The 115,343-nt window shown below is 38.3% G+C and carries 104 protein-coding genes, 2 pseudogenes, 1 riboswitch and 1 other annotated feature (2 of these 108 cut by a window edge); of the genes and pseudogenes, 80 read left to right on the top strand and 26 right to left on the bottom strand.

Going from position 1 to position 115,343, the window contains the following annotated elements:
• The 4 genes from T479_RS23345 to T479_RS16950 all read left to right on the top strand — a co-directional run.
• Window positions 1–3,301 carry the 3' portion of a DNA translocase FtsK gene (locus T479_RS23345; protein WP_025220331.1) on the top strand. Its footprint begins 125 nt before the window's first position, so the window shows 3,301 of its 3,426 coding nt (coding positions 126–3,426); the start codon falls outside the window, past its left edge; the stop codon is at window positions 3,299–3,301.
• 222 nt (window positions 3,302–3,523) lie between these two features.
• A complete protein-coding gene (gene murC, locus T479_RS16960; protein WP_024363755.1) occupies window positions 3,524–4,837 on the top strand; it encodes a UDP-N-acetylmuramate--L-alanine ligase in 1,314 nt (437 codons plus the stop codon).
• Window positions 4,838–4,950: 113 nt separating this feature from the next.
• Entirely contained in the window at window positions 4,951–5,457 is a 507-nt protein-coding gene (locus T479_RS16955; RefSeq protein WP_025220330.1) for a DUF948 domain-containing protein, read from the top strand.
• 131 nt (window positions 5,458–5,588) lie between these two features.
• Complete coding sequence (locus T479_RS16950; protein WP_024363757.1) at window positions 5,589–6,098, top strand: YtxH domain-containing protein; 510 nt, start codon at window positions 5,589–5,591, stop codon at window positions 6,096–6,098.
• 219 nt (window positions 6,099–6,317) lie between these two features.
• On the opposite strand, the gene T479_RS16945 is transcribed toward T479_RS16950, so the two are convergent.
• A complete protein-coding gene (locus T479_RS16945) occupies window positions 6,318–8,474 on the bottom strand; it encodes a cell division FtsA domain-containing protein (protein WP_025220329.1) in 2,157 nt (718 codons plus the stop codon).
• A 172-nt stretch (window positions 8,475–8,646) separates the two neighbouring features.
• Here T479_RS16945 and T479_RS16940 point away from each other — a divergent pair, with 172 nt between their 5' ends.
• Both T479_RS16940 and ccpA read left to right on the top strand, forming a co-directional pair.
• Window positions 8,647–9,732: a bifunctional 3-deoxy-7-phosphoheptulonate synthase/chorismate mutase gene (locus T479_RS16940; RefSeq protein ID WP_024363759.1), complete on the top strand. Its 1,086-nt coding sequence runs from the start codon at window positions 8,647–8,649 to the stop codon at window positions 9,730–9,732.
• Between the two features lie 176 nt (window positions 9,733–9,908).
• The gene (ccpA, locus tag T479_RS16935) at window positions 9,909–10,913 is read left to right on the top strand and encodes a catabolite control protein A (protein WP_024363760.1); all 1,005 of its coding nucleotides are present in this window, start codon (window positions 9,909–9,911) and stop codon (window positions 10,911–10,913) included.
• A 90-nt stretch (window positions 10,914–11,003) separates the two neighbouring features.
• Here ccpA and T479_RS16930 read toward each other — a convergent pair whose 3' ends face one another.
• The 3 genes from T479_RS16930 to T479_RS16920 are packed head-to-tail and all read right to left on the bottom strand — an operon-like array spanning window position 11,004 to window position 13,468.
• On the bottom strand, window positions 11,004–12,164 hold the full coding sequence (locus T479_RS16930) for an acetoin utilization protein AcuC (protein WP_025220328.1): 1,161 nt from the start codon (window positions 12,162–12,164) through the stop codon (window positions 11,004–11,006).
• Window positions 12,164–12,811: an acetoin utilization AcuB family protein gene (locus T479_RS16925; RefSeq protein WP_024363762.1), complete on the bottom strand. Its 648-nt coding sequence runs from the start codon at window positions 12,809–12,811 to the stop codon at window positions 12,164–12,166. The genes T479_RS16930 and T479_RS16925 overlap by 1 nt, the downstream gene beginning before the upstream one ends.
• A gap of 24 nt (window positions 12,812–12,835) precedes the next feature.
• Window positions 12,836–13,468, bottom strand: coding sequence for a GNAT family N-acetyltransferase (locus T479_RS16920; RefSeq protein ID WP_025220327.1), 633 nt, complete (start codon window positions 13,466–13,468; stop codon window positions 12,836–12,838).
• A gap of 527 nt (window positions 13,469–13,995) precedes the next feature.
• Between T479_RS16920 and acsA the strand changes: the two genes are divergently transcribed.
• The 5 genes from acsA to T479_RS16895 all read left to right on the top strand — a co-directional run bounded on the left by acsA (window position 13,996) and on the right by T479_RS16895 (window position 20,228).
• Window positions 13,996–15,717: an acetate--CoA ligase gene (acsA, locus tag T479_RS16915; protein ID WP_025220326.1), complete on the top strand. Its 1,722-nt coding sequence runs from the start codon at window positions 13,996–13,998 to the stop codon at window positions 15,715–15,717.
• 233 nt (window positions 15,718–15,950) lie between these two features.
• Window positions 15,951–16,985, top strand: a complete 1,035-nt coding sequence (gene argC, locus T479_RS16910; RefSeq protein WP_025220325.1) for an N-acetyl-gamma-glutamyl-phosphate reductase — start codon at window positions 15,951–15,953, stop codon at window positions 16,983–16,985.
• An 87-nt stretch (window positions 16,986–17,072) separates the two neighbouring features.
• The gene (argJ, locus tag T479_RS16905) at window positions 17,073–18,305 is read left to right on the top strand and encodes a bifunctional glutamate N-acetyltransferase/amino-acid acetyltransferase ArgJ (RefSeq protein WP_025220324.1); all 1,233 of its coding nucleotides are present in this window, start codon (window positions 17,073–17,075) and stop codon (window positions 18,303–18,305) included.
• Window positions 18,268–19,032, top strand: a complete 765-nt coding sequence (argB, locus tag T479_RS16900) for an acetylglutamate kinase (protein ID WP_025220323.1) — start codon at window positions 18,268–18,270, stop codon at window positions 19,030–19,032. The genes argJ and argB overlap by 38 nt, the downstream gene beginning before the upstream one ends.
• A gap of 65 nt (window positions 19,033–19,097) precedes the next feature.
• A complete protein-coding gene (locus T479_RS16895; protein WP_025220322.1) occupies window positions 19,098–20,228 on the top strand; it encodes an acetylornithine transaminase in 1,131 nt (376 codons plus the stop codon).
• 151 nt (window positions 20,229–20,379) lie between these two features.
• Here the strand turns inward: T479_RS16895 and T479_RS16890 are convergent, their stop codons facing one another.
• Window positions 20,380–21,261, bottom strand: coding sequence for an NAD-dependent epimerase/dehydratase family protein (locus tag T479_RS16890; protein WP_025220321.1), 882 nt, complete (start codon window positions 21,259–21,261; stop codon window positions 20,380–20,382).
• Between the two features lie 91 nt (window positions 21,262–21,352).
• Window positions 21,353–24,415 (bottom strand): transglycosylase domain-containing protein, encoded by a 3,063-nt coding sequence (locus tag T479_RS16885; RefSeq protein WP_025220320.1) that lies wholly within the window; start codon window positions 24,413–24,415, stop codon window positions 21,353–21,355.
• 102 nt (window positions 24,416–24,517) lie between these two features.
• Window positions 24,518–24,721, top strand: a binding site (T-box leader).
• 71 nt (window positions 24,722–24,792) lie between these two features.
• On the opposite strand from T479_RS16885, the gene tyrS reads away from it, so the two are divergent.
• A complete protein-coding gene (gene tyrS, locus T479_RS16880; protein WP_025220319.1) occupies window positions 24,793–26,061 on the top strand; it encodes a tyrosine--tRNA ligase in 1,269 nt (422 codons plus the stop codon).
• Between the two features lie 74 nt (window positions 26,062–26,135).
• Here tyrS and T479_RS16875 read toward each other — a convergent pair whose 3' ends face one another.
• The 3 genes from T479_RS16875 to rpsD all read right to left on the bottom strand — a co-directional run bounded on the left by T479_RS16875 (window position 26,136) and on the right by rpsD (window position 29,705).
• Window positions 26,136–26,945, bottom strand: a complete 810-nt coding sequence (locus tag T479_RS16875) for a cobalamin-binding protein (RefSeq protein ID WP_025220318.1) — start codon at window positions 26,943–26,945, stop codon at window positions 26,136–26,138.
• A gap of 122 nt (window positions 26,946–27,067) precedes the next feature.
• Window positions 27,068–28,273 (bottom strand): iron-containing alcohol dehydrogenase, encoded by a 1,206-nt coding sequence (locus T479_RS16870; protein WP_024363773.1) that lies wholly within the window; start codon window positions 28,271–28,273, stop codon window positions 27,068–27,070.
• Between the two features lie 829 nt (window positions 28,274–29,102).
• On the bottom strand, window positions 29,103–29,705 hold the full coding sequence (gene rpsD, locus T479_RS16865) for a 30S ribosomal protein S4 (protein ID WP_025220317.1): 603 nt from the start codon (window positions 29,703–29,705) through the stop codon (window positions 29,103–29,105).
• A 598-nt stretch (window positions 29,706–30,303) separates the two neighbouring features.
• On the opposite strand from rpsD, the gene T479_RS16860 reads away from it, so the two are divergent.
• A complete protein-coding gene (locus T479_RS16860; protein WP_227665371.1) occupies window positions 30,304–32,058 on the top strand; it encodes a sensor domain-containing diguanylate cyclase in 1,755 nt (584 codons plus the stop codon).
• Window positions 32,059–32,149: 91 nt separating this feature from the next.
• On the opposite strand, the gene T479_RS16855 is transcribed toward T479_RS16860, so the two are convergent.
• Both T479_RS16855 and hisJ read right to left on the bottom strand, forming a co-directional pair.
• Entirely contained in the window at window positions 32,150–32,629 is a 480-nt protein-coding gene (locus T479_RS16855) for a free L-methionine (R)-S-oxide reductase MsrC (protein WP_024363776.1), read from the bottom strand.
• A 20-nt stretch (window positions 32,630–32,649) separates the two neighbouring features.
• Complete coding sequence (gene hisJ / locus T479_RS16850) at window positions 32,650–33,447, bottom strand: histidinol-phosphatase HisJ (protein WP_025220316.1); 798 nt, start codon at window positions 33,445–33,447, stop codon at window positions 32,650–32,652.
• 199 nt (window positions 33,448–33,646) lie between these two features.
• Here hisJ and ezrA point away from each other — a divergent pair, with 199 nt between their 5' ends.
• From ezrA to T479_RS16830, 4 genes are all read left to right on the top strand, one after another.
• Window positions 33,647–35,350, top strand: a complete 1,704-nt coding sequence (gene ezrA, locus T479_RS16845; RefSeq protein ID WP_024363778.1) for a septation ring formation regulator EzrA — start codon at window positions 33,647–33,649, stop codon at window positions 35,348–35,350.
• A 326-nt stretch (window positions 35,351–35,676) separates the two neighbouring features.
• Entirely contained in the window at window positions 35,677–36,837 is a 1,161-nt protein-coding gene (locus T479_RS16840) for a cysteine desulfurase family protein (protein ID WP_038509884.1), read from the top strand.
• A complete protein-coding gene (gene thiI / locus T479_RS16835; protein ID WP_025220314.1) occupies window positions 36,834–38,042 on the top strand; it encodes a tRNA uracil 4-sulfurtransferase ThiI in 1,209 nt (402 codons plus the stop codon). Before T479_RS16840 ends, thiI begins: the two co-directional genes overlap by 4 nt.
• 212 nt (window positions 38,043–38,254) lie before the next feature.
• The gene (locus tag T479_RS16830; protein ID WP_024363781.1) at window positions 38,255–38,461 is read left to right on the top strand and encodes an alpha/beta-type small acid-soluble spore protein; all 207 of its coding nucleotides are present in this window, start codon (window positions 38,255–38,257) and stop codon (window positions 38,459–38,461) included.
• A 107-nt stretch (window positions 38,462–38,568) separates the two neighbouring features.
• Here T479_RS16830 and thiE read toward each other — a convergent pair whose 3' ends face one another.
• The 3 genes from thiE to thiM are packed head-to-tail and all read right to left on the bottom strand — an operon-like array spanning window position 38,569 to window position 40,767.
• On the bottom strand, window positions 38,569–39,198 hold the full coding sequence (gene thiE / locus T479_RS16825; protein ID WP_025220313.1) for a thiamine phosphate synthase: 630 nt from the start codon (window positions 39,196–39,198) through the stop codon (window positions 38,569–38,571).
• Window positions 39,185–40,012 (bottom strand): bifunctional hydroxymethylpyrimidine kinase/phosphomethylpyrimidine kinase, encoded by an 828-nt coding sequence (thiD, locus tag T479_RS16820; RefSeq protein ID WP_025220312.1) that lies wholly within the window; start codon window positions 40,010–40,012, stop codon window positions 39,185–39,187. Before thiD ends, thiE begins: the two co-directional genes overlap by 14 nt.
• Window positions 40,012–40,767: a hydroxyethylthiazole kinase gene (gene thiM / locus T479_RS16815; protein WP_025220311.1), complete on the bottom strand. Its 756-nt coding sequence runs from the start codon at window positions 40,765–40,767 to the stop codon at window positions 40,012–40,014. Before thiM ends, thiD begins: the two co-directional genes overlap by 1 nt.
• Window positions 40,768–40,859: 92 nt before the next feature.
• A riboswitch (TPP riboswitch) is annotated at window positions 40,860–40,957 on the bottom strand.
• Window positions 40,958–41,151: 194 nt separating this feature from the next.
• Here thiM and mbcS point away from each other — a divergent pair.
• From mbcS to T479_RS16790, 5 genes are all read left to right on the top strand, one after another.
• Window positions 41,152–42,738 carry an acyl-CoA synthetase MbcS gene (gene mbcS, locus T479_RS16810; protein ID WP_025220310.1) on the top strand — a complete coding sequence of 529 codons (1,587 nt, stop codon included), beginning with the start codon at window positions 41,152–41,154 and terminating at the stop codon, window positions 42,736–42,738.
• 187 nt (window positions 42,739–42,925) lie between these two features.
• On the top strand, window positions 42,926–43,939 hold the full coding sequence (sppA, locus tag T479_RS16805; RefSeq protein ID WP_025220309.1) for a signal peptide peptidase SppA: 1,014 nt from the start codon (window positions 42,926–42,928) through the stop codon (window positions 43,937–43,939).
• A 12-nt stretch (window positions 43,940–43,951) separates the two neighbouring features.
• On the top strand, window positions 43,952–44,560 hold the full coding sequence (locus tag T479_RS16800) for an RDD family protein (protein WP_024363788.1): 609 nt from the start codon (window positions 43,952–43,954) through the stop codon (window positions 44,558–44,560).
• 250 nt (window positions 44,561–44,810) lie between these two features.
• Window positions 44,811–45,314, top strand: coding sequence for a thiol peroxidase (gene tpx, locus T479_RS16795; protein ID WP_024363789.1), 504 nt, complete (start codon window positions 44,811–44,813; stop codon window positions 45,312–45,314).
• Window positions 45,315–45,402: 88 nt separating this feature from the next.
• Window positions 45,403–46,332, top strand: coding sequence for a class I SAM-dependent methyltransferase (locus T479_RS16790; RefSeq protein ID WP_025220308.1), 930 nt, complete (start codon window positions 45,403–45,405; stop codon window positions 46,330–46,332).
• A gap of 48 nt (window positions 46,333–46,380) precedes the next feature.
• Here the strand turns inward: T479_RS16790 and T479_RS16785 are convergent, their stop codons facing one another.
• Complete coding sequence (locus T479_RS16785) at window positions 46,381–46,830, bottom strand: universal stress protein (protein ID WP_024363791.1); 450 nt, start codon at window positions 46,828–46,830, stop codon at window positions 46,381–46,383.
• Between the two features lie 298 nt (window positions 46,831–47,128).
• Here T479_RS16785 and ald point away from each other — a divergent pair, with 298 nt between their 5' ends.
• The gene (gene ald / locus T479_RS16780; RefSeq protein WP_024363792.1) at window positions 47,129–48,244 is read left to right on the top strand and encodes an alanine dehydrogenase; all 1,116 of its coding nucleotides are present in this window, start codon (window positions 47,129–47,131) and stop codon (window positions 48,242–48,244) included.
• A 376-nt stretch (window positions 48,245–48,620) separates the two neighbouring features.
• Here ald and T479_RS16775 read toward each other — a convergent pair whose 3' ends face one another.
• Complete coding sequence (locus T479_RS16775) at window positions 48,621–49,709, bottom strand: M24 family metallopeptidase (protein ID WP_024363793.1); 1,089 nt, start codon at window positions 49,707–49,709, stop codon at window positions 48,621–48,623.
• Between the two features lie 306 nt (window positions 49,710–50,015).
• Between T479_RS16775 and T479_RS16770 the strand changes: the two genes are divergently transcribed.
• A complete protein-coding gene (locus T479_RS16770; RefSeq protein WP_024363794.1) occupies window positions 50,016–50,699 on the top strand; it encodes a metal-dependent hydrolase in 684 nt (227 codons plus the stop codon).
• A gap of 152 nt (window positions 50,700–50,851) precedes the next feature.
• On the top strand, window positions 50,852–52,159 hold the full coding sequence (locus tag T479_RS16765) for a DRTGG domain-containing protein (RefSeq protein ID WP_024363795.1): 1,308 nt from the start codon (window positions 50,852–50,854) through the stop codon (window positions 52,157–52,159).
• 85 nt (window positions 52,160–52,244) lie between these two features.
• Here the strand turns inward: T479_RS16765 and T479_RS16760 are convergent, their stop codons facing one another.
• A complete protein-coding gene (locus tag T479_RS16760) occupies window positions 52,245–52,550 on the bottom strand; it encodes a YtpI family protein (RefSeq protein ID WP_024363796.1) in 306 nt (101 codons plus the stop codon).
• Between the two features lie 90 nt (window positions 52,551–52,640).
• On the opposite strand from T479_RS16760, the gene T479_RS16755 reads away from it, so the two are divergent.
• The 8 genes from T479_RS16755 (at window position 52,641) to T479_RS16720 (ending at window position 62,812) form a co-directional block, all read left to right on the top strand.
• Window positions 52,641–53,588, top strand: a complete 948-nt coding sequence (locus T479_RS16755; RefSeq protein ID WP_025220307.1) for a DHH family phosphoesterase — start codon at window positions 52,641–52,643, stop codon at window positions 53,586–53,588.
• A gap of 19 nt (window positions 53,589–53,607) precedes the next feature.
• Window positions 53,608–56,691, top strand: coding sequence for a DNA polymerase III subunit alpha (dnaE, locus tag T479_RS16750; protein ID WP_025220306.1), 3,084 nt, complete (start codon window positions 53,608–53,610; stop codon window positions 56,689–56,691).
• A 130-nt stretch (window positions 56,692–56,821) separates the two neighbouring features.
• Window positions 56,822–57,463, top strand: a complete 642-nt coding sequence (locus tag T479_RS16745) for a FadR/GntR family transcriptional regulator (RefSeq protein WP_025220305.1) — start codon at window positions 56,822–56,824, stop codon at window positions 57,461–57,463.
• Window positions 57,464–57,484: 21 nt separating this feature from the next.
• The gene (gene accD / locus T479_RS16740; RefSeq protein WP_024363800.1) at window positions 57,485–58,342 is read left to right on the top strand and encodes an acetyl-CoA carboxylase, carboxyltransferase subunit beta; all 858 of its coding nucleotides are present in this window, start codon (window positions 57,485–57,487) and stop codon (window positions 58,340–58,342) included.
• A complete protein-coding gene (locus tag T479_RS16735) occupies window positions 58,335–59,291 on the top strand; it encodes an acetyl-CoA carboxylase carboxyltransferase subunit alpha (RefSeq protein ID WP_024363801.1) in 957 nt (318 codons plus the stop codon). Before accD ends, T479_RS16735 begins: the two co-directional genes overlap by 8 nt.
• A 227-nt stretch (window positions 59,292–59,518) precedes the next feature.
• Window positions 59,519–60,478 carry a 6-phosphofructokinase gene (pfkA, locus tag T479_RS16730; RefSeq protein WP_024363802.1) on the top strand — a complete coding sequence of 320 codons (960 nt, stop codon included), beginning with the start codon at window positions 59,519–59,521 and terminating at the stop codon, window positions 60,476–60,478.
• Window positions 60,479–60,505: 27 nt separating this feature from the next.
• Window positions 60,506–62,266, top strand: a complete 1,761-nt coding sequence (gene pyk / locus T479_RS16725; protein ID WP_024363803.1) for a pyruvate kinase — start codon at window positions 60,506–60,508, stop codon at window positions 62,264–62,266.
• Window positions 62,267–62,422: 156 nt separating this feature from the next.
• Entirely contained in the window at window positions 62,423–62,812 is a 390-nt protein-coding gene (locus T479_RS16720) for an FxsA family protein (protein ID WP_024363804.1), read from the top strand.
• Here T479_RS16720 and T479_RS16715 read toward each other — a convergent pair.
• Window positions 62,796–63,761: an AI-2E family transporter gene (locus tag T479_RS16715; RefSeq protein WP_227665370.1), complete on the bottom strand. Its 966-nt coding sequence runs from the start codon at window positions 63,759–63,761 to the stop codon at window positions 62,796–62,798. The genes T479_RS16720 and T479_RS16715 overlap by 17 nt on opposite strands.
• A gap of 252 nt (window positions 63,762–64,013) precedes the next feature.
• On the opposite strand from T479_RS16715, the gene citZ reads away from it, so the two are divergent.
• The 23 genes and pseudogenes from citZ (at window position 64,014) to T479_RS16600 (ending at window position 87,937) form a co-directional block, all read left to right on the top strand.
• Window positions 64,014–65,129: a citrate synthase gene (gene citZ / locus T479_RS16710; RefSeq protein ID WP_024363806.1), complete on the top strand. Its 1,116-nt coding sequence runs from the start codon at window positions 64,014–64,016 to the stop codon at window positions 65,127–65,129.
• Window positions 65,130–65,209: 80 nt separating this feature from the next.
• Window positions 65,210–66,472, top strand: coding sequence for an NADP-dependent isocitrate dehydrogenase (icd, locus tag T479_RS16705; RefSeq protein WP_024363807.1), 1,263 nt, complete (start codon window positions 65,210–65,212; stop codon window positions 66,470–66,472).
• A 178-nt stretch (window positions 66,473–66,650) separates the two neighbouring features.
• A complete protein-coding gene (mdh, locus tag T479_RS16700; protein ID WP_024363808.1) occupies window positions 66,651–67,589 on the top strand; it encodes a malate dehydrogenase in 939 nt (312 codons plus the stop codon).
• A 189-nt stretch (window positions 67,590–67,778) separates the two neighbouring features.
• The gene (locus T479_RS16695) at window positions 67,779–68,219 is read left to right on the top strand and encodes a MaoC/PaaZ C-terminal domain-containing protein (RefSeq protein ID WP_024363809.1); all 441 of its coding nucleotides are present in this window, start codon (window positions 67,779–67,781) and stop codon (window positions 68,217–68,219) included.
• A gap of 55 nt (window positions 68,220–68,274) precedes the next feature.
• Complete coding sequence (locus T479_RS16690) at window positions 68,275–68,991, top strand: response regulator transcription factor (protein WP_024363810.1); 717 nt, start codon at window positions 68,275–68,277, stop codon at window positions 68,989–68,991.
• Window positions 68,988–70,541 (top strand): two-component system histidine kinase PnpS, encoded by a 1,554-nt coding sequence (gene pnpS, locus T479_RS16685; RefSeq protein WP_025220303.1) that lies wholly within the window; start codon window positions 68,988–68,990, stop codon window positions 70,539–70,541. The genes T479_RS16690 and pnpS overlap by 4 nt, the downstream gene beginning before the upstream one ends.
• 243 nt (window positions 70,542–70,784) lie before the next feature.
• Window positions 70,785–71,150 (top strand): CidA/LrgA family holin-like protein, encoded by a 366-nt coding sequence (locus T479_RS16680; RefSeq protein WP_024363812.1) that lies wholly within the window; start codon window positions 70,785–70,787, stop codon window positions 71,148–71,150.
• A complete protein-coding gene (locus T479_RS16675; RefSeq protein ID WP_024363813.1) occupies window positions 71,147–71,866 on the top strand; it encodes an LrgB family protein in 720 nt (239 codons plus the stop codon). Before T479_RS16680 ends, T479_RS16675 begins: the two co-directional genes overlap by 4 nt.
• Window positions 71,867–71,999: 133 nt before the next feature.
• Complete coding sequence (gene hflK, locus T479_RS16670; RefSeq protein ID WP_025220302.1) at window positions 72,000–72,986, top strand: FtsH protease activity modulator HflK; 987 nt, start codon at window positions 72,000–72,002, stop codon at window positions 72,984–72,986.
• The gene (gene hflC, locus T479_RS16665; RefSeq protein ID WP_025220301.1) at window positions 72,986–73,987 is read left to right on the top strand and encodes a protease modulator HflC; all 1,002 of its coding nucleotides are present in this window, start codon (window positions 72,986–72,988) and stop codon (window positions 73,985–73,987) included. The genes hflK and hflC overlap by 1 nt, the downstream gene beginning before the upstream one ends.
• Window positions 73,988–74,351: 364 nt before the next feature.
• On the top strand, window positions 74,352–74,783 hold the full coding sequence (locus T479_RS16660; RefSeq protein ID WP_025220300.1) for a hypothetical protein: 432 nt from the start codon (window positions 74,352–74,354) through the stop codon (window positions 74,781–74,783).
• Window positions 74,784–74,960: 177 nt separating this feature from the next.
• Window positions 74,961–77,620: pseudogene (polA, locus tag T479_RS16655) on the top strand (DNA polymerase I).
• An 11-nt stretch (window positions 77,621–77,631) separates the two neighbouring features.
• The gene (gene mutM / locus T479_RS16650; protein ID WP_025220299.1) at window positions 77,632–78,504 is read left to right on the top strand and encodes a bifunctional DNA-formamidopyrimidine glycosylase/DNA-(apurinic or apyrimidinic site) lyase; all 873 of its coding nucleotides are present in this window, start codon (window positions 77,632–77,634) and stop codon (window positions 78,502–78,504) included.
• A gap of 13 nt (window positions 78,505–78,517) precedes the next feature.
• On the top strand, window positions 78,518–79,111 hold the full coding sequence (gene coaE / locus T479_RS16645) for a dephospho-CoA kinase (protein ID WP_025220298.1): 594 nt from the start codon (window positions 78,518–78,520) through the stop codon (window positions 79,109–79,111).
• Window positions 79,112–79,490: 379 nt separating this feature from the next.
• Window positions 79,491–80,513, top strand: coding sequence for a glyceraldehyde-3-phosphate dehydrogenase (locus T479_RS16640; protein WP_025220297.1), 1,023 nt, complete (start codon window positions 79,491–79,493; stop codon window positions 80,511–80,513).
• Between the two features lie 169 nt (window positions 80,514–80,682).
• Entirely contained in the window at window positions 80,683–81,153 is a 471-nt protein-coding gene (nrdR, locus tag T479_RS16635) for a transcriptional regulator NrdR (protein ID WP_024363821.1), read from the top strand.
• An 18-nt stretch (window positions 81,154–81,171) separates the two neighbouring features.
• Window positions 81,172–82,545: a replication initiation and membrane attachment family protein gene (locus T479_RS16630; protein WP_038509878.1), complete on the top strand. Its 1,374-nt coding sequence runs from the start codon at window positions 81,172–81,174 to the stop codon at window positions 82,543–82,545.
• A gap of 24 nt (window positions 82,546–82,569) precedes the next feature.
• A complete protein-coding gene (gene dnaI, locus T479_RS16625; RefSeq protein ID WP_227665470.1) occupies window positions 82,570–83,499 on the top strand; it encodes a primosomal protein DnaI in 930 nt (309 codons plus the stop codon).
• A gap of 393 nt (window positions 83,500–83,892) precedes the next feature.
• Window positions 83,893–85,827, top strand: a complete 1,935-nt coding sequence (gene thrS / locus T479_RS16620) for a threonine--tRNA ligase (protein ID WP_025220295.1) — start codon at window positions 83,893–83,895, stop codon at window positions 85,825–85,827.
• A 394-nt stretch (window positions 85,828–86,221) separates the two neighbouring features.
• Entirely contained in the window at window positions 86,222–86,725 is a 504-nt protein-coding gene (infC, locus tag T479_RS16615; protein ID WP_024363824.1) for a translation initiation factor IF-3, read from the top strand.
• A 31-nt stretch (window positions 86,726–86,756) separates the two neighbouring features.
• Window positions 86,757–86,957: a 50S ribosomal protein L35 gene (gene rpmI, locus T479_RS16610; RefSeq protein ID WP_024363825.1), complete on the top strand. Its 201-nt coding sequence runs from the start codon at window positions 86,757–86,759 to the stop codon at window positions 86,955–86,957.
• Window positions 86,958–87,015: 58 nt separating this feature from the next.
• Window positions 87,016–87,375 (top strand): 50S ribosomal protein L20, encoded by a 360-nt coding sequence (gene rplT / locus T479_RS16605; protein ID WP_024363826.1) that lies wholly within the window; start codon window positions 87,016–87,018, stop codon window positions 87,373–87,375.
• A gap of 289 nt (window positions 87,376–87,664) precedes the next feature.
• Window positions 87,665–87,937: a DUF1294 domain-containing protein gene (locus T479_RS16600; protein WP_024363827.1), complete on the top strand. Its 273-nt coding sequence runs from the start codon at window positions 87,665–87,667 to the stop codon at window positions 87,935–87,937.
• 43 nt (window positions 87,938–87,980) lie between these two features.
• On the opposite strand, the gene T479_RS16595 is transcribed toward T479_RS16600, so the two are convergent.
• The gene (locus T479_RS16595) at window positions 87,981–88,376 is read right to left on the bottom strand and encodes a hypothetical protein (RefSeq protein WP_024363828.1); all 396 of its coding nucleotides are present in this window, start codon (window positions 88,374–88,376) and stop codon (window positions 87,981–87,983) included.
• Window positions 88,377–88,480: 104 nt separating this feature from the next.
• On the opposite strand from T479_RS16595, the gene T479_RS16590 reads away from it, so the two are divergent.
• The 14 genes from T479_RS16590 (at window position 88,481) to T479_RS16525 (ending at window position 99,612) form a co-directional block, all read left to right on the top strand.
• The gene (locus T479_RS16590; RefSeq protein ID WP_025220294.1) at window positions 88,481–88,966 is read left to right on the top strand and encodes a dUTP diphosphatase; all 486 of its coding nucleotides are present in this window, start codon (window positions 88,481–88,483) and stop codon (window positions 88,964–88,966) included.
• 108 nt (window positions 88,967–89,074) lie between these two features.
• The gene (locus T479_RS16585) at window positions 89,075–90,163 is read left to right on the top strand and encodes a M42 family metallopeptidase (RefSeq protein WP_025220293.1); all 1,089 of its coding nucleotides are present in this window, start codon (window positions 89,075–89,077) and stop codon (window positions 90,161–90,163) included.
• 196 nt (window positions 90,164–90,359) lie between these two features.
• Window positions 90,360–90,842 (top strand): DUF2975 domain-containing protein, encoded by a 483-nt coding sequence (locus T479_RS16580; protein WP_024363831.1) that lies wholly within the window; start codon window positions 90,360–90,362, stop codon window positions 90,840–90,842.
• Between the two features lie 42 nt (window positions 90,843–90,884).
• A complete protein-coding gene (locus T479_RS24360) occupies window positions 90,885–91,058 on the top strand; it encodes a DUF2975 domain-containing protein (RefSeq protein ID WP_346265259.1) in 174 nt (57 codons plus the stop codon).
• Between the two features lie 113 nt (window positions 91,059–91,171).
• The gene (locus T479_RS16570) at window positions 91,172–91,387 is read left to right on the top strand and encodes a helix-turn-helix domain-containing protein (RefSeq protein ID WP_024363833.1); all 216 of its coding nucleotides are present in this window, start codon (window positions 91,172–91,174) and stop codon (window positions 91,385–91,387) included.
• A gap of 295 nt (window positions 91,388–91,682) precedes the next feature.
• Window positions 91,683–92,648: an ornithine carbamoyltransferase gene (gene argF / locus T479_RS16565; protein WP_024363834.1), complete on the top strand. Its 966-nt coding sequence runs from the start codon at window positions 91,683–91,685 to the stop codon at window positions 92,646–92,648.
• 302 nt (window positions 92,649–92,950) lie between these two features.
• Window positions 92,951–93,847, top strand: coding sequence for a LysR family transcriptional regulator (locus T479_RS16560; RefSeq protein ID WP_025220292.1), 897 nt, complete (start codon window positions 92,951–92,953; stop codon window positions 93,845–93,847).
• A gap of 200 nt (window positions 93,848–94,047) precedes the next feature.
• On the top strand, window positions 94,048–95,376 hold the full coding sequence (locus T479_RS16555) for an LLM class flavin-dependent oxidoreductase (protein ID WP_025220291.1): 1,329 nt from the start codon (window positions 94,048–94,050) through the stop codon (window positions 95,374–95,376).
• 47 nt (window positions 95,377–95,423) lie between these two features.
• Window positions 95,424–96,437 carry an LLM class flavin-dependent oxidoreductase gene (locus tag T479_RS16550; protein WP_025220290.1) on the top strand — a complete coding sequence of 338 codons (1,014 nt, stop codon included), beginning with the start codon at window positions 95,424–95,426 and terminating at the stop codon, window positions 96,435–96,437.
• A 15-nt stretch (window positions 96,438–96,452) separates the two neighbouring features.
• Window positions 96,453–96,731, top strand: a complete 279-nt coding sequence (locus tag T479_RS16545; protein WP_025220289.1) for a glutaredoxin family protein — start codon at window positions 96,453–96,455, stop codon at window positions 96,729–96,731.
• A 16-nt stretch (window positions 96,732–96,747) separates the two neighbouring features.
• The gene (locus T479_RS16540; RefSeq protein ID WP_024363839.1) at window positions 96,748–97,572 is read left to right on the top strand and encodes a transporter substrate-binding domain-containing protein; all 825 of its coding nucleotides are present in this window, start codon (window positions 96,748–96,750) and stop codon (window positions 97,570–97,572) included.
• 24 nt (window positions 97,573–97,596) lie between these two features.
• Window positions 97,597–98,298 carry an amino acid ABC transporter permease gene (locus T479_RS16535; protein ID WP_025220288.1) on the top strand — a complete coding sequence of 234 codons (702 nt, stop codon included), beginning with the start codon at window positions 97,597–97,599 and terminating at the stop codon, window positions 98,296–98,298.
• A gap of 12 nt (window positions 98,299–98,310) precedes the next feature.
• Entirely contained in the window at window positions 98,311–99,018 is a 708-nt protein-coding gene (locus T479_RS16530; RefSeq protein WP_025220287.1) for an amino acid ABC transporter permease, read from the top strand.
• Between the two features lie 81 nt (window positions 99,019–99,099).
• Window positions 99,100–99,612, top strand: a complete 513-nt coding sequence (locus tag T479_RS16525) for a GNAT family N-acetyltransferase (protein ID WP_024363842.1) — start codon at window positions 99,100–99,102, stop codon at window positions 99,610–99,612.
• A gap of 46 nt (window positions 99,613–99,658) precedes the next feature.
• On the opposite strand, the gene T479_RS16520 is transcribed toward T479_RS16525, so the two are convergent.
• Entirely contained in the window at window positions 99,659–100,267 is a 609-nt protein-coding gene (locus tag T479_RS16520) for a hypothetical protein (protein ID WP_025220286.1), read from the bottom strand.
• Window positions 100,264–100,899: a hypothetical protein gene (locus tag T479_RS16515; protein WP_025220285.1), complete on the bottom strand. Its 636-nt coding sequence runs from the start codon at window positions 100,897–100,899 to the stop codon at window positions 100,264–100,266. The genes T479_RS16520 and T479_RS16515 overlap by 4 nt, the downstream gene beginning before the upstream one ends.
• A gap of 239 nt (window positions 100,900–101,138) precedes the next feature.
• Between T479_RS16515 and T479_RS16510 the strand changes: the two genes are divergently transcribed.
• Genes T479_RS16510 through T479_RS16490 form a run of 5 tightly spaced genes read left to right on the top strand, consistent with a single transcriptional unit; the run spans window position 101,139 to window position 105,352 of the window.
• Entirely contained in the window at window positions 101,139–101,771 is a 633-nt protein-coding gene (locus T479_RS16510; RefSeq protein ID WP_025220284.1) for a hypothetical protein, read from the top strand.
• Window positions 101,768–102,370, top strand: coding sequence for a hypothetical protein (locus T479_RS16505; protein ID WP_227665369.1), 603 nt, complete (start codon window positions 101,768–101,770; stop codon window positions 102,368–102,370). Before T479_RS16510 ends, T479_RS16505 begins: the two co-directional genes overlap by 4 nt.
• On the top strand, window positions 102,367–103,506 hold the full coding sequence (locus T479_RS16500) for an ABC transporter substrate-binding protein (RefSeq protein WP_025220282.1): 1,140 nt from the start codon (window positions 102,367–102,369) through the stop codon (window positions 103,504–103,506). Before T479_RS16505 ends, T479_RS16500 begins: the two co-directional genes overlap by 4 nt.
• 14 nt (window positions 103,507–103,520) lie before the next feature.
• Window positions 103,521–104,519, top strand: coding sequence for a FecCD family ABC transporter permease (locus tag T479_RS16495; protein ID WP_025220281.1), 999 nt, complete (start codon window positions 103,521–103,523; stop codon window positions 104,517–104,519).
• Window positions 104,519–105,352: an ABC transporter ATP-binding protein gene (locus T479_RS16490; protein ID WP_025220280.1), complete on the top strand. Its 834-nt coding sequence runs from the start codon at window positions 104,519–104,521 to the stop codon at window positions 105,350–105,352. The genes T479_RS16495 and T479_RS16490 overlap by 1 nt, the downstream gene beginning before the upstream one ends.
• Window positions 105,353–105,432: 80 nt before the next feature.
• Here the strand turns inward: T479_RS16490 and T479_RS16485 are convergent, their stop codons facing one another.
• Together T479_RS16485 and sspI are read right to left on the bottom strand one after the other, a co-directional pair.
• A complete protein-coding gene (locus T479_RS16485; protein ID WP_025220279.1) occupies window positions 105,433–106,812 on the bottom strand; it encodes an FAD-binding oxidoreductase in 1,380 nt (459 codons plus the stop codon).
• A gap of 77 nt (window positions 106,813–106,889) precedes the next feature.
• Window positions 106,890–107,099, bottom strand: a complete 210-nt coding sequence (sspI, locus tag T479_RS16480) for a small acid-soluble spore protein SspI (RefSeq protein WP_024363844.1) — start codon at window positions 107,097–107,099, stop codon at window positions 106,890–106,892.
• Window positions 107,100–107,335: 236 nt separating this feature from the next.
• Between sspI and T479_RS16475 the strand changes: the two genes are divergently transcribed.
• Both T479_RS16475 and T479_RS16470 read left to right on the top strand, forming a co-directional pair.
• Window positions 107,336–107,860, top strand: coding sequence for a sigma-70 family RNA polymerase sigma factor (locus T479_RS16475; RefSeq protein WP_025220278.1), 525 nt, complete (start codon window positions 107,336–107,338; stop codon window positions 107,858–107,860).
• A gap of 212 nt (window positions 107,861–108,072) precedes the next feature.
• Window positions 108,073–110,232: a bifunctional diguanylate cyclase/phosphodiesterase gene (locus T479_RS16470; protein WP_025220277.1), complete on the top strand. Its 2,160-nt coding sequence runs from the start codon at window positions 108,073–108,075 to the stop codon at window positions 110,230–110,232.
• A 104-nt stretch (window positions 110,233–110,336) separates the two neighbouring features.
• Here T479_RS16470 and T479_RS16465 read toward each other — a convergent pair whose 3' ends face one another.
• The 3 genes and pseudogenes from T479_RS16465 to T479_RS16460 form a co-directional block, all read right to left on the bottom strand.
• Window positions 110,337–110,528, bottom strand: a complete 192-nt coding sequence (locus T479_RS16465) for an H-type small acid-soluble spore protein (RefSeq protein ID WP_024363847.1) — start codon at window positions 110,526–110,528, stop codon at window positions 110,337–110,339.
• Window positions 110,529–110,540: 12 nt separating this feature from the next.
• On the bottom strand, window positions 110,541–110,699 hold the full coding sequence (locus T479_RS23590) for a YfhD family protein (RefSeq protein ID WP_105928897.1): 159 nt from the start codon (window positions 110,697–110,699) through the stop codon (window positions 110,541–110,543).
• Window positions 110,700–110,872: 173 nt separating this feature from the next.
• Window positions 110,873–112,280, bottom strand: a pseudogene (locus T479_RS16460) (LysM peptidoglycan-binding domain-containing protein).
• A 174-nt stretch (window positions 112,281–112,454) separates the two neighbouring features.
• Between T479_RS16460 and T479_RS16455 the strand changes: the two are divergent.
• The 3 genes from T479_RS16455 to T479_RS16445 all read left to right on the top strand — a co-directional run.
• On the top strand, window positions 112,455–113,804 hold the full coding sequence (locus T479_RS16455) for an FAD-binding oxidoreductase (protein WP_025220276.1): 1,350 nt from the start codon (window positions 112,455–112,457) through the stop codon (window positions 113,802–113,804).
• A gap of 360 nt (window positions 113,805–114,164) precedes the next feature.
• The gene (locus tag T479_RS16450) at window positions 114,165–114,959 is read left to right on the top strand and encodes an alpha/beta fold hydrolase (RefSeq protein WP_024363850.1); all 795 of its coding nucleotides are present in this window, start codon (window positions 114,165–114,167) and stop codon (window positions 114,957–114,959) included.
• Window positions 114,960–114,986: 27 nt separating this feature from the next.
• Window positions 114,987–115,343 carry the 5' portion of a sensor domain-containing diguanylate cyclase gene (locus T479_RS16445; RefSeq protein ID WP_038509874.1) on the top strand. Its footprint extends 612 nt past the window's final position, so 357 of the gene's 969 nt are visible here — the first part of the coding sequence; it begins with the start codon at window positions 114,987–114,989; the stop codon falls past the right edge of the window.

Raw genomic sequence — 115,343 nt, 5'->3', positions numbered from 1 at the left:
TTCACAAAAAGCTTTTCGTTTCCCTTTAATTGACGATGAACCAGAGTTGCCGCAACCTGCTTCACAACCAAAAGAAATGTTTAATCAAATGGACGATGTATATGGCCAAATTGAAGATTTATCTTTACCAAAACATTTAAATCATCAAGTTGTAGATTCCCGTGTATATGACATAGAAGTTTCTGGAATTCGTGAGCTTTTAGAAAATCGTTCGAAACGAACTGGCCGAACGACAATTTCACGTGTTCAACCTAAGCAAGAATATCCGACAAAAGCGAGTATGGTTTTTCGTGATGCACAAGTTGAAGCAACACCTGTTATAAAAGAACCACAAGTGAAACAGGAAAATACTGCCGAAATTATGGCGCAAAATCGTAAACGTTTTGTACCAACGGATGTTCCTTCGCCAGTTTATGGTTTTGCAAAACCAAGTCCAATCGAGCAATTATTAAATAAACGCAAGGAGGAACATGAAGCGGAAAAGCCCTCCATTGCTATGATTGCAAAAGAAGCGACAACAAATAAGCCTATTGAAAATATACTAGAAGAAAAAGAGCCTACCATTACGCCAAATGATTTACATGAACAGCTTGAGATATCAAGCTTAAAGGAAGTGCCAGCGAAGCATTTAAGTGAATTTGAGGATGTTGAAGTGATAGAGCAAAGTCAAGCAATCGTTGATGCGAATAGCAAAGCTACTTCGAAGCAACCAATTACTTTTGAAGAAGTTGAAGTGGCAGAGTCAAGCAAAGTAGCTTTTGAAGCATCTACGGAAGCAACACCAAAGCAGCCGATTACATTTGAAGAGCTTGAAATTCCAGAGCAAAGCGAACTGACAGATAAAGCAGATATAGAGCTACCTATACCACAAACAACATCTTTTGCTGTAAATTTTGAAGCTCAAATTAAAGATGCTGTGCAACAAGAACTAGCTGTTGAACAGCTATCAGCAGATCAATCCGAAATTCATGTAAAAGAAGTCGTTGTGGAACAATTACAAATAGAGAATTCCACAATCCATATTGGAGAAGTGACGGTTGTTCAGCCGACGAGTGAAGAAAATGAACAGCAGGTAGTCGAGGAGTCATCTTTAAAGCAAGAAAAGAGTCGCATTCCATTTAATGTCTTAATGTTAAAAACAGATAAAGAAAAATGGCGCATTTCACAACAATTAAAATCGAAAGTGCCAGCGACTACAGAAAAAATACAAAGCGAGATAGCGGTTACTTCCGATGATGACAAAATCGACGATGGAGCATTGTTAGAAAATGTAAATACATCTTCAATAGAGACATCATCCCAAGAACCTTTTTCCAAAATGACAGAATCTAATAGTAATCCTGTTATCACGATGTCTCCTGTTGCAACAATGACACGGATGCCAACTGAAAAACAGTCAATTGAAGCGGATGCAAATGAAGTAAAACCAGTATCACCGATTGTCACAAATGAAATGCGCCAAGCAGAGCAGTTAGCGACTGAAGTGGAAACTGTTGAAGAAAATCCAGTATCACCGATTGTCACAAATGAAGTAAGCCAAGCAGAACAGTCAGCAAGTGAAGCGGATGCACATGAAGCAAATCCAGTATCACCGATTGTTCCAAATGAAATTCATCAAGCAGAACAGTTAGCAAGTGAAGCGGATGCACTTGAAGAAAATACACCACCGTTTGTTGCAAATGCTTTACGCCAAGCAGAACAACCAGCAATTACAGTGGATGCAAGTGAAGAAGTTTCTGCAACGCTTTTTGTCGAAACGGATTTATTACATGAAAAAACTATCGCACAATCAAATGATAATCAAAACATCATTGAGGAGAAACTTAATGATTCACTGGAAATTTTAAATATAGAGCCTGAAAAAGAAATAACACCTCAAAAGCCTATTCATGTGTACCAAAAGCCAACGGATGAATTTTTGGAGCTACCTGAGGAGAAAACACAGGATACAGAGTGGATGGAGCAACAAGGGGATACACTAGTTGAAGCACTATCTTATTTCCAAGTGTCAGCACAAATAGAATCGATTATGCAAGGTCCTGCCGTTACTCAATTTGAAATTACAGTTAGTCATGGTACAAAGGTAAGTAAAATTCGTAATTTAGCAGATGACTTAAAACTGGCTTTAGCTGCAAAAGACATTCGAATACAGGCGCCGATTCCTGGAAAGAGTTCGATCGGAATAGAAATTCCTAACCGTGTATCTCGTGCTGTTCGTTTATCAGAAGTGACAAATAGTGCGTCATTCCTCGATTCTGATTCACCACTTGAAGCGGCACTTGGTCTCGATTTAACAGGGAAGCCAGTGACAATTGATTTACGAAAAATGCCACATGGCTTAATTGCTGGGGCGACTGGTTCAGGAAAGTCTGTTTGTATCAATTCCATTTTGGTTAGTTTATTATATAAAGCTGCACCGCATGAATTAAAACTTATGCTGATTGACCCAAAAATGGTAGAGCTTGCGCCATTCAATCATATTCCCCATTTAGTCAGTCCGGTTATTACGGATGTAAAGGCTGCAACAGCAGCGTTAAAATGGGCTGTAGAGGAGATGGAGCGTCGTTATCAGCTATTTGCACATGCAGGTGCGCGTGATATTACACGTTATAACGCTTTAGCAGATAAAAACAATGAGCATAGTTTAAAATTACCCTATATTTTAATTGTTATTGATGAGTTAGCAGACTTAATGATGATGTCGCCAGCAGATGTTGAGGAAGCAATTTGTCGGATTGCGCAGAAGGCACGTGCTTGTGGTATTCATTTAATTGTTGCCACGCAAAGACCTTCTGTCGATGTTATTACAGGTCTAATTAAATCTAATATCCCTACCCGTATTGCCTTTGCGGTATCTTCACAAATCGATTCACGTACAATATTAGATGGGCAAGGTGCAGAGCGCTTACTAGGACGAGGCGATATGTTGTATCTAGGTAATGGCATGTCGGCACCTGTACGTTTGCAAGGGACGTTTGTAACAGATGATGAAATAGAAGCGATTATCGATCATGTTCGTGAGCAAGGTGAACCAGATTATATATTCGATCAAGAGGAACTTTTAAAGAAATCAGAAGTTACTGCAGAGCAAGATGATTTGTTTGAGGATGTCTGTCGCTTTGTTTATGAAGCAGGTGGAGCTTCGACTTCTCTTATTCAACGCAAGTATCATATCGGTTATAATCGTGCTGCACGTTTAATTGATATGCTGGAATCACATGGTTTTGTGTCAGAAGCACGAGGTAGTAAACCGCGTGAAAGTTATATTACTGAGCAAGATTTAATTGCTATGTTTGAATAAGAATTGCGGTGTTTTCGTCAAGATTATCTGACTTTCGTCAAAATTAGTTTTTTTAGAAAAGTTGCACATTTATCCTTGTGCATAAATAGTGCTATAATAGACAAGATGTTTTAACATAGTACGTATTTTTCTGTACGTGTAAAGGTATTAATACCTAGTACAAAATACGATACACCTAATAGATGATAGATGGGATATTGTATTTCCCGGGGGGTTTAATTAATGACAGTTTTTCATTTCACAGGCATTAAAGGTTCTGGCATGAGTTCGCTTGCACAAATCTTATTTGATGCTGGTGAACAAGTACAGGGCTCAGATATTGATAAGTATTTCTTTACGGAACAACCGTTACGTGAACGAAATATTCCAATTTTTACTTTTAATGCGGATAATATTAAAGAAGGTATGACAATAATCGCAGGGAATGCTTTTCCTGATGACCATCCTGAATTAGTGCGAGCACGTGAAATCGGTGTAGAAATTATTCGTTATCACAAATTTCTTGGTGAGTATATTGGCAATTACACATCCATTGCCATTACAGGTGCGCATGGCAAAACCTCTACAACAGGCTTAATGGCGCATGTTGTTGGCGGATATAAACCAACATCGTATTTAATTGGTGATGGTACTGGTGCAGGACATGAAAATGCAAACTTCTTTGTGATGGAAGCATGTGAGTATCGTCGACACTTTTTAGCCTATAATCCTGATTATGCAGTAATGACGAATATTGACTTTGACCATCCGGATTACTTCGCGAACATTGAAGATGTATATGCAGCCTTTCAATCACTTGCCTTACAAGTGAAAAAAGCAATTATTGCTTGTGGTGATGATGAGCATTTGCAACGTATTCAAGCGAAAGTGCCTGTTGTTTATTATGGGTTCGGAGCTGAAAATGACTTCGAAGCACGTAATGTTGAAAAAACAACAGAAGGCACAACATTTGATGTATTTGTTCGCAATGAATTTTATAGCACTTTCTTTATTCCACTATTTGGCGACCATGCAGTGTTGAATACATTAGCTGTTATTACACTTTGCCAATACGAGGGTATTTCATCAGAAATTATTCAAGAACGTTTAAACACATATAAAGGTGTAAAAAGACGTTTTACGGAATCGAAAATCGGGGATCATGTGTTAATTGATGATTACGCACATCACCCAACAGAAATACGTGCAACGATTCAATCGGCTAGACAAAAATATCCAGAACGTGAATTGGTAGCTATATTCCAGCCACACACATTCACACGTACGCAAGCATTTTTACAGGACTTTGCTGATAGCCTTAGTTTGGCAGATGCAGCATACCTTTGCGATATTTTTGGTTCAGCAAGGGAAACGCAAGGTGCACTGTCGATTCAAGATTTAGCCTCTCTTATTGAAGGAAGTGCTGTAATTACTACAGAAGGTATTGATGTTTTAACAAAGCATAAAGGCGCAGTGTTTTTATTTATGGGCGCAGGCGATGTTCATAAGTTCCAAGATGCCTTTGAAGATGTACTAAAAAACAACGAAACAGCTTAATCCGTAAGGAATAAGCTGTTTTTCTAAAATTTGAGAAGGATTTAAGTTTTATTTGTCGAAGATAAGGTAAGTAATAGTATAGAGAGAATTCTTACTAGCAGGAGGTCTATTTTATGGAAGTCATTTTGTATATCGCAGCAATTATTGCAGCAATCGGTTTTTTATTTTTGTGTGTCAGCGTCGGTATGACGTTATTTTCGCTCAAATCCATTCTTAGCAGTTTATCAGGCACATTATCAGGCATTGAGAAACAAATGGAAGGCATTACACGTGAAACGACTTCTTTGTTAATTAAAACAAATAGCTTAGCCGAAGATATTCAACAAAAATCGGAGCAGTTAAATTCTGTTGTTCATGCAGTGAAAGGTATGGGTGAGTCTGTAAATGGTTTAAATGCATCCGTACAGCAAATTACATCATCTATTTCTAAAAGCGTTGAACAGAACGAAGAAAAAATTGCGCAAGTTGTACAGTGGAGTAATGTTGCAATGGGCATTGCAGATAAATGGAAGAAGCGTAAAATTATTGAGCAGGCACCAGAAATAATGCCTGAGGACGTATATAATTTTGAACAGGTTCAATCGGACAAGCCGAAAAGAAAATGGGGTCGCAAAAAATAATTATTATTGAGCAGGTGCTTTATTGACACCTGCTGAATATAAATAAAGCCTTAGGCGATTTTCATGTGTTGCTCGCAAGTAGTAATACAGACGTCTAGGCGCATTAGATTATAAAATGGGAGGAATTGTCCATGACTACACAAAAGCCAAACTTTAACGAAGTGAAAGAACAACAACTTGAAAGTACATTACCACAGCTTTATAATTCGCAGGAATCGATCTATGAAGAGGAGCGTGTAAACATGAAAGATTTCGTCATTGGCGCTTTAGTTGGAGGTATAGTGGGGGCAGCAGCAGGGTTATTATTAGCTCCAAAATCAGGGAAAGATTTACGTAGTGATGTGGCAGTGCAAGCCGTTAATTTAAAAGATAAAAGTGCAGACTTCTCGTCAACAGCGAAGGATAAAACAGTGCAACTATCAAAACAAATTCAAGAGCAATCTTCACAATTGGTAGAGAAAGTTAAAACGCTTAAGTCTGCAAAAGCACCAACTGTTTTTGATGATGGAACGGTTTCTTTTGAAGGGGAAGAGCCACTTGATGAATTTATCGATGGTGGTGAAGTAAAACAAGAGGACGTAGTAGAAGCAACTGAACAAACTGTTGAAAAGCAAGAGAAAGCACAAGAGGTTCGAGCGTAAACTAAAGGGGAATTTAGGATTTCCTATAGAACACTACACTAGTACTAGTTGATGAAAACGGTGGTGATGACTCCTGTGAACATGTGGAATGTACCGTAAAGCACGCATATAAGATGGCACAAACCGCGCAGGAAGCCCTCGCCGTAGCCTGACATCAACAACAAAAGTGTTAGATTGATTACAGTCAATCTAACACTTTTTCTTTTTGCACCTACTTTTTTACAATGATAAAGGTGCTTCTTCGAGTACAATTTCTAATTGATCGCCACCGAAAATTTCTGTATCAAAGGTTGCGGGCTGTCCGTTACGTAAAATCGTAAAGTTGCCTTTAAATGTTGTAGGGAGCTGCCAATTCGAGAAACGGAACACATCCTGATAAATCCAAGGACTTCGATCTTTCTCTTGAATGCTAACCGTCGCTCCATTAGGAACCGTAGAGAGCGGTGAAACAACAGCTTGATTAACAAGCACTTCATTCGTCGTTTTTTTCAACTCTAACAGTTCCTGTTGAAAATGGACAATGATTTTGTCCTCCAACAACACATTCATATGATCAGCGATTCGTTGTACAGTTGGTAACGATGGTTGGGAAAAAGTAATAATATCGTTATGTTGAACAGCATAAGACAGCTTTCCTGGTTTTCCGTTAATTAGTAAATTCGCAGAAAACGCTGGTAAATATAATGGCTTGCCATCGACGTAAATAACATATGATTCAAATTGTTTCAGTAAATTGGTATTGTTCGTCGATGTAAAAACGTCTTCTACTGTTTCCGCTATTTCATATGCGATAATATCACGATCGTTTACGAGAGCATCCATTGAAACGGATGAACCGTTAACCGTAATTTTAGGTTCAATGACATATTTTGTTTCTTGAATTGTAATCGTTTTAATGACTGCTTGATCCACTATATCTCTTATTGTAGCAGTAGCTGGAAGACCATCTTGTCCTTCTATTAGCTGAATGGCATCCCCCGTTTTAATAATTGTTTTTGTAGAGGATTGTTGTCCATTCACTAAAATTTGTGCTGGTTGACCGTGGCCACCAGGTATAAAAATATCTTGTCCGTTCACACTAATGGATAAACCATGACCTGGCTTGCCATATAATTGTTTAGCACGAATATTGGCAGCTAAAAAGGCATCGCCAACAGTCATTTCTTTTAATTCAAACAGGCGTACAATTTGTTCATTTACCGTTAAACTCATATATTGAATCGGCATTTTCTTTGCAGCAATAGCTATGCCGATAGGTGTTACTAATTCAGGGGATGCTTTAATGTGCGCTTCCTTTGTTAAATTTTGAATGGCATCGACACCGCGAACGGCAATACGATTTGCTGGTAAATCAAGTACTAGACCGATTTCAGTTGTAAGGTTAGGTGTTAAACTACCTCCACCAACGAGCATTACGGCTTTAGGAGCAGTTCGATTATTAAGACGTAATATTTCTTCTCCAATCGCCTTGGCGAGTTGTTTAACAGCTGGTTCAATTGCAGAAAGCACTTCTTCTTTAGGATAGTTTTGATCGAATCCTAAAATATCTTGAATTAAAATCTCCGCTGAACAATGCAGTTGGCGCTTTGCCTCCTCGGCAACAGGAAAATCAAGCAAATAATGGTCACTAAGTGCTTCGGTTATTTCATCTCCTGCTGTCGGCACCATACCATAGGCAACAACTGTACTTTTATCGGTAATGGCGATATCTGAAGTACCAGCACCAATATCGACAAGTGCAACATTTAAACGGCGCATCGTAGGTGGAATGAGCACATTAATGGCAGCAATGGGCTCTAATGTTAGTGCATCCATCTCTAAATTTGCCCGTTTTAATGCGGCAATTAGTGATTCCACTACAACACGAGGAAGGAAAGTGGCAATCACTTCGATTTGTGCCTCGTCACCTTGCTGATCAAGAAGGCTACCAATTTCTTCACCATCTAGACGATAATAAAGGACTGAATAACCAACGCAATAATAGTGACTTGTTTTCGTATCCTCTTTATGTTGTAGGAGCTGTTGCTGGGCTTGTTGAACGGCCTGTAATTCTAAGCGACTAATATCTTCTTCAGTAAAGATAGGACGGTTACGAATATTAATGGTCACACTTGCCTGCTCGGTTTTTAATGAACGACCTGCAGCAGCAACGCTTACTTTTGATAAAGGTCCGTGCTTTTCTTCGAGCTCTTGTTTTATCTCATTAATTAACTCTGCCACGTACATGACATTATGTATTTGACCATCTACCATGGCCCGTTCTTTATGCTCTTTTACTAAAATATCTTGTACATGAAAATGATCATTATCTTCTTCTAAAATAATGCCAACAACAGAACGTGTACCGATATCAAGCGCAAATAATTTTGAACTCAATGTAATCGCTTCCTTCCTCGAAATATCTCAAAATAATTTAGCGAGTTGAAGCGCTAAATTAAAAATGCGTGACATTCTGAACAACTTTGATTATAATGATGCTAATATCTAAAAATGTAACATACATTTCAGAGTTCTGAAAGTGTCTGTCATAGGGAGAGGAGCAAGAAGTATGAGCCAAAAGGATTTAGAAAGCTTACGTAGTCAGATTGATGGATTAAACTTAGAAATTCTTCGTCTAATTAACGAACGTGCAGCTGTAGTAGATGAAATCGGTAAAATTAAAGAAAAACAAGGTGTTAACCGCTATGATCCATTGCGCGAACGACATATGCTTGATCTTATTAAAGAGCACAATCACGGTCCATTAAACCAAATGACGGTAGATTATATTTTTAAACAAATCTTTAAAACAGCTTTAAAACAACTTGAAGCGGATAAAAAGAAAGAATTACTTGTATCACGCAAGAAAAAATCAGAAGATACTGTCATTAATGTTAATGGTGAACTAATCGGCCAAGGAAAACCATCTTTTGTATTTGGGCCATGTGCTGTTGAATCATATGAGCAAGTAGCAGCCGTTGCGGCATCTATTAAAGCTAAAGGTGAAAAGTTAATCCGTGGTGGAGCATACAAACCTCGTACTTCTCCATATGACTTCCAAGGTCTTGGATTAGAAGGGCTTAAAATTTTAAAGCGAGTATCTGAAGAATATGGTTTAGGTGTTATTACAGAAATTGTGACACCAGGTCATTTAGAAGAAGCACTTGATTACATTGATGTAATCCAAATTGGTGCACGTAATATGCAAAACTTCGAATTATTAAAAGCAGCGGGTGCTACAAATAAACCAGTACTATTAAAACGTGGTTTAGCAGCAACGATTGACGAGTTCATTCATGCAGCAGAATACATTATGTCTAAAGGAAATGAGAACATCATCCTTTGTGAACGTGGTATTCGTACGTACGAAAAAGCAACACGTAACACATTAGATATTTCAGCAGTACCAATTTTAAAACAAGAAACACATTTACCAGTATTCGTCGATGTAACACATTCAACTGGTCGACGTGACTTATTATTACCATGTGCGAAAGCAGCAATTGCCATTGGAGCAGATGGTGTAATGGCAGAGGTGCATCCAGATCCATCTGTAGCACTTTCTGATTCACAACAACAAATGGATATTCCAACATTCGATGCATTCTACGAAACGCTACAAAAATTCATGAAGAATCATGAAATTCATGCATAATGATTTCACACCGCTTGCGCATTAAGCAGGCGGTGTTTATTATATCGTGACAATTTAATGTCTAGAACAGTACTATTTGTACTTGGTATTTCTGTTCATGTACGTACTTCTTCTTGAAAATGATGCGAAAATTATCGTATGATAAGGCTATAAAAGGAAAAAGGGAGGCACGTACGATGACTGTTACAATTTATGATGTTGCACGAGAAGCAAATGTTTCGATGGCAACCGTTTCTCGTGTAGTTAATGGTAACCAAAATGTAAAACCAGCAACACGAAAAAAAGTATTAGAAGTAATTGAACGATTAGAATATCGTCCGAACGCAGTAGCGCGAGGGTTAGCGAGTAAGAAAACAACAACAGTTGGCGTGATTATCCCAGATATTGCAAATAACGTTTATGCGGAGCTGGCACGTGGTGTGGAGGATATTGCGACAATGTATCGCTACAACATTATTCTTGCCAACTCAGACCAACATGAAGATAAAGAGCTACAGCTGCTAGATACAATGCTAGGCAAACAGGTGGACGGTATTGTTATGATGAGTGATGAAGTAACAGAGAAAATGCAACAATCGATGGATCATTCGCCAGTTCCGATTGTTCTTGCAGGTTCTGTAGATGAATCACAAACAATTGCCACTGTGAATATTGATTATTTCCAGGCAGCGTATGAAGCGATTTCGTTATTGATTCAAAATGGACATAAACGAATTGGCTTTGTAACAGGCCCACTTACTTATACAATTAATGGAAAATTCAAGCTTGAAGCTTATAAAAAAGCATTGCAAGATGCAGGCTTAAGTATAGATGAATCACTAATTGCTGCAGAGGAATCTAGCTATGATATGGGCTTAGAGGCATGGGAAACGTTATCTGCTCTAGAAAATCCTCCAACTGCTTATTTTGCAGGAAGCGATGAACTCGCTATCGGATTGATTCATGGTGCGCAGGATGCTGGGAAAAATGTGCCAGAGGATATCGAAGTTATCAGTTTTGAAAATTCTAAGTTAGCTCGTATGGTGCGCCCTCAGCTTACAAGTGTAGCACTACCGCTATATGATATCGGAGCTGTTGCGATGCGTTTATTGACTAAACTTATGAATAAAGAGCCTGTTGAGGACGAAGCGGTTATTTTACCACACCGCATTGAACAGCGACAATCTGTTAAAAGCAAATAACAAAAAACACGTAAATCTAATAGTAAGATTTGCGTGTTTTTTTATTGAAGTGAATTGTTTGAGAATTGTTTGGGTGACTGGCACCGCGGCTTAACTGCGCTTTTCAGTGCGAATAATATGTAGCGCTTTTTCTAACATTTGCGCGTTTTTTTCTTCAATTTCTGCCTTTCGTGGAATGGGCTCATAAAGAGGATTTGGGTCCTCCCATGTAGGAATAAACGGCACGGGTGCCTCTGGTTGCCAGCGCTCTAACCATGCTTGTGGTAAGGGACCTGATGGTTTTTCTTGATCGGTCATTTCTAACCATAGCATCGACCATGCGCGTGGCACAACCCGCCATATATCGTAGCCTCCACCACCAACCGCAATCCATTTGCCATCACAATATTCGTGCGCTAGCTTGTGCGCTAACTTAGGAATCTCCTTATAAATATTCATTGTACCGTATAAATGCGTTAATGGGTCAAAATAATGTGCATCTGCACCGTTTTGCGTTAATACAACATCGGGTTTGAAAAATTCAAAGACTTCGCGCATTGCCTGTTCATATATGTCTAAGAAACTATCATCCTCGGTAAATGCATCGATTGGAAAGTTAAATGAAGTTCCATAGCCTTGCCCATTGCCTCGTTCAGTTATATTACCTGTTCCAGGGAATAAGTAGCGACCTGTTTCATGAATCGATAATGTACAAACATCGGGGTCATCATAGAAACTCCATTGTACGCCATCACCATGATGGGCATCCGTATCAACATATAGCACCCGCGCTTTGTATTTGTCCTGTAAATAACGTATAGCTACAGTACTATCATTATAAATACAAAAACCTGAAGCGCGCCCACGGAAACCATGATGTAGCCCACCGCCCAGATTTAGCGCATGTTCGGCTTTTCCTTCCATCACATAATCGACAGCAGTTAATGTGCCACCTACAAGTTGGGCACTTGCTTCATGCATATTTTTAAAGATAGGTGTATCCTCCGTGCCTATACCATAGCTTGCACATTGTGCCTCGCTGAGTTTACCATGCCCTGCATTTTTTACAATTTCAATGTATTTTGGATCATGTGCGAGCAAGAGTTCTTCTTCTGTTGCAATTCGTGCAGGAACGATATCGGCATCATCGAGCGCCCCTATATTTTTTAGTAAATCCATCGTTAGCGTCAAGCGTTTGTGATTGAAAGGATGTGTATCTGAAAATTTATATCCGAGTTGTTCTGGCGAATAAACAAAGACAGCCTTTTTCATTATAATGAAACACCTGGTAGATTAGGCCATAACACGTCGAAACCTTCTTTGCGAAGATTCTCAATGATAGCAAGTGGGTTTAGTGTTTTTACTCGGACGCTTAAAATTTTATTTTGTGTATTTTCAGAATCAGGATATACTAAGACGCTTTGGACATTTGCATGATGCAGATTAAAAATCTTTGTAATTTCAAATAACACGCCCGGTGTATCGCACACGCGTATTTCAATTTTAGAGCCGGGTTCAGTTGCACCGGTTAACTCAATATATGTGTAGAGCAAATCGGTTGTAGTGACGATACCGACAAGTTTTCCCCCAGAGACAATTGGTAAACAACCGATCTTCGTTTCATAAAAAGTGAGTGCAACTTCCTCTACAAAATCAAGAGGATGACCGACAAGTGGATTTTTTATCATAATATCTTCTACCTTGGCACTAAAGACAGGAGAATTCGGCTCATCCTTCAATGGCGAAGGCAGTGCTTCTTTAATATCTCGCTCTGTAATTACACCGAGAACGTGGTGTTCATTGTCTATAACAGGTAAATGACGCACCTTCTTCTCACGCATCAATTTCAGCGCTTCTAACACAGTATTTGTAGGAGCCAGTGTATAAGGCTCATCATTCATAATTTCTTCTACAATCATATACTCATCCCCTTTGTGTTGGTTTTAATACATGAAGCGATTTCTAAAACGGAGCCTATCGAATCTTTCCATCGTTTCAGGAGGCACTCGTTTGCCTTCCCGAGCCATTAGGCAGTTAGCTGGATGCGATGTAATTTCAGGATCATCTGTAGCAAAATATTCGAAACCAGCCGAGCTCATCATTCGTTCCATCATTTTGCGGTAATCCCATACATTTAACCCAGTCCCTTTTAAGTCCCAATGCCAATAATATTCAGTTGTAATAACAAGGTAATCCTCCATCTCATCCCCCATAAAGGACACCGAAAGCAAGGCTTTACCAGCCCCAGTCCCACGATAGTCAGGAATTACCTCAATGGCTCCTAACTCAATCATATTATCAATGCGGTCCTCTGCCCAACGTTCAAGCGGATCGGGATATAAATAGGTGACGTAGCCTACAATAATGTTGTCTTTTCGAATGATAATAATGCGACCTTCAGGAAGCCCTGCGATTTCTATAATGGCTTGCTGTTGTTGTTTAGGAGGTCTAAAGGCAACTAATCCCTCGTGGAATGTATACGTAGCTAATTTTTCTGGAGGAACAGGCCCTTCCACATAAACAGTACCATGCTTTGTCTCCTTTGTAACAGAAAAAAAAGTCTTTTTATGTTCCATAATTACACCACCTGAGTTTAATAATTCCATTATAGCTGATTTAAAGCCGAAAAACGCTTAAATTTGCGAAATATAACTACATTTTCGGAAAAATAAAAATATTGAGACATTCTTGAAAAATTCGTGTAAAATAGATGTATATTGCAACTGTTATTTAACAGATGAATGTTGTATTGTAAGCATTGTTCATATTTATAGCGCATAAACTGTTCTATAACAATTGCTACATAACGTATTTGTCTTTAGAGAAAGTGGCGAATTTTAATAGCATTCAGTAGCTGTTTTATATGGCGAAATTGTTTCAATTGCCATTATTAAATTTAATTTTCCATATGGGGATGGAGGTTCTCTTTTTATCCTTTATAAGAGGCTTCAAGGGAAATTATATTGCACGCAAGCAAAATGCAAACGATGTGACAGGCAGCTACGCGTACGTCAAGGCCTAATTGCTAGGGGTATCGTGAGTACGATTTGAAATTTGCTTACGAATGGACTAAAGCAAAAAAGGAAGGGGTAATTTCATGGGGATGAAAACAATGGAGAAATTGAAGGCAATACCAGGGCACTATCATTTGCCAAATTATGAGGAGGCAGCAGCGAATCATAATTGGGCAGAAACTGAAAAGGCATTTAGTTGGCATAAAACAGGATTAGTAAACATGGCTTATGAGGCTATTGATCGCCATACAGAAACGGCTAGAAAAAATAAAATTGCACTGTATTACACGGATGGAAAACGCAAAGAAGCCTATTCTTTTAATGAAATGAAAAGGCTGACAAACAAGGCTGCCAATGTTTTTAAATCAGCGACAAACTTAAAAAAAGGCGATCGCTTATTTATTTTTATGCCGCGTTCACCAGAGCTTTATTTTTCTTTATTAGGCGCATTAAAAATAGGGGTTATTGTAGGGCCTCTATTCGAAGCATTCATGGAAGGAGCGGTATATGACCGTCTTTCAGATAGCGATGCAAAAGTGTTAGTTACAACGCCTGAGTTACTGGGTCGAGTACCGTTAGATAAACTGCCTAACTTGCAACATGTATTTTTAATAGGGTCTGATATAGAAGAAACACCGCAAATTTTAGATTTTAATAAGCGTATGAAAGAGGCTGCTGCTACATTTGATATTGAGTGGATGGACCGTGAAGACGGTATGATTTTACATTATACTTCTGGCTCGACAGGTGCACCAAAAGGTGTGTTACACGTGCATAATGCAATGATTCAGCACTATCAATCTACACAATGGGTACTAGATTTAGGCGACAATGATATTTATTGGTGTACAGCTGATCCAGGTTGGGTAACGGGGACATCTTATGGCATTTTTGGTCCATGGTTAAATGGGGTGACAATGCTGATTGTTGGTGGTCGATTCTCACCACAAGCATGGTATCAAGCAATCGAGGATTACAGTGTTACAGTTTGGTATAGTGCGCCAACAGCTTTCCGTATGTTAATGGGGGCTGGTAGTGGAATGTTAGAAAATTATGATTTATCATCCTTACGCCATGTATTGTCTGTTGGAGAACCCCTTAACCCTGAAGTGATACGTTGGGGATGTGACGAATTAGGGCATCGTATTCACGATACGTGGTGGATGACAGAAACCGGCGCGCATATGATTTGTAACTATCCAAGTATGGATATTAAACCGGGTTCAATGGGCAAACCATTGCCTGGCGTTTATGCGACAATTGTAGATGATGCGGGAAATGAAGTACCACCATTTACTATGGGGAATTTAGCGGTACGTCGAGGTTGGCCTGCGATGATGCGTCAAATTTGGGGTAATCCTGAGCGATACGAATCATACTTCCTAAAAGGTGAATGGTATGTGTCGGGCGATTCAGCTTATATGGATGATGAGGGGTATTTTTGGTTCCAAGGTCGAGTAGATGATGTCATTATGACAGCTGGAGAACGTGTAGGACCATTCGAAGTAGAAAGCAAGCTACTAGAACATCCAGATGTCATTGAAGCAGGTGTAATTGGAAAACCAGACCCTGTTCGTGGAGAAATTATTAAGGCATTTGTATCTTTGCGTGAAGGTGTTGAACCATCAGATGCTTTAATTGAGAATATTCGCGAGTTTGTCAAAAGGGGATTATCAGCTCATGCGGCCCCGCGTGAAATTGAGTTTAAGGAAAAGCTACCGAAAACAAGAAGTGGTAAAATTATGCGACGTGTGTTGAAGGCATGGGAGTTAAATTTACCAACTGGTGATCTTTCGACGATGGAAGATTAAGAAGGGGCAATAGGCAATTTATTTTTATTCAATCAGAAAACATAAAGAGGGTAGGAATTCATTCGACTATGAAAGAGTTCCTACCTTCTTTTTTCTGAATTTATCGTAGCCATTCTGTATTCCTGAAATTTATAACAGAAGATTAAGAAAATACTAGGATTAAATAAAAATTCAGTTGACTTAATATTTATGCAGACGTATACTATTTTTAACTTATTTTAGAGGTGAGTAGAATGAAAGTAGGAATTGTTGGTGCAACAGGTTATGGAGGGTTAGAATTAATTCGTTTTTTACATAATCATCCAGTGGTTGAACAGATAGATTTATTTACATCTTCTGAAGAAGGTGTCGTTTTTTCTTCGAAGTTCGGACATTTAGTAACAATTATAGATTCGCCATTGCAAAAAATAGATTATGAAGCATTATCGAAATTGGATGTCGTATTTGCAAGTACGCCTTCGGGTGTGACAAGTGAGTTATTACCACCTTTAGTTGGAAAAGGTCCGAAGTTAATTGATTTATCAGGTGATTTTCGTTTAAAGAATCCAGCAAGCTATGAACAATGGTACGGGAAAAAGGCAGCACCACTAGAAATTATTGAGCAAAGTGTTTATGGCTTAACAGAGTGGAATGCGCATAATGTCAAAAATGCCTCTCTTATTGCGAATCCAGGATGCTATCCAACAGCTGTTCTGCTGTCGTTATTACCTTTATTAAAAGCGCAATTGATCGACCCGAATTATCTCGTTATTGATGCGAAAAGTGGTATTTCTGGTGCTGGCAATAAACCATCGCAAACAACGCACTTTAGTGAAGTGAACGAAAGCTTCTCCATTTATAAAACAAATACACATCAACATATTCCAGAAATTGAGCAAGCCATTTCAATGTTTGCCAATGTGGAGACGACTATTACTTTTAATACACATTTAGTTCCAATGACACGAGGTATTTTATCGACAGCGTATGCACCAGTAATGCCTGGCATTACTGAGGAACAATTAGTGACTTGCCTACAAACAACATATGAAAAACATCCATTTGTCCGAGTGATAACAGATATGAATAGCCTTACTACAAATCGTGTGAAGGGCTCTAACTATTGTGATATTTTCGTAAAAGTTGATAGCCGTACAAATCGAGCAACCATTGTTGCAGTTATTGATAATTTAGTTAAAGGTGCTGCTGGGCAAGCGATTCAAAATATGAATGTACAATTGGATTTACCACAAACAACAGGCCTAGATGTCGTGCCATTGTTCATTTAAGTGCCAGTCACCTAAACGATTTTGAATATTTAGAATCGTTTTGGTGCCAGTCACCAGTCACTCTTGAAACTAAGGAGGAATTAGTTTATGACATTAACAGCGTCAACAAACGTTATGAAAAAATTATCAAGTAAAAACATCGTATCGCCCAAAGGGTTTAAAGCAGCGGGGTTACATTGTGGATTAAAGCATAAGAAAAAAGATTTAGCTATTTTAGTTAGTGACGTACCAGCAAGTGTAGCTGGCGTATTTACTACAAATGCGGTTCAGGCAGCACCATTAAAAGTAACGAAAGAAGTTGTTTACACAACAAAAAAAATGCAGGCAATGATTGTCAACTCTGGTAATGCGAATGCTTGTACGGGTAAGCAAGGTGTAAAGGATGCGCAAACAATGCAAGCTTTAACAGCTGAAAAGTTAGGGATTGCAGCAAATTTAGTTGGTGTGTGCTCAACGGGTGTAATTGGTGAAATTATGAATATGGAGCCAGTAGCTAGCGGGATATCGCAACTACAACCAAAAGATTGCTTAGAGAGTGCAATTGATTTTGCACAGGCCATTATGACAACTGATACTGTTATGAAAAATACAAGCTATAGCACAATCATTGATGGCAAAGAGATTATTATTGCAGGTGTAGCGAAAGGTTCGGGAATGATTGAACCTAATATGGCAACAATGCTAGGTTTTATTACAACAGATGCGAATATTGAATCGCATGTATTACAAGCAGCTTTATCAGATATTACGAACCTAACATTTAATGCCATCACAGTGGATGGCGATACATCGACAAATGATACGGTCGTCGTGATGGCAAACGGTGTAGCTGGCAATAATTCTTTAACATCAGCACACCCTGATTGGCATAACTTCTACTATACCTTAAAAACCGTGGCACAAGACTTAGCCAAAATGATTGCAAAAGATGGAGAAGGTGCAACGAAACTAATTGAGGTGGAAGTAGAAGGTGCTATTTCAGATGACGAGGCACGTAAAATCGCGAAAACAGTAGTTGGGTCGCCACTTGTCAAAACAGCTGTATTTGGTTGCGATGCGAACTGGGGACGTATTATTGCAGCGGTTGGCTATAGTGGCGCGACAGTTGACCCTGACAAAATTACCATTCAAATTGGTGGCGCAACAATGGTTGAAAACGGAGAGCCAATTGCCTTTTCAGAAGATGAATTAATCCAAATTTTAAAAATGCATGAAGTTAAAATTCACGTGTCACTTGGCATAGGTGAAGGCAAAGGGCATGCTTGGGGATGTGACTTAACGTATGACTATGTTCAAATCAATGCATCATACCGCTCGTAAACGCAAGGTGATTAAGCTAGGTGGTAGTACGCTTGAAGGCTTAAATGACGATTTTTTTGACAATTTTAAAAAGCTACAAGAGAGTGGCGTTGAACTTATTATTACACATGGCGGCGGCCCTGCTATTAATCGTGAGCTAGCTGCACGAGATATTGAATCTCATACATTAAATGGTATTCGCGTAACGAGTGAAGCAGCAATGGATGTTGTCCAGTCTACATTAATCGGGAATGTTAATCCTGCGCTAGTACACGAGTTAACAACAGCGGGGATTGAGGCAGTCGGTTTAAATGGCTTTGATGGGCAATTACTTGTAGCAGACTTTTTAGACAAGGACATATACGGCTTTGTAGGTGAGATAAAATCCGTGAACACATCGCTGTTAGAAGCATTAATTGCTGCTGGAATTGTGCCAGTCATCGCGTGTGTTGGGGCGAATCTAGAGGGTCAAGCGCTTAATATTAACGGAGACACTGTGGCGAGTGAAGTAGCTCTCGCTGTGGGAGCGGAGAGTTTACTTCTTGTTACGGATGTCTCCGGTATTCGTATTCAAGGCGACTATCAAACAGAAGTAACGCCTTCATTAATAACACAGTGGATTGAGGAAGGTCATATTTACGGTGGGATGATTCCAAAAGTGCAAGGGGCACTCGATTGTCTAAATGCAGGAATTCCATCAGTGCAGATTGTTGGAGATACATTAGTAGGTACAACGATTTTGCCGTAAGGGGAAGGGATGGACGTCATGTTGTGGAGATGACGTCCTAAAAAATAACTTGGGGAGCTGATAGAATGAGTGCTTTATTTGGAAACTATGGCAAACGTCGTGCACAAATCGTAAAAGGGCAAGGAACTGTTGTGGAAGATGCTAGTGGCAAAAAGTATTTAGATTTCACAAGCGGCATTGCTGTTGTTAGTCTTGGGCATGCACATCCTGCTATTGTCAAAGCGATTCAAGAACAAAGTGAAAAACTTTGGCATATATCGAATTTATTTGATATACCTGGGCAAGAAAAAGTTGCCCAAAAATTAGTGGCAGATACACATTTGAAGTATGCGTTTTTCTGTAATAGTGGTGCTGAAGCTAATGAAGCGGCCATCAAACTAGCACGTAAGCATACTGGAAAACATCATATCATTACTTTTGAAAAATCATTCCACGGTCGCACGTTTGGTGCAATGTCAGCAACTGGTCAAGGTAAGGTACATAATGGATTTGGACCACTTGTCGATAAATTTACAACACTTCCATTCAATGATGTAGCGGCACTTGAGGCAACCGTTGACGATTCAGTTGCAGCCATTATGCTGGAGATGATTCAAGGTGAGGGTGGTGTTAATAGTGTAACGCCTGAATTTGCAGCTGCTATCGCCAAAATTTGCGAAGACAAAGGTGTTTTATTAATTGTCGATGAGGTGCAAACTGGTATTGGAAGAACAGGGACGCGCTATGCATATGAGCAAACCGTGTTACAACCAAATATTGTGACATTAGCAAAAGGCTTAGGCGGAGGATTCCCAGTGGGAGGAATGTTAGGTACAGCAGAGTTCTATGACACATTCGGTCCTGGGACGCATGGTACAACATTTGGTGGGAATCCATTAGCAATGCATGTTGCGCAAACGGTCCTTGATTATGTATTTGAGCCAAGTTTTTTAGAAAATGTGCAAGACTTATCTTCATATTTTGTGAAGCAATTGCAAGCCAATTTACCAACAAGTTATACGGTACAAGGGCAAGGATTATTACTTGGAATCGGTTGCGGTGAAGCGGAAGTAGCGCCTTATATTACAGCAGCCGAGGAAAAGGGGTTACTACTGGTAGGCGCAGGCCCAAATGTCATTCGACTTTTACCACCGCTTACAGTGACTAAAGCAGAGATTGACGAAGCTGTACAAATTTTAAAAACAATTTTACGATAATCTATCGTTGGCTTGTAAACTACTATAGATAAAACGAAAAAAGTGTTAGGTTGACTACAATCAATCTAACACTTTTTTGCTTTGCTATCCGTTCTATGGCGGTTGTTTTCTGGAAGTTTCCTAGCGATTCACTAGCAAGTGGAGCGATATTTTATTGGAGTTGTTTCACTAATGTCGTAACAAGACTCGGAAGCCACTCGTTTAAATGGCTGAATTTAAAGCCTGCTGCTTCTGCTTTTGCATTCGACATATACCAATGTGTTGGAATGCCATAAGGTGATTGTGATGTTTCATCACCGCCAATAAGTGATACTTTGGCTTGTTTTCCTGTTTCCTGCTCAATAAGTGCAAGTAATGCCTGTAAGGAAATAGTACCTGTTGCTGTGGCGTTATACGGACCTTCAATCGGTGCAGTTCCAGCAAAATATAAAAATGCTGCTGCTTCATCGTCGGTAATATAACTCATTTTTGCTTCAATATTTGGCATGGATATTGGTTGCCCATTTAAAATGCGCTCAACATGGAAATGTAACCGACGAGTATAGTCATGCTCACCAAGGACAATTGGGAAACGGACAGCGACAACTGGAAATGTTGCTTCTTTAAAAAGGACAGCTTCTGCTTGCCGTTTGCCTTCACCGTATGTGAAATCATCTCTATCGCCCATACGAATCTCGTAGTCATACGGATTAAAATCAGTTTCAGATTTCATCTTTCCATCTGCTTCATACGTCGAGAGCGTTGAGGTAAAGACGAGCTTTTTAGTTTTATTTTGTAATATTTGCGCAATTTTCTGGGCTTCATTTGGAGAGTAACAAATATTATCGTAGACGATATCCCATGTTGTAGTAGCGAGTGCTTTTGTCAATGCTTCAACATCATTGCGATCAACCGAAAGCTGTTGAACTTGTGCTCCAAAAGGATTGCCACTTTGACCGCGAGTTAAAATCGTAACGTCATGGTTATTCTCAAGGCAAAGCTCCACCAATTTTTTACCGAAAAAGCGTGTGCCCCCTAAAACTAGAATGTTCATGTTATCTACCCCTTTGTTTAGTAGTCCTCTTAATAATGACAAAAAAATAGGCTTACTACAATTGAAATTTCAATGTAGTAAGCCTAAATGATTATTCTGTAGGTGGTTCTGTAGGTGGTGTCGTCTCTCCGTTATTTCCTCCAGTAGAGCCAGAGCCATTGTTAGAGCCGTTGCCACTAGAGCCGGAACCATTGTTACCATTAGAGCCGTTGCCACTAGAGCCAGAGCCATTGCCACTAGAGCCGTTGCCGCTAGAGCCAGAGCCATTGCCACTAGAGCCGTTGCCGTTAGAGCCAGAACCATTGCCACCAGAGCCATTATTGCCAGAACCATTGCCATTATTCCCATTGACTGGTGGAATAGGAACGTCTGGCGTCGTTGGTTGTTCGCCTTTGTCCTCTTCTTCTGGTTTTGTCTCACTACCACCTGTTGACGCAACATTTGACTGTGGTGAAGTTAAACCAGTAATATCAACTGCTACAACTACATACGCTTGTCCGCTTGCGACGGTTATACTTTGCGTTGCTTCTAGCACCGAAGTAACTAGTGTGTTACCACCATTTGTTACATTATAAATTCGATAGCCTACCACATCATTAGATGAGCTACTCCAAGATAGTGTATTGCCTGAAATGGATGCTGTTACAGCCGCTGGCGGACTACCATCTGCTGGGAAGTCGACAGCTGATACAGATGAATTTGATAGTGATGAATTTTTAGGAAGTAGGCTTGCAGGGTTCCCACCCAGTCTACCTAACATCCGTTTAATAAAGGCTTGGTTAATACCAGCACCACTAGATTTTACAAATTCTGCTGGTGTGTTTGGATGTGCATTATACGTTTTACCTTTAATTGTTACGACGCTTGATGAAGCGAGGCTATCATCAGGTCGTGACGGTAAAAATACTTTCGCGTTAAATAAATCTGAGCGTACCAATCCTGCATTTGCACAAGCGGCAGAAGGTGCTAGACCAGAAATACCACAGAATGAAGCAGTCACAACATTTTTTGGTGCCTTAAAGTTTGAAGGAGCATCAATTAATTTAGGATCTACATCATACATGGAATTCATTAAAGTACCCCATAGCTTGTTAATACGTACACTTGGTTGTAAATACGTATTATTAAAGGCATTAAGTGAGCGTTGTTTATCGTAGCCCATCCATACACCAAGTGAAACATTTGGATTATAGCCTACTAACCAGACATCATTATATTTTTGGGAAGTACCTGTTTTAGCTGCAAAATCAGAAGAGAATTTTAATGTATTTTTTGCAACTGTACCTGTTCCTTTTGTTAAAACATCTCGTAACATATCCGTTACGATATAAGAAGTCTCAGGGCTAAACACTTGTACAGGTTCAACTTTATGTTGGTAAATAAGATTTCCATCTTGGTCTTCGATTTTTTCAATCATATAAGCATCGATAAATTGACCACCGTTTGCAAAAGTTGCAAACGCATTTGTATTTTCTTCAACAGTTGTACCTATTTGTAAAGCACCAATCCCTGTTGAAGGATTTGTATAGTCTTCAGGTTTTAATTGTGAGAAGTCCATTTTTGCTAAAAATTCAGCGGGACGTCTATTTAAAATATCATAGTATAAGCGTAGCGCTGAAATGTTTGTTGAGTCAGCTAACGCTTCACGTGCTGGAATAAGACCACGCTCATCGTTCGTCAAATAGTTCGTTGGACTCCAATCGCCAATAGAGAACTTGACGTCAACTAATGGACTTCCTGCACCAATTACGCCATATTCAATGGCTGGGGCATAGACAAGTAATGGTTTCATAGTTGAACCGTTCGAGCGGTAAGCTTTAGTAGCGTGGTTTAATTGATTTATTTTAAAATCACGACCACCTAGGAAGCTTAAAATTCGACCTGTGCTATTTTCGATTAAAATACTACCAACTTGAACAGGCATTTGCACTTCGATTTCCTCACCTGTTACAGGATCTTTGCCTTTACCCGTATATGTCTGACCGTAGTATTTAAAATTATCGGCTGCTTTTTGCATAGCATCAAACATATCCTTGTTGATAGTGGAATAAATACGATAACCTTTTGAACGAATGTCTCGGTCTGCCAAAATCGAATATTTTTCTTGTAATTTTTCTTCCGTTTTTAAACGTTCTGAATCAATACCATCTTCATTGGCTAGTTTTTCAGCAATAATTTCTTTTGCTCGTTCCTCTAGCTCAAACGTTAACCATGGATAACGATCCTCTGGACGTGCTTCTGGTGTACGGAAGTCTGCTGTAATGTCATATGCGAGCGCATCTTCATACTGTTTTTCATTAATGTAGCCAGCTTCATTCATGCGGTAGAGCACCGTTTTCATACGATCGATGCCTAATTTTAATGCTTCTTCACTTTTTAGCACACCTGTATTTGTAAATGGTGTGTAAGTATACGGTGCCTGAGGAATACCAGCTATGTAAGCGGCTTGAGGAAGCGTTAAATCCTTTGCTTTCACATTAAAAATACCTTCAGCTGCTGTTTCAATACCTGCGATATTACGCCCTGTTGCATTTCGACCATAAGGAATAATATTTAAGTATGCCTCTAATATTTCTTCCTTTGTCATAAAGTGCTCTAAGCGCATGGCAAGTAGCAGTTCCTTCGCTTTTCGCTCATAGGAAACTTCATTTGTTAACACTTGGTTTTTAATAAGTTGCTGTGTTAATGTAGAGCCACCTGTCTGTGTGGCAGAGTTTGTAACGTCTTGCAGCAATCCTCGAATAACAGCTTTTGGAACAATTCCATTATGTTCACGGAAATATTCATCTTCCGTTGCGAGTACTGCATTAATTAAGTCAGGGGCTACTGCGCTAAGAGACGTTTCACGACGTTCTAAATCTGTACGCAATTTTCCCATATAAATATCGTTGGCAAAATAAATTTCACTTGTTTCCTCATAGTTGAAGATAAGGTTTCGTAACTCTTCTTTCGAACGTAAAGGTTCTTCTTGTACAAGTGAGGCAAAATAGCCGGCGCCAACAGAACCAACAAATACAGTGCCTACCAATGCAAAGACTAAAAATAGTAAAAATAAGTTCCAGACGACGCTGCCTGAAATACGTAATGTCTTCATCCATTTTTGTTCGAGAAATGCATCGATCTTTACATTGATTTTCTCAATCCAATCCTTCAAGGTATCGACCTCCTAAAATCTTGTTTATTATAGCATATAATGAATTGTCTCGAACATAGTTATTGACATTGAAACAGAATCGTATAGAATAATGCTTATAGTTTTCTAGTGATGAAGAGTTTGCAGTAGTATCTATATTCCCTGTTTAGAGAGCCAGCGGTTGGTGAAAGCTGGTCATAATGTAGAGACGAATTACGTACTTGGAGCTTAGACGTGCGCGCCTGCGATAAAGGCGGCTGAATGAAGAGGAAGATGGATGACATCTTCAAGCTGGGTGGTACCGCGTTAGCTATTAACGTCCCTGCATGCAATTTGTTGCGTGTAGGGACTTTTTTGTTTCTACACGCTAAAAGATGATAATTTAGGAGGAAGAAACAATGACAAACGAATTATTACAAGATTTAGAATGGCGTGGATTGTTGTACCAACAAACGGATGCTGAAGGTATGGCAAAACTTCTAGCAGAACAGTCTGTTTCTCTATACTGTGGGGTAGACCCAACCGCTGACTCAATGCACATCGGTCACATCGTCCCTTTATTAACGCTTCGTCGCTTCCAAAAAGCTGGCCACCGTCCAATTTTACTTGTTGGTGGAGCAACAGGAATGATCGGGGACCCTTCTGGACGCTCTGAAGAACGTCAGCTTCAAACAGTGGAGCAAATTGACAAAAACGTGCAAGCCATTCGTGGACAATTAGAGCGTATATTTGAATTTGCACAAGATGGAAATGGCGCGCAACTTGTTAATAACCGTGATTGGATTGGGGATATTAGTACAATTGAATTTTTACGTGATTACGGGAAATTAATCAATGTTAATTACATGTTAGCAAAAGATACAATTGCTTCACGTCTTGATACAGGTATCTCATTTACGGAATTTGCTTATACATTAATTCAAGGTATTGATTACAATCACTTGTACAACAATTACAATTGTCGCATTCAAGTGGGTGGTTCTGATCAGTGGGGCAATATTACAACTGGTTTAGAAGTTATTCGTAAAACACATGAAGAAGAAACAAAAGCATTTGGTATTACAATTCCGTTAGTAACAAAAGCGGATGGTACAAAATTCGGTAAAACAGCTGGTGGTGCTGTATGGTTAGATAGCAAAAAAACATCTCCGTACGAATTCTACCAATTCTGGATTAATGCTGCGGATGCGGATGTTATTAAATACTTAAAAATCTTTACGTTCTTAACACGTGAAGAGATTGAAGCATTAGCTGTGTCTGTGGAAGAGGAACCTCATTTACGTAAGGCACAAAAAGCTTTAGCGGAGGAAATGACACGCTTAATCCATGGTCAGGAAGCGCTAGACCAAGCTATTCGCATTACGGCTGCATTATTCTCTGGCGATTTAAAAGCACTTTCAGCACAGGAAATGAAGGATGCATTTAAAGATGTTCCTTCTATTGAAATGGCTAAAGAGGCAAAAAATATCGTAGATTTACTTGTGGAAGCAGGGATTTCATCTTCAAAACGTCAAGCTCGTGAAGATGTGACAAACGGTGCCATTAGCATAAACGGTGAAAAAATCACAGATTTAGAATACAACGTCGATGCAAAAGACCGTTTAGAAGATGCCTTTAGCATTGTACGTCGCGGCAAGAAAAAATACCATATGGTCAAATTTGTTTAGGTGTCAGGCACTCAAACAATTTTCACACAATTCAACCTCCCTTCGAATGGATCACTTCGAGGGAGGTTTTTGTTTTAACATTGTAAGAAATTAGGTAGAGTGATTTGCTGATAGCTTTCAGGGTGTAGCAGTTGAGCAAGTTTAAGTGCACCTTCCACTAATCGAGGGGATGGACGGCAATACAACCATTCCTCCATTACATACACCTGTTGCATTTGAACCGCTTGTAGCTCATTAGCACCTGGTCGCTTTAATAAATGAGCTGGTTTAATTCGCTCATAGGCAACACCTACCCACGCCATCAGTATATAATCTGGATTACGTCGAACAATTTCTTCCCACTCTGTTTGGACATTCGCTAACTCGAAATCATGAAATAAATTTTGGCCTCCAGCAAGTTTGCTAATTTCGGTTAACCAATTGACTTGACCAGGTGTGAAAATAGGATTTGGCCACCACTCCCAATATAAAGTAGGGTGAGTGGAAACCGTTTGTGCCACCGCTTGAAGCTGGGCAATAAATTGTAAATATTCCGTTGCAACTTTTTGGGCGTGCTCCGTTACGCCACAAGCAGCACCTAGTGTTAGAAGATCTTGCGCAATTTCGTTTAACGAGTTGGCATTAAAAACAATGTGGGGAATGTTCCTTTCCAGTAATGCCTCTATATTTTTTTCCATGCCTGGTACACTTAATGAGGCAAGTACTAAGTCGGGCTGCAATGCTTCTAATGCATCCATATCAATTGATAAATCGGGACCAAGCTTTGGTAATGCCTGCACAGATGAAGGCCAATCTGAAAAATCATCAACACCTACAAGTTGATGGGTCAATCCTAAGTAAGCAACAAGCTCTGTATTGCTTGGACAAATGGAAATTAAACGCATATGTTTCCCCCATATCTTTTTAAGAAAAGTATAGCTGTCACTAGGCACACATACAACAGGGGAATGTTTTTTTCCACAGAAAAAGGCATGCCTCAAGGAGACACGCCATTGTTTTTAATATTTTAAGACAGTGCAACCGCTTCAAGTGACTCTGTTGGTTTCCCTACAGGTCCCATTGCAGCAGTAATAATTTGTTTAATGTCCTCTAATGTTGCTTTACGAGGATTCGTTGCAGCACAAACGTCTAGCATTGCATTTTTAGCTAAAATTTCAATATCTTCATCCTTCGCACCTAACGCACGGAAGCCACTTGGGATATTTAAATCTTTTGATAATTTTTCAATGGCAGTAATTGCTTTTTCAGCAGCATCACGTTTGCTAATCCCTTCAACATTTTCACCTAATAACTCAGCGATTCGAGCAAACCGCTCAGTACGTGCTGTTAAGTTGAAGCGGCACACATGTGGCAGTAAAATCGCATTACATACACCGTGTGGTAAGTTGTAGAAGCCACCTAATTGATGAGCAATCGCATGTACATAGCCAAGTGAAGCATTATTAAATGCCATACCCGCTAAAAATTGTGCATACACCATTTGCTCACGTGCTTCTAAATCAGCACCATTTGCGTAGGCACGAGGTAAAAATTCAGGAACTAGCTGAAGTACTTTTTCAGCACATGCATCAGTAATTGGTGTTGCATTAGTCGATACAAACGATTCAATTGCATGTGTTAATGCATCTACACCAGTTGCAGCTGTTAGAGCTGGAGGTAAGCCAATCATTAACTCTGGGTCATTAATGGATACAAGTGGTGTCACATGTTTGTCAACAATCGCCATTTTTACTTTTCGAGCTGTATCCGTGATGATTGTAAAACGTGTCATTTCGCTTGCTGTACCAGCAGTTGTATTAATCGCGATTAATGGCACCAGTGGGTTTTCTGATTTGTCAACGCCTTCATAATCATGAATGCGTCCACCATTCGAAGCAATAAGTCCGATACCTTTTGCTGCATCATGTGCACTACCGCCTCCAAGCGATACGATAGAATCACAGTTTTCGGCATGATAAACAGCAATTCCATCTTCAATGTTTTGATCTGTTGGATTTGGTTCTGCTTTAGGGAAAATTGCAACATCAATTCCAGCTGCTGTGATGATGTTAGCAATTTGTTCTGAGAGACCTAACTTGTGTAAGCCCTCATCTGTTACGATTAATGTCTTCTTCACTTCTAAATCATTTAAGCGCTTACCAACTTCTTGAATTGCTCCAGGTCCAAATAAGTTTGTTTTTGGCATTACAAATTGCTTTAGAACGTCTGACATATTTCCAACCCCTTTGAAATAATTGTTATTGCTTGAATGATGGCGAACCACCTTCCGAAATCCATATTATTCTATTTTTTTTGAAAGTTCAATACGTATTTTTATTAAAATTGTTAATTTTACCACTGTTATTATTTCACAAAAAAGTAAGTTTGGAATTGAGATAGTAAAAGATAATAAGGAGTAGGAAGGTTGATTTAAATATGTTTTAAGAAATGCTATCGTATAAAAATAAAATATATTTTTTGGTATTTCGTTCTATTTTACACCTTGCTTGAATAGTAAATAACTGATATTTGATTGTTAATATATTAATAGTGTTTACGTTGTTTGGTATGGGAATAATTGTTATTTTAATGTACGGAAAAATAAGTGCTTTTTATTTAATGTAATATTTAGGATGGAACAGTAAGTAAATCTCGGTGCCAGGCACGCAAACAATTCTGATAATTCACTTCAATTTATGAAAAAACATTGAGTGGGTTGTGGGGAAGAAAGTCGCAAGTGAGAGAAATCTGACTTGCGGCTTCTTTGTATTTTTACTGCTAAACGTACATTCGGCAATTATCAGGTACAATGGGGCCTACCGTTGTATCCAGTGCTAGGTACACAAACAAAGTAATAGTTTTATAAAAACGCTGATGCGGCAACACTTATGCTATTACTGCACATGTTTAGTCAGTTAGTGCCATTGTAGTCCCAACTTGCCCCCAATTAATGTTATTTTGTGCTCGGAATTACATGAATAGATAAAAATAAGAAAAGCCCTAGAAACCTTTGCAACAAGGTTTCTAGGGCTTTTTGTGTTGCTAAATGCAACGAAGGTTTATTAACGAGAGTAGTACTCTACGATGAATGCTTCGTTGATTTCTGCAGATAGTTCAGAACGTTCTGGAAGGCGAGTGAATGTACCTTCTTTTTTATCTGCATCAAAAGTTAAGTAGTCAGGTACGAAGTTGTTTACTTCGATCGCTTCTGTAACTACAGCAAGGTTTTGAGATTTTTCACGAAGAGAAATCGTTTGACCTGGTTTAACGCTGAATGATGGGATATCAACGCGTTTGCCGTCTACTAAGATATGACCGTGGTTTACTAATTGACGAGCTCCACGACGAGTGCGAGCTAAACCTAAACGGTAAACTAAGTTGTCAAGGCGAGTTTCAAGAAGGATCATGAAGTTTTCACCGTGAACACCTTTCATTTTACCAGCGCGGTCGAATAGAGTACGGAATTGACGTTCAGTCATACCATACATATGACGAAGTTTTTGTTTTTCTTGTAGTTGTAAACCGTATTCTGATAATTTTTTACGTTGGTTCGGGCCGTGTTGACCTGGTGCGTAAGGGCGTTTTTCGATTTCTTTACCAGTACCGCTTAGTGAGATACCAAGACGACGAGATAGTTTCCAAGATGGACCTGTATAACGAGACATATTGTTGTCTCCTCCTTTAAATTTGGTTTTTTTTGTTGTAAAACAAAAACCAGTAGTACCCATTCTTATACGCATTTTATTTTCATGTATTTTCGCCTATGCAGCCATTAGGTTACACAATACACCATCTATTTTGCCACTGAGAGTTTTTGTGTAGTAATACTCAGTAAAATTGAGGAATAAAATACAGTAATAAGCTTATACCACTGCTGCGTTTATTTTACACAAACTTCATTGTAACTGCTTAGAGCGTAGACGTCAATTATTAGTATGGCTATTTTTAAAAAGAACTATAGTAGGAATTTCCTTGAGAGGAATTTAACACTAATACGAAATGGTTATTGATGCGGTAGTAAATGTAAAATGTAAAAGTAAGGTAGAATTACATAGTCAAAATGACACAAATTATGTATAATACATTATAAGTTAATAGTAATTGATTTGTACGTTATATAGAAAAGGTGATTTCATGACAGACCATTTACAAACGCTGAAATATATAAAATCTGATGTTTTGAGCATTTGGGTGAGTTCGAATGGAGGACTAGTCAGTTTTAATGAGTATTTTTATTCATTTAAACAGTGTCTAAAGAAGCACTTGAAAATTGAAAATGCGGCCTTTCTTAGTTTTGAAGGGAATAGTTTAATACCTGTAGAAGAATTGGCCTCTTTGACAATTGAAACAAAACTAAATGCTGTGTCATGGCTAATGATAGAAGCTAGCTTTTACCAACAGAAAGTAGTAAAGCTTCCCTATATATTAAAAGAAAAAACAGCCTATAATATGATGACAGATATGGTGCTTTTCCAGACGGAGGGCAAAGAGCCTATGGGTGTGTTACTTGTTGAAGCCACCGATACTTGGACGGACTTTATGACTTCGGATTACGGTGAAGAGTGTGTAGAAACGCTTACAAAAGTTTTACAAATGCTGATTGAAAATCTCGAAGTAAAGTTAAATGAAGACCAATATAGAAAACTTTATAACATGACCGATTTATTTCACTCAACAATGGATATTGATTTGATTTTAGAAAACGTTTTAAAAAATATTCGCGATAATTTTCCAGAATTCAATGTGGAACTTATATTATCTAACGATCAAGATCGCCATACGACTATCGATATAAAACTTTTTGATTATCTGTCTGAAAGACCGGCTACTATCGAAGCTTTTGTATCAGGAGAATTGACTACTGAACTAGCTGGAGACTTGAATTGTCGTTTATTAAACGCCCCTATAAAAGGGAGACAAGCTATTTATGGCATTTTGCAAGTGAGTGCACCAACCACATATCTTTTTTCAGCAACGGAAAAAGACTTTGTGCGCATGTTAGCACAAGCATCTGGAAATGCGCTAGAAAATGCAAAATTATATCATCAATCGCATCGCCTCGTAAGTGACTTACAACTCATCAATGAAACTTCGCATCGATTAAATATGCGCATTGATATTAATGAAATGTTACTTTTCCTACAAAAACAATTAATGAAGTCTTTCCAACCAATGGAAGTTTGTTTCGCTTTTAAAGATCATGCTACCTATGAAGTGACAGATGCTAGCACATCGTTATTTAAATCAGAAGAAGGTAATACGTATATTAGACATGTTGAACAACATTTTGAGCATACAAATGATCCACTCTTTATAGCAGATTTTAGCCGATTAACCCCAAATCAAATAGAATATCGTTCAATTATGGCGATTCCTATCTTAATGGAGGAAAAAATAAATGGCTTTAGTATCGTACTGCACAAAGAGCCCTATTTCTTTTCATTTGATAGCTTTAAGTTAATGCAATCTTTAATCCATCATTCTTCGTTAGCGATTGCCAACTCTATTTTACGCAATCAGCTACAAGAAATGGTTGACCGTGATCATTTAACAAAATTATATGCACGCAGTTATTTAGATCAATATGTAGAAAAATCCCTGAAAAAAGATCAATCAGGTATGTTCTTGCTTATTGATATTGACAATTTTAAACGCATCAATGACACTTACGGCCATCAAACAGGCGATAAAATTCTTGTGCAAATTGCTGTGAAATTAGAAGAAACAATAGGTGCTAGCGGTATTTGTGCTCGCTGGGGGGGAGAAGAAATGTCGGTGTATGTACCAAATGTTGGTGAGCAAGAGGCCATTGAGCTAGCTTCAACAATAGTTGAAGTCATTCCGAATGCTACTGACCCTAAAGTAACGATTTCAGCAGGTCTTATAACATGGGATCAATACTATCGACCAGCTTTTCAATCGGTTTTTCTACACGCCGATACAGCTTTATATGAAGCGAAAAACAATGGGAAAAATAGATTTTGTATCCATGATCGGACGTTACAAACAAATGCATAATAGATGGTTTACTATAAAATGCCCCGAAATGATATATTTATAATCCATTTCAGGGCATTTTTTAGTGGCTATAAGATAATATTGTGAAATATTAAATATGAAGAAGTAGTGTTTCTACAAAATGTTCTAAGCCGGTTTGATCTTCTTGTGAAAAGCGATTTTTAATAGGGCTATCAATATCAAGAACGCCAATCACCTTCTCTTGTTGAATAAGCGGAATGACAATTTCTGATTGAGAGGCAGCATCGCATGCAATATGCCCTGGAAATGCATGAACATCTTTTACGACAAGTGTCTCTTTTTTTGTTACAGCTGTTCCACACACACCGCGTCCAATTGGAATTCTCACACAAGCTGGTAAGCCTTGGAATGGTCCTAAAACTAGTTCATCCTCTTGTAAAAGGTAAAAGCCAACCCAGTTAATGTCTGTAAGAAATTGATTAAGCAAGGCAGATGCGTTACCTAAATTTGCAATGCGATCGGTTTCGCCAGTGAGTAATGCATCTAACTGTTTTGCTAATGTCTTGTATTGATCCGCAATAGATCCTTCGTAATTAATTTGTGTAAACATATGAGCACCTCGTTTAAACGTTATTTGTCTGGAAATAGAGTTTTATAATGCTGATGTAAATCGACAGCAGCATGAGCATCTGAACCGAAAACGATAGGTAAACCAATCGTTTTACTATAATCGATAAAGGCAAATGGTGGATAGGGTTCCTGACAATATGTTTTACTTAAGCCAGCACTATTTAAATCTAACTCATATCCTTTTTGCTGCATAGTAGTTAATACTTCTTGGATGCGGTCAGTGTCATCAACTGGCTGATGATGGGCTAGCTGAAATTTATGAATAAGTGTTGGATGCCCGATGCGCTTAGGTTTGTATTGTCCTAAGTCAGCTTCAATAGATTGTAGGACAGTATCATAATATAAATGATAGAGACGTTCAACAGAACCTACTTTTTGGGCAAAATTTATAAAACTTTCTGCAGAAAAATCAATGCATTCGTACGTATTTTGCCATTGTAAAAAATGAACAGATAAAATGGCATCGTCTAAAAAATGTCCATATGTATCAAGAAAATGACGTGTTTCTTGCTCGAAGCCGACAATATAGTCGATCTCTAAACCGATGCGAATGCGAACATCCTGTGCATATTGTTTTTGAAGTCGTTGTAAGTCTTCCAAATAAGGCATTAAAAAATCTGGGCGCATACCACTATCCTGTTCAGGTGTAGGATCTTGGAAATTAGAGGGTAATGGTGCATGTTCTGTAAATGTAATATCGGTAAAGTTTTCAGCAATTGCTTTTTCAATATATTGTGTAAATGAATCAGATGACCCATGTGGGCAATAGGGGCTATGGATGTGCCCGTCTCTTTTCATACATTTTACACTCCTTTAACTATTAAAATGATAAATACATATTTACACTCTATGTTCAATGACATAGGGGAAGCTGTCAATATGTAGGTCGTGAATACACTTTTCTGAAAATCACTTAAATTTTAGTACAAAAGGCGAAAACATAGTATATAATAAATACAACTAGCCAATTCGTTTATTGTAGAATAGGAGGCTTACGATGGAGTATATCATCATTCCGATTATCCTACTATTAATTTTAGCCATAGTAGGATTAATGATGCGAAGAAAACATACAACAATTATTGCACAACTTGAAAATGAAAAATTACAAATACAAAACAATCCCATAAATGAAGAAATTTCTAAAGTTAAATCTTTAAACATGAATGGCGAAACAGAGGAAATGTTTGAACGGTGGCGTAATAGTTGGGATGAAGTCATCGACGTACATATGACAAAAATTGATTCGCTTTTATTCGATGCTGAAGACCAAATCAATCGCCTTCGTTTTAAAAAAGCAACGTTGATTGAGCGTGAAATAGAAGATTATATTCGTAAGTGTGAAAAAGATAAAGATAAAATCTTAGAAGAACTTAATGAATTAATTGGCAGCGAAGAAAAAAACCGTATTGAAATTGAACAGTTAAAAGAATATTATCGATCAGCACGTAAAACATTGCTTGCACATCAGCACTCATTTGGCGTAGCCCTACCAGCACTTGAACAAAAACTAGAAGTGTTTGTACAAAAATTTGAAGAATTTGATGTACTCACAAGCGAGGGCAATTATTTACAAGCGCGTGAAATAGTAATTAGCTTAAATAATGAATCTCAGCAAACGTTTGAATATATTAATGATGTGCCAACTATTTTAACCGAACTACAAGTAAAATTACCTGGTGCAATTCAAGAATTACGCAATGGTCAGCGTGAAATGGAAGAACAATCCTACTACTTGCATCATTTAGAACTTACAGAGGCTTTGGACAAACTGGAAGAAGAGTTTGCTTCGTTAAAAGAAGAACTAGCAGAGCTAAAATTAACATCTGTGAAACCTCGTGTTGCTGAAATAAATGAAGAAATAGACCGTTTTTATGACTTGCTTGAAAAAGAAGTGATTGCTAAAAACTATGTCGACCAAAATTGTGAGCGCTTATTAGGATCGATTACGAATGTTATTAACTCCACTCGATTAGTAAGTGATGAAGCAACATTTGTCCAGCAAAGCTACCACTTGAATGAAAAAGATGCAGAAATTCCAAAAGCGGCGCTAAAACAATTAGAAGCATTACAACGTCGCTATGATTTATTGGCGATGCGTGTGTCAGAGGAAAAATCGGCCTATTCAAGCTTACAAGAGGAATTAATTGAAATTAGTGAAGAACTGGAGCGCATACACGAAGAGCAAGGGCATTTATCGAATACAATGAAAAAACTTCGCATTGATGAAAATAAGGCTCGGACACAAGTGGACAACTTGAAAAAAACGTTACAAGAAACAGATCGTCTGTTAAATAAGGCGAATATTCCAGGTATTCCTGAAGAGATGGATGCGCGATTAGATGAGGCAGCGGAGCATATTTACGTTGTGATGCAAAGTCTACAAGAGGTACCGCTCAATATGGGAACTGTCCATAATAACTTAAATGCAGCGACACTTTGTGTTGAGGATGTTCACGCGAAAGCACATGAATTGATTGAAAACGTCATGCTTATCGAACGTATTATTCAATATGGCAATCGCCACCGTGCAACAAATCCAAAGTTAAATGCTCGTTTAAAAGAAGCAGAAGAGGCATTTCATCAATTCCGGTATGCAAAGGCTTTAGAAGAAGCAGGGACTGCAGTGGAGGAAATGGAGCCAGGTGCTTTGAAACGCATTGAGGCCATTGTTGCCGAAGAAGCGTTCACAAAGTCATAAATGCTTTATGACAATAACAAATAGACAATAACAAATGAATTAGCTGCCTAAAAAGTGAAGTGACCTTTTTAGGTAGCTTTTTTTACGACCGTACTCTTTTACTTGAACATTGTACTGGTTGTTTTGGGGATTTTATCCTAAATAAATGTTTTCCAAAATATTTTTCTATGGTGTGAAATCAGCTGAAATTCACAGCATATTCGCAATAAATAAGCGATGCTAAGCGGACCTAAAATGACGAAATTAGAATATTTAGTAGTCAATTGCGACAGATTGCGTTATGATAAATACCGTTAAATCAACGTTTTGAAAGTGTGTGAAAAATAATGAAAGCTAATACAATTTATCTTGATAATAGTGCTACTACAAAGCCTTATCAAGAAGTGATGCAAACATTTATGGCAGTAAATGAGCAATATTATGCAAATCCTGCATCAATCCATGCCATGGGTGTAGAATCAAATGCATTATTAATGCGTGCACGGGAGCAAGTAGCAGATATTTTGAAGACTGAAGCAAAAAATGTGCTATTTACTTCAGGTGGAACCGAATCGAATAATACAGCCATTTTAGGTTTCGCACGCGGTAATACGCATAAAGGAAAACATGTTATAACAACGGAAATTGAGCATCTTTCTGTGTTAGAGCCAGTCAAGCAGCTTGAAAAGGAAGGCTTTGAAATAGAATATTTACGTGTCAATAAACAAGGTGTTATTTCATTGGATGAGCTAAGAGCCAAAATACGGAAAGATACGATATTGGTTAGCATAATGCATGTCAATAATGAAATGGGAGCAATTCAACCTATTTTTGAAGCGGCTGCTATCGTTCATGCAGAAAGTAGAGCGGCATTTCATGTGGATGCAGTCCAAAGCTTTGGAAAACTTCCATTAACGTTTAAAGGTGAAGATGGGCCAGATTGTATTACGATTTCTGGACATAAAATCCATGGCTTTAAAGGTTCTGGTGTCTTAGCTTTTCGTAAGCCAATGCAATGGCAACCTTATGCTTTTGGTGGTGGACAGGAATTCGGCTTACGTAGTGGCACAGTGGCTGTACCTCAAGCAGTAGCATTGGCAAAAGCGGCTCGTATGGCAGTCGAAACAATGGAAGAACGTTCTGAAAACTACCGTAATTGGCAACAGCAATTACGTGCAGCACTAGCGCATTTTGGTGATATTGTGCATATAATATCTACTCCAGAGTGTGCAGCTCATATTTTATCGTTTAGTGTACGTGATATAAAAGGCGAGGTACTGATCAATGCTTTGCAAAAACATGGCGTGATTGTATCGACTTCGAGTGCTTGTTCTTCTAGACAAACAAAGACAAGCCATGTTGTCGAAGCCTTAATTATTGATGAACATTTTAAAAAAGGTGTTGTTCGTGTTAGTTTTGGTGCACATGTAACATCGGACGATATAACCCAATTAATACAAGTTATTAATACAGTATTGAAGGAACTTAAAGGAGAACTATTATTATGATTTGGAAAGAAATTTTAATTCGATATGGCGAACTATCGACAAAAGGACGTAATAAAATGGACTTTATCCGCCGTTTACGTGAAAATATTCGCTATGCATTTGCAGATTTAGGCCATTTACACATCCGCACAGAACGCGACCGAATGTTTATTGCCATTCAAGATGAAGCACAGATGGATGTTTTATTAGCAGGCTTACCGAAAATTTTTGGAATTCAATCATTTAGCCCAGTTGCTGCATGTGAAAAAGATATGGATGCTATGAAGCGACTTGCGCTTACAATCATGGATACATTTAAAGATCAACAGCTAACATTTAAAGTTGAAGTGAAACGTACAGATAAAACATTCCCATTAGATTCTCACAGCATTCAACGCGAAATTGGTGGGCATGTTTTACCACAATATCAAAACTTATCAGTAAAAGTGAAACATCCAGATGTAGAATTACGAGTGGAAGTACGCCACGATTCAACATATATGATGGCGCAAGTGATACCAGGCGCAGGTGGTATGCCAGTTGGCTCTAACGGCAAATCATTATTAATGCTGTCAGGCGGTATTGATAGTCCTGTTGCTGGGTATTTAATGATGAAACGCGGTGTACGTTTAGAAGCAATTCATTTCTTTAGCCCACCGTATACAAGTCAAAATTCATTGGAAAAAGTAAAAGTACTTGCAAATGAACTAACAAAATTTGGTGCAAGTATTCGCCTGCATGTTATTCCATTTACAGAAATCCAAGTACTTATTAAAGACAGAGTGCCGTCCAATGTGTCAATGACAACAACACGTCGCATGATGTTAAAGGTGGCAGATAAAGTACGTGAGGAAATTAATGCACTGGCCATTGTAACAGGTGAAAGTCTTGGACAAGTAGCAAGTCAGACGCTAGAAAGTTTAACGGCGATTAATGCTGTAACGAATACACCAATTTTACGTCCGCTTATTTCAAATGATAAATTAGAAATTATTGATATTGCAGAAAAAATCGGCACATATGAAACGTCAATTCAGCCATTTGAGGATTGCTGTACAATTTTCACCCCAGCTAGTCCGAAAACAAAGCCAAAGCTTGAAAAAGTAGAGCATTATGAAAGCTTTTCTGATTTTGATGAACTAATCGAACGTGCTGTGAAAAACCGTGAAGTGTACATTTTCCCGAAAAAAGAACTACCTAAAGATAAATTTGCAGATCTTTTATAAAAAATTTACGGATTTAAACTAAAAAGAATATTCTTTTCTTATAAAGACCAATAACGACATTATAATAAGAAGGAAACCGTCTCAAATTTGTAATTTGGGACGGTTTTTTTATATTTTCTAGTCTTTTTCCTTTAGAGTTACATTTTACCTTTAAAATTTTCGTATTAAAAATCGAATATCGCACATTCTATATTCACAAGGAGGTGAGAGACATGACAAACAACAACAGTTCAAACAAGCTTGCAGTACCTGGTGTACAACAAGCGCTTGATCAAATGAAATACGAAATTGCACAAGAATTTGGTGTTCAATTAGGAGCTGACGCATCAGCTCGTGCTAACGGTTCCGTTGGTGGTGAAATCACTAAACGTCTTGTACAAATGGCAGAATCTCAATTAAAAGGTATGCCAAAACAATAATTGCAAAAAAGCATTTATTGAACTTAAAACCAGTGACCGTAAAAGGCACTGGTTTTAGTTTGTTTATTTTTACTTTTTTTATGACTAGCGTAACTCGAATTATTCAATCAATACGATTTAAAGGTCTCAACGGTTTGGTGAATATTATGACTTTCACAAATTGCGGAAATAACTGCTACACCGTCTGCACCAGCTTTTAATACAGTTTCTGCATTCTGACAGTTAATGCCACCAATTGCTACAATCGGCAACTCGGGATAATGACGGCGTGCTTGTTGTAAAAATTCAGTTCCACTTGGCGTTTTGGCATCGTTTTTAGAAGTGGTGGCAAAAATGGGACCAATCCCTACATAATCTGCACCATTTTCTATAGCGATCTGTAATTCATCCGCTGTATGAACCGAAACACCAAGTATTATTTCCTCACCAATTTTTTCTCTTACTAGCGAGATGGGACAATCATCTTGTCCAATATGAATACCGTCTGCCTTGAGCTTTAAGGCAAGCTCAATATCATCATTTACGATAAATGGAACATTGTAGTGATGACATCGTTTTTGGCATTGACGGGCAAAATGTTCATAATGTTCATCAGTTAGTGCATCTGTTCCTTTTTCTCGAAATTGGAACATCGTAATACCAGCTTGCAATGCTTCTTCTAGTATTGCTAATGGTTGTTTGATTTTTGCATTCGCTGTACCCATTATAAAATAGAGCTGCAAATCACTGCGTTTCACCTATGGTCACCTCGCAACTTTCTTTGAATTTTTGGTAAGCAAAATGATTTGTTGGTCCATTACCATGACCAATCGATAAGTTATGAGTAATTGCTAGTTGAATGAATTTCTTAGCCTCAATAATGGCTTGCTCTATCGGCATTTGACGGCCAATAAAAGCTGTTAATGCGGCAGAAAATGTACACCCTGTACCGTGTGTATTTTTGGTCGCAATTCGACTAGACTGCATTGAGAATGATTTGCCATTTTTAAAAAATACATAATCTACAGCAAAATCTTTGTTCGCTAAGTGGCCACCTTTGATAATCACGCATTGAACACCTAGCTGTAGTAACGAATGCGCCGCAAGTCGAATGTCAGACACGGTTTCGATTTTTCTTGCAGCTAATGTTTCAGTTTCTGGAATATTTGGCGTTACAATCGTGGCAAGTGGTAATAAATTGTTTCTTAATGCCTCCACAGCTTCTTGTTGTAATAAAGTTTCACCGCCCTTTGCAATCATGACAGGATCAACAATAAGAGGGATGGTTAAATTTTTCATAGCTAGCGCAATTGTACGAATAATATCAGAGGAAAAAAGCATGCCAGTCTTAATGGCACTAATTGGAAAATCCTCTAAGAGAGCATGAAATTGTTTATTTATAAAGGCTTGTTCGATGGGTAGCACATCCATGACACCTTGTGTGTTTTGGGCAGTTAAAGCTGTAATTACGGACGTTCCGAATACATCTAATTCTTGAAATGTTTTTAAATCTGCTTGGATACCTGCACCGCCACCGCTATCAGAGCCCGCTATTGTTGTAACAATGTGCATCAAATATCACCGTCCTTCGATAAACGATGCAATTCGTTTAAGACTGCTACAGTAAAATCACCATTATATTGAGCAGCCGAATGAGCATGTTCAGCAATTTTTTTATAGCTCATTAATGTATCGCATAATTGAGAATAAGGCTCATTGCCCGCCATATATGCAGCACAACAAATTGCGCTTAATAAACAGCCAGTACCTGTCACTTCTGTCATTCGAGTATGACCACCAGCAATCCATTGCGCAAGGTTCCCATCGGTTATAAAATCTTTTTCACCAGTTACAATCACGATGCAATTAAATTTTTTTGCTATTTCTTTTGCTTTATCCTCAACAGATATGGAACCAGTACCACTATCAACACCTTTTTGTTGCCATTGTACATTAGCAATCGCGGCAAGTTCGCCAACATTACAGCGGATAACAGCAAAATGAATCGAATCTAATAACTGTAGTACCGTTTGTTTGCGGTATGCTGTAGCGCCAGCAGCTACTGGGTCCAAAATTACTGGTATACCAAGGGCATTTGCTTTTTTTCCTGCAAGTAACATCGACTCTTTTGTTCGTGTAGTAAGCGTTCCGATATTGACTAATAACGCTGATGCGATGGATACCATTTCTTCGACTTCCTGCGGATCATCCGCCATTACCGGTGATGCACCAATTGCTAGTAAGCCATTTGCTTGAAAATTTGCCACTACATAATTGGTTATGCAGTGAATCAACGGTTGTTTTTTACGAATCGTTTGAAAAACCATTGTAGTCCTCCTCTTTTGGTGGACGTAAGCATGCAAAAAAAGCTCTTTTTTATTCGGGCACAAGGCACACGTAAAAAGAGCTTTTCATCAATAATAAGATGTGTATTGCTCCCTACGTCAGTATTAACTAACAGGTTCAAAGGGTCAGGTTTTACCTTCTCAACTCACAAGAGTCCCCCTGCAATCATGAAAATTTTAGTTGACCAAAATGTAACATACCTTTTCGTAGTATTCAATAGCATTTTATCATTATTTGGAAAGCAGTGACTGATGCCATATACTAGACCATGATAATTGTCATGACTTTTTTAAAATAGGATCCTTCCATTGAAAATCGTAAAAAATGAGTTTTATAATGAACCTAGTATTAAGGAGGAAGTTATGATGAAAAGACAGGATTTAATTGCACCAGAATGGTATAACATTGTGGAGGAAATTGAAAAGTATGCTCAAGATCCATCTAAAAATGCATTAATAGTTTATAATGACAACGAAGAAATTCAATATATTACATACGCAAATTTACTGGAAAAGGCGAATCAGGCTGCCCATGTATTTACTTCGCAGGGTTTAACGAAGGGCGATGTGCTATTAGTGATGGTTCCAAGATCTGTCGAAGCTTATATTGTTTACATAGCGGCACTGAAAGCGGGTTTAACTATTATCCCTAGCTCTGAAATGTTACGTACAAAGGATATTGAATATCGTATTACACATGCCAATGCCAAAGGTATAATCGCCTATGAGCCATATATTGAGCAATTTGACGACGTAACAAATTTAAAAGGAATTATGCAATTCGTTATTGGTCACGCGCATGCACCATGGCAACCATTGCTTGAAAAAATGAAGGAACATCCTACAAATTATACAAACCCTACACCGACAAAAAGTACAGATCATGCTTTTTTAGCTTATACAAGTGGGACAACAGGGAATCCTAAGGCAGCTGTTCATACACATAGCTGGGGTTATGCGCATTTACGTACGACAGCACCGAATTGGTTAGGTGTCCAAGAAAATGATATAGTTTGGGCTACTGCCGCACCTGGTTGGCAAAAATGGATTTGGAGTCCGTTTTTAGCAACGTTAGGTAGTGGAGCAACAGCATTTGTCTATAAAGGAAAATTTGATGCTTCGACTTACTTGTCATTGCTAGAAAAATTTAAAGTAAATGTGTTATGTTGTACCCCAACAGAATATCGCTTTATGGCCACACTTAACAATCTACAGGACTATAATTTAAGTGCCATCCGTCAAGCTGTATCAGCGGGTGAGCCGTTAAATAGTGAAGTCGTTAAAGTGTTTTCAAAAACGTTTCATATTCAAGTGCGTGATGGCTATGGCCAAACAGAAAATACATTGCTTGTTGGGACACTGGTTGGCATGGATGCTCGCGTCGGCTCTATGGGTAAACCGACACCAGGCAATACAGTCGAAATTATTGATGATTTTGGAAATCCTGTTGCTGATGGCGTTGTTGGAGATATTGCCGTTCATCGTCAAACCCCAGCACTGTTTAAAAAGTATTTCAAGGACCCAGAACGCACTAGCATGCAATTCCGTGGAGATTGGTATATTACCGGTGACCGAGCATATAAAGATGCAGATGGCTATTTTTGGTTTGAGGGACGTGGTGATGATGTCATTATATCGTCAGGCTATACAATTGGGCCATTTGAAGTGGAAGATGCCTTAATGAAGCATCCTACTGTTAAAGAAGCTGCTGTTGTGGCAAGCCCTGATGAAGTAAGAGGAAATATTGTGAAAGCCTTTATCGTCTTGCGTGAAGGAGTGACAGGTGATGATACGCTTATTCAAAATTTACAAAACCATGTGAAGCTGATGACAGCGCCTTATAAATATCCACGGGCAATTGAATTTGTTGAAGCATTACCAAAGACTGCTTCTGGAAAAATCCGTCGTGTCGAATTACGACAACAAGAAAAAGCCCATTACACACACCAATAATTATTTCCTAGGAAATAATGTCGAAAAATCAAAGTTCATGCTTTATGATGAACTTTTGATTTTTTTTGTACATCCCTATTTCGTTTATGGCAAAATAATAAATGTGGGAAAAACTTTTACATAAAAATCACTTAAAAGTGAAACGTTTTGGACATTAAGACGTATAACGTGAAGAGGAGGCGATTAGATGAATACAAAAAGGTGGATAGCCTTAGCAGTTGCAGCTGTATTATTAGTGTTTTCATTAGGACTTAACACAATTATGGCGATTTTTAAATCAGATTTCTTTAGTAATTTTGATAGCGTGATGGCTGGCAAAAATTTAGATGTATACGAAACGATTATTGAAGGTGAAGATCATACTAAACGTATCGCATATTTGAAAGTGGATGGGACGATTCAAGATGTTGGATCGAATACATTATGGCAATCCGTTTCTTACGATCACCAGTTTTTCTTAAATCAATTGGATAATATTTTAGCTGATGATACAGTACAGGGGATTGTACTAAGTGTGAATACTCCAGGTGGTGGAGTAAAGGAATCGGCAGAAATTTATAAGAAATTGTTAGAAATTAAAGAAGAGCGTCAAATTCCTATCTACGTGTCGATGGATTCTATGGCAGCGTCGGGTGGTTACTACATTTCAGCACCAGCAGATAAAATTTATGCACATCGTGATACAATAACAGGTTCTATTGGTGTCATTATGCAATCTATTAATTATCAGGAATTAGCCGAAAAAGTTGGCGTGAAATTTGAAACGTTTAAATCAGGGCAACATAAAGATATGCTAAGCCCTACGCGTGAAATTACTGCAGAAGAACGTGCTATGATGCAAGATATGATTAATGAATCTTATGAAGAGTTCGTTGATATTGTTGAAAAAGGACGAAATATGTCTGAAGCGGATGTAAAAAAGGTAGCTGATGGTCGAATTCTTGGCGGTACAAAGGCACTTGAAGCAGGCTTAATTGACGAAATTGGCGATGAGCAAGCGGCAATTGCAGCTTTACGACAAGATTTTGGATTAGAGGATGCAGTTCTTTTCGAATACTCGTATAATCAAGGAGGCTTACCGTCATTAATTGGCATGAAAGTAGGTTCACTATTTGGTCCTTCGGCTGAAGAAAAAATGTTGATGAAAATTATGACGGAATACAAGGCACCAAAAATGATGTATTTATATGGTGAATACTAAGGAGGGCATACCATGACAAACAATGATTTCGTTTTGCAAGGGACACCCTCGATAAGCCAAGAATTGCTAGATAAAACAGTGACGCCTACAGTGATGACAAACTATGAATTGAAGACCGCAGGATTTTGGGTACGTTTTTGGGCATTTGTCCTGGATGGATTAATTATTTCTGCAATAATAGGAATTGCTGTTAATCCAATATTTTACTTAATGGACTGGTCATTATCAGAATCAGTGTGGTATGCACCTATTTCAATTATTTCAGCTGTTCTTTATTATTGTTACTTTGTTTTGATGACGAAATTTTTCGGGCAAACTTTAGGGAAAATGGCATTGGGGTTACGTGTAGTATCGCTGAAACATGATAAACTCCAATGGTCAGATGTGCTGTTCAGAGAATGGATTGGTCGTTTAATCAGTAATATCTTTACGCCGCTGTATATTTTAGTTGCGATTTTACCTGACAATCAAGGTATACATGATTATTTTGCGGAGACTACGGTTGTTCATGAAAAAGTGTATATAGCAAAAGAAACTGTGCAAGCAACAGTACAAACGCCAGCAACTATTCAGGAAACTGCTAAAGAGCCTGAAAAGTTGGAGGAGAAGCCTGAGGAATAATCAGCATGCAAAACATCACTTTGAGTGACTTGACAAAGAGATGTAAATTTTTGATATGTAAAAATGTTAGATGATTACAGTCATCTAACATTTTTTTGTAATTATCTTTAAAAATGTGTGTGAACAGTGTAAATAGGAGTGGTAGCTGACAAGCCATCACAATAATTGCATGACGATAAGTTGTCCTAGTTGCAATTATTTCCCTACATTTAGTAAGATTATGTACATATGATGATTAGGAGGCGTTAACATGGCACAAATTACATTTAAAAAGGGTCCAGTAACACTAATAGGTAACGAAGTAAAGGTTGGAGACCAAGCACCGGATTTCACAGTATTAGCAAATGATTTATCACCTGTTTCTTTAAAAGATTCAGAAGGTAAAATTCGCTTGTTTAGCGTAGTCCCATCATTAGATACAGGTGTATGTGATGCACAAACGCGCCGTTTTAATGAGGAAGCTGCAAATTTAGGCGATGATGTAGTAATTTATACAGTATCAGTTGACCTGCCATTTGCACAAAAACGTTGGTGCGGAGCTGCAGGAATTGATGCTGTTCAAACAGTTTCAGATCATCGTGACCTGTCATTTGGTGAAGCATATGGCGTATATATTAAAGAATTACGCCTTCTAGCACGTGCTGTTTTTGTGGTAGATGCAACTGGCAAAGTGACTTATGTCGAGTATGTACCTGAAGCTACAGATCATCCAAACTATGAAGCAGCAATTGCAGCAGTGAAAGCACTAGCATAATTTGCTTCTTTTAGGCTAAGATAATACTAGACAAAAGGGCTGTGACAGGTTTTGTCACGGCTCTTTTCTGCGTGAAAGGAAGTTATATATGGAAAAAATTGAAAAACTATTTGGGATGCTGAATGAGCATGCAGAAAAAATAGAAAAAGAGCAAGATGCGACATTGCTTGAAGGTGTGCTTGATGGACTAGAAGCATGGCTTGATGGAGAAGTAGATTTCTCCCAACAAGGAGCAACGAAAGAAGATGTGCGTAAATCTATTCAAATTGCGATTTTAAAAGGGATGCGTAAAGGTTCCCAGCCAAATCATCAAATGACGCCAGATACGCTTGGTTTATTAGTTGGTTATTTTGTTGAACAAATTTTTGCGGATCGATTAGAGAAAGAAAAGCTGACAATCATGGACCCAGCAGTGGGAACAGGTAATCTATTGTTAACAGTTATGAATTTACTTGATGGAAAATTAGAAGCATCAGGTGTGGAGGTAGATGAATTACTGATCCAATTAGCTGCAGCAACAGCAGATTTAACAGAGCAACCAGTGTCTTTATATCGCCAAGATGCGTTGCAAGACTTATTGGTGGATCCTGTAGATGCGATTGTTTGTGATTTACCAGTCGGATACTATCCGAATGAGGAAGTAGCACTAGATTATGAGCTTTGTGCTTCTGAAGGCATGAGCTATGCTCATCATTTATTTATTGAGCAGTCTATCAATTATACGAAAGACGGAGGCTATTTATTTTTCTTAGCGCCAACACATCTTTTTGAATCAGAACAGTCGAAACAACTGCATAAGTACATCCAAAAGCATGCTTGGATTCAAGCGATTATTCAATTGCCAGATACAATGTTTGCCAATAAAGCACTTGAAAAAAGTATTGTGATTTTACAAAAGCAAGGGGAAGCTTTTAAAGCCCCGAAAGAAGTATTATTGGCAAAAGTACCAAATATGCAAAATAAACAAGCGCTTGCACTGTTTTTTGAGAAAGTGAAGATGTGGCAAGAAGGAAAATAAAATAATAAAAAAGGTATCCGAATTAGGATACCTTTTTATGTATTGCGATTAAGCTTCTGGTGTACGGATAACAAGTACGTCACAATTTGCAGAACGTACGATTGCTTCAGATACTGAACCGATTAGGAAGCGTTCTACTGCATTTAAACCAGTAGCGCCACAGATAATTAAATCTGCATCAACGATTTTAGAAAGCTCTTTTGTAATAATATTTTTAGGAGATCCATACTCGATTACAAGGTTTACGTTTGTTAAGCCTTCTTCTTCAGCTTGTTTTTTGTAACCATTTAATAATTCTTCAGAGAAAGCTTGTGCACGCTCTGCAATGGAACGGTCATATGCTTCAATAGCAGCGAATGAACGTGTATCAATAACATTTACTAGGTTTAAAACAGCACCTTCGTTACGTTTAGCAACGTCGATTGATTTACGAAAAGCGTACTCTGCCTCTTTAGAACCGTCTACTGCAACTACAATGCTTTTATAATGATTAGCCATTTGTATTACCTCCCTATTTGTATAATGATATTATATCAAATGATTTTCTAAAGGAAATACTTTCCGAAGAAAATTTGTGAAAAAGTGAAGGCATTTACTGTACAATGACTCGTATATCTTTAATAGTCTTACTATTTGATATTTTATAAATATTGTAAATTTAATTAGTATTTGCTTTAATTAAAGCATTTTTTGCACATGTTTGGTAAGATGGAAATGCAAGGGGTGCATCATTTACGATGAAACGTATTTTGATGAAAATTGCTTAGTTCATAGGTTATGAAAGGGGATTGGAAATATGAAGATTGGTATTCCAAAGGAAATTAAAAACAACGAAAATCGCGTAGCAATGACACCAGCAGGAGTTGTATCCTTAACGCATGCTGGGCACGAAGTGTATATTGAAACAGGAGCTGGTATCGGTTCAAGTTTTACAGATGCAGATTACGTAGCAGCAGGTGCACATATCGTTGCATCGGCAAAAGAAGCGTGGGCTCAAGAAATGATTTTAAAAGTAAAAGAACCCGTAGCATCGGAATACGATTACTTTTATGAGGGACAAATCTTATTTACCTACTTGCACTTAGCGCCAGAGCGTGAATTAACGCAGGCATTAATAGATAAAAAAGTTGTAGGTATTGCCTATGAAACGGTTCAACTTGCAAATGGTTCACTACCTTTATTAACACCAATGAGTGAAGTAGCTGGTAAAATGGCAACACAAATTGGTGCGCAATATTTAGAGAAAAATCACGGTGGTAAAGGGATTTTACTAGGCGGTGTATCAGGTGTACAACGCGGTAAAGTAACAGTAATTGGTGGCGGAATCGCCGGAACAAACGCTGCGAAAATTGCAGTTGGTATGGGAGCAGACGTAACAGTTATTGATTTAAGTCCAGAACGTCTACGTCAATTAGAAGATATGTTTGGTCGCGATGTTCAAACATTAATGTCTAACCCGTATAATATTGCAGAATCTGTGAAACACTCAGATTTAGTTGTCGGTGCTGTTCTAATTCCTGGAGCAAAGGCACCAAAGTTAGTTTCGGAAGAAATGATTCAATCGATGCAACCAGGTTCTGTTGTTGTGGATATTGCGATTGACCAAGGTGGAATTTTTGCGACATCTGATCGTGTTACAACACATGATGATCCAACGTATGTTAAACATGGGGTAGTCCACTATGCTGTTGCCAATATGCCAGGGGCTGTGCCACGTACTTCAACGATTGCTTTAACAAATAATACAATTCCATATGCGTTGCAAATTGCCAATAAAGGCTATAAGCAAGCATGTATTGACAATCCTGCATTGAAAAAAGGTGTGAATGCATTAGAGGGGCATATTACTTATAAAGCGGTAGCAGAAGCACAAGGCTTGCCATATGTGAATGTGGATGAATTAATCCAATAATAATGAATAACTAAAATTAATATATCCTGTGGTTGCTATTCGTTACGTATGAATACATCTGAACCATGAAATGCCAAAAGAAGGATAGAAATATCCATTTATCGTGGATTAGCAATTCTTCCTTTTACAATAAATAAAAATATTGAAGCTAGCATTAGTTGTTGACGTAGGCGCTGACTCCTGCTCAGAACAAACATCATGTAAGACGCGGGCATTCCGAGCAGAAAGCATCGCCATAACGGACAACAAACGATAAAGAAAAAGTGTTAGATTGACTTTAGTCAATCTAACACTTTTTCTCTTTTGTGACTGTAAAAGAATCCAGAGAAACTGTGCTATCTTCTACATCGTATTTCCAACTGTAAAATACCTTGTCTTACAGTACGATTAAGTCTTTAGGGAATTTTGTTAATACTTCCACACCATCTTTTGTAACCACGACATCATCCTCAATACGGACACCTGTCACATCAGATTTGTAAACACCAGGTTCGATTGTGAATACCATGCCTTCTTCCATCATCATGTCATTTGTTCCTGTAATAGATGGGAATTCATGAACGGAAATGCCAAGCCCATGGCCAAGTCTATGTGTGAAATATTCACCAAATCCTGCGTCTGTAATAGTATCGCGCGCAATTTTATCTAAATCCATTGCACGTACGCCAGGCTTTACAGCTGCAATGGCATTGGTATTAGCCGCTAATACAGCATTATAGATTGCCTTTTGGGGAGCAGATGGTTCACCAAAAGCTACTGTACGTGTAATATCAGAGCAATAACCATCGTAAATTACCCCTAAATCAAATAACACCATATCGCCTTTTTCGATTTTACGTGAACCAGGTTTACCATGTGGTGAAGCCGATTTTGGTCCACTTAATACCATTGTTTCAAAGGACATTTTACAGCCTTTTTCTTGAATAGCACTTTCAATAGCAGTTAAAATCTCCATTTCAGTTTTACCTTCAGCAATTTCTTTGCAACCTACTTCAATCGCATAATCGGCAAGTTGAGCCGCTTTGCGTAGTTTATTTAACTCATTTTCATCTTTAATCACACGCATTGCATTAATTTTTTCATCAAGGCGTACGAATTGAGCTTGTGGAAATGATTGTTGTAAAGCTTCTAAACGTTCTACGATAAGCTGTGCTTTTTCAATCGCAAATGTTGATGGATTTACATTGCGCTTATGAATCGCTTGTGCAAGAACATCCATAGCATTATCTGTATCTTGATGACCGATTACTTCATATGACCAGCCGGCAGCTTGTGCATCTGGAATTTCCATTTGTGGACAAATTAAAAAAGGTTCTGCTTCTTTAAAAATCATCACACCTAGTAATCGTTCGTGGGGATTACTTTTAAAACCTGATACGTAATAGACATTATCGGGAGTCGTTACGAATGCGGCATCAATTTGATTTTTTTGTAAATAGTTTTGGATTTCTTGTACTTTTGACATCATCCATTTCCTCCTCATATTGCACCTAGTTTTTTGGATGTTAATTTAAAACATCATCTTTCAAGTGGCTTCATTTTTAGGTATAAGCAATGCAATGCTTACGTTTATTTGGAGCACCCGCAGCGCGGTTATAACAAAAAATGATTTAGCACGATGGTTCTTTTCTCGGCATATACATGTCAAAGGAAAAGCTAGCACTATAGCACTTTTCATATCCTGTACAAGCATATCAAAAAAAGGGAAAAAGCGCATGGATAGCGAATTAAAAGATGGAGCAAATATTATGGTATTGGGAGGAACGTTTTTATGCAAATTAGTTATCATGGTCATTCTGTCGTTAAAATTCAGACAAATGATAAAACAATTTTAATTGACCCTTTCATTAATGGAAATAGCCAAACAGATTTGAAGGTTACAGATGAGGCGCCGGATATTATTTTACTTACACATGGGCATAATGATCATGTAGGGGATACGGTGGAACTTGCTAAGAAAAAGGACGCGCTAGTTATTGCACCAAATGAATTAGCAAACTGGATTTCATGGCAGGGTGTGAAAGCGCATCCAATGCATATTGGTGGAGCAAAACAGTTCGATTTTGGGAAGGTGAAGTTTACACAGGCTTTCCACGGCTCCTCTTATATAACAGAAAACAATGAAATCATTTACATGGGAATGCCTGCCGGCGTGCTATTATTTATCGAGGGATTAACGATTTATCATGCGGGGGATACAGCACTATTTAGCGATATGAAATTAATTGGTGAACGTCATCCAATTGATATAGCGTTTATACCAATTGGTGATAATTTTACGATGGGTCCTGAAGATGCTGCATGTGCTGTAGAATTTTTAAAACCAAAAATTGTTGTACCGATACATTATAATACATTCCCTCCGATTGAGCAGGATCCGCAAATTTTTGCAAATTTAGTGCAAAATGCAGAGGTTCAAATTTTAAAAGCTGGTGAAAAAGTAAACTGTTCCTAATCATTTAAGGTGCTGTACTATAATAATTGACACCACGTGCGTAGTTGAAATAATAGGAAACGTTAAACATTTTACACCTTTATACTCAATATTTTTGCAAAAAATATGGTACACTAAGAACAGAATTCATTGCTTGAGAAATAGGTGATATTTTGTCAACAAAACATGAGAAGATTTTACAATACATCGAGTCACTACCCGTGGGCGATAAAATTTCAGTACGACAAATTGCAAAAGAAATGCAAGTTAGTGAGGGAACGGCTTACCGCGCTATAAAAGAAGCGGAAAATCGTCGATTAGTAAGTTCTATTGAGCGTGTCGGAACAATTCGTATTGAAAAGAAAAAGAAAGAAAACATCGAACGGTTAACATTTGCCGAAATTGTTAATATTGTAGATGGCCAAGTATTAGGTGGTAAAACAGGTCTACATAAAACATTAACAAAATTTGTAATAGGTGCGATGCAATTAGAAGATATGATGCGTTATACAGATGCTGGTAGCTTACTTATCGTCGGAAACCGTATAAAAGCGCACGAAAATGCGCTACGTGCAGGTGCTGCTGTATTAATTACCGGTGGCTTTGACACAACAGATGACAATAAGCAACTTGCCGATGCACTGGATTTACCGATTATTTCTACTAGCTACGATACTTTTACCGTTGCCACGATGATTAACCGTGCTATTTATGACCAGTTAATTAAAAAAGATATTTTATTTATTGAGGATATCTATGTACCAATGGTTGAGACATCTGTGTTACGCAATGATGAAACGATTCATCATTTCCACAAGTTGAATGAGCGTACAACACATGGTGCATTCCCAGTAGTAACTGCCAACAATAAATTGGTCGGAATGATCACTGTTAAAGACGTTATTGGTAGGGAAGAAGACGAGCTGATTGAAAAGGTTATGACGAAAAATCCAATCGCTGGTTCAATGAAAATGAGCGTCGCGTCTGCAGGGCACCGCATGATTTGGGAAGGAATCGATTTACTACCAATTGTCAATGACGATAATGTTCTACAAGGTGTAATTAGTCGTCAAGATGTGCTGAAAGCATTGCAACTTGCACAAAGACAGCCTCAGCACGGTGAAACAATTGATGATTTAGTAAAGAATGAGATGAAAGTGCTAGGCGATGAAGATTTAATCGTTGAGTTTAAAGTGACACCGCAAATGACAAACCAATATGGGGCTATTTCTTACGGAGCATTTACAACTTTACTAGCCGAAGTTGGGTCATTTGCATTAAAGCGTCGAAAACGTGGCGATGCAGTGGCAGAAAACATGACGATTTATTTCATTAAGCCTGTTCAAATGGAGAGCACACTTACTGTTAAGCCCCGCATTTTAGATATGAGTCGGAAGTTTGTTAAGATGGACTTCGAAGTATTTAATGAGCAAATGCTTGTCGGTAAGGCAATGATGATGTTCCAGCTATTGGAGCGTTAAGTACACAAAAAGGGATGGCCTAGTGCAAATACTAGGTCATCCCTTTAATCGTTATGTTCAATGATATGTGCCCTGCAATTAGAAATTATCGGTTGATACGATATTCTTCATCCACAAATTGACCATAGTGGCGAGCTTTTTTAATATTTTCTACAATAACAAAGATGCCTAATATCACAAGAATTGCTACAATGATAAATGTAAACATTCCAGGGAATAAGTAAGCTTGATTTAAAGAAAATGCAAGAATAAAGGAACCGAAGCCTATATTCGCCTTACTTTTGTACCAATTTTTAGCAATAGGTAATGGAGAACGGAACTGTTTTGTTTTAAAATAAAAATAAAAGACAAATGATATGATAATTGCGAAGACAAAAATTAAATTGAGCATAGTAAACCTCCTAGCATAACTAGACATTATTGTAACGATTATTGAAGAAAAATGCTAACGGTTATTACTATCATTTTGGGGGAAATCATTTTGAAAAGACAAATCATCGACACAATTGCTGCATATGAGACAATCGTTATACATCGCCATGTGCGTCCGGATCCGGATGCGTACGGATCACAATTAGGGTTAAAAGAATTGATTTTAGCCAATTATCCTGATAAAAAAGTGTACGCTGTAGGCCAGCACGATACGTCTTTGTCGTTTTTAGCAGAGCCCGATCAAATTGCGGATGCTGTTTATGAAAATGCTTTAGTTATTGTGACAGATACAGCGAATACGGAGCGTATTGACGATCAACGCTATACAAAAGGTAAGATGGTTGTAAAAATTGATCATCATCCGAATGATGACCAATACGGAGATTTATTGTGGGTAGATACAACAGCAAGTTCGTGCAGTGAAATGATTTACGAGCTTTTTGAAACAGGTAAAGAAACATTGGATTGGCAACTATCGGATGCCTCTGCTAGATTATTATTTGCTGGAATTGTAGGAGATACAGGGCGTTTCCAATTCCCAAGTACAACCGTAAAAACATTTAGAGTGGCAGCAGAGCTCATTACATATCATTTTGATCGAAATCAAATTTTCGATGGGATGTATGAAATGGAACAAAAACTGTTAACTTTACAAGGTTATATTTATCAAAACTTCATAATGGATGAACATGGAGCGGCGTATGTTAAACTGACTAAGGAATTACTTGCAGAATTTAACGTTGTGCCATCAGAGGCATCTTTATTAGTCGGTTGTTTAGGCAGTGTAAAGGGAATTTGTGCTTGGGTTATTTTCATAGAAGAAGAAGACCAAATTCGAGTTCGTCTCCGTTCTAAAGGTCCGATTATTAACACATTAGCAAAAGAATTTAATGGTGGGGGACATCCTCTTGCTTCAGGGGCAACTGCCTATTCATGGCAAGAAGCAGAGCGTGTCACTGCACGTTTACAAGAAATTTGTCAATCATATCATTCATAATTGAAAGGCGGGGATTCTTTTGACACATGTATATACACAAATGCATACGAGCGCGGATTTATTGCAAAGCACGATTCGGCTTGAACAATTGATCCCTTTTTTACAAGAGCAAAATACGCAGGCCTGTGCAATTGTCAATTCGAAATTGTACGGGCTTTTGCCTTTTTGTCAAGCGATGCAGCAAGCAAATATTCATGCGGTAATAGGGCTTACAATAAAGGTCCAGTGGGATGAAAAAACAATTCCGCTTGTGCTGTATGCGCAAACACAGGAAGGTTATCAGCATCTACTAAAGATTAGTAGTGCTGTTTCTATTCGACAAGACGAGGTATTGCCTTGGAAATGGCTTGAAGGCTATGCGGCAGGATGTATAGCGCTACTGTCGACGGTTGAAATAGCCGATAGAGCAGAGTGGCAAGCAATGACAAGTGCGCTACAGCAAGTGTTTGGAAAACGTCTATATGTAGGGATCGCAAGACCAGGAGGAATAAGAGCAGACAATGAAGCGATGATTACGCAGTGGTGTGAAGCCGAAAATATTGCCATTGTAGCCACGCAACGTTGCTATTTTTTACGACCAGAAGACCATTTTGCTTATGAAGTGGCTAGAGCAATCGATACAGGGGAAAAGCTTCAAAACACGATGCTAACAGCGCATTTAGAACACTATTTTGTACCAACAGAGGAACAGTGGAAAGGTTGGTTTGGAGATCGTTTAGAATGGCTTGAAGCAAGTGCCAGCATGCTTGCTAGCTGTGTTGCAAAAATTCCAGAAACGCATGTTCAAATGCCTACATTCCCTGTACAAGAGGGAGAAACAGCAGAAGACTTGCTTGTCAAAGAGGCATTTTTAGGCTTAGCTGCACGTTTGAAGGTGGCTGAGCTACCTGTAGCATATCGAGAGCGACTCCAATATGAGCTTGGAATCATCTGTTCAATGGGCTATGCTGATTATTTTTTAATTGTTGCAGATTTTATGCATTTTGCCAAAGAACAGCGTATTTTAACTGGGCCAGGTCGTGGATCTTCCGCAAGTTCACTCGTTGCTTTTAGTCTCTCTATAACACAGGTCGACCCACTCGCCTATGGTTTATTATTTGAACGCTTTTTAAATCCTGAGCGTGTTACACTGCCAGATATCGATATTGACTTTGTGGACAGTAAACGACATCAAGTCATTCAATACGTCGTGCAAAAATATGGCAAGGCTAATGTTGCACAAATTATTACTTTTGGTACTTTGTCTGTGAAAGCAGTAGCAAGAGATGTGGCGCGTGTTTTTGGGTTTGAGGCTGAAGTGATGGAAAAAATATCGAAAATGATCCCCAATAAACCAGGGATGACATTGCACAGAGCGGTGGCAGAATCACCAAACTTTCAAACTTGGTTAGCGGAAAATGAATACCATCAACGTTGGTATGAAGTGGCATTAAAACTAGAAGGCTTGCCGAGAAATTCTTCTACCCATGCAGCGGGTGTTGTGTTAGCACCGACACCTTTAGTGAATACAATTCCAATAGAAGATGGTCATGATGGTGTGTATATTACGCAGTGGCCGATGGGGGATGTAGAGGCGCGTGGGCTTGTAAAGATGGACTTTTTAGGGTTGCGCAATTTAACAATTTTAGAGCAAGTACGTTGGTCTATTTATAAAACTGGAGGGCCATGGATAGAATTTGACCTTATTCCAATGCATGACGAGCTGACGTTCCAGTTGCTTCAAAAGGGTGATACAGTTGGTATTTTTCAGCTAGAGTCGGAAGGGATGAAACAAGCATTACGTGATATTCATCCAACCCATTTTTTGGATATTGTAGCTGTCAATGCACTTTACCGTCCAGGCCCGATGGAATTTATCCCTGTGTACGCTAGACGGAAAGCAGGCAAGGAACAAGTAACGATGCCCCATCCGTTGCTGGAACCAATTTTACGCGAAACATTTGGTGTTATTGTTTATCAGGAGCAAATCATGCACATTGCTGCAACGATGGCAGGTTTTACAATGGGGCAGGCGGATTTATTGCGTCGTGCGGTGAGTAAGAAAAATCGTGATATTTTAGACGAGCAACAAGCCGCCTTTGTCAATGGGGCATTGAACCAAGGTTTTGATCGACATATTGCAGAAGATGTCTATGCGCTAATTGTCCGCTTTGCAGACTATGGCTTCCCAAAAAGTCATGCTGTTGCCTATAGTGTCATCTCGTATCAAATGGCGTATTTAAAAGCACATTATCCGCAAAGTTTTTATGCTGCTTTATTAACAAATGCAACGGGAAATACGGAAAAAATTCAGCAACTTGTAGCGGAAGCGAAAGATAAAGGAATTCCATTTTATCCACCTTCGCTGTTGCACAGTACAAAATTCTTTTTAGTTGAAAAGGATGGAATTCGCTTTAGTTTATCCGGCGTTAAAGGTGTGCCGCACACGTTTATAGAGAAGGTAATGGCAGTACGCAAAACAAATCCAGCTGCTTTTCATAATTTATTTGATTTGGCAGTCGCTTTAAGTGCACAACATTTCAAACCGAAAGTAATGGAAACTTTAGTTTATGCAGGTGTGCTCGATTATCTAGGTAAGGATCGTGCGGTGCTCGTAGCTACTTTAGAGGCGGCGCTAATGCATGCAGAACTATTGCGTCCAACAGAAGATGTAGATATAGAAACGGCAACTGCGTTTACTTTTGGGAAACCAAAGTATATGCAAGCAGAAGCGATGCCCCAGAAGGAAAAACTCCAGCATGAAAAAGAAAGTCTAGGCTTTTATATATCAGCTCATCCTGTTTCAGAAGTAAGAAATTACTGGGCAGATGTGAATATTACATGTGCAGAACTGAAGCATGCACGTGAGGGAATGTATGTAAAAATGATTGGACTGATTGAAGAAGTAAAAAAAATCAGAACGAAAAAAGGAGAGCAGATGGCTTTTGTCCAACTTCAAGATGAGTTTGGTACAGTATCTGTGACATTATTCCCTCAAGTATTTCAACTCGTACAGGAAATGTTGCTGGAAGATGGGTTACTCTATATTGAAGGCACGTTGGAAAAACGTTTTGGGAAACCACAAGTGAAAGTAAAACATGCACAATCGACTGAAAAATTATGAAATTAAACAAGAATTTAGAAACTGCATAGCATCATATGCAGTTTTTTCTTTACTTTTCATCAGTTATTTTGTAAGATATAGTCAATGCTAAAAAGTGGTCAGACCACTTTTGATAACGGGAGTTAATCATATGGATAAACAAACCGAACAAAAAAAAGTGTTTTTAGAAATCGTTCAGCAATTGCGTCAACTGATTCGAATGGAAAAAATTCAAGCTGGAGAAAAGCTTCCTTCTGAACGTGTATTATCAGAAAGGTTAGGTGTTGGGCGATCCTCTGTAAGGGAGGCACTGCGCAGTTTAGAGTTACTTGGACTCATTGAGACACGCCATGGTGGGGGTACATTCCTTGCCTCAACACATAAGCATCAGCTTGTAGAAGTACTGTCGATGTTTATATTAGAAGATGAAAAATCAAAAAAAGATGTCGAATTAACGCGACAAATTCATGAAAAGGAAGCAATTCGCGTAATAAGTTGTACAGAGATTCTTCGTACACTACCTGTGTGGGACAGTTTTTTTGTGAAGCTGGAGATTGAAGGAACAGTCAATTGTCGCGATGTGTTACGAGAAATAATTATTACATCAGGCAATCGGCTTTCGCTGAAAATCTGGTTTCAACTTGCAGCTTATGACGGTGACCGTTTAAATCGAAACTCAACGGAAGATGAAAAACTTATCCTTCAAACAATGTTGAAATCGATGCAGCTTGGTTATGAAAAAGAAGCTTTACGAGCTTACGAGCAGTGGATGGGTACTGGTCAAACTTTTTAGACAACAAAGGGGGAGTCAAACATGGCAATACGCGACATATTTAGCGCAAATCGAAAAAAGAAACAGGATGGTCAAGAAAAGGCATTTCCAGAAGGACTCATGACAAAATGTCCAGAATGCCGCCATATCCAGTTAACAAAAGAATTAGAGAAGCATCACAAAGTATGCACGAAATGTGGTCACCATTTTAAAATGACGGCACAGGAGCGTGTAGCAGACTTTTTAGATGAAGGTTCGTTCGTTTCGATGGACGATCATTTACAAACAAGCAATCCACTAAATTTCCCTGCCTATGTAGAGAAAATTAATGCGGATCAACAAAAAACAGGCCTAAATGAAGCGGTATTGACAGGGTTAGGCACACTGGATGGGGAAGAGATCGTCGTTGCCATTATGGATTCGCATTTCCGTATGGGGTCAATGGGTTCTGTTGTTGGAGAAAAGATAACACGCGCTGTTGAAAAAGCAACAGCATTACGTGTACCATTTATTATTTTTACTGCAAGTGGTGGCGCACGAATGCAAGAAGGTGTTTTATCGTTAATGCAAATGGCAAAAACGAGTGTGGCGTTAAAACGTCATAGCGATCAAGGGCTATTATTTATTTCGATTTTAACGCACCCAACGACAGGCGGTGTTTCTGCAAGTTTTGCCTCAGTGGGGGATATTAATATTGCGGAACCTCAAGCACTAATCGGCTTTGCTGGTAGACGTGTAATTGAAGAAACAGTAAGAGAAAAACTACCAAATGATTTCCAAACAGCAGAATTTTTATTAGAACATGGTCAACTAGATGCCATCTTCCATCGCAAAGATTTACGTAAACAAGTGGCTGTGCTTGTAAAAATGCATACGAAGGGTGGCGTACAACATGTCTAAAAATTTAGCCTTTGAAGAACCAGTAGTACAATTACGTGAAAAAATTGATGAATTAAAAACGATTGCAGCCGATGCGGATGTAGATATGACTGGTGAGATTGAAAAGCTGGAAACACGTTTAACGCAATTGGAGCAATCAATCTATGCCAATATGAAGCCGTGGGATCGAGTGCAAGTGGCACGTCATCCAGAACGACCAACAACGTTACAATATATTGAAGCGATGTGCGAAAACTTTATTGAACTACATGGTGATCGTACGTTTGGTGATGATGCCGCGATACTTGGTGGGATTGCTCTTTTTGAAGGACAACCTGTCACTATCATCGGTCATCAACGTGGCAAGTCCACAAAAGAAAATATTCGCCGTAATTTCGGTATGCCACATCCAGAAGGTTATCGTAAGGCGTTACGCTTAATGAAACAAGCTGAAAAGTTTAATCGTCCAATCATTTGTTTTATTGATACAAAAGGTGCTTACCCAGGGAAAGCAGCAGAAGAACGTGGTCAAAGTGAAGCGATTGCTCGTAATCTAGTAGAAATGGCAGGGTTATCAGTACCCGTCATTAGCATTGTTATAGGAGAAGGCGGTAGTGGCGGTGCTTTAGCATTAGGTGTAGCAAACCGTGTATTCATGTTAGAGAACTCTACTTATTCGGTTATTTCTCCAGAAGGTGCGGCTTCAATTCTATGGCGTGATGGTAGTCTTGCAAAGCAGGCGGCTGAGGCAATGCGCATTACCGCACCTGATTTAAAAGAGCTTGGTGTTATTGATGGGATTATTCCTGAAATCACTGGCGGTGCTCATCGCAATGTAGCAAAGCAAGCTATGTATATAAAGGAATGTATTAGTGACACACTAAAAGCATTAAATTCTTTAAATGGTGAGCAACTAATTGAAGACCGCTATGAAAAATTTAAAAAAATTGGACAATATACAGAAGTGTAGACTAAACACATAACAAAGCGCTGACTAGCTAATCGTTAATTTATAACGAAGAATTTTTTAAAAATGTTAAATTTTAGATGCTTTGTGATGAGAAGAATGTGTGAAAGCGCATTCTTTTCATTTTTTATGTAAAAGTTATGTTTTTCTAACGTCAGAACCCTTACATAGTTTGTTTTTTCGTGTTAATGTGAATAATATTAGATAACACTGCAGGAGGTTGTTCGACAATGAAAAAAATTGCCGTATTAACAAGTGGTGGAGATGCACCTGGCATGAACGCAGCCATTCGAGCAGTCGTTCGTAAGGCAGCTTATCATGGACTAGATGTTGTTGGCATTAAGCATGGCTATGAAGGTTTAATTAAAGGATCTTTTGAGCTACTTGATTTAGGCTCTGTAGGTGGCATCATTCAAAGAGGGGGTACGAATTTATTTTCAGCTCGTTGCCCTGAATTTAAAGAAGATGCTGTCCAACAACAAGGTATTGCTAAAATGCGAGAAGCAGGTATCGAAGGTTTAGTTGTTATCGGGGGTGATGGTTCCTATCGAGGTGCTATGGACCTTGTGAAAAAAGGGTTCCCAGTTGTTGGTGTGCCTGGAACGATTGATAACGATGTTCCTGGAACAGAATATACAATTGGCTTTGATACTGCGCTTAATACAGTCGTTGAATCAATCGATAAAATTCGTGATACGGCGACTTCCCATGAAAACTCTTTTATTGTTGAAGTTATGGGGCGTGATGCCGGTGATATCGCATTATGGGCAGGGCTTGCAGCAGGTGCTGAAACCGTCTTAATTCCCGAGGAAGATTATGATTTAGACGACATCATATCGCGTCTAGAGCGTGGTGAAGCACGAGGGAAAAAGCATAGTATCATTATTGTAGCAGAGGGTGTAATGTCAGGAAGCGATTTGGCAAAACTACTAAAAGAAAAGACGGGGAAAGAGACGCGTGTTTCAGTTCTTGGTCATATTCAACGCGGTGGTTCTCCAACGGCACGTGATCGTGTCCTCGCAAGTCAATTTGGTGCACATGCAGTAGAATTATTAATGGAAGGTAAATCTGGTCGAGCTGTAGGCATACGCAACCATACAGTAATTGACTATGATATGCCAGAAGCTTTTGAAAAGCATCATGAGTCAGATGTAAGCTTGTATACTTTAATGAAAGAACTATCAATATAATTTGGCGTAAAACGGAGTGGGCAGAAAATGAGAAAAACAAAAATCGTATGTACAATTGGTCCAGCAAGTGAGTCACCGGAAATTTTAGAAAAACTAATTGAGGCAGGTATGAATGTAGCCCGCTTAAATTTTTCACATGGTTCACATGAAGAACATGAAGTGCGCATTAATTTAATTCGTGAAGTTGCAGATAAGTTAGGAAAACCAGTAGGGATTTTGCTCGACACAAAAGGACCTGAAATTCGCACACATAATATGCAAAATGGAGAACTGCATTTAACAGCAGGACAAGTAATCGATATTTCGATGACGGAAGTAGAAGGAACAGAGGCAAGCTTCTCTGTTACGTATGACCGACTAATCGAAGACGTAGAACAAAACTCCATTATTTTATTGGATGATGGGTTAATTCAATTACGTGTGCTAGCAACAGACACCGAAAAAGGGCTTATCCATACAATCGTAGAAAATGCTGGAGTCTTAAAAAATAAAAAAGGTGTTAACGTCCCTGGCGTTTCAGTGCAATTACCAGGTATTACTGAAAAAGATGCACAAGATATATTATTTGGTATTAAGCAAGGTGTCGATTTTATTGCCGCTTCATTCGTTCGTCGAGCGAAAGATGTATTAGAAATTCGTGAATTACTTGAGCAAAATGGTGGTAGTCATATTCAAATTATCCCGAAAATCGAGAACCAAGAAGGTGTCGATAATATTGACGAAATCATTTTAGTATCAGATGGATTAATGGTAGCACGTGGTGACCTTGGTGTAGAAATTCCAGCCGAAGAGGTACCTTTAGTTCAAAAGAAATTAATTCTAAAATGTAACCAAGTTGGTAAACCAGTTATTACAGCTACTCAAATGTTAGACTCAATGCAACGTAATCCTCGTCCAACACGTGCTGAAGCAAGTGACGTTGCGAACGCCATTATTGATGGAACGGATGCGATTATGCTATCTGGTGAAACAGCAGCAGGAATTTACCCAGTGGAATCTGTACAAACGATGAATAAAATTGCACAGCGCACTGAAAACTCATTGGATTATAAAGCAATCGTTTCGACACGTAGTCGTGAAAAAGAAGCGAATATGACAGAGGCTATTTCTCAGGCAGTAGCTTATACTTCGATAAACTTAGGCGTAAAAGCGGTATTGGCACCAACGGAAAGCGGAAATACAGCGAGAATGATTGCAAAATATCGTCCTGGTGTACCAATTGTTGCTGTTACGGGCTCTGCAAATACAGCCAATACACTAACGCTTGTATGGGGTGTCTATCCGGTAGTATGTCAACGTGTTACAACGACAGACGAAATTTTAGAGCTGGCAGTAGACGAAAGTTTAAAACATGGCTATGTTACGCATGGTGATGCAGTTGTTATTACGGCTGGAGTTCCTGTTGGTGAAGCAGGTACTACAAACTTAATGAAAGTTCACATTATTGGTGATTTACTGGCGCGTGGTCAAGGAATCGGCAAAGCATCAGTAATCGGTAAGACAGTTGTAGCAAAAAATGCAGCAGAAGCATTAGCATATGACACAGATGGCTGCATTTTAGTAACATTAGGTTCGGATCGCGATATGATGCCAGCGATTGAAAATTGCATCGGCCTTATTACAGAGGAAGGCGGACTGACTAGTCATGCTGCTGTTGTAGGGCTAAGCCTTGGTATCCCTGTAATCGTCGGCGTAAAAGAAGCAACAACATTAATTCGTCACGGTCAGGAAATAACAATGGATGCTGAAACAGGTGTTATTTATAAAGGACATGCAAGTGTACTTTAATAAATAATAACAAGGCTCTAGTAGGGGGAACCGTACTAGAGCCTTTTACATAACAAGTGAAAAATAGTATTTACATGTATTTGTTTTTTAGATGAAACTTATTGGGCTATAATAACGTATAGAAGGTATAGCTTTTTCAATAGAAAGGAGAAAAATATGAAAAAATTTTTTCTTAGTTTTGTTGTATATGCATTAGCCGAACTGGCGTTATTAATAGTTATTGGTCAAAATATTGGCGTTTTCAATACATTATTACTTGTTGTCGCAACGACAATTATTGGTATTTATATAGCGAAAAATAAAGGTATTAATTCCGTGAAAAACGTAAAACATATGGTAGCACGAGGGGAAGCTCCGGGACCTGCATTAGTCGATGCCATGTTGAATTTTAGTGGCGGTGTACTTTTAGCACTACCAGGTTTTATAACAGATGTTATCGGGTTGTTATTGCTGTTACCAATAACACGAAAATTATTCCAACCGCTCGTATTTTACTGGATGCGTAAAAAAATGAAAAAAGGACAATTTATCATTGTTCAAAAATAGATTTTTCTTTCAGCTTAACAGCTAAAAATAAAAATAATGGGCTTAGTAAAATACCATAAAAGCCGAATAATAAAATGGAGGCAGCACTGATGAAAAACGTGTGAAATGTTCGTAATTGCAGTGTATTCGACCAAAGCATAGATTCAGCTAGCTGCCTTGTAAGTTGGACAAACAAATACAATAGTAAAATGGCAACACATAAAAAGGTATTACCATTAAAATAAAAGTAAATGCTCATTGGGACAAGAAAAACACCAATGCCGAAAAAAGGTAGTACATCTGCAAACGCAACAATAAATGCTTTCGTAATAGCTTGGTCAAATTGGAACATCATAAAGCCTGCACAAAGAATGAGCAGTGTAATCGTAAATAACTGAAATTCCACGAATACAAAGTAATGAAACAGTTGCATAACTTTGGAAAAATGAGATTGCCATTCATGTCTATATTTTTTCGGGACATATTGGAAAAACCAATAACGAGATTTCCTTGTTTCTAATAATGCAAAATAATATGCAACAAGAAAGATAAAAACTTCAATGACGTGCTTCATAAATATTTGAAATAAATTTGCTGTATAAACGACGATTGAATCAAAAATAGACAGCGATTTCTCCTGTAAAAACTGCATGAAAATGGATTCATATTCAGTGAATAATGGGAAGTTTTGGAGTGTGTCTCGTATTTCTGGAAAGATGAGTATAATGCTGTTTATTGATATAATAATGAGGAGAACAATGCAAGAAAGTATCAATATTTCAACGATAATTGCAGCAATCCAATAAGCGATTTTACAGTAATTATGAAGAAAATTTATTATAGGATATGTGGTAAATGATAAAAATATAGCAAGAGACACAGGTAATACGAACCAAAGAATTACTAAATAGAAAATAAACCAGAAAATATTAATAGTTCTTTCGTATGAAAAATATTTAATATTCCTCATTTTTACAAAATCACCCCGATTCAAATGAAAAAATATTGTCAAAATATACAAAACACCCTCTTTAGTACGCATATATAGTCGCTCGTCCGACTTTTTCTTTATTTAAAGGATTTTCATTCACAAAGCTGTCAAAAATGATTATAATAGCAATGTAAGCGATTTACTTAATGGTTCATGTGAGCAAAAAACGTAAATGCTATGTTTGAAAAAGCGTTTACAATAAAAATTATTAGTATGAGGGAGCGATAATTTATGTCAGCAACAAAAGGTTTAGAAGGTATCGTAGCAGCGGAATCTAAAATCAGTTCAATTATCGATGACACACTTACATATGTTGGTTACAACATTGATGATTTAGCAGACAACGCATCATTTGAAGAGGTTATTTACCTACTATGGCACACTCGTTTACCTAAAGCGGACGAGCTTGCTGAGTTAAAACAACAATTAGCAGACAACATGTCTATTCCACAAGCAATTGTAGACCAATTCAAAACGTACCCACTTTCAACTGTACATCCAATGGCTGCACTTCGTACGGCAGTATCTTTACTTGGTGTATTCGATGAAGAAGCGGATGTGATGGATCCAGAAGCTAACTACCGTAAAGCTATCCGTCTACAAGCTAAAATTGCAACAGTTGTGACTGCATTTGCACGTGTACGTAAAGGCTTAGAGCCAATCCAACCAAAAGCAGAGCTTAGCTATGCAGCAAACTTCCTATATATGTTAAAAGGCGAAGAGCCAGCAGCAATCGAAGTAGAAGCGTTCGATAAAGCATTAGTATTACATGCTGACCACGAATTAAATGCCTCTACATTTACAGCACGTGTATGTGTAGCTACATTATCAGATGTTTATTCTGGCGTAACTGCAGCTATCGGTGCATTAAAAGGACCACTTCATGGCGGTGCAAATGAGCAAGTTATGAAGATGTTAACTGAAATTGGTTCACTTGAAAACGTTGAATCTTACATTCAAAATAAATTAGACAACAAAGAAAAAATCATGGGCTTCGGTCACCGCGTATACCGCAAAGGCGACCCACGTGCACCACACTTACGTGTAATGTCACAAAAGTTAACTGAACTAACTGGTAAACCAGAACTTTATCAAATGTCAGTTAAAATCCATGACATGATCGTTGAACAAAAGAAATTACCTGCTAACGTAGACTTCTTCTCTGCATCAGTGTACGATTCTTTAGGTATCGATCATGACTTATTCACACCAATTTTTGCAGTTTCACGTACTTCTGGTTGGGTAGCACATATTCTTGAACAATATGCTAACAACCGCCTAATCCGTCCACGTGCAGAGTATGTTGGACCAGGCATGCAAAAATATGTTCCAATCAGCGAGCGCTAATTTGGAATTTATGCTAGAATATTTGGGACTGTGTTACCTATAACACAGTCCTATGATTATGAATTTAGGAGGCAACATCAATGTCAAACAAAATTGTAGTTGAAAACGGCGTACTTAATGTACCAAACAACCCAGTAATCCCATTCATCGAAGGTGATGGAATCGGTCCAGATATTTGGGCAGCAGCATCTCGCGTAATTGACGCAGCTGTAGAAAAAGCTTATAACGGCGAAAAGAAAATCGAATGGTTAGAAGTTTTAGCTGGTGAAAAAGCATTCAACCAAACAGGTGAATGGTTACCACAAGATACTTTAGACAAAATTAACGAATACCTAATTGCAATCAAAGGTCCTCTTACTACACCAATCGGTGGTGGTATCCGCTCTCTAAACGTAGCATTACGTCAACAACTTGATTTATATGTTTGCTTACGTCCAGTACGTCACTTTGACGGAGTACCTTCTCCAGTTAAACGTCCAGAAGACGTTGATATGGTTATCTTCCGCGAAAACACAGAAGACATCTACGCAGGTATCGAATTCGAATCAGGCTCTGAACAAGCTCAAAAAATCATCAACTTCCTACAAACTGAATTTGGTGTTAACCAAATCCGTTTCCCAGAAACTTCAGGTATCGGTGTAAAACCTGTATCTAAAGAAGGTACTGAGCGTTTAGTACGTTCTGCTATCGAATATGCAATTAAACATAACCGTCCTTCTGTGACTTTAGTTCACAAAGGAAACATCATGAAATTCACTGAAGGTGGATTCAAAAAATGGGGTTATGAATTAGCTGAAACTGAATTTGCTGATCAAACATTCACTTGGAACCAATATGATGCAATCAAAGCTGACCAAGGTGAAGAAGCAGCAAACAAAGCACAAGCTGAAGCTTTAGCAGCTGGTAAAATCTTAGTAAAAGATTCAATCGCTGATATCTTCTTACAACAAATTTTAACTCGTCCAACTGAGTTTGATGTAGTAGCTACAATGAACTTAAATGGTGACTATATTTCTGATGCATTAGCTGCTCAAGTTGGTGGTATCGGTATCGCTCCAGGCGCGAACATTAACTACGTAACTGGTCACGCGATCTTTGAAGCTACTCACGGTACAGCTCCAAAATATGCTGGCTTAGATAAAGTTAACCCATCTTCAGTATTACTTTCAGGTGTATTAATGCTTGAACACTTAGGATGGCAAGAAGCGGCTGATCTAATCACTAAATCTGTAGAGAATACAATCTCTTCAAAAGTTGTAACTTATGACTTCGCTCGTTTAATGGACGGCGCTACAGAAGTGAAATGTTCAGAATTCGCTAACGAACTAATTAAAAACCTATAATTTTTACGAAATAGCGTAAAAATGATCACTGTAACAATCCGGAATGTGTCAACAGACGTTTGTTTCATGTAAAATTGGTTTGCTACAGTAATATTAGTACCTGGTTTAATCGAGGGAGAGAGAATTTATTCTCCTCCCTTTTTTAGCATATATCCTAAAATAAAAGGAGCGTATTCAAATGACTTTGAAACGTAAAAAAATCTCAGTAATCGGTGGCGGATTCACCGGCGCAACTGCAGCTTTTTTAGCAGCACAAAAAGAACTTGGCGATGTTGTATTAGTCGATATCCCACAAGCTGAAAATCCAACAAAGGGTAAAGCTTTAGATATGTGGGAAGCTGCGCCAATACAAGGTTTTGATTCTTTTGTAAAAGGTACTTCTAACTATGCAGATACTGCTGATTCTGATGTAGTCATCATTACTGCAGGTGTCGCACGTAAACCTGGCATGAGCCGTGACGACTTAGTTCAAATCAACCAAGGCGTTATGAAAACTGTTTCAAAAGAAATCGCTGCTCATTCACCAAACGCAACCATTCTCGTATTGACAAATCCTGTTGATGCGATGACTTACACAGTATTTAAAGAAACGGGCTTTCCAAAAAACCGTGTAATCGGACAATCAGGTGTACTTGATACCGCTCGATTCTGTGCTTTTGTAGCTGAAGAGCTAAACATCTCTGTAAAAGACATTACTGGTTTTGTATTAGGTGGTCATGGTGATACAATGGTACCACTTACTCGTTATTCTTTTGCTGGTGGTATTCCTTTAGAAACTTTAATCGCTCCAGAACGTTTAGCAGCAATTGTAGATCGCACGCGCAATGGTGGTGCAGAAATCGTCAACTTACTTGGTAACGGTTCCGCATACTATGCTCCAGCAGCTGCACTTGTTGAAATGGCTGAAGCAATCATTAAAGATCAAAAGCGTATACTTCCATCTATCGCCTACCTAGAAGGTGAATATGGTTACAATGATATTTATTTAGGAGTACCAACATTACTTGGTGCAAACGGTATTGAAAAAATCTTTGAACTGGCATTAACGGATGAAGAAAAAGCTGCATTAGATAATTCTGCTGACGCTGTCAAAGCAGTTATGAAAGTTTTAGCTTAATCAAAGTTTATGAAATCGAGTAAGATTCATTCTTACTCGATTTTTTTTATGCAGAAAAATATTAAAAAAAGCCACTTTTGTACTTTATACTATGCCTAGTTATAAAATGGTTATTCTGCTTTTCGTTGTACTTTTAGAATAAAATTGATACTATGAAGGTAGTATGATAGAAAAGGGGTTGGCGTATCTTTGCTTCAAAAGAACAGTAAGCTTGGTCTCACTATTGATGAAATTACAGTTGGCGAGAAAATTCATATTACTGAAAAAATAGAAGATAAGGATTTATTGCTTTATTTAGGACTTACAAATGATAGTAATCCATTATATATTCAACATGAATATGCAGCGATGACGCCTTTTAAAAAGCCAATTGTACCAACTATTATGTTAAATGGCATAATTACGTCAGCTGTCTCAAAGTATATACCTGGACCAGGAGCGCGTATTATCGAACAACATTTAACGTATTTAGGACCACTCTATCATTATGAATTATTTGATACGTTTTTAGAGGTAACAGCAGTTAACAAAGTACAGAATACTATTACTGTATCTGTGCTCTCCTATAATGAACAAAAGCAGCTTGTAATTGAAGGTACATTGCTGGTGACACCACCACTGGCATTATAGCGAGCGTCTTAAGATTTGAAATGGGGGTTTCAAATCACTAACGGAGGCAATATACATGACAAAGACAATTTTAGTTGTAGAAGATGAGTTTTCTATTGCGACCTTATTAAAATATAATTTAGAACAGGCTGGCTATTTAGTTGAGACGGCAGCCGATGGTTTAGAAGGGCTAAATAGAGCCATGGAAATTCAGCCCGATTTAATCCTTTTGGACTTAATGCTTCCAAAGTTAGATGGTATGGAAGTTTGTAAGCAAATTCGTCAACAACGAATGAATACACCGATTATTATGTTAACAGCAAAAGATGATGAATTCGATAAAGTACTTGGTTTGGAATTAGGGGCTGACGATTATATGACAAAGCCTTTTAGTCCACGTGAAGTATTAGCACGTGTTAAAGCGGTTTTAAGACGCTTTACACAAAATGTTGTGATTGAGGATAAGGATGCATCTCAAGAAAAAATGTACGAATTTGGACAATTACGCGTATTTCCTGAGCGTTTTGAAGTATTTTTACAAGAGGAAGCACTGGAATTTACACCGAAAGAATTTGAGTTGCTTATTTATTTACTCGAAAACAAAAACCGTGTCTTAACGCGTGATCAGCTTTTAAGTGCTGTCTGGAAGTATGATTTTGCAGGCGATACTCGTATTGTAGATGTACACATTAGTCACCTCCGCGATAAAATTGAAGAAAATAGTCGTAAACCGATGTTTATTAAAACAATTCGTGGTCTTGGCTATAAATTTGAGGAGCCGAAAACTTCATGAAATCAATGAGTAACCGCTTATTCTTGACATTCATGCTCTCACTCGGAACGATTCTAGCTGTCCTAATGATTGTTATAGGTCAGCTTTTTCCTGTTTATGTAGAACAATACAAAGAGCAGGCGAGCTCATCAAGTCAAGAAGCAATCGAAAAAGTACTAGAGGAACGTCAAATTACTTTATCTGAGGAAGATAAAAAAGCATTAGTTGCATCTCAAACAATCGAAATAAAGGACTCGCTCTTGTCATACGTGCGTGCCCGTCTGTATGGTGTTTTAGCAATATTATTTACGATTACGCTGCTATTAATAGCCGTTGTAAGTCGTTACATGATTGTGAATTTCACCGCACCGATTGATAATGTAACCGAAACGGCACTTGAATTAGCAAAAGGAAATTACCGTGCTCGTGCACACGAGAATGAGCAGGAACGCATGATGCCTCTTAGTCATTCCATCAATATTTTAGCGCGTAATTTACAGGATATTACGACGATTCGTGAAGTAGAAGAAGAAAGGCTAAAAACGTTAATTGAAAACATGGGCAGCTCACTTATGATGATTGGACGTGAGGGGAATATTTCAATCGTCAATCGCGTGTTTTTAGAGCGCTTTGGTATGCAACTTGAGGATGTACAAGGAAAAGTTTTTCGTACGATTGGCTTACCGAAAACGCTTGAGCAATTTATAGACCATGTATTTTTAACAGAAATGCCCTATCGCCAACAAATAAAAATGGAAGTACAGCAGGAGTTATATAATAAAGAAGTGTACGGTGCTCCTGTTATTGGCGACCACGGACGTTGGCTAGGCGTTGTCATTGTTATGCATGATATAACAGAGCTTGTACGCTTAGAGCAAATACGGAAAGACTTTGTAGCCAATGTATCACACGAACTGCGTACGCCGATTACATCCATTAAAGGCTTTTCTGAAACACTGCTTGATGGTGCATACAAGGATGAAAAGATGCTGCTGTCTTTTTTAGAAATTATGCATAAAGAGAGCAATCGTCTTCAAATGCTCATCCAAGATTTATTAGAGTTATCTAAAATCGAGCAACATGGTTTCACGGTAAATATTATGCCTATGGGCTTGCAGGATGTACTGATACGTGGAGCAGAATTAACAGGGCCACGACTCGATGAAAAAAATATGAGCTTTCATGTGGATATTGCTCGTGATGTGGAAGTAATGGGGGATGCAAATCGCGTTATTCAAATTGTAACGAATTTAATCACAAACGCCATCACCTATTCACCTGAAGATACAACCGTCACGATTCGCTTGAAGGAAAATGATATGTATGGAATTATTGAAATTGAAGATGAAGGTATAGGGATTGAAAAGCATGAAATTGCACGTGTCTTTGAACGTTTTTATCGTGTCGATCGTGCACGTAGTAGAAATTCGGGTGGAACCGGTTTAGGGCTAGCCATTGTTAAGCATTTAGTGGAGGCACATCATGGGCGAATCCAGGTAGAAAGTAAAGTAGGGGTTGGCACAAAAATGATTGTAATGATTCCTAAAAAATTAACAAATTCTTTACAATAATTATATGTAAGATTCAAAATAGAGGGCTATACTGTTTTATAGAAACCCCCTATTTTGTGAAGACGAAAATAATGAAGAAAAAATCTTGATAACTTGTATGAAGATTTTTATGGTTGCTACTTTAGCTTTCGCCACAGAAGAATCTATTTCCAAATTTATTTTGGGGATAGATTTTTTCTGTTTTACACGTAGTAGATTTAGGTGTAAAGTATAGTAGCATAAAAAATTGAGAGAAGGTTGACCATGAAAATCGTCAAAAGTTTCGTGCAAATTGGCTATCTTTATATAATATTATTTATTGGGAATAGCATTGCTCGTTTACTTCACTTGCCGATTCCCGGTAGTATAATTGGACTTATTTTATTATTTTTAATGTTACAGTTTCATCTTATTAAATTAGAATGGATTGAGTTAGGCGCAGGGTTATTACTTAGTGAATTGTTATTATTTTTCATACCTTCCGCGATAGGTATCATTGATTATGATGCATTATTCGGTATACAAGGCGTGAAAGTAATACTTGTTATTTCAGTAAGTGCATTTGTAGTAATGTTAGTGACAGGTTATACTGCGCAGTGGTTAGAGAGAAAGAAGGGTGATGCTGCATGAACATAGTGATTGCTGTCATCAGTTTATTAGGGACCATTGCGATTTTTTATGCTTGCAAAGCGCTCTATCAAAAGTTTCGTAAAGAATGGCTTACACCAATTTTGATTAGCCCGTTAGTTATTATTTTATTGTTGCTAGTAACTGGTACATCCTATGAATCTTATAATGCAGGGGCTGATATTTTATCGAATTTATTAGGGCCTGCAACCGTTGCATTTGCTGTACCGATTTATAAAAATTTTGATCTATTAAAAAAACATGCATTTGAAATTGTCCTTAGCATTGCAATCGGATCAGCCGTTGCAATCGCTTCTTCCTTTATTATAGCGTTAGTAGTTGGGCTAAATGATGAGCTAGTTCATAGCTTAGTGCCACGGTCTGTCACAACGCCTATTGCGATGGATATTTCCAATATGATAGGTGGTTCACCTACGCTTACTGCGGTTTTTGTTATGACAACGGGTATTTTAGCTAGCCTACTTGCACCAATCGTGATGCGGATATGTCGTTTCCAAAAGCCATCTGCAAGAGGGTTAATGCTTGGCATGGGTGCGCATGGAACGGGTACGTCAAAAGCATTTGAATTAGGGGAACTAGAAGGTACTTTTGCTAGTTTAGCGATGATTGTAGCTGCCCTAATAAGCATCGTGTTGTCAGCTACATTTTTCCCAGTGTTAGAACATTTCGTTATGAATATCCTGTTACCTTCACGGTGACGGGATATTTTTTGTAATTGTATGTGTGCCAGTCACTCAAACAATTTATCTAATTTTACTTTATGAAATTATTTTGAATCTTTTTATGAAATATCCCGTATACAATAGTACTAAGCATAAGGGAGGAACAGACATGAGTGTGAAAAGGACACTAATGATGGTAGGGCTTGGGATTTTCGGCATTGTAGCACTAATCGCTGTATTTACTTCATGGTACACAGTCGATGAATCGGAGCAAGCAGTTGTCATCACGTTTGGCCGTGCTGATGAAACGGTAACAAATCCAGGTTTACATTTTAAATTGCCTTGGCCTGTACAATCCGTCGAGATTTTGTCAAGAGAAACATTTAGTTTACAGTTTGGCTATAAGCAAAATAAAGAAGGTGAATTGGAAGCTTATGATGCTGAAACGAAAATGATTACAGGTGATGAATATATTGTTTTAACAGATCTTGTAGTGCAATGGAAAATTACAGATCCTAGCAAATACTTATTTAATGCACAAAATCCAGAAGAAATATTACATAGCGCTACATCAAGCGCCATTCGCTCAATCATTGGTAGTTCAACAATTGATGCTGCGTTAACAGATGGAAAAGCAGATATTGAAGCCGAAACAAGAGAATTGCTTGTTTCACTTATAGATAAATATGATATTGGGATTGGCGTATTAGGTGTCAAATTACAGGATGTAGAATTACCGAATGCGGAAGTACGTGCGGCATTTACTGCAGTAACAGATGCACGCGAGATGAAAAATACAAAAACGAATGAAGCGCAAAAATATAAAAACCAACGCATTAGTGAAGCGAAGGGTGAAAAAGATGCCATCATTTCAAAAGCAGATGGTGCGAAAACAGCTCGTATTGAGCAAGCTCATGGGGATGTTGCAGTCTTTAATAAAATGTATGAACAATATAAAGGTAACCAACAAATTACGCGAGAACGTTTAATTTTAGAAACGCTCGAAAATGTTCTTCCGAAGGCACAAATTTATATTATGAATGATGATGGTAGTACGATGAAGTATTTGCCATTACAAGCATTACAACCAACAGTACAACAGGAGCCAAAAGAACAGCAGGCACCAACAGATAAAAAAGAAGGGAGCGGTAATTAATGGACCAGAAAAATAAAGATCTTGAAAAATTTCTAAATTTTTTATCAGGGAAATCAAAAAATACTGCTCCAAGTGATGGAGACAATGTTATCAAGATGTCAAAAAAGGGCCCGTTGAATCCTAAAAAATACATTTCTCTTGTTGTCACATTAACTGTTGTTTTTGCTATTGCCAGTATTCTTTTTGCTAATGTATATATCGTAAAAGAATCTGAATATGCTGTTGTTCGACAATTTGGGGAAGTAGTAAAATTTGAACGTGATCCAGGGCTTAAAATGAAAGTACCATTTATTCAAAGTGTAACAACGCTACCCAAAAATCAAATGACCTATAATATTTCAGAGGAAGAGATTAATACAAAGGACAAAAAACGTATCATTATTGATAATTATGCAGTATGGCGCATTACAGACCCGAAAGCACTAATCTCCAATGCGGGTACGCTGACGAAGGCAGAATCTAGAATGGAGGAGTTTATTTATTCTGTCATTCGAACAGAGCTTGGTCAACTTAAATACGATGAAATCATTAATGATGAAAATTCCTCTCGAGGTAGTTTAAATGATCGTGTAACAACACGTGTGAATGAATTATTGATAAACGATAAATACGGAATTGAAGTAGTAGATGTACGTATCCGTCGAACGGATTTGCCAGCAGAAAATGAGCAGTCTGTATTTACGCGTATGGTTTCAGAACGACAATCAACTGCACAACTATATTTATCAGAAGGTGATGCGGATAAACGCCGTATCGAAGCACAAACAGATAGAGAAGTGCAAGAAATGCTAGCAACAGCCAATAAAGAAGCAGCATTGATACAAGCGGAAGGAGAAGCGGAGGCAGCGAAAATTTACAATAGCTCCTTCTCTAAAGACCCAGAATTTTATTCGCTCTACCGTACGTTAGAATCGTACAAGAAAACAGTTGGTGAGGATACGGTGATTATCTTGCCGTCTACTTCACCGTATGCAAAAGTGTTATCAGGCTATATAAAGTAATACTGGAATCCTTGCAGGGGTTAATAAAGAATATACTAAATATAATAGATAGTACTAGTTGTTAGGAGCTAAGCGGTGACTTCTGCTCAGAACGCACACAGTGTAAGACGCGGGCATTCCGCGCGTTAGCGAGGGTTGCGGCTTACTGTGCTGAGCGGAAAGTACCGCTGAAGTGGACAATAACGGCGCAGCAAAAAAGTGTTAGATTGACGACAATCAATCTAACACTTTTTCTCTTTTGACCTTGTAGTAATGCTAGTATCCAAACTATGAAATTAATTCTAACAAATAATTGGTTGTGTTATAGACTGCTATTTTCTGATAAAATGATGTTGTTTAGAAATGATAGATGGGGGTAATAGCTGTGAAACTAACCATTAGCACGTGGCTCCAAAACTTAGGGATTGCTTGTAGCATCGCATCGTTTTTTACACTTTTCTTTCGTATATCTGATTTTGCTTGGATGACGAACAGTGTTTATCATATACCGGTATTTTTTGTTATTTTATTTTTATTAGGATTAGTCATTGCAGAGGATGTACGCAAAGCTTCTAAAAAAATATTTTGGTACGAGAAACGGCAAGAGAAACGCCCAATTTGGCAGGTGGGCATTGGTTTTATTTTCTTCCTCGCGCAAATCGGCGTAGTCATGGTGTTTAGTGCAGGACTAACACAGTTAAAACTAGGCGGTATGCCGCTATTTTTTGTTATTGCTTTTATGAATGCTTTCATGATGACCGTTATTTATGAGGAAATTTTCTTTCGTAAAGAAAGAGCTAAAAATGTTAGTCAATAAGAGTAGAGTCGATTGCATGTGCAATTGACTTTTTTTATGGATTTAACGGAAAATACCATGGAATGTTGCGTGATTTTAATTTTTCAACTGATCTGCGTCCCTATGATTGGTAAAAAGTCTGTTTTCCCGATAAAGTAGAGGAAAGAGGCATTTTCAAACATACGTTTTCGTTTTACAATGAAAAGAACGACGACTTCAGGAGGAAATAAGATGACTAAGGAAAAATTACTATTACTAGACGGTAATAGTTTAGCTTACCGCGCTTTTTTTGCATTGCCACTGCTGACAAATGATAGCGGTATTCATACCAATGCAGTGTACGGCTTTACAACGATGTTGCAACGAATTTTGGAGGAAGAACAACCGACGAAGATGCTCGTTGCTTTCGATGCAGGTAAAACGACATTTCGTCACGATACATTTACGGAATATAAAGGTGGCCGTCAAAAAACGCCACCAGAACTTTCAGAGCAGTTTCCTTATATTCGCAAACTGATTGATGCTTATGGAATTAAACGCTATGAACTAGACATGTACGAAGCGGACGATATTATTGGTACATTGGCAAAAGAAGCAGCAGGACAAGATATGGAAGTAATTATCGTGTCAGGAGACCGTGACCTTACCCAGCTCGCAACGGATAAGGTAACAGTGTATATTACGAAAAAGGGCATTACGGAAATCGAAAAAAACACACCTGCATTTATCGAAGAAAAGTATGGCTTAACACCTCTTCAAATTATAGATATGAAAGGTTTAATGGGGGATGCCTCTGATAATATTCCTGGAGTACCTGGTGTTGGCGAAAAAACAGCTGTTAAATTGTTAAAAGAGCATGGCTCAGTTGAGGCACTGTATGAAGCGATGGATACGTTAAAGGCTTCCAAGATGAAAGAAAAGCTTGTTGCCAATGAAGAGCAGGCATTGATGAGTAAAAAGCTTGCTACAATTTTTACTGAAGCACCGATTGATTTAACGTTAAATGACCTTGCTTATGGTGGACCTAACGAAGAAGAACTAATTAGTGTGTGGCAGGAGCTCGGCTTCAAATCACTACTAGATAAAAGTAATTTTACTGTGGAAGAACACCAACAGGCACCATTTGCTTTTGACATTGTACAAGTAGTGAAGCCAGAGCACTTAAAGGACGTTATGGCGATACATGTAGAGTTAGAAGATGAGCATTATCATACTTGTCAGCCACTAGGTATTGCTTTAACGGATGGCACAGCTACGATTTATGTGCCATTTGAAGTGGCTTCTACATCTGATTTGCTACGTCGATGGTTAGAAGACGCTACGAAGATTAAATATATAACAGATACGAAGGCAGCACAGGCGGCTTTAAAGCGTGTAGGTATTCGTTTAGCAGGGGTGGAGTTTGACCTATTGCTTGCATCCTATATTAATAACCCTGCACTTAGCGGTGATGATGTGGCAACACTTGCAAAAGATTTAGGCTATCGAGAAGTACAAGCAAATGAGACGGTCTATGGTAAAGGAGCAAAACGTGCTATACCAGCAAGTGATGTACTAGCTGAACATGTTAGTCGTAAAGCGTTTGCTGTGTGGACATTACAACCTAAACTAGAGGCATTGTTAAAGGAAAATGAACAGTTTGAACTGTATAAAAACTTAGAACTACCACTTGCGTCGATTTTAAGTGAAATGGAAAGTGAAGGGATTACAGTAAATCGTGCCACACTTGAAACGATGGGGCAGGAGCTAAATAATAAATTAGTAGTGATTGAGCAGGAAATTTATGCGGAAGCGGGCGAAGCATTCAATATAAATTCACCAAAGCAATTAGGCGTTATCCTTTTTGACAAGCTAGGTTTACCAGTGATTAAAAAACGAAAACAGGTTATTCCACAGCAGCAGATGTGTTGGAAAAATTAAAGCCAGAGCATGCCATTATCGAGCATATTTTACTGTACCGTCAGCTCGGTAAGTTACAATCAACGTATATTGAAGGCTTGCTAAAAGAAATTCATAAAGAAGACGGAAAAGTACACACACGCTTCCAACAGGCATTGACGTCAACAGGTCGACTAAGCTCAACGGACCCTAACCTACAAAACATTCCAATTCGTTTAGAGGAAGGGCGAAAAATTCGTCAGGCATTTGTGCCATCACAAGAAGATTGGATTCTTTTCTCTGCGGATTACTCTCAAATTGAGTTGCGTGTACTTGCTCATATGTCAGAGGATAAAAACTTAGTGGAAGCTTTCCGTGAAGGCATGGATGTTCATACACGTACCGCGATGGATGTTTTCCATGTAACCGCAGAAGAAGTTGATAGCAACATGCGTAGAGCTGCCAAGGCAGTTAACTTCGGTATCGTGTATGGCATTAGTGATTATGGATTATCACAAAATTTAGATATCACACGTAAGGAAGCAGCCGTTTTTATTGAGAAATATTTTGACAGCTTCCCTGGTGTAAAAAACTATATGGATGAGATTGTCCAAGATGCAAAATTTAATGGTTTTGTCACAACGTTATTGAATCGTCGTCGTTATTTACCAGATATCACGAGTTCGAATTTCAATCTACGAAGCTTTGCAGAGCGCACAGCGATGAATACGCCGATTCAAGGAAGCGCGGCAGATATTATTAAAAAAGCAATGATTGATATGGATGCTCGCTTGAAAAAGGAAAACATGCAAGCAAAACTTCTTTTACAGGTGCACGATGAATTAATTTTTGAAGCGCCTAGAGAAGAAATTGCCTTGCTCGAAAAAATTGTACCAGAGGTTATGGAAAATGCCATTGAGTTGATTGTTCCATTGAAAGTGGACTTCAACTATGGGGCAACTTGGTACGAAGCAAAGTAAGGAGGGGTAAAATGCCTGAATTACCAGAGGTAGAAGGTGTCGTGCAGGCATTAAAGCCGGAAGTTGAAGGTCGCACAATTAAGCAGGTTCAACTGTCAGAAATTGTCCGCTTTTCTTATGATGAAGGAAAGCAATGTATCGTTAAGCAAGCTGAGCCCGATGCATTTGAAATGGCATTATCTCAAATGACGATTACGAAGATTGAGCGCCGTGCTAAATATATATTTTTTCATTTGGTGAAAGAAGATGTTTCCTATGTATTAGTCAGTCATTTAGGCATGACAGGTGCATGGTTTATCGTCAACACGCCTGAAGAAATCAATGAAGAAAAATTTAAAAAGCATATCCATGCGACTTTTCAAATGGCAGATGGTGGCTATTTAATTTATTCAGATATTCGCCGTTTTGGTGAGTTGCGATTTTTAACGAAAATTGAAGATCATGCGCCACTGACAAAAATGGCGCCTGAACCGTTTGATGAGATAGCATGTGATTATTTTATAGCCAAATCCTTGCTACCGAAATACGAGAAAAAGGCTGTTAAAGAAGTCATTATGGACGGACAAGTGATTTCGGGCTGTGGCAATATATATGCGACAGAAGCATTATTTGCTCAAAAAATTCACCCAGCCCGCAAAATGAACCGCATAAGTGAAAAACGAAAACGTGCACTTTTTGGGGCAATTGTTGACGTCCTGCGTCAAAGTATTGAAGCGGGAGGTTCAACGATTTCGGATTATCGTAATATTAATGGCGAGGCAGGAAGCATGCAAAATCGATTACAAATGTACGGTAAAAAGATATGCCCAGTGTGTGGAACAGGGACGAGTCAAATGACAATTGGTGGACGTACATCTGTATATTGTCCAAATTGTCAACATTAAAGGGGAATTTACTATGATTATCGGACTAACAGGAAGTATTGCAAGTGGTAAAAGCACAGTCGCCAAAATGATGACAGCGCTTGGATTACCGATTGTCGATGCAGATGTTGTAGCACGTGATGTTGTGGAACCAGGAACGGAGACGTTGGCACTTATTGTCCAAAATTTCGGTGTAGACATTTTACTTGAAGATGGCAACTTAAATCGTCCAAAGCTTGGGGATATTATTTTTCATGAGCCGGCGAAACGCAAAATTTTAAATGATATTATGCATCCTGCTATTCGTCAGGAAATGTTACGCCAACGCGATGCATATATAGAGGCTGGACAAAAGCATGTCGTGATGGATATTCCATTACTGTTTGAAAGTAAATTGGAGCATTTTGTAGAGCGAATACTTGTTGTTTCAGTTAGTGAAGAGGTGCAACTTCGACGATTAATGGAGCGCAATCAATTATCAAAGGAAGATGCGCTAGCTCGTATGCATTCACAGTTACCCATGTCTGTGAAAGAAAAAAGTGCACATGCGGTGATTTACAACAATGAAAATTTACAACAAACAGAAGAGCAGTTAAAGAAAATTCTGACGCATTGGGGCGTACTTTAGTCAAAAAGAGCAATGTTAATTACTACACAGAGAAGCTCCAAAAAGGCATCGAGAGATTATTCTTGATGCCTTTGTTATTTTTCACCTTTTTGTACCACATCTTAGGTTAGTTTGCGTGCTCGCCCATAGAAGAAATCAACCAGTATGTAGCCAAAGGCATTCTAGGCACAGCAATTATTGCTGTGCATTTTTTTGTTTATAAGCGTAATAATAAGCATGAAGTACTGAATTTTTTTATTTCAAAAAAGGTGCTATTTTTCAGAAAATAAGAACTTTTTTATTATGGATATATAATGTTCATCTTTTTTAAAATTGTGTTATACTAATTAGCATAAAGTATATAATGAATATGAGTATGCACTCACAGGAGGATTTTATAATGACAGTATCAGTTGCTATTAACGGTTTCGGACGTATCGGACGTATGGTTTTCCGCCAAGCGATCGTACAGGAAGGTTTAAATATTGTTGCAATTAACGCAAGCTACCCAGCGGAAACGTTAGCACATTTGATTAAGTATGACACAAATCACGGAACATTCGAAGGTACGGTTGAACCAGCAGACGATGCTTTAATTGTAAATGGTAAACGTGTCCAAATTATTAGCGAACGTGATCCATTAAAATTACCATGGGCTACAATGGGCGTGGATATTGTAATTGAAGCAACTGGTAAATTCAATGATCGTGAGAAAGCAGCAATGCACCTTGAAGCAGGCGCAAAGAAAGTAATTTTAACAGCTCCAGGTAAAAACGAAGATGTTACAATTGTTTTAGGTGTAAATGATGAAAAACTTGATGTTGAAAAACATGATGTTATTTCAAATGCTTCTTGTACAACAAACTGCTTAGCACCGGTTGCAAAAGTGTTAAATGATACTTTTGGTATCGAAAGCGGTTTAATGACAACAGTTCACGCATATACAAATGACCAAAAAAACTTAGATAACCCACATAAAGATTTACGTCGTGCGCGCGGTTGTGCACAATCGATTATTCCAACATCTACAGGTGCTGCAAAAGCATTAAAATTAGTGTTACCAGAATTAGAAGGCAAAATTCACGGTATGGCACTTCGAGTTCCAACACCAAACGTATCACTAGTTGACCTTGTTGTAGATTTAAATACAGATGTGACAGTTGATTCAGTTAATGCTGCATTTGTCAAAGCGGCAACAGAAGGGCCGATGAAAGGTATTTTAAACTTCTCAATTGAGCCGCTAGTATCTGCTGATTACAATACAACAACATACTCATCTACAGTTGATGGACTTTCAACAATGGTGATGGGTAACCGTAAAGTAAAAGTACTTGCTTGGTACGATAATGAGTGGGGCTATTCTGCACGTGTTGTAGACCTAGTGCAAAAAGTTGCAAAAGCGCTAGAAACAGTTAACGCATAATGAACGCTATTGGCACATTGAAATCTTATGGTTTCAATGTGCTTTTTTTTGCAAGTTAGGATGTAAAGCAAATTGTTTGAGTGCCTGGCACCAAATGAACTTTTCTTATTTGTAGGAAATTTGTTATAATACAAATATCAAATTGTTGTGGAATCAGGAGAGTAAAAATATGAGATGTCCTTCTTGCCAATTTAACGGAACACGCGTAGTGGATTCGAGGCCAGTAGATGATAATAAAGAAATTCGTAGACGTCGTGAATGTGAGTCATGTGGCTTTCGTTTTACAACGTTTGAAAAAATTGAAGAAACACCGTTAGTCGTTGTGAAAAAAGAAGGCTCACGGGAAGAGTTTAGCCGCGAGAAGGTGCTGCGTGGTCTTATTCGTGCTTGTGAAAAACGTCCGGTTGCTTTAGATGTTTTAGAGGGACTTGTTCTATCTATTGAAAAAGACCTTCGCCGTATTGGGAACGCTGAGGTACGATCAGAGGATGTAGGAGAAATGGTGATGGATCGTTTGGCAAAAATTGATGAGGTGGCCTATGTTCGATTTGCCTCGGTTTATCGTCAGTTTAAGGATATCAATGTATTTATTGAGGAAATAAAAGAAATTATTCAACGTCAAACAGAGCAAAAATCTTAGGAAAAACAGAGAGGGTGAATGACGTTGATTCATTTGTATAAAGAATTGCAGCCCGCAGATACTTTTGACATTCGTCTACCTCATGCGCTTTCCACGATGGAACGTCAATTAGTAACATTATTTTATCAACCTCTAACGGGTGCTGAACCAATCAGTCTTTATTTAACACTATGGGCTGAAGCAGAGCAAATGCCAAAACAGCAAATGAATCATTATTATTTAATGAATGTGCTAGGACTACCAATCGGTAAAGTGTTCGAAGCACGTATTGCACTTGAAGCAATCGGTTTGTTACGTACTTGGAAAAAAGAAGAGGCAGAACAGCGAAGCTTTTTATATGAGCTTATGCGCCCGCTTGATGCAGATAGCTTTATGAAAGATCCTTTATTATCAATGTTTTTGTTTAGTAAAATCGGAGAGCAGGCGTATCGGAAATTGCGCCAACGTTTTATTCAGCCTATAAGGGGTACAGAATATAAAGATGTATCACGCGCCTTTATGGATGTTTTTAAACCGGTTAATACCAATATTCCTACCGATTTGCAGGGTGGCATTGATAGCAAAGAAAATGCACAAAAGGTCTACCCGTTTTATTTTGAGCAATTTGATTTTGAGTTGCTACAGGCAGGTTTATCTGACCAGTTAGTACCCGCAAATTTGCTGACGCTTGAAGTGCGGGAAACAATTGCCAAATTAGCATTCCTCTATCATTTAACGGCATTGGATATGCAAAAAGTTGTTATTTTAGCGCTTGATGATGAGTTAGGTATTTCACAAGAACGATTACGAAAAGCGGCAGCCGATTTTTATAAGCTTACTGTTTCAAAAGAGCCACCAAAGCTTGCCAAAGTATATGCTCCACCGGTTGAGGAAGATGCTGTTCAAAAAACAAAAGATCAGGAATTGCAACATTATTTAGAGTCAACACCTCCTGTCCAAGTGTTGCGAGATATTAATAACGGTAAAGAGCCATTGCAAACATCTGTACAATTAGCTGAGAGCTTAATCGTGCAACATGGGATGCCGGTAGGCGTGGTTAATGCACTACTTGAATATGTCATGCTATCTACGGATATGAAGCTACCTAAAAAGTATGTGGAAACCATTGCCGATCACTGGGTGCGAAAAAACATTAAGACGGCGAAGGAAGCAATGGAACTTGCACGTCAAGAACATGATAAATATACAACGTGGAAAAATAAACCACAGGCACCAGCTAAAAATAATAATCAGTATGTCAAAGGACGAGCAAATAATCAGCGTAAGGAAAAAGTACCTGAATGGTTTTATAAACGCAATGAGCAACCAGACGAGAGCGCTTCGTCCAGTACAATGGATTTTGAAAAAGAGCGCCAAAAAATATTGGAAATGCTTGGAAAAAGCGATAAGTAAAGTAGGTGAACGGTAATCGAACCAATTAATAAAGCATTAAAAAGAGCTATTAATGTACCATCATTTCAAGAGCGATATGAGGCGATGAGGAGAGAGATTTTAGAACACCCTCGTGTGCAGGCCTTTTTAGCAGAACACGCAGAAGAATTAAGCTACGATGCTGTTGAGCGCAATTTACCAAAGCTACATGAATTTATTAGTCAATCGACAGCGTGCTGTGGTTGTGATCATACAGCGCATTGCACCAATTATCTAAAAGGTTTTATTCCGACATTACGGGTTGTACGCAATACGGTTGAAATTGATTACGTGCGCTGTGAACAAAAGGTACGTGAGGATGAACGTCGGGATGTTGCCAATATGATTGCTAGTATGCATATGCCAAAAGATGTGCTACAAGCGACAATCCAAGATTTAATGATTGATGATGAATCACGTGTGCTTATCGCGCAACGGGCGGCACAATTTGTTAAGAAAACAGAGGAAACAGGGCAGTTGCCAACGAAAGGCTTTTATTTATATGGGAAGTTTGGTGTAGGGAAATCCTTTGTGCTTGGTGCACTTGCGAATGAACTGGCTTCCAAAAAAATTCGTTCCGTGGTCGTTTTCGTACCCGAATTTTTACGTGAAATGAAAAATGCAATCGGTGATAATACGCTAAATGAAAAAATAGATTATGTGAAAAAAGCGCCGGTATTAATGCTTGATGATTTAGGGGCAGAAACAATGTCAGCTTGGACACGCGATGAAATTTTAGGGACAATCTTCCATTATCGAATGGCAGAACAATTGCCAACATTCATTACCTCTAATTTTAACTATGATGAATTAGAGCATCACTTAGCGCAGTCTCAAAAAGGGGATATTGAGGTCGTAAAGGCTGGCCGTATTATGGAACGTGTGAGAGCTTTGACGGAGCCTATAGAAATGCGTGGCAAAAATCGACGTTTATAACATTGACAGTTGCATTTTATGACAATCGAGCGTATACTGTCTCATATACTATATAGCACAATGCAATGATGAGGACATGAATTTTGTGTAACGGCTTTTAGAGAGGGAAGTCATCGGCTGTAAGCTTCCTAGTTTGGACACATTATTTACTACCTACTGAGCAGCGAAAGGGCATATCTTTCGCCGGTCCCTAGCCCGTTAGCTAGCCTTGAGCTTCGTCTGATGATTTTATCGGAAGGAAGAAGGGTGGAACCACGAGCATACGCTTCGTCCCTTTTGTGAGGGACGGGGCTTTTTTGTTTTTCAGGGTTTTTTGTGCAAGCTTACGTTAACCATAAGATTCGCTGCTTCATCATGCATCACTAAATTTAACCAAACAAGGAGTGCAACAAAATGTCAGACATGATTAAATTAACGTTCCCAGATGGCGCTGTAAAGGAATTTGCAAAAGGTACATCTACTGATGATGTGGCATTATCTATTAGCCCAGGACTTCGTAAAAAAGCTTATGCAGGGAAAGTAAATGGAGAATTAGTAGACTTAAAAACACCAATTGAAGAAGATGCAACAATTGCCATTATTACACAAGATGATGAGGCAGCATTAGAAATTCTTCGTCACTCAACAGCCCATTTAACAGCACAAGCGATTAAACGCCTATTCCCTGAAGTAAAACTTGGTATTGGTCCGGTTATTGAAGGCGGCTTCTACTACGATATTGATGCACCAACACCAATTACTGCTGAAGATTTACCAGCAATCGAAAAAGAAATGAAAAAAATTATTGCTGAAAATCTAGAAGTAGAGCGTAAAAACGTTAGCCGTGCAGAAGCACAAGCAATTTATGAAGAAATTGGCGACGAATATAAATTAGAATTACTTGAAGCGATTCCTGCTGATGAGCAAGTGTCTATTTACTACCAAGGGGAATTTTTCGATCTATGTCGCGGTATTCACGTACCATCAACAGGTAAACTACGTGAGTTCAAATTATTATCATTAGCAGGTGCTTATTGGAGAGGGAACTCTGATAACAAAATGCTACAACGTATTTACGGTACAGCTTTCTTCAAAAAAGAAGAATTAAAACACCATCTTCAAATGTTGGAAGAAGCAAAAGAACGTGACCACCGTAAAATCGGAAAAGAATTAGAATTATTCACTACTTCTCAAAAAGTAGGTCAAGGTTTACCACTTTGGTTACCAAATGGTGCAACAATCCGTCGTGTGATTGAACGTTATATCGTAGACAAAGAATTATCGCTTGGTTATAAACATGTCTATACACCAGTACTTGGTTCTAAAGAGCTTTACCAAACTTCTGGTCACTGGGATCATTACCAAGATTCCATTTTCCCACCAATGGAAATGGATAATGAGACATTAATTATGCGTCCGATGAACTGTCCGCACCATATGATGGTTTACAAAAACAGCATGCACTCTTATCGAAATTTACCATTACGTATTGCTGAACTTGGAACAATGCACCGTTATGAAATGTCGGGCGCTGTTTCAGGGTTACAACGTGTACGTGGGATGACGTTAAATGATGCACATATCTTTGTTCGTCCAGACCAAATTAAAGCAGAGTTCCAAAAAGTTGTGCAGTTAATTTTAGAAGTGTACAAAGACTTTGATTTAAAAGATTACTCATTCCGTCTGTCTTACCGTGATCCGGCAGATACAGAGAAGTACTTTGATGACGATGCAATGTGGGAAAAAGCACAAAGCATGTTAAAAGAAGCAATGGATGAGCTTGGCTTAGATTACTTTGAAGCAGAGGGTGAAGCGGCGTTCTATGGCCCTAAACTTGACGTACAAGTAAAAACGGCCATTGGTAAAGAAGAAACGTTATCAACTGTACAATTAGACTTCTTATTACCAGAACGCTTTGACTTAACATATGTAGGTGAAGATGGTAAACCACATCGTCCAGTCGTTATTCACCGTGGTGTTGTGTCAACAATGGAACGTTTCGTTGCCTTCTTAATTGAGGAATATAAAGGAGCATTCCCAACTTGGTTAGCACCAGTACAAGTAGAAGTAATCCCAGTATCAAACGAAGCGCACTTCGACTATGCGAAACAAATCGAAGAGCAGTTGACAGCAGCTGGATTACGTGTTGAAATGGATGACCGTGAAGAAAAACTAGGGTACAAAATCCGTGAAGCTCAAATGAAAAAGATTCCTTACATGCTTGTTATTGGCGATAAAGAAGTTGAAGCTAACGGTGTAAACGTGCGTCGTTACGGCTCAAAAGATTCAGAAACAATTGCATTCGAAGACTTCTTAGCGAATATTAAAGCGGAAGTTGCACGTTTTTAATTGAATAAAGTACTTGATTATCTTTAATTATTTGTACTATAATGACGTATAAACTGTAAGTGTATTACACATACTAATTATGAGATTGTAAAAATATTTGACAATCTAAATTGTACATGCTAATATAATTAAGGTTAATGAATACAAAGTTTGTGGTTGAAGTAGAGGCTGCCCGCTTCTCACCTGATACAACGCTTAGGCTGTGAACAGGTATGACACGTTGAATTGTTTTGCGTACATTTACGCATGCACATATAGCGGGCGGACATCTTCAAAAATGTCCGTCCTTTTTTTATGGACATGACAAGAGGATGTACCGTTCAACCGGGCAAGGCTTTGCCCAAACCATGTATTCGCGACAACTACTTGGAGGTGGATTACTATTAGCAAAGACATGTATGTAAACGAAGGCATTCGCGCACGTGAACTTCGATTAATCGATCACAATGGTGACCAGCTTGGTGTAAAGACACGTAACGAAGCGCTAGAAATCGCCACTCGTGTAAACTTGGATCTTGTCCTTGTGGCCCCTCAAGCCAAGCCGCCAGTCGCTCGTATCATGGACTATGGTAAATTTAAGTTTGAACAGCAAAAGAAAGACCGTGAAATTCGTAAAAATCAAAAAGTCATCGTGATGAAAGAGGTTCGCTTGAGCCCAACAATCGATGAACATGATTTCCAAACGAAGCTACGTAATGCGATTAAATTCCTTGAAAAAGGCGATAAAGTAAAATGCAGCCTACGTTTCAAAGGTCGTGCGATTACACACAAAGATATTGGTCAACGTGTGTTAGATCGTTTTGCTGAAGCTTGTGCTGAAGTATCTACGGTTGAACAAAAACCGAAGATGGAAGGCCGAAGCATGTTCTTAGTTCTTCAACCAAAGAACGAGAAATAATATTAGACGAACAGTTTAGGAGGAATTCGACATGCCAAAAATGAAAACTCACCGTGGAGCTGCGAAACGTTTCAAAAAAACGGGTTCAGGTAAATTAAAATATGACCGTGCTTACGGAAGCCACTTATTCGCAAACAAATCTACGAAACAAAAACGTCACCTACGTAAAGGTAAAGTTGTATCATCTGGTGACTTCAAACGCATCAAATCATTACTTGTTTACATGAAATGATTGACTACACAAAATAAACTAATATTCATTTTTTAATGAAAAGCAGGAGGTAATTCATATGCCACGCGTAAAAGGCGGAACAGTGACGCGCAAACGTCGTAAAAAAGTATTGAAATTAGCTAAAGGTTACTATGGTTCTAAACATACATTATATAAAGTTGCTAACCAAGCAGTAATGAAATCAGGTCAATATGCATACCGTGACCGTCGTCAGAAAAAACGTGATTTCCGTAAATTATGGATCACTCGTATCAACGCAGCTGCTCGCATGAACGGTCTTTCTTACAGCCGTTTAATGCACGGTTTAAAAGTTGCTGGTATCGAAGTTAACCGTAAAATGTTAGCTGACTTAGCTGTAACAGATGCTGCAGCATTCACACAATTAGCAGAAGCTGCTAAAAAAGCAGTAGCGAAATAAAAAAGAGCGACTAAGTCGCTCTTTTTTATTTCTGCCCCGAAAGCGTAAGCGGCAGGGGCAAAATATAAATAAATTTCAGCCCCGAAAGCGTAAGCGGCAGGGGCAAAATATAAATAAATTTCTGCCCCGAAAGCGGCAGAGGCAAAATAAGGTTTCAGCCTCGAAAGCAAAGCGACAGAGGCAAAAGATATTTGGCATTGAAGCGAAGCGACAAGTGCGAATAAATTAGTGTATAGTGAAGACTGGTGGGGTTATTTCATCAGTCTTTTTTACATAGGAGGTTGTTTTAATGGCTCAAGCTTTACTTGCCTATATGGCAATTGTTTCAGTTGTATTGCTTGTTATGATGGGCATGGATAAATCGCGCGCAAAAAAGCATGAGTGGCGCATTGCGGAACGTACGTTGTTTACCTTGGCAATTGCAGGAGGGGCTGTTGGTGGCGTATTAGGTATGTATTTATTCCGTCATAAAACACGCCATAACAGTTTTGCGTTTGGCTTTCCATTGATTGCAGCAATTCAAATTTTTATAATCGTGCAATTATGGAGTAGCTCATTATAAAAAACTTAAATTGTGTAGAATTGTGTGAGTGCCTGGCACATCCTCATGAAGAGGATGTGTCACGCATAAGTTGTTCAATGGGTTGCTTCCAGTTGATTTTAGCGTTAGGATAGTTAAATAAAATTTCTTGTTGGAGATATTCGAAGTCACTCCTTGTAAATCCTTGTAAAGTTGCAGTGTCGCGGGCACCAACGAAAATTGTAACGACCTCAAACGCATCTTCGGTCGTACCCAAGTATTTTTCACCTTCAAATAGCGCACCCTTAAAAGAAATAAAGAAATTCTTTCGAACATTTTTTACGTCATCATAAAAGTAATATTGGCCTTTTTCATAGGCTTCATCGAGTTTTCGTTTAGGATCGGTTATATATCGAATCGCTTTATAGAATACATAGATAATAAGCGCAATCACTGCAAGTCGAATAAGTAATGGTAACATTTAAAAAATTCCCCCTTGAAGAAAGGTTATTCCTACCTATACGATTGGGGGAGACATTTAGTTTCACTTTATACAAAAAAATTTTAGAAATTTAGGAGAAAAAAATGAACTTACAACAATTATTTACGATGCAAAAAGAACTTGATGATTTTATTGCAAAAACACAAAATATTGAACACGATGTCTTTAAAGAGAAAGGTTTGGCATTAATGGTTGAGCTTGCGGAGCTTGCCAATGAAACACGTTGCTTTAAGTTTTGGAGTACGAAAGGACCATCAGCGCGCGAAGTAATTTTAGAGGAGTATGTGGATTCAATTCACTTTATTTTATCGCTAGGGCTACTTAAAGGCTATACGGCTATAGAAAAATGGCCAGTTGTGGAAGATAAGCGTGATTTAACTGAGACATTTTTAATGACACAAAACTATATATTAACATTTATAAGCCACCCAACAGAGCATAGTTATGCAGCAATTTGGCAATGCTATGGGTTACTTGCATATAACCTCGGTTTTACATTTGAGGATGTTGTGTCAGCGTATATTGAAAAAAACGAAGAAAATTATAATCGCCAACGAAGTGGCTATTAATTTACTAGACTAAAAAGTAAAAAAAACATCAATTTTCAGACGACTCACTAGGAATATTTCGGTAAACGAAGTATAATAGAGGGGATACAAGATGTAGGAGGCAAAAGGATGACACAACTAGATTCAACTTTGCAAATGTTTAAAGATTTAACAGATGCGAACGGCATTGCAGGTAACGAGCGTGCACCACGCGAAGTTATGAAAAAATACATCGCACCATACGCAGATGCTGTAGAAACAGATCATTTAGGGAGCGTCATCGCTAAAAAAGTAGGCGATGAAAGCGGCCCTAAAATTATGGTAGCAGGCCATTTAGATGAAGTAGGCTTTATGGTCACTCAAATCGATGATAAAGGATTCATCAAATTCCAAACAGTGGGTGGTTGGTGGAGCCAAGTAATGCTTGCGCAACGCGTGACAATTACAACACGCAAAGGTGAAGAAATTATTGGGGTAATCGGTTCTAAACCACCTCATATTTTACCAGCCGATGTACGTAACAAAGTAGTAGACATTAAAGATATGTTTATCGACGTGGGTGCTGCTTCTAAAGAAGAAGTACTTGAATGGGGAGTATGTCCTGGTGACATGGTAACACCTTATTTCGAATTCAATGTAATGAAAAATGAGAAGTATTTATTAGCAAAAGCATGGGATAACCGTATTGGCTGTGCGATTGCCATTGATGTCATGAAGGCATTAAAAGATGAAAAACATCCAAATATCCTATATTCTGTAGGGAACGTACAAGAAGAAGTAGGTCTTCGTGGTGCGAAAACAGCAACTCATAAAATTCAACCAGATATCGGTTTTGCTGTTGATGTTGGTGTTGCAGGTGATACGCCAGGGGTAACACCGAAAGAATCGACTAGTAAAATGGGTGCAGGTCCACAAATCGTTGTCTACGATGCATCTATGGTTTCACACCGTGGTTTACGTGAATTTGTTTTAGATGTGGCGGATGAAAATAACATTCCATATCAATTTGAAGCAATGGCTGGTGGCGGCACAGACGCTGGTTCTATCCATGTTACAGCTAATGGTGTACCTGCTTTATCAATCGGTATCGCGACACGCTATATCCACTCACACGCAGGGATTTTACACCGTGATGACTACGATAACGCTGTGAAGTTAATGGTTGAAGTGATCAAAAAATTAGACCGCGATGCAGTAAACAAAATAACATTTGATTAATCATGCTATAATGCAGTTTAGCCTTCTAACAATTTGTTAGAAGGTTTTTTTATATTTTAGCATGCCCTAGAGATACGGGTGGATCTTCTTGCAGTGGATAGAAAGGGATTGTGAAATGGAAATCAATGTTTATTTATTGTAATACGATAAATATTGTATTAAAATCATATTGAATATAAACCAATGAGGTGTTTTTATGAAAATAGCAACAACTTTGTTTTTAAAAATAGCGGTCATACTTATGGCTATCCCAGTTTTAGCACTGTGTATTTTGCTGGTACCGGAACTAGGGACGCTTTCAGAAAAGTTATTACCTGCGTTTTCTTCAATACAATATATCGTATCGATTATTTTGTATGCATCTTCCATTCCGTTTTACTTTGCTTTGTATCAGGCGTTTCAACTATTACGCTACATTGATCAAAACAAAGCCTTCTCGGAACTTTCTGTAAAATCTTTAAAGAAGATTAAATATTGTGCCATTATCATTAGTAGTTTACATGTCCTGATTTTGCCACTTTTTTACCTTTTTGCTGAGAAAGACGATGCACCAGGTGTGATTTTTGTTGGATTGCTTGTACCATTTGCCTCTATGGTGATAGCAGTATTTGCTGCTGTTCTTCAACGACTTTTACAAGAAGCGGTCGAAATTAAATCCGAAAACGACTTAGTTGTTTGAGGAAAGTAACTTAGCATTACCAACGCTTTTTCGGAGCAACTTATGTATTTGCTTTATAGTAATGCATATAAGCTGTTGCTTGGCATTGCTAGGAACAAGACATGTTCAGAAGTATCAGTTAAGGCTTTAAAAGTAATCAAGTTCTGTGCTATTGTTATCAGTGCTTTTGTTGTAGCGGGAATTCTCGTTGTTGCGATATTTATTAAAGGTGATTGAGTGGAACTGCTGGCATTCGAGTGTCATCACAATCTGAGGTTTTCCCAAACACTTGTATAAAGAAATCGTAGACATAAAATCGGAAAATGATTGAATAGTGTGAGGTTGAGGATATGGCGATTATTATTAACATCGATGTGATGTTAGCTAAACGAAAAATGAGCGTAACAGAGCTTTCGGAAAAGGTTGGCATAACAATGGCGAATCTTTCTATTTTAAAAAATGGAAAGGCAAAAGCAATTCGATTAACTACTTTAGAGTCGATTTGCAAGGCGTTAGACTGTCAGCCTGGCGATATTTTAGAATATCGAAGTGATGCCGAAGAGTAGTAGAATATTTTAGAATAGCTTTAAATAACTGCATAAGTGTGACCAGAGCAGGCCTTCGGGTAGGCTCTTTTTTTTATGGCAACAAAACAGGTTATATGAAATGATTATCAATGTAACTACGGCAGTAGTATGTTGACAATACGTTGCGTATGCATAAATATTCAAATAGACGTATTTTTGTCACAAATAACTGATGAATTCTAATTTTTGAAAATAAACATAAAAATTCAGTTGATTTTATATTTATGCATGTGTATACTAAGTTCAACAGTAACAAAAGCAAGGAGCGAAGGCTATGAAATTATTAGAAGAGGTACAGTTAAAGTTAGTGTCAAGCTTAAAAGGGAAAGACTTACTAACTTTGCTAGACTATACAAGTGAAGAAGTTCAACAGTTAGTTGCACTATCGTCTCAACTAAAAATAATTACAAAAGAAGGTAAATGTCCGAAATTACTTGAAGGTAAAACACTCGGAATGATTTTTGAAAAACATTCAACGCGTACTCGTATTTCATTTGAAGTAGGCATGGAACAATTGGGCGGTAAAGGTATGTTTATGCATGCGCGTGATTTGCAGATTGGACGCGGTGAATCAATTTATGATACTGCACATGTGTTATCAGGTTATTTAGATGGCATTATGATTCGTGCAAACTCTCATGCAATGGTTAAAGAACTAGCCGAGCATGCTACGATCCCTGTTATTAATGGTTTAACGGATATTTATCATCCTTGTCAGGCATTAGCAGATTTAGAAACAATCTTTGAAAATAAAGGTGAATTACAAGGTCTTAAAATTGCCTATGTTGGAGATGGCAACAATGTAGCGCACTCATTAGTAGTTGCTTCTGCACATGTAGGGATGCATGTAGCTGTTGCAACGCCTGTTGGCTATGAATGCGATGCGGAAGTTATCGCAAAAGCACAAAAGATTGCAGAGAAAAACGGTAGTACCATTACGATTACAAATGATCCTGTAACAGCAGTCCAAGATGCAGATGTGGTATACGCAGATGTTTGGACATCAATGGGGCAAGAAGAGGAAGCTGCAAAACGTTTACAAGATTTTGCTGGTTATCAAATCAACGATGAACTTGTTGCACATGCAAAGCCAGACTATATGTTCTTACATTGCTTACCAGCTCATCGCGAAGAAGAAGTGGCAACATCAGTTATAGATGGCCCTAATTCTTACATCTTTGAGCAAGCAGAAAATAGACTTCATGCTCAAAAAGCTGTTCTAGCTTCTATTATGGCTTAACGTTAGGCTAGATGACTTTCTTATGGAGAGTTGCTATATAGAGAGTTCACATTGACAACAGTGGGTGTCATCTGTGAATAACATAAAGCGGCATACAGACAGAGGGATGTAGCTGCGCGCGATGTACGTTGTCAAGATGGATGACCTCATCGCTACATAGTGAAAGTAACCTGGGAGACGCTGGGTTGCTTTTTTTTTATTCAAATGGTTATTGATAATAACATAGTTTTCCAATCAATTATAGAGAAAATTGATGGATATCTATATAATAGGAACAATACGAAATTTTAGGAGGGCTTTATTTGAACATTGATCATATCGAGGCATTTTTATATGTTGTCCATTATAAAAGCATTCATAAGGCTGCCAATGCATTGTTTTTATCACAGCCAACAGTTACAGCTCGTATCAAATCATTGGAACGTGAGTTAAACGTTGAATTATTTTATCGTGATGCAAGAAGTGTCATTTTATCAGAGAAAGGAAAAGATTTTTTACCATTTGCCACACAGATTGTGCAAACATTTCAGCAAGGGAAAAAGCAATTGCAGGAAACGCAAACAACAAATGAAGTATGTATTGGCACGAACGGTGTGACAGCCCAATATTTTTTGGCATATGCCTTACCTAAATGGAAGGAAAGCTTTCCTCACATGCGCTTTCAAATCATCACAGGTCCTACAACAATCCTGTTAGAAAAATTACAGAGTCACCAAATTGATATAGGGTTTATGCAATATGTGCATCGACAAGGAGTATGCAATGAGTTGTTATTAAGCAATGCAGTAAAGCTCGTTATGCATCGGGACCATACTTTGACACAAGGAGTCGTTTTAAAGGCAAAAGAATTAGCGCAGCAAAAAATGGTGTTTTTTGAATGTGGCGCATTTGATTGGAACTATGTCCATAAAATGTTCGAGGTAGAAGGCGTATCGGCAAATATTGAAGTGCGAACAGACCATTTAGAAGTAGCGAAGGCATTTATTCGAACGAAAGGTTATATGAGCTTTTTGCCACATCTATGTGTGAAAAACGAGCTTGAAAGTGGCGAGTTTGTTGAGATTGATGTGAAGCATTTACTCGATATGAACCAGCATATTTTTTTAACTTATTTGAAGAAAGATACACTGGAACCTGCTTTTTGGGACAATATTCTAAATACAGCTATTCAGTTTGAAAATACCCAAACATTTTCATGATAAAAAAATTTATAGCTCAAAAAATTTTTTCTATTATAAGACCTATTGCATAATTGTTTAATGAACGGTAATATCTTCCTCAATCCTATTTTATTTATGCATGTCTGCTTGACAGCATAAGTGAAATATTATTTTTTAACTCAAAACATACTTAACCACTAAGCTTAGTAAAATAAAAATTTTTAAGGAGGAGAACAGGTATGGTGAGACAGGATAAAATTCGATTTGGGGCGATTATTCATGGTGTAGGTGGCAATATTTCAAGCTGGCGACACCCAAAAGTAGCAAGCAATCAAAGTGTTAGCTTGCCGTTTTATATACAACAAGCACAGAAGGCGGAACAAGGGAAGTTTGATGTAGCTTTTATTGCAGATGGTTTATTTATTAATGAAAAGTCAATCCCTCATTTTTTAAATCGTTTTGAGCCGTTAACGTTATTATCGGCACTAGCAGTTTCAACAAATCACATCGGACTTGTAGGAACGGTATCCACTTCATATAGTGAACCATTTACGGTAGCACGACAATTTGCATCACTCGATCATATTAGCAATGGGCGAGCAGGTTGGAATGTGGTGACGACGCCATTAGAGAGCACGGCGTTAAATTATAATAAAACGATTGACCAGCATCCTAGCCATGCGGAACGTTACCAAATTGCTGAGGAATACTTAGAGGTGACAAAGGGACTTTGGGACTCATGGGATGATGATGCTTTTATAGCAGATGTGGAAAATGACGTGTTTTTCGATCCAGCAAAGCTACACACCTTACAACATAAGGGGAAATACTTTTCGGTACAAGGCCCACTCAATATTGCGCGCTCAAAACAAGGGCAACCTGTTATTTTCCAAGCAGGGTCCTCGGATGCAGGTATCCGCTTAGCCGCAAAGGATGCGGATGCCATATTTACGCATGGTGCATCGCTCGAAGAAGCACAGAAGTTTTATAAAAGAGTAAAAACGGCGGTTGCAGAAGTTGGACGAAATCCTGATGAAGTGAAGATTTTCCCAGGAATATCACCTATTATCGGGGACACAATCGAAGAAGCCGAGGCAAAGTATCAGGAAATAGTAGAGCTTGTTTCCATTGAACGTGCACTTGCCTATCTTGGTCGTTATTTTGATCATCATGATTTTACTCAGTATGATGTGGATGCATTATTCCCAGAGCTAGGTGACATTGGAGCAAATAGCTTCCGTAGCACGACAGATTATATTAAAACCTATGCTAAAGAAGAAGGGCTCACACTTCGTCAAGTAGCATTACGTGAAGCTACACCGAAAACGACATTTTTTGGTACTGCTGAACACATTGCGGATTTAGTACAGGAATGGTTTGAAAAAGAAGCAGCGGATGGCTTTATTGTAGCTGTAACAGTGCCTGATGCACTTGATGATTTTGTCGATAAAGTTGTACCCATTTTGCAGTCACGAGGTCTATACAGAGAGCAATATGAGGCAGATACATTGCGAGGTAATTTAGGATTACCATTTAAAGAAAGCCGTTATGTCACACAGTCTGTTTAAAAACCAAGTAAACTTATTTGAATAAATATATTTCGAGGAGGTATTGTATGAGTTATTCTTTAGGCATTTTAGACCAAAGTCCAATTATCGACAATGCGACAAACGAGCAAGCATTGCAAAATACAGTCGCTTTAGCACAAAGAGCTGAGCAGTTAGGATATAAGCGTTTTTGGGTGTCAGAACATCATAATACCGATACATTAGCAGGCACTTCACCAGAAGTTTTAGTATCGTATTTACTTGCAAAAACGACCTCAATTCGTATTGGCTCAGGTGGGGTTATGTTACAACATTATAGCCCATACAAAGTGGCAGAAAATTTCCATGTGCTCGCAACGTTAGAACCAGGGAGAGTAGATTTGGGCATTGGAAAAGCACCAGGAGGTCTACCATTGTCTACAAAGGCATTGCAATTTGGCACGCTGAACAATGGGGAGGACTTTGAGGAAAGACTAACGTTTTTACAGCAATTAATGGACAACGCGTTACCATCAGAGCATGAACTAAAAGATGTTCAGGCAACACCTATTCCTAAAGTAAAACCATCGTTATTTTTACTTGGTGCAAGCCCTCAAAGTGCAGCTCTTGCAGGTAAGCTTGGCATTGCCTTTGTCTTTGCTCGCTTTATCAATAGTGATTCGGCAATTTTACAGGAAGCGGCTAAGACCTATCGCACGCATTTCCCAAATGGTCATTTTGCAGTATCAATTGCCGCCTTTGCCGCCCCAACAAAAGAGGAGGCACAGGCATTAGTAGGAGAACAAAAAATTACGAAAGTACATTTGGCAAGTGGTCGTAGTTTGACACTACAATCGGTGGAATTAGCAGAAAAATTTGGGCAGGAATCAGGAGAAGCGTTCACTGTACAGCAGTATGATGCTGATATTTTATACGGTACGCCTGAAGAGATAAAAGCCACATTGGATGCCTTTCACAAGCAATATCAAATTGATGAGTTTATTGTGCATACACCGATTTTAAAGGCATTTGAACGACAGCGATCATTTGAACTATTAAGTCCAGTAAATTTACATTTACAACAACATGAAGCAGTAAGTTAAGGAGGATTATCAAACATGGTAAAAAAGATCGATGTAGTTGTATGGTCAAAGCAAGGTTGTAGCTATTGTGATGAAGTTAAAGCCTATTTACAAGGGCAAGGAATTACCTATAGAACAGTTGATGTTACACATAACGATGCTTTTCGTGACATTCTTGATACAAAGTATGGCGTACGCTATGTGCCAGTAGTAGAGATTGGTTCAAGTGAGGATGGGGTGTACAAAGCCGTTACAGAACTTGGACTTGAACATATTAAGACAGCACTTGCTATTCATTTACCATCGCAAGTTTAGGAAAGGGAGTGATACGATGAGGAAATTAACGTTTTATTTAACATGTGTACTTATGTTATTGTTAACGGCTTGCTCAAGTACAGAAAAATCACAAATAGATAGTAGTAAAGATGCGAAAGCACAAGGTAAAAATAACGTTCAAACAATACTGGTTGGAACAGGTACGCAATTTCCTAATATTTGCTTCCTTGATGATAAGGGGAATTTAACAGGCTACGATGTTGAGCTTGTAAGAGCGATTGATAAAAAGCTACCGGAGTATAATTTTGAATTTAAAACAATGGAATTTTCAAACTTATTACTAAGTTTAGAAACAGGGAAAATTGATTTAATCGCACATCAGATGGAGGTCAATAGTGAACGGGAGGAAAAATTTCTATTTAACAAGGAGCCATATAATGTATTTCCATTACAAGTAACGGTCAATGCGGACAATAATGACATCCAATCGATTGCGGATTTAACAGGCAAAAATGTAAGTGTGTCGCCAACGAGCAACTCTGCTGTTTTTATTGAAAAATATAATAAAGAGCATAATTTAGGGGCAAATATTGTGTACTCCTCTGGATCAGTGGATGTTAATAATCAACTTGCGACAGGCCGTCTTGATGCAATTATTACAACACCATTTGCAGTGAAGTACTATAACGAAAGCAATGAAGCTCAACAAAAAGTAGTGGGTGACGCACTATTAAACTCGAAAGTTTACTTTTTACTAAACAAAGATGAAGTACCTTTACAGGAGCGTATTGATGAGGCGATTAGAGAGCTTAAAACAGAAGGCGTAATTAGCGAGCTTAGTAAAAAGTGGTTAGGTGATGACTATACTGTAGATTTCTAACACATAGGAGAGGATGAGGGAAGTATGGGCAATGATTTTGACTGGATGCTAATAGCGAATGTACTTCCGATATTGCTTCAATATTTACCCGTAACACTGGAGATCTTATTTTTTTCGATTGTTTTTGGCATATTGTTTGGCTTCGTAGCTGCCATACCAAAGCTATTACAAATTCCAATTTTAAAACAAATGGTTACGATTTATATTTCATTTATTCGTGGCACACCTATTTTAATTCAGTTGTTTTTAGTGTTTTACGGTGTACCTGCTCTATTAAAGATGATTCATATTGATGTAACAAGAATGGATGCTATCTATTTTGTCATCATAACGTATACATTCAGTAATGCTGCCTCGTTTGCAGAAATTTTTAGAGCTGCTATTTTAACGATTGACCGTGGGCAATTAGAAGCGGCTTACGCTGTCGGCTTAAATCGAGCGCAAGCATTTTTACGTATTATTTTGCCACAGGCGCTACGTATCGCCTTTCCAAATATGGCGAATACAATGGTTAGCTCGTTAAAGGATACGTCATTGGCATTTTCAATTGGTGTTATGGATATGGTCGGTCGAGGAGAAACGCTGATTGCTTCAACTACAAGAGCATTAGAAATCTATTTGGCACTATCAGTCGTTTATTATGTGATTGTGCTGTTCGCGGAAAAGGTATTGAAACGTAATGAACGCTATCTCAACCGTTATATGAAAGAAGTAGCGATGAGCTAGGGGGAAAGGATAATGACTATCGATGTAGCTTTTATAGGGCACGCTTTACAGGAAATTTTTAAGGTGTTGCCTTTAACTTTGTTTATGACATTTACACCTGTTTGTTTAGGTATTTTAATTGGCATCATCGTCGCCTTTGTTCGCCTAAAACAACTAAAAATACTAGCACCGTTATTAAATTTTTACGTTTCTTTTTTCAGAGGCACACCGATTATTATGCATATTATGCTTATTTACTTTGGAATACCAATTGTTGTAGATGCAATGGCACAAGCATTGAGTTTGGATTTTCAGTCAAATACGATTCCAATTTTATTTTTGGTCTTACTAGCGTTGACGTTAAGTGCAGGGGCTTATGCATCAGAAATTATACGATCCGGTATTTTAGGTGTGCCACAAGGGCAATTAGAAGCGGCGTATGCTGTTGGGCTAACCTTTTCGCAGGCAATGCGACGTTTGATATTACCTCAAGCATTTAGTCAATCCATTCCGAATTTTACAAATGTCTTTATTGGATTTTTGCATGCGACCTCTTTGGCATTTTTTGTCTCAATTAAAGAGTTAACAGGCGCAGCGAATATCGTGGCTTCAGTTAATTTAAAGTTTTTAGAGGCATTTATAGCAGTCGGTTTAATCTATTGGGGTGTTTCAATTGTTGTGGAATGGTTTGCTCACCAAATCGAAAAGAGGGTGACGGCTTATAGTAAGGGAGGCATCTAGTTGTGTGCAATAAGAACGCTGTTCAACGTTTGAGTGCTTATCCAGTTTTCAATCGAAAAAGAAGTGAAAGGAGTGTTGTTTATGACAGTAGCACAAATTGTTATTGAACATTTACGACAAGAAGATTATCCAGCTTATTTGGAAGTGCTAGTGGACAGTTATGCGCAGTATGAGAAAGATTACAAAGACCCAGCGCATTGGGCTCAATATTTACAAGATATTCGGTCGTCTGTTGGCAATCCAAATGCAGAGACAATATTAGTTGCAAAGCGTGAGCAGGAAATTGTAGGAGGCTTGCAACTATTTACAAATGCTGAAAAAGCATACGGTCTTCCTGAACTTGGTATTGAGTCAACGATTGTACGCTTATTAGCAGTTCATCCGAAAGGGAGGGGGCAAGGTGTGGCTAAAAAATTATTACAAGAAAGTTTTGCCTTTGCTCGCAAGCGTCAGGATCAATCTCTCTATTTACATTCTGGTGATATTATGCAAGTTGCGATCAACCTCTATTTATCACTCGGTTTTGTCCGAGACGAGTCAAAAGAGTTTTATAAAGGCGATATCTTGGTGAAAAGCTTCCGCTATGATTTGTAACCAATAACCCGCTGAAAAGTAATCAGCGGGTATTGTTAGGTGTTGCTTAAATCTTTCCAAATGCAAGGTAAGGGAAAAATCCTTCAAAAAACCTTTCTGTGGCGGGCATGAAATAGGAACCAAAGTGGAAATCTGGGTCTAGTGTTGTAATAATCCATTTTCCAGCGTTGGAGTGTGCATCTATATAAAGCACCGCACCACCGTCTTCTGTAGAAATTAAAATATCTGCATGCTCTGGTGGCCAAAAAACACCATGTTGATGCCATGTACAATCAGCTAAAGTGAGGTAACCATTGAACAATGGATGAGCTGGATTTTGCAGGACTAAGCCGCTAGAAGCATCTTTATCAAGCCACCACCAGAAGTTTGTTGGTCGTTCTTCCCATTGCTGCGCAGGTATCCAATTCCAAGGTTGTGGGCCAAAAGCAACGATAATGCCACCGTTTTCCGCAAATTTGTGGATTTTCGCAGCGCTTGTTAACAATAATTGATAGTTTAATTGGGAGGGGACAATTAGGACATCGAGGTCGTCAATATCGGTTTTTAAAAAATCTGGATGGTAAATAAGCTTTGCAATAAATTGCTTAAATTTTGGTTCGTGGAACGTACGATAATGTGCTTCATTCCCACTGTAAATTACGCCAATTTTTCTCATTGACCATTATCCTCCTTTAAAGCATGAACCTCTGTTTCTAGCCATGCTAAAAACTGTGGGCGGATGCGATCTGTTGATGTATGTTCATCTGCATAACCAAGTAAATCACGGCCGGCATGTACTAAAATCGTACCATTTGTAGAAAAGCGGTCAATGTATGTAACCGGTTTGCCATTTGCAAACGTTAATAAAATTTCAGCGTTTGCAGGTGCATGATGATAGCCTCGAGCAAAAAAGCCTGCAACCCCTTTTTTGAATGTCATATCTTCAGTTGAAACTCCCTCGAAAATCACTGATTGCCCAGTCGGAAATACTTCATAATCTTTAAAGTTTTGGATGTGCTGGGGCATAAACGGACCACATCCTGGCAACCATTGTCGAAATAAATGCCCACAAAAGACAACGATTTTCTTACTTGCTAAAAAGGCAGCAATTTTTTCGCGCTGTAAAAATAACCATTCTTGATCCACAAAATTGGGAATCAAAAGAACGTCCACATTATCTAAATTCGCGTATGGAAAATCATATTGTTCCACGATTTTTGCTTCATTACCTACATCTTTCTGCATACGGCCATTGACACCAAAGGCATGTCCTGGGTCTAGCTTCAGCATTGTAAATGAAATGCTCATCATAATTCCTCCTCGTAACATAACTAATCGTTTAGTCCATTTTGGAAATAATATTAATAAAACAATTAATATGCACTTATATTATTTTTGACCCAAAATATATCTTGAAATAATTGAATATAGTGAAGTGCTCACAAAATCAAATTGACAATGATAATCATTATTAATATACTGTAGTGTATATTCTATTGCAAATGATAATCATTTTCAATATATTTTAAAAGAAAGTAGTGGATGTTTTGAAACCAATTGCTTATGTCGGTATTGATATTCAATTCTCCAGATTATCGGATGAGGATCGCAGACGTGGATTGACATTTTTATATTTATACGATTTACCTTATGCCGATTTACGTGCATATGCAGGCATTATTATAACGAATTTAGTGGAGGAGCAGTTTTTGTTAGAGCATAAAGCAATGCTAGAGCATTATTTAAACCAAGGGGGTGTCATTTTTTCGCTCACCGAGACCTCGTTACCTTGGTTAGTTGGTGTTCCTAACTGGAAGCGTTCTCCGATTCCATTAAAGGATCGTGAAATTGTGATGAAAGAACCTACCCATCCATTGTTTGTGGGGATTGATGCAGATGACATTAACTACCGCAAGGGTGTTAGGGGATTTTTTTCACGCGGATATTTTGAAAAAATTCCGCTGCATGCAGAGATCCTTGTGACAGACCAAAGCGGAGCAGTTATTCTTTATGCTGATTATGATTCAACGAATGGCACGATTTTTGCTGGTGCAGGCACAGATATCTATCGTGTGTTCATTGACGAAGACAATAGCTCTCGTCGATTAAGTGTGCAAATGCTTGCTTGCATTCGGGCGGAATATGCACGCAATCAGGTAAAGGGAGGTCAAGCATTATGATTGGCATTGTCACAAATGGATTGCCATTTCAAAATCGCTTTTTGGCAGAGGAGGAGTTTCGTTATTTATACGATGATCAATTACATATTCGGGAATTACATCGTTATGATTTAGCGAATTACGATACATTAATTTTATCTTGTCGTTTAGATATTCCTCATTTAAAGCGTTATCAATCACAGCTTTTAGCGTTTATTGAGTCAGGCAAACGGCTAGTTATTTTTGGTGAAATTTTGGACCATTGGTTCCCTACGATAGATTGGCAAGACTCCGAAGTGAATTTTAGCTGGTGGGTGCGAAATGGTGGAGACTTGCCTATGACAGCGCACAATAAGACGCATCCTTTATTTAAATACATCACACTACGCGATTTGAAATGGCATTATCATGGCTCATTTTTACCGCCAGAAGGAGCACAGTCTTTACTAGATATTCCGGACGGTCGCTCGCTATTTTATATCGATGATGTGAGTTTTAATGGCGAATTAGTTGTTACAACATTGGATCCTATGTTCCATATTGGGCTAGGGTTTATTGATCAATCAAAACCATTTTTACACGGTATAGCCAAATGGCTTAGAGAGGAAGAAGGACAATGAAAAAATATGGTTATCTTGCAACATTAGCACTAACGGCAATGCTAGTAGCATGTAATGGTCAAGAAGAGGCAGTGACACAGCAACCGTCTGACTCTTCTGCTTCAGAAGTACAAACAACTGCTGAAGAAAAAATAGTGACAGACCAATTAGGACGTGAGGTAACAATACCAGAGAAAATCGAACGTGTTGTGACAGGGGGGATTTTACCTTACTTTTCCACATGGTATGTCGCGACAAACTCGACAAAAGAAATAGTAGGGATGCATCCAAATTCGTATAATGCAGCAAAGAACTCGATTTTAGCGAAAATTTCACCCGACGTGTTACATGCGAAAACGTCATTTGTTCAAAATGGGGAAGTCAATATTGAGGAGTTATTAAAAGTAAATCCTCAATTGTATGTAGAAACGTCAACCGATGAAAATTCGATAAATAAAATTACGGAAGCGGGCATTCCCGTTGTTGGGGTACAAACCATTGATGCGGCTGCTGCCGAACCGTTAGCAACATTTAACAGTTGGCTAACATTAACGAGTCAAATAACAGGAACGACTAATCGGGCAGACCGTTTTTTACAAGAAGGTAATAAAGTGCAATCTGAACTTGATGCTACATTGAAGGATGTAACAAAAGCGAATAAGCCACGTGCATTAATATTATTTATGCATAATGATAAATCCATTACGGTAGGTGGTAGTAAATTTTTTGGCAATCAATGGCTAAATGCAACGGGTGCGATAGATGTTGCTGAACAAGATGTACAAGGAAGAAAAGAAGTCAACATGGAACAAATTTACGCTTGGAATCCAGACATTATTTACATTACGAACTTTACCGAAACACAACCAGTGGATTTACTAAAAAATAAAGTAAATGGACAGGATTGGAGTCAAGTAAAGGCTGTGCAAGATGGCAAGGTTTATAAAATTCCACTCGGTATTTACCGTTGGTTCCCACCAAGTGGCGATGCACCGCTCATGCTAAAATGGATGGCGCAAAAAAATCACCCCGAGTTATTTACGTATAGGATTGAAGATGAAATTAAAACGTATTACAAAGACTTCTACGAATTTGACGTAACAGATGAAGAAATTCACGATATATTAAATCCTTCTTCTGACGCGGCAAAATATTAAGGATTGATGGTTAGATGAAAAAATGGATTGTTGCATTGTTATGGTTGCTACCAATAATTGTAGCCATCGTTTCACTCGGTGTTGGTCGTTTTGAAGTGGGGCTAGACCATATTATAAAAATATTAACATCACAAGTGTTTCCACTTGAACAAACTTGGACGAAGATGGAAGAGACCGTTGTTATGAATGTTCGGTTACCGCGTATTTTGCTTGCGCTATTAATTGGCGGGGGCTTAGCGATAGCAGGTGCAGGTTTCCAAGGTATGTTTGGTAATCCATTAGTATCACCAGATATTTTAGGTGTTTCAGCTGGTGCAGGTTTTGGGGCATCTTTAGGGATTTTATTATTTGGTCAAAACTTTTCGGCACAAATAATGGCACTTCTTTTTGGTCTGGGTGCAATTGGTTTTACATTTTTAGTGGCAGGAGCAAGAAAAAATGCGCCTATTTTTATGTTCGTTTTGGCTGGTGTCGTTACATCAGCACTTTTTAATGCGTTGATTTCCCTTATAAAATTTGTTGCAGATCCGGAAGAAAAACTACCAGCCATTACCTATTGGCTAATGGGCAGTTTGGGCACAGCGACCTATAAGGATTTATTAATCGGTGGTCCGCTTATCCTTATAGGTATTCTGATTTTGTATGTACTGCGTTGGCGATTAAATATTTTAACATTGCCAGAGGATGAAGCAAAGTCAATGGGGATTCCAGTTGCGCGCTTAAAATGGTTCGTTATATTTGGTGCCACTCTTATTACAGCAGCCTCTGTGGCTGTGGCGGGCATTGTGGGCTGGGTTGGTTTAATTATTCCCCATGTTGCACGCATGCTTGTTGGTAACAACAATCAATATGTTCTACCTGTATCTGTTGCAATCGGCAGTGTGTATTTATTAATAATTGATGATTTAGCACGCTCAATAACGGCAACAGAAATTCCATTATCTATTTTAACAGCTATTATTGGTGCACCATTCTTTGCTTATTTATTACGTCGTTCAGGAGGTGGCTGGTGATGAAAATCGAAGTGGTCGGCGGCAATTATTATTATGAGCAACGTCGTTCAAAAATGCCTAATTTATATGCTAAAGATATTCATTTCACCTTAGCGTCTGGTGAAATAATGGCTATTCTTGGCCCGAACGGTGCGGGGAAAACGACCATGCTGAAGTGTATTACAGGGCTTCTAGAGTGGAAAACAGGCAAGACGATGATTGATGGTAAACCTCTTGCAGCAATGAATCGAAAAGAGCTATGGAAGCGGGTCGGTTATGTGCCGCAAGCGCATAAGATGGTATTTGGTTTTACAGTAGAGGAGCTTGTTGTCATGGGGCGTGCTCCGTATATTAGTACATTGGCACAGCCTTCAGCAAAGGATATGGAAGCGGCGCATATGGCACTGAAGACGATTGGAATAGAACACCTTGCTAAAAAATCATGTAATGAAATTAGTGGTGGAGAGCTACAGTTGGCTTTAATTGCACGTACGCTCGTATCAAATCCTGAAGTGTTAATTTTGGATGAACCTGAATCACATTTAGATATTCAAAAGCAAATTGTCATATTGCAAACAATCAAACGCTTATCACAGGAGCGAGGAATCTCTTGTATTATTAATACACACTATCCGAACCACGCCTTTTACCTTGCAGATCGTGTGCTAATGACTGCGAAAGAAAAAGATGTTGTTTACGGCAATGTACAAGAGGTCATGACAGAGTCTCGGATGAAGGAGTTTTTTGGCATTGAGCTGAAAAAAATCATTTACGAAGAAGAAGATTATCTCGTCGAAACAATGGTTCCACGTGCACTTGGTACAGAACGTGAAACAGGTGCCTGTCACCTTTAATCACGTTAAAAACACGACCTTCTCCTTAGTTGGAGGGGTCGTGTTTTTTCTCAATTAATGAAAGTGAAAATATATCGCTACTACAAGTTGAAAATTTTCCCTGGATTCATAATATTATGTGGGTCAAGTGCTGCCTTAATGCTTTTCATAACAAGTAATGAGGCACCGTGCTCCATTGATTGATATTTCATCTTCCCAATCCCTACACCATGTTCTCCTGTACAAGTTCCACCGCGAAGCAATGCATACTGTACAATATGTTCGTTAAAACGGTCAGCTTGAGCCTGTTCCTGTGCATTCGTTGGGTCTAACATTAATAGAGCATGGAAATTGCCGTCTCCGACATGTCCGACAATGCCTCCTACTAGACCGACAGTATTTAATTGTTCGCGTGCATAGAGTATCGTTTCTGCCAATTTTGAAATCGGTACACATACGTCAGTTGACATTAGTTTTTTACCAGGGTACGCATGAATATATGCATAGGCTAAAGAATGACGTGCCTCCCACAGCTTATTGCGTGCTGCATTGTCTTGTTCAAATTGGACACTCTTACAGCCGAAATCCTCAAAGATTTCTGTAGCAAATTCAATATCTGCACGCATACCTGCATCGTTGCCGTGGAATTCTAAAAATAGCGTAGGTTTTTCATCATACGTTGTTTCATTATAAATATTCACTTGTGTAATAGAAGCTTCATCGACTAGTTCAACGCGACCAACGGAGATGCCAGCCTGTAATAATGCGGCTACTGCACTGACAGCATCGCCCACTGTTTCAAAGACAGCACGGCCAGCAGTCACGAATTCTGGAATACCGTAAACTTGCAATGTCAGCTCTGTAAAGCATCCTAACGTACCTTCTGAACCAACAAATAAACCGTTCAAATGATAGCCAGAAGAAGATTTCGCTGCTAAGTTGCCCGTATGAATTACAGTTCCGTCAGCAAGTACTACTTCTAAATCCCGTACTTGGTCGCGCATTACACCGTAACGAACTGCTGTCGTACCGCTGGCGTTTGTTGCAGCCATACCACCAAGTGTCGCATCTGCTCCAGGATCTACCGTAAATTGTAGCCCATGTTTTTTAAGTTCTTTATTTAATTGTGCACGTGTCACACCTGGTTGCACTTTCACTAATAAATCTTCTGGACGAATCTCTAAAATTGCATTCATTTCAGAAAAATCGATAGATATCCCTTTTTCAATCGGAATAGCATTGCCTTCTAAACTTGAGCCAACACCAAATGGGACAACGGGTATAAGATTAGCATGTGCGATTTTCATGATGGCACTTACGTCTCCTGTAGAACGTGGGAAGACGACGATATCAGGTAAATTCATCGCATGATGAGATTCATCTTTGCCATGTAGTTCTCGTATTGTGTCGTTTGTCGACACTTGCTCATCCGATAATACCTCTCTAAGTTGATTTACTAGTAGCTCTATTGCAACAGTCATTCCAATCCCTCCAAACTTTCTGATAAATCTAATTTATCATGCGATTAGTGGAATTGGAATGAAGTGTTCATAAAAAATCAGTGTGCAAATACTTTTTCAAGCTTTTGAACGAATGCATCTTGTTCTTCAGCAGTTGATTGTTGCCACCATTTTTCGAAAAATACACCAAGCCCAGGTAGTAGATGCTCCTCACCACGTGAAATAGCATCTTGCACTATATCCTTAAATTCTGCTGCGGATTGCCCATGTACGTTTGCTGAAATGGCATCTCTTATTTGAAAATTCATCTATTTCGCCTCCTTAGTCATAATGTGTCCAGCGAAAAAAGAAATATGTATTAAATGAAGGTAAAACATATGATTTGTTTAAATACTTCTTATTATTTGTGCTAAATTAAGGCGATTTTTTAAAAGTTTCGTTGATGATTTTTTATAAAAGCGTTTGTCGACGATTTGGTAGACGCACGTTAAGCTAGTATCACCTAGGAATAATGGACTGTGCACAAGTCGTTAGGAAAGTAATAGTGTCACAAGACAAGTACAAACAACTTCTTTCGCCACAACAGCCATTTGAGGAAATATTAGAATTAGTCCAACCGATGATTACTTCTATTTTATTAAAGTGCCATATTTACAAAGACTTTGCGTATTATCGCCATATTGCAGCAATTGCTGTGTGGAAAGCTTATCAAAAGGCCAATCCATCGAACGGGCAGTTTTCTGCATATATTTATTCAACTGTTAAAGGGGAAATTTTGAAAGAACTGACAAAGAATAAACAATTCCAAGACAACGTGACATTTGTAGCTGACGACAAATTAAACAGTATAAGATGTCAGAAGGAACAGATTAACCGACTAGAGGCTTGTTTATTAGTAGATACAATCATGGGTAATTTAAAAGAGGTAGACCGAAAGATACTGCAACTTTATTACCTAGAAGGCTATACGTATGATGAAATAGCTAAAGAACTATCTCTGTCTGTTGCTGCAGTCAAAAAGAGACGCACAAGACTGATATATAAGCTCCGTAGTCTCTACCATCGATAAAGAAATTACTACAAAAAGATAGTAAAAGTATGCTAATATCAAAATAAATTGAATATTAGCATACTTTCGCTTGATGCATACAAAGTCTAATAAAAGTGCTATGATTTGTAAGAAGTCTAAGATATATACAATTTCAATGTCGTTACTATGAATTAATGGGTATATATACCCGTCTATTTAAAATGAGTATAACTTGGTATGGAGGGTTAGTATTGGAAAACGCGCGTAATAATATAGTTATAGACAAAAAGGAGCTTGGATTTAGTGCGATACCGTTGCTACTATTACTACCACTAATCGTTTTTAACCATCAGCTTTTTGCTATTTTTGAGGGTAGCTTTGTTTATTTAAGTTTAATCATGAAAATTTTTATCGTTGTATTTACTATGACCATTGCTATTCATTCATGGTTAATCTTTTCACAGCTATTATCAAATCAAACATTATACATAGGTAGTATATTTTTTGTTGTTGCTTTGTTAGAAATTGCGAACATTGTCTTAGCAGTTTCTCAAAGCCTAGACATAATGTTACTAAGCGTTTGGATACAGATTTTCATGCGCTTTGCTTTAATAATTGGTGTATTACTAATGATTGTAAAGCCTAGAAAAAAGTTAACGTTGGCACATCGTAGGATTGCTTATGGCATTGCGGTTTTATCTGTTGCACTGGTACTCATCATGTTGTATAAGGCACAGCCTTTTATTGATGATAGCCCATTAGTGACAACAATACAAAATAGCGCGCAATTATTGACTGCGGTTTTACAAGGTGTTTCAATCTATTCTTTAAGCAAGCATTATAAGGAGGCACCAAAACAAACTGGATGGCTAATGAGTGGGTCTGCTTATTTGATTTTGAGTGATTTGTTATTTGTTTGTAGCTATAACTTCAGTGGTATTTGGATGTTCGCTGCACTCTTTTATCAATTTTTTGCGTATTATATTTTTCTAAAGGCAATTTACTATACGTCAGTTGAAAAGCCCTATCAACAGCTATTAAAAATTAAGCTAGACTTGGAACAATCGCAACAGGAGCTAACTTTTCAAGCTTATCATGATGATATTACCCAACTTCCGAATGAGCGTCTTCTTTTAAAAACATTAAAGGAGAAGCTACATAAGGATGGTAGGCAACAACAGGCCATTATCTCCATTGAAATTGATCGTCTAGCAACTATTAGTGACTCCTTAGGCATTAGTTATTCCAATAAGATGATGAAACTTGTAGCTGAAAGAATTCAAGCGATGCTACCACCCCATTATTTTGCCACAAAGTTACGGGAGAGCCAGTTTGTCATTTTTATTCATCATGTACAAACAAAAGAAGAATTGATCCAGTTTTGTTTGAATTTAAAAAACGTTATGAATCAGCCGCTGCAAGTACAACTTTTTTCATTAAAAGGCAATGTCAATATTGGCATTGCATTCAATGACGCCAATTGTACGGCTGAACAATTATTGACGCATGCACAGCTAGCGATGCGTGAAGCGAGTCAATTACCGCAACGACTTCTTTTTTACCAACAGCATATGTCAACCGGTGTGGCAGATCGTATTTTACTAGAGCAGGAGTTACATAGGGCGCTCGAGCGACAGGAGTTTTATTTGGTTTATCAGCCACAAATTAACTTGAAAACAGGAAAAATAGAATCAGTCGAGGCGCTAGTGCGCTGGCGTCACCCAGAGCGTGGACTTGTCCCACCTGATACGTTTATCGAGATAGCAGAAGAGTCAGGGCTTATTATTCCTCTGGGAAAATGGATTCTTGAAACAGCATGCTTGCAAGTAAAAGCATGGGAAGCGCAAGGTTTGCCGCCAATGAAAGTTGCTGTTAATTTATCTCTTGGCCAATTATTTCAGCAAGATTTAGTACAAATGGTGAGAGAGATTTTACAACGAAGTAAGTTGGAACCAAGCTATCTTCAATTGGAAATTACAGAAAGTATGACAATGAATATAGATCAAATGACGCAGCTTTTACATGAATTAAAAGCACTAGGGATTCAAATAGCTGTCGATGATTTTGGGACAGGTTACTCGTCTTTGTCGTATTTAAAAGATTTTCCAATCGACTGTTTAAAAATTGATCGTGCTTTCGTACATAATATTCAACATGACCCAAATGATGAAGCGCTTGTATCCATGATCCTTTCAATGGCAAAGCATTTACGTTTAAAAGTTGTCGCTGAGGGGATAGAGGAAATTGCACAACTTGCTTTCCTTGTTGCAGGGGATTGCGATTATATACAAGGTTATTTATTTAGTAAGCCTATTTCAGCTGAACAGCTTGCAACAACGTTTAATGACTTACATATGCATGCAAATGATATTTTAGAGCGTTTTAAATACGGGGAAGAATACAGCATTTAAAAAGATAGTAAATGAAAATGGTAAATCCGCTTTGACTTAATTAGGCTGCAACAAGGTTGCATCTAATTAAGTACAATGCGGATTTTTGGGGAGTCCTTATTTTTTTAATGAACGAGGTATTCTTCTTTCAGTTCTGAAATATTGACTTCAGAGCGTTCTTCTAGCGAGCGTCGTAAATGAACAGTGGCTGTTTTGCGATCATCATGTAGCTTGTCAATCCATATCGAAACGCCATTGTAGCTCACTTCATATTCCGATGGAGAGGCAACAATTTCTTGTGCGCGTTGATACTCCAATTGAATACCCCCTTATTTTTTTTGCTTGTTTTTCGTCACAGCATTAATAAGTTCTGTGAATTCTTGGGAAAACTCTTCTTTTACTTTATCAGGTGCGATTTTTTGGTTTTTTGGTGTCTGTGGTAATGAGCCTTTATTTTGGCTTTTCCCTTGTTTATTATCTCTTCCCATGTGTGCTGTCTCCTTTCAGTTTTGATATTTCTTAATATGGCTTTCAAGTGCTATTTTTATCATGGGAAATACTAGGGAAACGTAAGAAATTCATGAAGGAATGTCAAAAGGTTTGGCAAAGATTCATAAAAGCTTATGAAAGATAGCGTTTCGGGAAATTCTAGTAGTAGTCCTTATTTTTTTATAGAGAAATCATTTTCTAATAGTGCCCAATTTTGAGGGAATGGAAAACCTAAAGCCCAATAGCTCACACCACGAAGATGATACTGCTTGAGTAGATCGAATTTAGCTTGTGCGCTTCTGGCGTCTTCAAACCAAACCTCATGATTTCTTCCTTGCTGATCAACGTAGCGGAAAAATGGTGATTGTGTAGTGCGATCATATTGAATAGTAGCGCCAAATTGTTTGGCTCTTCTAATGGCCTCTTGCGGGCTAAAGGTTTCTGCTTCTTGCCCTTTGACATGAGGAACTAGCCAATCTCGCGCATAAATTTGAAAGCCTAAAAAAATTTTATTAGCGGGTATTACTGTTAGAGCGTATTCTACAACTTTCTTTATTTCATTGATGGGCGAAATGGCCTGTGGAGGTCCAAGGCGATAGCCCCATTCATAGGTCATTAACACAACAAAATCCACAATTTTGCCATGAGCCTCATAATCAAATGCTTCATATGTTGACCCTGCTGGAGAAGACCTTGTTTTTGGAGCAAGTGCAGTTGATACTAAATAACCTTGCGGGTGCAGACGATCAACGGCTAATTGAAGGAATTGGTTGTATAGTTCTCGGTCTGTTGGTAGAACGTTTTCAAAGTCTATGTTTAACACTTTATAGCCTTTATCCTGCATCACATGTAAGATAGTATCCATCACTTTTACACGTAACTGTTCGTTAGATAAAATAATATGGGCTAAGTTGGAGCCGCTTTCTGTAGACGTAAAATTTGTAATAGTTAGCATTGGTAGGATGTTTTGCGATTGTGCTTCGTCAATCATTGCTTGATCATTAATCGGTTGTAATGTACCGTCTTCCTCTATCATATAAGCAAACGGGCTAAAAAAAGTGAGAAGATGACCGATTGCATGCAATGACTGAACAGCTTCTTCAGGCGGTTGATACGTATAAGCATTAACTTCAATAGTAGGCTTGGCTCTAGGAATAACTAACTGTGAACCGACATAAATCATATTTGGGTTTGTTATGCTATTTTTCTTCTACAATCGCTTGAACAGTTGTACCATAGTTGCTAGCGATTTGTGATAATGTTTCGCCAGCTTGTACAGTATGTGTAATGGGCGGAATAATCAGTTTTGTTCCAGGTGTTAAAACATCTGGATTCGTAAGGTGATTCATATGAATAATTGATTGCATTGATATGTTATATTGTTTGGCAATCGTCGATAATGTTTCACCTTTTTTGACGATATGCGTTGTGTAAGCAGAAGGAATAACGAGTGATTGTCCGATTATTAATTGATTTGGGTTAGGTAACGCATTTAAATGAGTAATTGCTTGCAGTGGCGCAGCATAACGGTTTGCAATGTGCCATAATGTTTCACCCGCACTAACTACATGTATTAACATTGTTCTCCCCCTAATAGGTTTTGTTAATGCATCATATGAAACAAAATGGATAGCTGATGATGAAATGCCATGTTATTTTTCATTCTTTCCCATTTTAAAATGCATATTTTTTCCTCATTAAATATACATAGTATAGTACATGCACATTGCATTATTGGAGAAAGGGGCTGTATGTTGAAGAAAGTAAAGCTCACAGGAAGAATTGTTAGTCCAGGTGATCCAGATTACGATGAAGCGAGGACAAATAATAACTTAAGTTTGCCAAAATTCCCGAGTAAAATTGTCTTTTGCCAAAGGACAAAAGATGTCGTGAACGCTTTAAGATGGGTTAGGGAAAATAATGAGGACTTCCGAATAAGGAGTGGGCGTCATAGTTATGAAAATTATTCCTTAATCAATCACGGTCTAGTCATTGATGTGAGTGAAATGAACGACATAACCATTAATTTAGATTATGGAACTGCTCGCATTGAGGCGGGTGCGAACTTAGGGCAAGTATACCGTACATTATGGGAACATGGTATGACAATTCCAGGAGGAACTGAAAGTAGTGTAGGAATTGTGGGTTTAACGCTTGGTGGAGGTATCGGTATGCTTTCTCGTCCTTTTGGGCTTACTTGCGATCAATTAATGGAAATTGAAATGGTTGGAGCGAGTGGCCATCAAGGAGCGGAGCTGATTCGAGCAAATCGGCAGATGAATAGTGATTTATTTTGGGCTAGCTGTGGTGGCGGTGGGGGGAATTTCGGAGTTGTTACAGCACTTACATTTAAGTTACATCCTATAGCGAAAGTGTCTCTTTTCCATATTTCATGGGACTGGGATGATTTTGAGATTGCTTTTGATGCATGGCAAAAATGGGCGCCTTTTACAGATGAACGTTTAACCTCACAAATAGAGTTAAAAGCAAAGGAAGTGGGGGAAGTTGTTGTGCAAGGTATATTTGTTGGCGCACCATCAGAATTAAAAAAGCTGTTACGACCATTAAGAAAAAGCGGGTCACCAACGGATCTATGGATAAAAGAAGTGCCTTATATGAAAGCAGTTCGATTTTTTGATGTTCCGAGTGGTAACCAGCCGGCACTCCGTAAAAGATCAGGTTCCTTTATTGAAAAACCATTTCCGCATGCTGCCATCTTGACTATGAAGCAATTTTTAGCAAATGCACCTAACAGAAATGCGAGCATCTGGCACCAATCGCTTAGAGGTGCTGTTAGCCACATTGCACCAAACCGTACTGCCTATTACTATCGCGATGCTCTTATTGCCCAAGAGTACATCACTTCATGGGAACAAACTCAAGATGAAAAGGAAAATATTCAGTGGGTGGAAGATGTAAGAAGGACATTATCCCCGTTTACAATGGGGGATTATGTGAACTTTCCAGATCAATCGATTGAAAACTGGCCAACTGCATACTATGGACGTAATTTCAGACGGTTGAGAGAAGTGAAAACCAAATACGATCCATTCAATGTATTTCGATTCCAGCAAAGTATTCCTCCGATTCGAAAGTGGCTGTAGTTCCCTTATAAAGTAAAGTTGGAACCTAAGAGAAAAAGTGTTAGATTGAGCGCTTATAATCTAACACTTTTTTGCTATGTTTTAAAGATAAACAGGCGATTTCTCGGTAGCTTGCATGTCCTCCATTTTGTGCTGTTACACAGGGGTTGCCGTTGTAACTAGCTACTAATTTATACGCTTGTAAAAGCGCTATTTTTACAGCAAAAATGGAAAAACCCAGAGCCTTTGTTTCAAAATTATTAAAAAATTATGTCACAATGCCTTTTATTATTCATTTCATACTCGTTATTTCCCTTGATAATTATTGAATACATCGTCAAAATGGAGATATTACATATATTTCTAGAGGGAGTAAATGCGATGAAGGATGTAGTTGTACGCAATAATGTGAAAATAATCGGCAAAGGGAAGCAACCAATTTTATTTGCACATGGATTTGGTTGCGATCAAAATATGTGGCGTTATATTACACCTGCATTCGAGGAACACTATCAAATTATTTTATTTGATTATGTTGGTTCAGGTAATTCTGATTTTAATGCCTATCAATCTCAAAAATACCAGTCACTTCAGGGCTACAAGCAGGATGTTTTGGATATCATTGAGACACTTGAACTGCAACAGGTCATTTTTATTGGTCATTCTATTAGTTCAATGATTGGCTTACTAGCCTCCATTGAACGCCCAGATTATTTTGAAAAGCTAATCATGATTGGCCCTTCACCTCGTTATTTAAATGATAGAGATGGCTATGTTGGTGGATTTGAACTAAGTGACATTATGGAAATATTAGATATGATGGAAATGAACTTTTCGGGTTGGGCTAGTTTTCTAGCGCCTATTGCTATGAATAATCCCGAGTCTCCAAAATTTACAAATGAGCTTGAACAAACATTTAAATCAGCAGACCCAGTCATTGCAAGGGAGTTTGCGGAAGTTACTTTTTTATCGGATCATCGAAGTGACTTATCTAAGGCAAGTATTCCTATTTTAATCATGCAATGTTCGGATGATAGTATCGTTCCGATTGAAGTTGCAGAATATCTACATCAGCATTTAAAAGCTAGCACGTTGCGTTTAATGACAGCAAAAGGCCATTATCCACATATTAGCCATCCGCAAGAAACGATTGACTTAATTACACAATTTCTTTAATGGAAAATGAAAGGATTATTATCAGAAATGGATAAACGATTGAACTATGCACCTTGTGGATTTATTGCCATTACACTTGATGGCATCATGATTGAGGTGAATCAGACCTTTCTGCAGTGGATGGGTTATGAACGGGTGGATATATTACACCAGCATATTGAAATTCTAATGTCCAAGCCTAACAAAATGATTTTTCATTCATTTTTTTACCCGACCATTAATTTGTACGATTATGTGGAAGAATTATTCATCAGTTTAAAGCATGACAATGGTACAGCCATTCCTTTTCTGTTGAACGGTCGGAAGTATGCGGTGGGAGAGGTTGAATGTATTGATTGCGTTTTAGTGCCGATGAAAAAGCGCATTGATTATGAATTAGAATTA

Origin of the sequence: Lysinibacillus sphaericus, from assembly GCF_000600105.1 — a bacterium.
In the GTDB taxonomy this organism is placed as follows: domain Bacteria; phylum Bacillota; class Bacilli; order Bacillales_A; family Planococcaceae; genus Lysinibacillus; species Lysinibacillus sphaericus.
This window is presented reverse-complemented; position numbering and strand designations above follow the sequence as displayed.

What these genes read in the sequence shown, in the direction of transcription:
- murC (WP_024363755.1), top strand. Translation starts at nt 3,524, where the DNA reads ATGACAGTTTTTCATTTCACAGGCATTAAAGGTTCTGGCATGAGTTCG.
- T479_RS16955 (WP_025220330.1), top strand. Translation starts at nt 4,951, where the DNA reads ATGGAAGTCATTTTGTATATCGCAGCAATTATTGCAGCAATCGGTTTT.
- T479_RS16950 (WP_024363757.1), top strand. Translation starts at nt 5,589, where the DNA reads ATGACTACACAAAAGCCAAACTTTAACGAAGTGAAAGAACAACAACTT.
- T479_RS16940 (WP_024363759.1), top strand. Translation starts at nt 8,647, where the DNA reads ATGAGCCAAAAGGATTTAGAAAGCTTACGTAGTCAGATTGATGGATTA.
- ccpA (WP_024363760.1), top strand. Translation starts at nt 9,909, where the DNA reads ATGACTGTTACAATTTATGATGTTGCACGAGAAGCAAATGTTTCGATG.
- T479_RS16930 (WP_025220328.1), bottom strand. Translation starts at nt 12,164, where the DNA reads ATGAAAAAGGCTGTCTTTGTTTATTCGCCAGAACAACTCGGATATAAA.
- T479_RS16925 (WP_024363762.1), bottom strand. Translation starts at nt 12,811, where the DNA reads ATGATTGTAGAAGAAATTATGAATGATGAGCCTTATACACTGGCTCCT.
- T479_RS16920 (WP_025220327.1), bottom strand. Translation starts at nt 13,468, where the DNA reads ATGGAACATAAAAAGACTTTTTTTTCTGTTACAAAGGAGACAAAGCAT.
- acsA (WP_025220326.1), top strand. Translation starts at nt 13,996, where the DNA reads ATGAAAACAATGGAGAAATTGAAGGCAATACCAGGGCACTATCATTTG.
- argC (WP_025220325.1), top strand. Translation starts at nt 15,951, where the DNA reads ATGAAAGTAGGAATTGTTGGTGCAACAGGTTATGGAGGGTTAGAATTA.
- argJ (WP_025220324.1), top strand. Translation starts at nt 17,073, where the DNA reads ATGACATTAACAGCGTCAACAAACGTTATGAAAAAATTATCAAGTAAA.
- argB (WP_025220323.1), top strand. Translation starts at nt 18,268, where the DNA reads ATGACTATGTTCAAATCAATGCATCATACCGCTCGTAAACGCAAGGTG.
- T479_RS16895 (WP_025220322.1), top strand. Translation starts at nt 19,098, where the DNA reads ATGAGTGCTTTATTTGGAAACTATGGCAAACGTCGTGCACAAATCGTA.
- T479_RS16890 (WP_025220321.1), bottom strand. Translation starts at nt 21,261, where the DNA reads ATGAACATTCTAGTTTTAGGGGGCACACGCTTTTTCGGTAAAAAATTG.
- tyrS (WP_025220319.1), top strand. Translation starts at nt 24,793, where the DNA reads ATGACAAACGAATTATTACAAGATTTAGAATGGCGTGGATTGTTGTAC.
- T479_RS16875 (WP_025220318.1), bottom strand. Translation starts at nt 26,945, where the DNA reads ATGCGTTTAATTTCCATTTGTCCAAGCAATACAGAGCTTGTTGCTTAC.
- T479_RS16870 (WP_024363773.1), bottom strand. Translation starts at nt 28,273, where the DNA reads ATGTCAGACGTTCTAAAGCAATTTGTAATGCCAAAAACAAACTTATTT.
- rpsD (WP_025220317.1), bottom strand. Translation starts at nt 29,705, where the DNA reads ATGTCTCGTTATACAGGTCCATCTTGGAAACTATCTCGTCGTCTTGGT.
- T479_RS16855 (WP_024363776.1), bottom strand. Translation starts at nt 32,629, where the DNA reads ATGTTTACACAAATTAATTACGAAGGATCTATTGCGGATCAATACAAG.
- hisJ (WP_025220316.1), bottom strand. Translation starts at nt 33,447, where the DNA reads ATGAAAAGAGACGGGCACATCCATAGCCCCTATTGCCCACATGGGTCA.
- ezrA (WP_024363778.1), top strand. Translation starts at nt 33,647, where the DNA reads ATGGAGTATATCATCATTCCGATTATCCTACTATTAATTTTAGCCATA.
- T479_RS16840 (WP_038509884.1), top strand. Translation starts at nt 35,677, where the DNA reads ATGAAAGCTAATACAATTTATCTTGATAATAGTGCTACTACAAAGCCT.
- thiI (WP_025220314.1), top strand. Translation starts at nt 36,834, where the DNA reads ATGATTTGGAAAGAAATTTTAATTCGATATGGCGAACTATCGACAAAA.
- T479_RS16830 (WP_024363781.1), top strand. Translation starts at nt 38,255, where the DNA reads ATGACAAACAACAACAGTTCAAACAAGCTTGCAGTACCTGGTGTACAA.
- thiD (WP_025220312.1), bottom strand. Translation starts at nt 40,012, where the DNA reads ATGCACATTGTTACAACAATAGCGGGCTCTGATAGCGGTGGCGGTGCA.
- thiM (WP_025220311.1), bottom strand. Translation starts at nt 40,767, where the DNA reads ATGGTTTTTCAAACGATTCGTAAAAAACAACCGTTGATTCACTGCATA.
- mbcS (WP_025220310.1), top strand. Translation starts at nt 41,152, where the DNA reads ATGAAAAGACAGGATTTAATTGCACCAGAATGGTATAACATTGTGGAG.
- sppA (WP_025220309.1), top strand. Translation starts at nt 42,926, where the DNA reads ATGAATACAAAAAGGTGGATAGCCTTAGCAGTTGCAGCTGTATTATTA.
- T479_RS16800 (WP_024363788.1), top strand. Translation starts at nt 43,952, where the DNA reads ATGACAAACAATGATTTCGTTTTGCAAGGGACACCCTCGATAAGCCAA.
- tpx (WP_024363789.1), top strand. Translation starts at nt 44,811, where the DNA reads ATGGCACAAATTACATTTAAAAAGGGTCCAGTAACACTAATAGGTAAC.
- T479_RS16790 (WP_025220308.1), top strand. Translation starts at nt 45,403, where the DNA reads ATGGAAAAAATTGAAAAACTATTTGGGATGCTGAATGAGCATGCAGAA.
- T479_RS16785 (WP_024363791.1), bottom strand. Translation starts at nt 46,830, where the DNA reads ATGGCTAATCATTATAAAAGCATTGTAGTTGCAGTAGACGGTTCTAAA.
- ald (WP_024363792.1), top strand. Translation starts at nt 47,129, where the DNA reads ATGAAGATTGGTATTCCAAAGGAAATTAAAAACAACGAAAATCGCGTA.
- T479_RS16775 (WP_024363793.1), bottom strand. Translation starts at nt 49,709, where the DNA reads ATGTCAAAAGTACAAGAAATCCAAAACTATTTACAAAAAAATCAAATT.
- T479_RS16770 (WP_024363794.1), top strand. Translation starts at nt 50,016, where the DNA reads ATGCAAATTAGTTATCATGGTCATTCTGTCGTTAAAATTCAGACAAAT.
- T479_RS16760 (WP_024363796.1), bottom strand. Translation starts at nt 52,550, where the DNA reads ATGCTCAATTTAATTTTTGTCTTCGCAATTATCATATCATTTGTCTTT.
- T479_RS16745 (WP_025220305.1), top strand. Translation starts at nt 56,822, where the DNA reads ATGGATAAACAAACCGAACAAAAAAAAGTGTTTTTAGAAATCGTTCAG.
- accD (WP_024363800.1), top strand. Translation starts at nt 57,485, where the DNA reads ATGGCAATACGCGACATATTTAGCGCAAATCGAAAAAAGAAACAGGAT.
- T479_RS16735 (WP_024363801.1), top strand. Translation starts at nt 58,335, where the DNA reads ATGTCTAAAAATTTAGCCTTTGAAGAACCAGTAGTACAATTACGTGAA.
- pfkA (WP_024363802.1), top strand. Translation starts at nt 59,519, where the DNA reads ATGAAAAAAATTGCCGTATTAACAAGTGGTGGAGATGCACCTGGCATG.
- pyk (WP_024363803.1), top strand. Translation starts at nt 60,506, where the DNA reads ATGAGAAAAACAAAAATCGTATGTACAATTGGTCCAGCAAGTGAGTCA.
- T479_RS16720 (WP_024363804.1), top strand. Translation starts at nt 62,423, where the DNA reads ATGAAAAAATTTTTTCTTAGTTTTGTTGTATATGCATTAGCCGAACTG.
- T479_RS16715 (WP_227665370.1), bottom strand. Translation starts at nt 63,761, where the DNA reads ATGAGGAATATTAAATATTTTTCATACGAAAGAACTATTAATATTTTC.
- citZ (WP_024363806.1), top strand. Translation starts at nt 64,014, where the DNA reads ATGTCAGCAACAAAAGGTTTAGAAGGTATCGTAGCAGCGGAATCTAAA.
- icd (WP_024363807.1), top strand. Translation starts at nt 65,210, where the DNA reads ATGTCAAACAAAATTGTAGTTGAAAACGGCGTACTTAATGTACCAAAC.
- mdh (WP_024363808.1), top strand. Translation starts at nt 66,651, where the DNA reads ATGACTTTGAAACGTAAAAAAATCTCAGTAATCGGTGGCGGATTCACC.
- T479_RS16690 (WP_024363810.1), top strand. Translation starts at nt 68,275, where the DNA reads ATGACAAAGACAATTTTAGTTGTAGAAGATGAGTTTTCTATTGCGACC.
- pnpS (WP_025220303.1), top strand. Translation starts at nt 68,988, where the DNA reads ATGAAATCAATGAGTAACCGCTTATTCTTGACATTCATGCTCTCACTC.
- T479_RS16680 (WP_024363812.1), top strand. Translation starts at nt 70,785, where the DNA reads ATGAAAATCGTCAAAAGTTTCGTGCAAATTGGCTATCTTTATATAATA.
- T479_RS16675 (WP_024363813.1), top strand. Translation starts at nt 71,147, where the DNA reads ATGAACATAGTGATTGCTGTCATCAGTTTATTAGGGACCATTGCGATT.
- hflK (WP_025220302.1), top strand. Translation starts at nt 72,000, where the DNA reads ATGAGTGTGAAAAGGACACTAATGATGGTAGGGCTTGGGATTTTCGGC.
- hflC (WP_025220301.1), top strand. Translation starts at nt 72,986, where the DNA reads ATGGACCAGAAAAATAAAGATCTTGAAAAATTTCTAAATTTTTTATCA.
- mutM (WP_025220299.1), top strand. Translation starts at nt 77,632, where the DNA reads ATGCCTGAATTACCAGAGGTAGAAGGTGTCGTGCAGGCATTAAAGCCG.
- coaE (WP_025220298.1), top strand. Translation starts at nt 78,518, where the DNA reads ATGATTATCGGACTAACAGGAAGTATTGCAAGTGGTAAAAGCACAGTC.
- T479_RS16640 (WP_025220297.1), top strand. Translation starts at nt 79,491, where the DNA reads ATGACAGTATCAGTTGCTATTAACGGTTTCGGACGTATCGGACGTATG.
- nrdR (WP_024363821.1), top strand. Translation starts at nt 80,683, where the DNA reads ATGAGATGTCCTTCTTGCCAATTTAACGGAACACGCGTAGTGGATTCG.
- T479_RS16630 (WP_038509878.1), top strand. Translation starts at nt 81,172, where the DNA reads ATGACGTTGATTCATTTGTATAAAGAATTGCAGCCCGCAGATACTTTT.
- thrS (WP_025220295.1), top strand. Translation starts at nt 83,893, where the DNA reads ATGTCAGACATGATTAAATTAACGTTCCCAGATGGCGCTGTAAAGGAA.
- infC (WP_024363824.1), top strand. Translation starts at nt 86,222, where the DNA reads ATGTATGTAAACGAAGGCATTCGCGCACGTGAACTTCGATTAATCGAT.
- rpmI (WP_024363825.1), top strand. Translation starts at nt 86,757, where the DNA reads ATGCCAAAAATGAAAACTCACCGTGGAGCTGCGAAACGTTTCAAAAAA.
- rplT (WP_024363826.1), top strand. Translation starts at nt 87,016, where the DNA reads ATGCCACGCGTAAAAGGCGGAACAGTGACGCGCAAACGTCGTAAAAAA.
- T479_RS16600 (WP_024363827.1), top strand. Translation starts at nt 87,665, where the DNA reads ATGGCTCAAGCTTTACTTGCCTATATGGCAATTGTTTCAGTTGTATTG.
- T479_RS16595 (WP_024363828.1), bottom strand. Translation starts at nt 88,376, where the DNA reads ATGTTACCATTACTTATTCGACTTGCAGTGATTGCGCTTATTATCTAT.
- T479_RS16590 (WP_025220294.1), top strand. Translation starts at nt 88,481, where the DNA reads ATGAACTTACAACAATTATTTACGATGCAAAAAGAACTTGATGATTTT.
- T479_RS16585 (WP_025220293.1), top strand. Translation starts at nt 89,075, where the DNA reads ATGACACAACTAGATTCAACTTTGCAAATGTTTAAAGATTTAACAGAT.
- T479_RS16580 (WP_024363831.1), top strand. Translation starts at nt 90,360, where the DNA reads ATGAAAATAGCAACAACTTTGTTTTTAAAAATAGCGGTCATACTTATG.
- T479_RS24360 (WP_346265259.1), top strand. Translation starts at nt 90,885, where the DNA reads ATGTATTTGCTTTATAGTAATGCATATAAGCTGTTGCTTGGCATTGCT.
- T479_RS16570 (WP_024363833.1), top strand. Translation starts at nt 91,172, where the DNA reads ATGGCGATTATTATTAACATCGATGTGATGTTAGCTAAACGAAAAATG.
- argF (WP_024363834.1), top strand. Translation starts at nt 91,683, where the DNA reads ATGAAATTATTAGAAGAGGTACAGTTAAAGTTAGTGTCAAGCTTAAAA.
- T479_RS16555 (WP_025220291.1), top strand. Translation starts at nt 94,048, where the DNA reads ATGGTGAGACAGGATAAAATTCGATTTGGGGCGATTATTCATGGTGTA.
- T479_RS16550 (WP_025220290.1), top strand. Translation starts at nt 95,424, where the DNA reads ATGAGTTATTCTTTAGGCATTTTAGACCAAAGTCCAATTATCGACAAT.
- T479_RS16545 (WP_025220289.1), top strand. Translation starts at nt 96,453, where the DNA reads ATGGTAAAAAAGATCGATGTAGTTGTATGGTCAAAGCAAGGTTGTAGC.
- T479_RS16540 (WP_024363839.1), top strand. Translation starts at nt 96,748, where the DNA reads ATGAGGAAATTAACGTTTTATTTAACATGTGTACTTATGTTATTGTTA.
- T479_RS16535 (WP_025220288.1), top strand. Translation starts at nt 97,597, where the DNA reads ATGGGCAATGATTTTGACTGGATGCTAATAGCGAATGTACTTCCGATA.
- T479_RS16530 (WP_025220287.1), top strand. Translation starts at nt 98,311, where the DNA reads ATGACTATCGATGTAGCTTTTATAGGGCACGCTTTACAGGAAATTTTT.
- T479_RS16525 (WP_024363842.1), top strand. Translation starts at nt 99,100, where the DNA reads ATGACAGTAGCACAAATTGTTATTGAACATTTACGACAAGAAGATTAT.
- T479_RS16520 (WP_025220286.1), bottom strand. Translation starts at nt 100,267, where the DNA reads ATGAGAAAAATTGGCGTAATTTACAGTGGGAATGAAGCACATTATCGT.
- T479_RS16515 (WP_025220285.1), bottom strand. Translation starts at nt 100,899, where the DNA reads ATGAGCATTTCATTTACAATGCTGAAGCTAGACCCAGGACATGCCTTT.
- T479_RS16505 (WP_227665369.1), top strand. Translation starts at nt 101,768, where the DNA reads ATGATTGGCATTGTCACAAATGGATTGCCATTTCAAAATCGCTTTTTG.
- T479_RS16500 (WP_025220282.1), top strand. Translation starts at nt 102,367, where the DNA reads ATGAAAAAATATGGTTATCTTGCAACATTAGCACTAACGGCAATGCTA.
- T479_RS16495 (WP_025220281.1), top strand. Translation starts at nt 103,521, where the DNA reads ATGAAAAAATGGATTGTTGCATTGTTATGGTTGCTACCAATAATTGTA.
- T479_RS16490 (WP_025220280.1), top strand. Translation starts at nt 104,519, where the DNA reads ATGAAAATCGAAGTGGTCGGCGGCAATTATTATTATGAGCAACGTCGT.
- T479_RS16485 (WP_025220279.1), bottom strand. Translation starts at nt 106,812, where the DNA reads ATGACTGTTGCAATAGAGCTACTAGTAAATCAACTTAGAGAGGTATTA.
- sspI (WP_024363844.1), bottom strand. Translation starts at nt 107,099, where the DNA reads ATGAATTTTCAAATAAGAGATGCCATTTCAGCAAACGTACATGGGCAA.
- T479_RS23590 (WP_105928897.1), bottom strand. Translation starts at nt 110,699, where the DNA reads ATGGGAAGAGATAATAAACAAGGGAAAAGCCAAAATAAAGGCTCATTA.
- T479_RS16450 (WP_024363850.1), top strand. Translation starts at nt 114,165, where the DNA reads ATGAAGGATGTAGTTGTACGCAATAATGTGAAAATAATCGGCAAAGGG.